The following is a 115,343-nucleotide window of genomic DNA, read 5'->3' on the forward strand; positions in this document are numbered from 1 at the left end:
TCCCCCGTCCCGTCCCCGGCCCGTACGGCGGCCCCGAGTCCGGTGCCGGCCACTGCGAAGCCCGTACCGTCGTCGCCCCGGCATGCCGCCCCGAGCCCGGTGCCGTCCGTACCGTCCGCCGCCCCGGCCCCCGCCGGAGTGCCGGCCCACCCGGGCCACGTACCGCACCACTCCCACGCCGGCCCGGCGCCGGTTGCGCAGCATCACTGAGGCAGGCAGCACCACCTAGGCGGGCCGGTGCGGGAAAGGCGTCGCGCGGCGCCCTCCCCGCACCGGCCCCGGGAGACCCATGACGACAGCCACACCGCCGACGGCGGCCCTGCCCCGGTACCGGGCCCGCAGCCGGACGCGCCCCGCGTTCTGGCGGAGACTCGCCCGCACAGTGCGTGCACGTGTACTCGCTCGCGTCCGCACGGGGACGAGCACCGGACGGGCCGCGCCCACCGGCGCCCCGACGTCCGCGCGTCCCCTCACCGAGAGCGAACAGCCGCTCGGCATCGAGGAGTTGTATCATCACCGTCGGCTGTCCCTGGTGCGCCTCGCGGTGCTGCTGGTGGACGATCTGCCCACCGCCGAGGACGTCGTGCAGGACGCCTTCACCGCGCTGTTCCGCCGGCACGGGCACCGGCTCGGCTCACTGGACGACCCGGAGGCGTACCTGAGGACCAGTGTCCTCAACGCGGCCCGCTCGGTGCTGCGCCGGCGCAGGACCGTACGGGCGCACATCCCCGAACCCGAGCAGCACGCGCCCGCCCCGGAGGAGGACGTGCTGCTGCACGAGGACCATCGTGAAGTGCTGGCGGCCCTGCGGACGCTGACGCCGCGTCAGCGGGAGGTGCTGGTGCTGCGGTACTGGTCGCATCTGAGCGAGGCCGAGATCGCGGCGACGCTCCGCCTGTCCCGGGGGGCCGTCAAGTCCACGGCCAGCCGGGCCCTGGACGCGCTCGGCCGACGTCTGGAGGCGCTGCGATGAACGAGTCCGGAAACGGGGCCGGTGCGGGGCTCGCGCCGGGGGCGGTCGAGGAGCGGCTGCGGGCCGCCCTGGCCGCGCGGGCGGACTCCGTCGGCCCGGCCGAGCTGCGGCCCCTGCGTCCGCCGGCCGGGGCGGTGCGGTCCCGGCGGGTGGCGCTGCGCCGGGTCGTGGTGGGCGTGTCGGCCCTGGCCGCCGTGGCGGCGCTGGTGTTCTTCGCGGTGCGCGGCGGTCCGGCCCACCCGGCCGAGCCGGCCCGCTCCCCCCGCCCGACGACCGGCACCCCGTCCCCGGTGCCGAGCGCGGTCACCCCCTCCTCGGCCGAACCGTCCCCGAGCGCGCTGCAGCCGTGAGGGCACGGCACCGGCCCGGTTCTCGCCCCCCGGTGAGTCGAACCTCGCCCGGTGGTGGGCGAGTTCGATGACGTGAGCCTCGACTCCGGCACCGGAGACGGTCACCCCGGCGGCCCGGGGCGGACAGCCGGTGGCGATGACCGTGTACGGGCCGCCGTCCACGTCGGTGAAGGCGTACGTGCCGTCGTCGTCGGGGGTGGCCGTGGCGACGACGCCGCCCGTGTGGTCCACCAGGGTCACCCGGGCGTCGCCGAGCGGTCCGACCGCGCCCCGCACCGTGCCGCGCACCCCGGGCGCCGGGACTCGGCTCGGCCTCGACGCGGGGTGACCTCGGTGCCGTCGATCTCCACGGGCAGCGCGAGCGGCCGGTACCGGGGCGCGCCCGCGGCGAGGGTGGCGGTGCCCGGCACGAGCCCGGTGAGGCGGAAGGCACCGAGTCCGTCGGTGCGTACCGTCGCCGGCACCTCCCCGCGCACACCGGTGACGATCACCACGGCTCCGGGGACCGGAGCCCCGCCGTCCGCGCTCCGCACCACGCCGGCCAGGCCGCTGGTGCCGCCGAGCAGCAGGTCGTCAGAGACCGGGTGCGGGCCGACGAGCACGGTGGCCGTCGGCGGGCGGTGGCCGTCGGCGGGCGACGAGGACGTACGTCCCCTCCCCCGGCACCCGGACGGCGTAGCAGGCCGTCCTCCCCCGCGACCGTCCGGCCCAGCCGCCGGCCCCCGAGCAAGATGCGGGTCACCACGGCCCGCCCGACACCGGTGCCGCCGGAACCGCGGACATGCCCGCCGACCCGGACTCCCCCGGCCGGGGCCGTGGCGGCCCCGACCACCACCGGGTCGTCTCCGCCTCCGGTATCGCCGCGCCGGCCGGGACCTTCGGCTGCGCGGCCGTCGCGGAGAATCCGGGTTCCCCCGCCCACCGATCCGGTGTGCGCACCGCTAGGTTGGGCGCATGAGCAACCTCGACCGGGCACCCGTGCCCAGTGTCTGCGGCGGCCGCGGCTTCGTCGTCGCCGAACCCGTCCGCGAACTGCTGAGCCCTCGTCAGGTGCGATTGGGCGAGTCCACGCAGGTGCGCCGGCTGCTGCCGAACCTCGGCCGCCGCATGATCGGCGCCTGGGCCTTCGTGGACCACTACGGCCCGGACGACATCGCCGACGAGCCCGGCATGCAGGTCCCGCCGCACCCGCACATCGGTCTGCAGACGGTCAGCTGGCTGCACGAGGGCGAGGTGCTGCACCGCGACTCGACGGGCAGCCTGCAGACGATCCGGCCGCGGCAGCTGGGCCTGATGACCTCGGGCCGGGCGATCAGCCACTCCGAGGAGAGCCCGAGGCCGCACGCCCGCTTCCTGCACGGCGCCCAGCTCTGGGTCGCCCTGCCCGACGAACACCGCCACACCGACCCGCGGTTCGAGTACCACCCGGAGCTGCCCACGGTCAGCGCGCCCGGCCTGACCGCCACGGTGATCCTCGGTGACCTCGACGGCTCCGCCTCCCCCGGCACGACGTACACCCCGATCGTCGGCGCGGACCTCGCCCTCACCCGGGGCGCCGACGTCCGTCTGCCCCTGGAACCCGACTTCGAGTACGGCGTGCTGGCGATGTCCGGCGAGGTGCACGTGGACGGCGTACCCGTGCTGCCCGGCTCGATGCTCTACCTCGGCTGCGGCCGCACCGAACTCCCGCTGCGCGCCGAGTCGGACGCCGGGATCATGCTGCTGGGCGGCGAGCCGTTCGCGGAAGAGCTCATCATGTGGTGGAACTTCGTCGCCCGCTCCCAGGAGGAGATCGTACAGGCTCGCGAGGACTGGATGAAGGGTGCCCGATTCGGCGAGGTGAAGGGGTACGACGGAGCTCCGCTGCCAGCACCCGAACTGCCGCCGGTGCCGCTGAAACCACGCGGAAGGGCGCGCTGAACTGGGAAAACTCGGATTGCGGTCCAGGGCATTCGAGACGTCTCCTCGCCCATCCTCCCACGACGATCGCTGGTGGCGCGGGCCCTTGAATGCTGACGGCGCCGAGCTGTTCCGCTCCGGTTGGTTCGTGGAGTCCCTCGCCACGCAGGCGCTGGTCGTCTTCGCCATCCGCACGCGCCGGGTGCCGTTCTACCGCAGCCGGCCCAGCCGCCCCCTGCTGGTCAGCGCCCTAGGTGTCGTCACCGTCGGTGTCGCACTGCCGATGTCCCCGCTCGCGGGACCACTCGGTTTCCAATCCCTGCCGCTCGGACTCGTCCTCGCCCTGGCTCTGATGGTCGTGCTCTACCTGGTACTGATCGAGGGCGCCAAACACGTCTTCTACGCCCGAGCCGACGCACGGGCCGCACTTCCACCGGTACGCCACCGCACCCTCCGGCACCGCATCCAACGGCGTGCCGGCCGCTTCAGCCACCCCGGACCGCTGCGACCCCGGTGACACGCTGTCACCGGGGCCGGCAGCGGCTCCGCCCCGCACCGAGACGATCACGTGACCCCGGGCGGCCGGGAACGGTCAACCGCTCAGGGATTCCTCGGCGTCCCGGCGCGTCGGCCAGTTGTCCCGCCGTTCCCGGGCCACCTCCGCACGGCTGCCGGCCCGCTCCCCGGGCAGGGAGACCGACGGTGTGAGGGCCGGTGCGGGGGTGGCGGGCTCGGGGATCACGGCGCTGGTGGACAGCGCGGGGCGCCTGGCGGTCCGGTGCACGAGCCGTCCGGCGGACTCGCCGTCGGTTTCCTTGCTCTGGTGGTCGAAGAAGCGGAGCATCTCCACGGGGAACGGCATCACGAGGGTGCTGTTCTTCTCGGCGGAGACGTCCACCACGGTCTGCAGCAGCCGCAGTTGGAGTGCTCCGGGGGTGTCGGCCATGGTCGCGGCGGCGTCGGTCAGCCGCTGGGACGCCTGGAACTCTCCGTCGGCGGCGATGACCCGCGCGCGGCGTTCCCGCTCGGCCTCGGCCTGCTTCGACATCGAGCGCATCATCGACTCCGGAAGGGCTATGTCCTTGATCTCGACGCGTTCGATGCGCAGCCCCCAGGGCTCCTCGGTAGGGGCGTCCATCACCTTCTTGAGTTCCGCGTTGATGTGGTCGCGGTCGGAGAGCAGTGTGTCCAGGTCGGCCCTGCCGATGACCGAGCGGAGCGATGTCTGGGCGATCTGGGAGACGGCGGCAGGATAGTTGCGCACGTTCACCAGGGCCTTGACAGGGTCGATGACCTTGAAGTAGACGACCGCGTCGACGGTGAGCGTCACGTTGTCGGCGGTGATGGACCCCTGTGGCGGGATGCCGAGGACCTCGGTCTGGACGGACACCTTCCGCATCCGGTCCCCGATCGGCCGGATGACACGCAGGCCCGGCCCGCGGATGTCCGGCAGCAGCCGCCCGAAACGGAACACCACGCCCTTCTCGTACTGCTGGACGTTGCGCACGCTCAGGGCGAGGAGGACCAGCCCGGCCACGGCGCACACCGCCAGCACGGTGATCAGAACACCCATGGTTCTCACTTTCCTTACGTCGGTGACGGTCCCGGACCCGAGCGGTCCGGGGAGCACACACGGCGCGGGAGGACCCCGGCCTGTCGTCTGCGGTGCGGCCGGGGTCTCGGGCTGCTTTTGAGGCTCTTGTGTCGGCCCGGCTCAACCGGGAGAACTCTGCGGTACACCGGTCCGGGCTCCGCCGACTGTGGCCCCGGTGGCCGCTGGAGTGCGCACGGCCCTCACCTCGCCGTCGGCGGAACGTAAACGGCCGGGATCTGCGGGCGTGCAGCCGGATCGCGGACTTCGTGGTCTTCCTCGGAGTCCCAGGCCGCCTGAACGGCCGAGTCGGTCTCCGACACCGTGCGCAGGCGCGCCGCGTCCACCATCAGCCGGTGCACGTGCGAGGTACGCAGGCAGTCTCGGCCGGCAGCCATCAGCCAGAGGGCCGAGACGGGCGTCGGCTGCACCTGCCCGCCGAAGGGCCCCGCACCCGGCGCGGCCGGCCGGTTCGCGCGGTTCGTCAGGCCCCCGGTGATCAGCCCTGACAGCGGATCGATCACGGCCGTCGGCGAGGAACCGGGAGGAGCGCAAGAGATCCGGAATGACGTGGAGCAGGGAGTACTTCCGGGGATCGGCGTGGGGGAAACGGTCGCAGTCATGACGCGAACCCTGCTCCGGGCCGACCGGAACCGGCCCGGCGTGATCAAATCGCCGAAAGTGACAACGACGTGGAAGCCGGTGCACGAAATACCCTCGGTAACACCAGCGTACTCCGTCGACGGTCCGAGCGGGCTCCCCGTCGGGTAGCGCGGCCGGTCCGGGACCGGGCAAGTGGAGCCTCCCAGCCGGGTCCGGTGACAACATCCCCGGGCCCGCACCCGGAGTGCCGGCACGGGGCGGTCCGACGGGCACCGTCAACGGACTGCGGCTCCCAAGCCCACGCTGTCCTTCACAACGGTGGCCATACTCTCCATGAGCCGCCCGGCCTCCGCGTCCGTGGCGGCGGGCGGCACCACCAGCAGGTCCCACCGGCCGCGGCCGGGCGCCAGCAGGCACACGGTGGACGGGGAGCGCTCGGTGGTCGTCCGGCACAGGCGTACGACCTGGTTGGCGACGAGCAGCCGGCCCGGGAACGGGGACCATACGGCGTCATCCACGAGGACGCTGGTGACCTGTCCCCAGGCGTGCGGCAGGCCGCCCAGCAGCCTGGGCAGTTCGGACGCCAGATCGGGCGAGTGGGGCCACCATGCGCCGTCGATGCGCCGGGCCATGTGGCCCTGTGCCGGCTGGGACACCAGGCGCAGGCGAACGGCGGACGTCGAGGAGATCGGGGGCGGTGGGGCGCCTTCCGGCGGGACGGCGGACGGGGAGCGGAGGATATGGAGAGACATGCGCGGTCCTTGACCTCGGTGACGACGGTGCGGCCGGGGTCTTGGGCTGCGCCTCTTCGACGTGGGTGCGCAACGGCATCGCTGAGAGCGGATGCGAGTCGCACGGACGGTGGATACGGGAGCTATAAGGCTTGGGCTGGTGAGGACGTGGCGAGTGGGCGGCGGGGCCGTCAGGCGGTCTCGCCCTGGTGGGTCCGATCGGCGGGCGGTCTGCTGGAGTCGAGCCAGGAGCCGAGCGGACCGGCGGCACGCCAGGCGTCCAGTGTGAGGTGCAGCCGCGTCCCGGTTCCCGAGGGGCCGGGATAGCTGCGCTGTTCATCGCCGGCGAACAGCAGCCGAAGCGCGTCCGCGACGCGTCGGGCTGCTTCGGGGTCCGCGGAGACCAGGCGGACCTCCACCCAGCCCTGCCCGCTCGGCGCGTGCTCGGCCTCGGGACGGGATGAGCGGTGCGGGGCTTCGGATGTCATAGGGCGGAACCTGGCCCGGACCTGAGCGGCCCACATCTCTCTTGCGACGAGGACGAGACCGGTCCGAACACCGGCGTACGACGTGCCCTCGACGTTTTCAGCCTACTCCTGCTCGGGACAGCCGCTCCGGCACATCCGGAGTGGTGCGGTGACCGCCGAAGCCCCCGGCCGGCGCCCGATGACGGGATGACGGGTCGGCATGAACTGCTCCCAGAACGACGACCGGGACTCCGACGCCAGCCACACCGTTGGCCGTCTGTCGTGTGGCAGCCCGGGGAGTCCCGCTGACAGACCGGCTGCGACGACAGAGACGGCAGAGGTGGACGGCGGAGTCGTCAGGCCGCCCTGGGTGGGTGCGATCGGCGGGCGCCCCCTGGCGCGCTCGGCCGGTGCAGCGAGACCGGTCTGATCACCTGCGACGGCCCCTGGTTCTGTCGGCCCACTCCTGCCGGTACGACGGCCACCGCAGCCGAGTGCCGGAAGGAGTAGGGTGGAGGCACCGAGGGCATTTCGCACACCGGCTTCCACGCCGGGTCGTTCTCGGCGAGAGATGAAACCCGGGCCGTAACCCCAGGGGCGGCCCGGAGACGGGTCCGCATCATGACCGCGACCTTCGAAGCAACCCTGCCGCGGCCCGCACCCGTCGCAGCCCCTCCCGCCCGCCTCGTACTGAAGACGGACGGCCCTTCCCATGGACTCCTGGACGGCGCCTGGTGGCCGCGCTCGCGTGACCTGCTGCGCGAACTACCTGCACTGACCGACGTGCTGGACCCCGTGTGGGGCCGCATCACCCGTATCGCCGTCAACCCCGAGCACTGGCCGGTCATCCCGCGCAAGGTGCCCGTCAACGGCCATGTCGTGAAGGTCGGCTGGTTCACGCCGGAGATCGACCCGCACAAGCTGCTGCTGCTCTCCTACGGCATCGGACGCTGGGATCTGCTCGTCATCCCACCCGAGACCGGGGCGCAGTCGGCGGCCCGCCTGATGGCGGCCGCATCCGACTACGACGGCCCGCCGCTGACCGCGAGCGCGCTCATCGCCGCGGACCGAGCCGGGCACGCAGTCTCCACGGCCGACCGGCCACTCGATCCGGGCGAGACTTGGGAGTACGAGGGCGGTACCTGCGTGACGTCCGCAGCGGTACCGGCAAAGGCCGGTGACGTCAGCCGCCTGATCATCGGCATGTGAAACAGCCTCATGAACGCCTTTCTTCCCGACCGCGGGCCGCTGCGCGTGAACGCCGTGGAAGAGCCACGGGGGCGGTAGGCGCTACCCGCTGGGCAGCAGCTGACGGAGTTCGTGCGCGGTGAAATGCGCCTGTCGCGGGTGGAGGTGGAGGCCCTGGTGCGTCAGCGTGATCATCGCGGGCGTGTTGCCTGGTCGGGCCGAAGTCGATGTCATCCGCGGCCGCCGTCGCGGTGGGGCGCGCCGGAACGCTCGCGTCCACCGCCGGCCGACGGCGCCTCCGGGGCCGACGCCCGATCCCCGGCAGAACATCGCTGTAGTGGAAGGCAGCGATCCGTTCGTCGTGCTGACCATTGAGCCGGTGGACCAGAACGACTCCGACGGCCACCAGAAGGAGCAGTACGGCCACGGCGATGACGAGCATGGGATCTCACCCCCGCCGCCAGCGGGCGAAGGCCCTGTCGCGCCGATGGGCCGGGGCAGCCCTGCTCCGCCGTCGGTCTCCCACGCTTCTTCCCTGCTTCGGGCAGCGATCCCTGCTGCTGCTTCCTCCCACGCCGGGACATCGATGCCGTCGCCGGCCATCAGCTGCGCGGCGGCATCCGCACCCGTTTCCGGCGGAATCACCAGCACGTCCCGGCGGCCATCAGCGGAGAAGAGAGTGAGTCTGTGCCGATCCTGCTCCTCGGTGGACCAGTCCACTTGTACGGTGCGCCCGGCGACGGACACCCAGTGCGGGATGACGGGCCAGTGGGCCGGGTGCACGGTGACACCCGTTATACGGCTTATACGGCCCCACAGATCGCCCAATGCGGCCGTCAGGGTTGGCAGCTCACGGGTGAGGGCACGGGAGTGGGGCCACGCTCACCGGCCCGAAAAGCCGGGGATGACCAGGTAGTTTCCCGCCTTCGGAACCTGGTCGCCGGTGCCCGGTGCCGGTCAGAGCCAGTCCTTGCGCTTGAACGTCAGGTACAGCAGTGCGGACAGGAGCATGATGACGGCGGCGGAGGTGATGAATCCCGACTCGCGCCCGAAACCGGGATAGGGGAGGTTCTGGCCGTAGTACCCGGTGATCGCGGTGGGGACGGCGATGATCGCGGCCCAGCTCGTCACCTTCTTCATGATCAGGTTCATTCTGTTGGCCTGGACCGAGAGGTTCGTCTCCATGACCGAGGCCACCAGGTCCCGCAGTGATTCCGTCCATTCGGTGGCGCGCAGCACGTGGTCGTAGACGTCCTGGTAATAGGGAACGAGAGGGTCAGTGATCACATGCAGGCCGGGGCGCATGAGGGTGTTGACCACCTCACGCATCGGGAGCACGACACGGCGCAGCTGGACGAGCGACTTACGCACTGCGAAGACCCGGCGCTGCACGGCTTCGATCTCACGGCGCCCGGCCGCGAAGAGCAGACCCTCCAGCTCCTCGATGCTGTCGTCCAGTTGCTGGACCGCGGCGAAGTGTCCGTCCACGAGATGGTCGAGCAGGCCGTGCAGCAGGAATCCGACGCCGTGGCCGGCCAGGTCCGGGCTCTCGTCCCAGCGGGCGACGACGTCCTCGATGTCGAGACCGTCGTCCTTGCGGACGGTGATCATGGCCTGGCTGGTGAGGAATACGGCGATCTCGCTGTACGACAGTTCCGCACCGTCCGGGCTGACGGTCACGGCGTAGGCGCTGAGGAACTCGTGGGTGCGGTAGCGGTCGAGTTTCGGCCGCTGTCCACGCTGAGCGGCATCCTCCAGAGCAAGTTCGTGGATGTCGAACTCCTGACCGAGCATGGTGAACTCGGCGGCTCCGGGCCGGTACAGGTCAAGCCACAGGACCGACGCCGGATCGGCGAGATGCGCGGGGACGTCACTGGCGGGAAAGTCCTCCAGGAGGAGAGTGCCGTCGTGATACAGCCGGGTACGCGTCACCATGACCCGAGGCTAGTGTCTTACACCCGAATCATGCCGCTTCGCCTCGATTGTCAGCGCGGCAGGTTCATCGACAGCGGCCACCCCCGGGGGAAGGGCCTTACGTCAAGCCCCGCGACATCCGCAGACTCTGACCGACGAGCACCCGGGTGCCGGTCCGAATACTGGGTACCCGGCTGCCGCCTCGCATCCGGCGTACACCGCCCGACCGGAGGCGGCCCGTCAGCCTCGCCGGCCCTGGGGCGCCGACGGCTGGCACTGCCATCCCGCCTTGCCCCCCATCCCTCCTCGAGCCGTTGACCACGCAAGGTGGAGCGCCCGCACTCTTCGAGGAATGCCGCATCGTCCGTGCACACGGCGAACTGGACAGGCAGACCGTGACGCCCCTGGCCCGCGCGACTTCACATCACCGGGAGACCAGGAACGCAGCCGGTCTCACGGTGACCGCACCGCAGTTCCTCAGGGGCGGCAGGACGGCCGGACGCTGAGCAGCTCGGTCCGCAGGACGGGCGTGCCGTCGACGGGCGCCGGGTCCTGCGCAGTTGGCTCGATTCCACCGGCAGCGATCTTGTCGAGCGTCTTCAGGCCCGCGGCACCGACCGTGCCGAACACCGTGTAGTTCGGTCGCAGCGCGGAGTCGCCGTAGACGACGAAGAACTGCGAACCGTTCGTGTTCGGCCCGGCGTTGGCCATCGCCAGCAAACCGCGCCCGTAGAGGCGACGGACACCGGTCGGATCGCTCGGTGCCGGCGGCAGGTCCACCGGCAGCTCGTCCTTGTACGCGTACCCCGGCCCACCCTCGCCGGTGCCGGTCGGGTCGCCGCACTGCAGGACCTTCAGCGTCGGGTACGCCGTCAGCCGATGGCACACCGTACGGTCGTAGAACCGGTGCAGCGCCAGGTGCGCGAAGCTCTGGACCGTGCACGGCGCCTTCGCCCGGTCCAGACGCAGCGGGAGCGGGCCCTGGCTGGTCGGGACAGCCATACCGACCGTGCCGTGGCTGGGGGTGCGTCGCGGGTCGGGCGGCAGGGGAACCGGCCGCGCCGCCGGCGCGCGGAAGACGCGATCGCGCAGCGCGGCTTGGTTCCGGGTGGCTCGGTTCAGCAGGATGCCGATGCTTTCGAGCGGGGAGGGGTTCGCCGACGAGGTCCTGCCGGGGGAACCGGTGCCGGGTCTCTTCCAGGAAGCCGAGCGCTGCGGTCAGGTGCCGTAGTTCGTAGGTGTGCTCCTCGGAGCGGAGTCCTACCCGACCTCGGTACGCAGCACCTTCCACGGCCTTTCCGCCGGGATCGCGAAGGTCGGCGCCTTCGCCGGAGCGCTCGTCGTGCCGCTCGTGCCGGCCGGCGGGGGCCGGGTGTGACCTGGGCCGGGACCGCCGCCGGACGCGCTCGCCGGAGGGCACGGCGGTCCCCCTGACGTTCGATCCCGGTCGGCCTCTCGCTCGGCCACGTGCCGCGTCACCGCTCGTGCCCGTGACGCCGGACGCATCGGGACAATACAATTCAGGTAGCTATGTCCGCTCTTGCGGATAAATGAGAGGTTGCCTCATGGATGGTATCGCCGACATGGGAGGCACCCCGGGCTGGGGCCCCGTGCACCCACCGCAACGCGACGAGCCGGTCTTCGCGGAGGACTGGCAGGGCAAGGCGTTCGCGCTGGCCATTCTCTCCAGCCGCATTGCCTGCGGCGGCATCAACACGGACGCCTTCCGGCATGCGCTGGAGCGCCTGGACCGGGCCGCCTACCTGGATGACGGCTATTTCGGGCGCTGGCTCAACGCCGGTGAGCTGATGCTCACGGAACGTTCCGTGCTGGCGCCCGGCGCGATCGAGGCCCGCGCCCGCAACCTGCGCGGGGAACGCGTGGCGGAACCGCCGGTCACCGAGCCCGCCAGACCCGACTACGCACCCACCGCCGAGGGGTCGCTGCGCTCCGTGAACGCCGCCCCGGCCTTCGACGTGGGCGAGCGTGTACGCGCCAAGAGCACGTCGACGCCCGGACACACCCGGCTGCCGCGCTACGTCCGGGGACACACCGGGGTCGTCGACATCGTCCAGCCCGCCCATGTGCTGCCGGACACCAACGCGCACTTCCTGGGCGAGAACCCGCAGCACGTCTACACGGTGCGGTTCGACTCACGCGAACTGTGGGGCTCCGACGCCGAGCCCTTCGCCCTCACCGTGGAGATGTACGAGAGCTACCTGGAGACCACGGCATGACCACCACCGGCGGCCCGGGTGACACCCCTTCCGTGGCGCTGCGCACCGAGGCGCTCGAGCAGCTGCTCACCGAGCGGGGCCTGATCGACCCGAAGGTGATGAACGGGATCATCACCCGGTACGAGACCAACGTGGGCCCTCTCAACGGGGCCAAGGTCGTCGCCAAGGCGTGGAGCGATCCGGGCTACCGGCGTCGCCTGCTCCAGGACGGCACCGCCGCCGTCAAGGAGCTCGGCTTCTCGGGGCAGCAGGGCGAGCACATCGTCGTCGTGGAGAACACCCCGACCACCCACAACGTGGTGGTGTGCACGCTGTGCTCGTGCTACCCCTGGCCGGTGCTCGGTCTGCCGCCGAGCTGGTACAAGGACCCCGCCTACCGTGCACGTGTGGTGAGGGAACCGCGCACGGTGCTGTCCGAGATGGGGCTCGAACTCGACGACGACGTACGCATCATCGTCCGCGACTCCACCAGCGAGGTGCGCTGGCTGGTCCTGCCCGAGCGTCCGGCCGGCACCGAGCACCTGTCCGAGGAGGAACTCGTCTCCCTGGTGACGAGGGACGCGATGGTCGGGGTGGCCAAGGTGACGGCACCGTGAGCGCGCCGCTCGGCGTCGAGGGCCCGGCCGCGCCGCCTCGCTCCAACGGCGAGCTGGTGTTCGCCGAGCCGTGGGAGAGCCGTGCCTTCGGCATGGCCGTCACCCTGTACGAGACCGGCGTGTTCACCTGGCCGGAATTCCAGTCGGCGCTGGTCTCCCGGATCGCCGCCTGGGAAGCCTCGGCCGTGCCGGCGGAGCCGTACCCGTACTACCGGCTCTGGCTGGCCGCCCTGGAGGACGTGCTCGGCGGCCTGTGCGCCGTGTCCACGGACGAGGTCACCGCACGGGCCCACGCCCTGGCGCAACGCCCCGAAGGTCACGACCATCGCGACCAGGACGACCACCTCCACCACCGGTACTGACACGGCGGCGCCGGGGCCGGATCGCACGGGGACCGGATCAGGTTGCGGGGGCCTGCGGTGGCCGTCAGCGGCGAGGTGGACCTGCACACCGGCCTCGTCGGCCTCGGCGGAGGACCACCCGCGGCCACGGCACCCTCCGCCGGCGGCAGGGTGCGCCGACGAGCCCCGCGTGGGGAGGGAGCACCTGCACGGCGTCGGCAGCCGAAGACCTCAGGGGCCGCTCCTACTGCTGCTGACCGCCCTGCCGAGCCGTCCCCGGCTGCCCCGCGGATGTACGGACCGCGGGGCAGCCAGGCGCACGGCCGCTGGATCCGCCTCGGGCGACGAACGTCTTGGCCTCACCGGAGCGGCTGGAGCAGGACCGCTTCTCCTCGGCGGTCATCTTCCTGGACTTGACGACCACCGCGTTGCTCCGGCCGTCCGTCCCGTTCGGCGCGGGCCCGGTGACGACGTCGGGCACGAACCAGAAGTAGTGACCCCACTTCCGGTCCTCGTAATGGGTCTGCCATGTACCGGTGACGGTCTGCATCACCTGCGCACGGGAGATCCAGCCGACTTCACCGGGTTTCACCGTCATGTTGACGGAGCTGCTCTCCGAGTGCGTGCTCGACCAGGTGTGGCTGTAGGTCGCCGTCACGCTGAGGTCGATGATTCCCGCTATCTTGCCGCCTGCGGTCACGGACACGCCCGCCGAGTCCGTGGAACCGACCGTGTCGGACCAGGTCATCGACTGGGTGGCAGGCGAGGTGCTGCAGTTGTACAGGGAGTCGGAGACCCGGTGGAAGCCTCCGAGATACGCCTGGCCCAACTGCGGTGCGTCGAACGTGCACTTCCCTTCACCCGAGTCGCAGTCGGCCATGAGCTGCGCCCGGGTGGGCCGGTCGTCGGCCGAGGCCGGAACGGCTGTCGCCGCGGCCATGCCGAGGGCAGCCGCCGAGAGCACCAGCATCCGTCCGCCGTAGCGCATCCTGCGGTTGTTCGCCATACATGTGCCTTTCGCTGTGCATGAGGGGGGTCGGCGATCGCGGGAACGGCGACCGAAGTCACCGCGATCACCGCCGGTCGCGATCGAAGAGACGCAACAACTGACCTATCTACACCACCAGTTGGCGAAATCCCAGCCGGGGCCCCTCTCCCCTGGGGCGGACGAGGAGAGTCCCGGCCTCGCGCCTCGGCGTTCCGGTCAGGCCGGGCTGAGCGGATGTGCTGCCGTGGTGGAGCGGGGCGGCCAGCAGTGCGGGGAGAGGATGCCGAGCACGTACGCACGGGCGACCAGCGCCGGGCGGGTCGCGACTCCGAGGAGGCACCGCAGTCGGCTCAGGTGGTAGTCGAGGGTCTGCCGCGAGAGGTGCAGCGTCCCGGCGATGTCCGCATTGCTGTGCCCGGCGGCCAGCAGGGCGAGTATCCGCACCTGGGCGGCCGTCAGCGGTGGGTGCGCCTCATGGCTCAGGCCGAGCCGCGTGATGATGACCCAGACACCGGGCAGGCGTTCCTCGGTGTGGTGCACGGCGCTCAAATGGATCCAGGCTCGGCGTCGGCGGTCGCCGTCGACGAGCACGGCACTGGTGTGCGCGGTTCTGCGCCGGCCGGCGATGAGGTCGTCCCAGATGCGGTGCAGCGCCGTCCGTTCGGGTGTCCGGGCCAGCAAGGTGTCGGCAGGCGATCCGACCAGGTCGCCCAGGCGGACGTGCAGCAGCTCGGCAGCGGCGGTGCCCGCGTCCCTGACCACTCCGTCCGCGGACAGGCGCAGGCAGGCCAGGCCGCTGTGGTCCCGCAGCGCGCGCAGGTCCGCCTCGGCGCGACGCCGCTGGTCCAGCGCACGCGTGTGGTCGGTGACGTCGACGTAGATGCCCGCCACGCAGCGCAGGGTGCCCCAGCGGACGGGGAAGCGGTAACCGGCCGCGTGCCCGCGAGAACCGTCCGACCGCCGGTAGCTGAGCGTGTGGCGCACGGAGTGCCCGCGGGTGAGGACCTCCTCGTCGAGGGCGAGGAACCGCGCCGCGTCCTCGGGCCCGTCGACCTCGGCGAGGTGCCGGCCGATCAAGGTGTCGCGCGTGGTGCCGTACAGATGCGCGTAGGCGTGGTTCGCCCAGACATAGCGGCCGTCGGCGTCGCGGACGAACACCGCGGCCGGACTCAGGTCGGCGAAGGAGGCGTACGGCCCCGCCCCGGCCACCGGGCCGCCCACCTCGACCGCGACCCCTCCGCTGCGGCCGCAGGGCGCGCCGTCGCCACGGGCCGGCCAGTTGACGCAGAACGTGCGGCCCTCGAAGCGCGCCTGGTAGGGGCCGTCGCCGGGTAATTGCGCCGGACCGCGGCGATCGGCGCCCAGGGCCTGCAGGAAGCGACGCGCGGTGCGCTCGTCGGCGAAGGCGCCGCCTCCGCTGTCGACCAGTTGTGAGCCGCCGTCGACTTCCCACCACGACACCGGGAGGGGCGCGAGCAGCCTCTTGAGATCGGCCTCGTCCACGACTCGACTCCTTCGACTTTCCACGGAATTACCTTGAGTAACACTTCATGCGTGTCCCGTGGGCGCGTGCGGCATGCCGGACGGTCCGGAAGCCGCCCGGGTGCCGTGCAGGCGTGCCCGGACCGGGCACCAACGCATCACCGGACCTTCACATGACGCCAACCTCCGGCGGCAGTCAGGCATTTGCCTGAGAGGTGGACGCTTCGCACTCCCGGAATCGGGCAACCGGGCTGCTTCGCTTGAAGCGGGACCACGTAGCGGCGGACGACTGGCCGGTGCTCCCCCACGCCACCGCTCCGCGCGCCGTGCGAGCCACCGCGCCAGGAAGCAGTCGAAGGACGAAGGAGATGGGATTTCGTGACGAAGGTGCTGTACGTGCATGCCAAGGGCGGTCCCCCGGTGGGGTACGCGCTGCCTCGGGTGGCCGCGAGGTCAGCTGTGCACCTGCTGGCACTCAGCGACCTGCCCGTCGACATGGCGGCGGACGCGGCGGGGCTGTGCGCCTCGGTCGTCGCACAGGGGGACACGGAGGGACACGACCTGGTCGAACTCATCGCGTCGCGTGCCCGCGAGGTCGGCGCGGACGCCGTCATCACCTTCTCGGAGTACGCGGTGGTCGCGGTCGCCGAGGCCTCCCGGCTGCTCGGACTGCGGGGCGCGGGGCCGGCCGCGGCCCTCGCCCGCGACAAGCGACTGATGCGTGCGGCGTGGGAACGCCAGGGCATACCCCAGCCTCGCTTCCGTGCCGTCGCGACGGCACCGCAACTGCGGTCGGCAGCAGCGGAGTTGTCCGGTCCGCTGCTGCTGAAGGCCGCCTGGAGCGCCGGCTCGACCGCTCACCAGATCATCGAGGGACCCGCGGACGTGCCTGACGCCTGGGAACGGTCGCACGCGGTGATGACCGAGTCGGCGCGGCTCGGCTACGCGGAGCTCCATGTCGGCGGCGCCGGTGAGGACTTCATCGTCGAGGAGATCGTCACCGGCTGTGCCGAGGAGTGGTTCGACGGAGCCGGCTGGGGTGACTACGTCAGCGTCGAGGGCGTGGTCGCGGACGGTGTCTTCCGGCCGGTCTGTCTCAGTGGCCGCATGCCGACGGTGGCGCCGTTCACCGAACGAGCCGGCATCACCCCGGCCGCGGTCGGTACGGGGGCCCAGACCCGGATCGTGGAGCTGGCCCGGCGGGCCGTGGAGGCGCTCGGACTGGAGAACTGCGGCACTCACACGGAGATCAAGCTCGGAGCGCACGGCCGCATGTGGGTGATCGAGACTGCGGCGCGGTTCGGCGGGGCGATGACGGTGCCCCAGATCGAGCAGGTCTTCGGGCTCGACCTGGTCGCGATGTTCACCGACCAGCTACTGGGCCGACCGGTCTCCTGGCCGTCACGGGCGCTCACGCCCGCGGACGCCGACGGCGCGGCCGGTTCCCTCGTCGTCCTCGCCGTGGACGGCGCGGGCGCCCCGTGGCCGCGCCGGCACCTGTGGGACTCCACGTCGGTGATCCGCTCCGCTCCGGTCGCCGCGGGCAGCACGCTGTCCGTCGTCCGCGAGAGCTCACTGCCGGACGGCACACCCGTGCCGGTCTACGATCCGGCCGCGGGCGCCAACACCATGGCCGGGCTGTGCCTGCTGTCCGCCGACCGGCCGCAGACCGTCATCCGCGACTTCACCGCGCTGGTGGACGCCCTGCCGCACATCCTGCCCACGAACGTCACCGAGGGGGTGCAGGCATGACCCTCGCCCTGGACGAGGCCGGCGTGCCCGGGGCCGCCGACGACCGCACCGTCGTCGGCGCCAACCTGTCGCTGCCCCTGTTCCTGACGCTGTCCGGAGTGCTTGCCGGACACCCGTACCTGAAGATCGTGGTGGACCGCGCGAACAGCACCTGGCACCTGCTCGACACGCGGGTGCACCCCTTCCACGTCGACTACATCGCCACCCGCGTCCTCGGCATGACCCTCGAGGAACTCGACGCGGACCTGGACGCGTTCAACGCGTCCGTGTACATGGACCCCGAACGCCGCTTCCTCCTCGGGGTGCTGTCCCTCCACACCGAAGAGGACCAGGACGGCACCGAGCGTCCCTTCCTGGTGCTGGAGACCACCGAGGCGGACACCATGCAGGGCTCCCTGCTGCAGGAGTTCTACCTCTATGTGCGCGGGCGCGTGGACGGACGTCTGCCACTGCTGCTCAAGCCCGCCAACCACGGCCAGGAGCACGAACTGGCCTCGGTCGGCGAGGCTGACGTACCGCGCATCCTGAGCCACGAGCTGTTCGGCGACCGGACCCGCACCTGCCTCAACCCCGGAGAGGCCGAGGGCCGGCTGCGCCACTTCCGCACCATGACGGAGTACGAGGCGGCCGCCGCGGATCTGGGCTGGTCGGACATCGTCGCGATGCCGCGCCTGCCCGACGACGTCCCCAGGGTCGCCGGCTTCGTCAACACCGCCCCCACCACTCCGCTTTCGCACACCAACGTGCTGGCCTCGGGGTGGGGCATCCCGAACGCGATCGTCCGCGACCTCGACGCCCTCGTACGGCGCGACGGCCTGGACGGAGCCTGGGTGCGCTACCGGGTCCGCGAGGACTCCGTCACGCTGGAGCCGCTGCCGGGCCCACCGGCCCTGAAGAGGCCCGCCTGGCACCAGCAGCGCATCCGCATCAGGACACCGCTGCTGCAGCAGGCCCCGGTCCTGCCCCTCGACCGGCTGCGGCGCACCGACAGCGACAACTACGGCACCAAGGCGGCCAACCTCGGGGAACTGCACCACGTCCTGGACAGCCGCACCGCCGACCTGACGGTGTTCTACGCGCGCCCGCGCCCGCCGCGCCCCCATCTCCTCGGCCACCTCGGCGCCCGCCTCGGAGAGGAGGGAGCCGCGCCGGAGCGACTGCGCGCCGCCGCGGCCGAGTACGTGGCCGAGACCGTCCGCGCTCCCGAGGGCGTGGCGCTGCCGTTCCATCTCCACCACCTGTTCCTGATCTCCTCCCCCGCGCTCCAACAGGGCATCGGCAAGCTGAAGATGGCCCTGGAGCTCGAGGCGTTCGACGTCGTGGACCCGCTGTGCCTGACCCTCCAGCACCTCGTGCGCGGCACGACGATGCCGAACGAGGTGACCCGGGCGATCACGAGCGCGGTGCCGGAGCTGCTGGCCGACGGCCGCCGCATGGTGGTGCGCTCCTCCTCCAACGCCGAGGACCTGCCCGGCTTCTCCGCGGCGGGGATCTACGACTCGGTGACCACCGTGCGAGGCACCGAACAGCTCATGGACGCCGTGCGGCAGGTGTGGGCGTCACTGCTGTCGCCGCGCAGCGTGCGTCTGCGGCACCAGGCCGGCATCTGCCTGGACGACACCTACATGGGGGTGATCGTCCAGGAGTACGCGCCCGCTCACCTCGGCGGTGTGCTCGTGACGTGCAACCCGACCCGCCGGTCGGACTTCCGCAACGTGTACCTCAATTGCACGCCCGGTTCGCCGGAGCGGGTGGTGGACGGCACCGTCCTGCCGCAGCAGTACCTGTACAACACCGTCGAGGGCGGCGGACGTACGGTGGACATCGGCTCCGCGGGCCAGGACCTCCCGGCGAAGACGCGCTCGGCCCTCGCCCGGCTCGCCTTCACCGGACGCCTGTTGCAGTCCCACTTCAGCGAGGACGACGCCGACGACGCGCTGGACATCGAGTGGCTGATGACGGACCAAGGGGCGTTCCGCCTGGTCCAGATCCGCCCCTACGCCCGGTGAGCCGCCGTATGCCCGCCCTGTGGCACCGTCGTGCGCAGCCGGTCTCCTCCCCGGTCGCCCGGCGCATCATCCGTCTCAACAACGGGTTCCAGCTGCTGTTCAACCTGCTGTGGTGGATGCCGGTCTTCTACGCCTACCAGCGCGACGCCGGTCTGTCCGACAGCCAGATCTTCGGCATCCAGAGCATCTACTACACCGCGTTCTGTCTGTTCGAGATACCGACGGGTGTCGTCGCCGACCGCATCGGCGCCCTCAACTGCCTGCGCGCGGGCGCGGTCGTCATGACAGCGGCGAACATGACGCCGGTGCTGGCCCCGTCGTACACCGGCTTCCTCGTGCACTTCCTCGCCATCGCGGCCGGACGCTCACTCACGTCGGGCGCGGCGAGCGCCTACCTCTACGACGGTCTGCGCGCCGAGGGGGCCGATGCCCACTACCTGAGGGCCGAGGGCACCGCTCGGTCCCTCGGCCTGGCCGCCAAGGTCGTCTGCTGGCCGCTCGTCGGCCCGCTGATGGGGCTGGCTGCGCAAACGCCGTACGTGCTCAGTGCGGCAAGCGCGGCCGGGTCCCTGGGCTGTGCGTTCGCGCTGCCGCACCTCGCGCCGCGCGGCAGGGGCACCCGGCCGGGCGCCTCCGGGCGGCGCGGCGGAACCCTCCTGCGGGACACCGGTGCGGCGCTGCGTGCCCTGCGCGCGTCCCCGTGGCTGCCGCTGCTCATGCTGCAGGGCGTGGCGGTGTTCACGCTGTCGCGCATCTGTCAGGTCAACCTCTTCCAGCCGGTCCTCCTGGAACACGGCATCGGGGAGAGCACGCATGGCAGTGTGCTCGCGGCCATGACAGTGGCCGAAGCGGTGGCGTCGGCCCGTCCCCAATGGCTGAGCCGCCGGATGTCGCCGACCCTGTGGGTGTCCCTGCTGAGCGTGGCGCTCGCCACGGCACTCGCGGGCACCGTCCTGGGCGGCCCCTGGCTCGTGGTGGCGCTGCTGTGCGCGTTCGCCGCGATCACCGGGTTCGTCTATCCCCTGCAGCGCAAGCTCGTCAACGACGCCGTCCCGGCGGACGCGCCGCGGGCCACGCTGCTGTCGGTGGAGAGCATCGTCGACCGCGGCGTGTGCGCGCTGGCCGCGGTCGCCGCCGGAGCGTACCTGGCGGCCGGCCGCCTCGACGCGCTGCTGTGGCAGAGCGCCGCGGTCACCTGCGTGCTGATACCGGTCCTGCACCTCGCGCTGCACCGGCTGGACCCGGCGGGCCGCCGCGGACGGCGCGAGGCGCGCATGCGCGCTCACGAGGGGGGCTTCGGTCCCGTCCCCGGCGCTCCCGTCCCCGGCTCCGGTCGGGATGCCCCGGGCGCTGTCGAGGAAGAACCCAGGAGACCGGACGAGGCGCGGCCGGCGCCGGCAGAGCAACCCCTGCCCCTGCCGGTCGACGAGGGCGTCGCGCCACACCCGTGAACGGTGGGTGATCCACCGTCACCTCGAGGGTCACGCGAACCCCGACCGGGGGCCGAACCGCGTGCGGCTCGGCCCCCGGCGATGCGTGGGCGCGCCTACGGAGCCATCTCGTACGCTCCGGACAACGCCTCGACCCGCTGCCAGACCCGCTGCGTACGTGCCTCGTCGACGACCGGCCGCCGGACCGCGCCCAGGGCCCAGTCCTGCTGTTCCTCGGTCGCCGAGTCCTTGCCGTGCAGTTCGACGGCGTGTGCGGAGAAGTCCCGCACCAGGACGGCGAAGAGTTCGTCGAGCACGTCCTCGTCGAGTCCGGACAGGGCGGCCTGCTCCAGGACGAGCTGTCCGTGCACGACGAGGGCGAAGAGCTGGCCGACCGCGAGGACGAGGTCGAGGTCGCGGCTCTGCTCCGCGTCGGGGGCGGCCGTGGCGACGAACTCGCACAGCGCGTCGGCCTGTTCGCGCAAGCGGGTCACGTTGGGCAGGTGCGCGTACGCGTCGAAGGCGGGCCGCCAGTCGTGGAAGCGCACCGATCCCAGACCGCGGGCCGGCCCCTGCCGGAACAGGAAGTCGTCGTCGGCCGCGTCGAGGCGGGTCGGTACGCCGGGGTACTCGACCGGGTCGAGGAGGTGGCTGCGCATGAACTTCAGGATCAGCGCCAGGTTGACGTGGACCGTGCCCTCGAGCTTCGGCAGACCGCGGATCTCCACGGCCGCCTGGCCGAAGTAGTTGTCCTTCTCGAAGCCCTTGGCCGCGATGACGTCCCACATCAGGTCGATGACCTTCTCGCCCTCCGTGGTCACCTTCATCTTCGTCATCGGGTTGAAGAGCAGGTAGCGGCGGTCGTCCGGGCCGGCGGAGCGGAAGTAGTCGACGGCGCGGTCGCTGAAGTGCTTCATGCCGACGAGCCTGACGTACGCGTCGGTCAGCTCACGCCGCACGTGCGGGAAGCCGGTGACGGGGCGGCCGTAGAGGATGCGGTTGTGGGCGTGGGTGACGGCCTCGTACATCGCGTGCTCGCAGATGCCGATCGAGGCGGTGCACAGGTTGAACTTGCCGACGTTGACGGTGTTGAGGGCGGCGTCGAAGGCGGCGCGGCCGGTGTGCAGGACGTCCTCGGCCGCTACGGGATAGTCCTCCAGGCGGAACTCGCTGACGAACTTCGAGGAGTCCACGACGTTCTTGACCAGGTGATAGGCCGGGTGACGGCTGTCGGCGGCGAAGAACACGTAGCCGTCGGGCCCTTCGACGTCGCTGCGGCGGCCGAAGACGGAGACGAGCCCGGCGGCGTTGCCGTTGCCGATGTAGTACTTGGAGCCGGTGGCCCGGAAGCCGCCGTCGCCGTCGGGCTCGAGCAGCATGTCGGTGGAGTAGATGTCGGCGCCGTGGGCCTTCTCGGACAGGCCGAAGGCGAACACCTCTCCCTGGGCGAGGAGTTCCGCGGCGCGGGTACGAGCCGCGGCGTTGTCGCTCTGCCAGACCGGACCGAGGCCGAGGATCGTGACCTGCCAGGCGTACCAGTAGTCGAGGCCGTAGAAGCCCAGGATCTCGTTGAGCGCGGCTATCCGGGCGGTGTCCCACCGCTTGTCGGCTTCCGCCTCCCCCGCGGCGGACGACGGTGTCAGGAAGGTGGCGAAGAGGTTCTCCTTCGCCGCGAAGGCGAGGAAGTCGCCGAGCCACGCGCGGGTCCGGTAGTCCTCGATCAGCCGCCGCTTCCCGCGCTCCTCGAACCAGTCGACGGTGGCGCGCAGCAGACGGCGCGTCTCGGGGTCGAAGTGCGCGGGGTCGTACGTGCGCGGGTTGAAGAGCAGCTGGTCAGTCATGGGGATGACGCCTTTCGGCTGGTGGACGGGGAAATCGGCACTGTGGCGGCCGGGCCGGCGGGACCGGGAGGACCTGCGGAGGGTGCGGCGGTGAGTGCGGCGGAGTTCAGCTGCCCGTGCGGAACCGGGCCAGTGTGGCGAGCACGTCGTCCAGCCAGTCGATCATCATGCGCTCGTACGCGATGCCGCCGCGCAGGACGACGTGCTGGAGCTCCCGCTCCGCGTCGAGCGGTGCCCGCGGGTCGGGTGCGTCCGCCGCGGGCACCGTGAAGTCCCGTGCCTCTCCCGCGCGATAGTGCGCCAGCCGGTCCCGGTGCGCCTGCCGGTGCCGCTCGACCTCGCGGATCAGGGCGGTCGGGTCGTCGAAGGCGGCGCCCCGGATCTTGACGGCCAGGTCGTGGCGGACGCTCTCCGGCTCGATCGGATCGTGCAGCCAGGAGGACAGCGCGGCCCGGCCGAGGTCGGCGACGCTGTACTCCTTCTTGTCCGGCCGGCCCTGCTGCGGGACGTCCCGGACGTCGACCCAACCGTCGTTCTCCATGCGCTTGAGCACGCGGTAGATCTGTTGGTGGGTCGCGGTCCAGAAGTAGCCGATGGACCGCTCGAACCGCCGGGCCAGCTCATAGCCGGATCCCGGCTGCTCCAGAAGCGACACGAGGATCGCGTGTTCGAGCGCCATGACGCCGATCCTGCTATGCAACTCGTTGCATATCAAGCCTGGCTCGCTGCGATGCGACGTGGCTCACTCTCCGGACGGCCCCCGCCCCGGCGCCATCGGTGCGCAGGCCGGTCCTAGGGCCGGTCGGGCGCCTCCAGCCGGGAGGCCATGAGGCGGACGATCTCCGTCTGGTGCCGGGCCAGGAAGAAGTGGCCGCCGGGGAAGACCTTCAGCTCGAAGGGGCCGGCGGTGTGCCCGGACCAGGCGGCGGCCTCCTCCACGGTGACCTTCGGGTCGTCGTCGCCGACGAGGCAGGTCACGGGGCAGCGCAGGGGCGGCCCGGGTTCCCAGGTGTAGGTCTCGGCCGCACGGTAGTCCGCCCGGACGGCGGGGAGGATCACGCGCAGCATCTCCTCGTCGCCCAGCAGCTGGGGGTCGGTGCCGCTGAGACCGCGCATCTCGGCGACGAGGCCCTCGTCGTCGCGCAGATGCACGGTCTCCTCGCGGTGGGTGGACGGGGCGCGGCGGCCCGAGGCGAAGAGGGCGGCGGGCACGATGCCCCGCTCCTGCTCCAGCCGCCGGGCGATCTCGTAGGCGAGGGAGGCACCCATGCTGTGGCCGAACAGGGCCATGGGCCGGTCGGTCCAGGGCCGGAGGGCCTCGTGGATCCGGTCGGCGAGCGCCGGTACGGAGTCCAGCAGCGGTTCGCTGCGGCGGTCCTGGCGGCCGGGGTACTGCACGCACAGCACGTCGACGCTGTCGGGCATGGACCGGGACAAGGGGAAGTAGAAGCTGGCGGAACCGCCCGCATGGGGCAGGCAGACCAGCCGGACGCGACTGTCGGGGCGCGGGTGGAACCTGCGGATCCACGCGGAGTCGGCCTCGGTGAGCGGGGAGTTCACGGAGTCGTTCCTTTTCGGTTCGGGTTCGGCCCGCCCACCGGGGCGGGGTGGTCACCAGGAGGAGAAGGGGCGGGGCGCGGGCCGGCCCCGCCCACCACTCGTCAGGAAGCCCTGACGTCCTCCTTGATGATGCGCTCGACGTTCCGCTCCGCCAGCGCCGTGATGGTCACGAACGGGTTGACGCCGATACTGCCGGGGATGAGCGAGCCGTCGGTCACGTACAGGTTCTTGTATCCGGCGACGCGCCCGTAGTCGTCGGTGGCCTTGCCGAGAACGCAGCCGCCGAGCGGGTGGTAGCAGAAGTCGTCGGCGAAGGCCTTGATCTGCTTGCCGAAGAGGTCGTACCGGTAGATGGTGCCGTTGGCCTTGTTGATGCGGTCGAACAGCGACTTCGCGGCCGCGACCGCGGGCGCGTTCTGGTCCCGGGTCCAGCGCAGGTCCGCCCGGTCCTTGGCGGCGTCGTAGACGAAGGTGCCGCGCTCCGGGTTCTTGGTGATGGCCAGGTAGAGGCTGACCCAGGTCTCGATCCCGGACGGCAGGGGGGCGATCTCGGCGAAGACGGGGGTGTCCGGGTTGTCCCAGTCGTCGATGCCGAGGGCGGGGATCGACGACTGCTTGCTGCCCGTGGGGTTCCACACGTGGTTGGCCCGGGCGGTCATGATGTTGCCGTTGGGGCCCCAGCCTGCGCCGATCTCGGAGCCGAGGTTCGGGAGAGTGCCGGTCTCCCGGGCCCGCAGCAGCAGTTCGGTCGAGCCCAGGCTGCCGGCGCCGAGGAAGAGGTGGCGGCAGGAGACCTCCTTGGTCGCGAGCAGCTGGCCGCCGGTGTCCCGCTGCTCGACGGTCAGCAGGTAGGTGCCGTCGTTCTGCTGACGGATCGTCCTGACCTGGTGCAGGGTCTCGATGGTGACCTTGCCGGTGCCCAGGGCGGCCGCCAGGTAGCTCTTGTCGAGTGAGACCTTGCCGTGGTTGTTGCCGTAGATGACCTCGGTGGCCAGCGCGGACCTGGGCACCGCGCCGTCCGCCTCACGGCGCATGTAGTCCCAGTCGTAGACGTTGGGCACGAAGGTGGTGCCCAGGCCCGCGTTCGCGGCCTGCCGGCGCGAGACACGCGCGAACGAGTACCACTCGGTCTGCTCGAACCAGCTCTTGTCGACGGTGTTGACCCGGAGGGTGGAGTTCGCGCGCGGGAAGTACGTGGTGTACATCTCGTCGGCGTCGACCCGGGGCAGCACCTCCTCGAAGTACGAGCGCCGGGGCGTGACCGCCATGCCGCCGTTGACGAGCGAACCGCCGCCGACACCGCGTCCCACGTACACGGACATCTGATCGAAGTCGACCCGGTCCAGTACACCGGCGTAGGGCTCGATGTCCCGGTTGGCGAGGTCGAGCCACAGGAAGGAGCCGAGCGGCGCCTCGGTGCGGTTCTTGAACCAGCTGGAGCGCTTGTCGGGCTTGAGCATCCCGCAGAACACGTTGCCGTCCGGACCGGGCTGGTTCCACAGCTGGCCCATCTCCAGCATGAGCGTGGTGACACCTGCCTCGCCCAGGCGCAGGGCGGAGACGGCCGCGCCATAACCGGTGCCGACCACGACGGCGGGGACGAACGTCGCGCCGGAACCGCTGGACGCGGTGGCGGCGGCCGCCCGGGGGGCGGCGGTGATCGTGGTCTGCCCCGCGAGTGCGGCGGCGCCCAGGGCCGCCAGGCCGAGCATACGGCGGCGCGACAGGGGCTGGTGTGCAATCACGCTGTGTCTCCTGAACTTCGGGGAGGGGACGGACGGATGGGGAAGGCCGGCCGGAGCGGTGCGGCCCGGGGGAACGAACCGGGTGGAGACCGCTGGGAGGCCGTCGCCGGGATCCGGATCGGGTGGGCTGCCCCTGTGCGGGGCGGGCCCGGAAGTCTGGTCACCTGGGGGGAAAGAGGGCGGTGCGGTGCGGTGCGGCCGGCTCCCGGGCGCGGGCGGCCCTCAGGCGTGCCTCCAGGGGTCCGCCGGCCGGGCGGCGAGGGGGCAGGACACGGCCGGTTCGTGCCGTCCGGCGGCCCGGAGCCTGCGGCAGGCGCTGGGGAGGTGCTGTGCCGCGGCGCGCCGACTCACTCGAGCCGTTCCGTCATGTGCTTGCCGGGCGCAGGGTGAACGGCGGGTCAGTCGGGGCGAAGGCCGCCACAGTCGTCGGTTCGAGCGGGTGCCGGGCGCGGGCCCCGCGCCCGCTCATTTCACGAAGTCGTCCACGACCTCGGGCGGCCAGGTGCCGACCTTGAGCACGCCCATGGAGTAGGCGCGGGAGACCAGCGCGGCACGGTTGGGCACCTTCAGCTTCCGCAGCAGACAGGTCACGTGGTACTCGACGCCCTGCCGGCTGAGGTACAGGCTCCCCGCCAACGGGACGGTGGAGACGCCGGCGGCGATGCCCTCGAGGATGCGCGCGTCCATCGCGGAGAGGATCTTCTTGCGGTTGGTCACCACACGTGTCCCCTCGGCGTCCCCGGCCGTGGGCATCATGACCAGGATCGCGGTCGTGTCGGGCAGGCCGCCTCGCACCGCGACCGCGGTGAGGGGGACGGTGAAGGCGGACTCCTCGCCCGGCCCCACGGCTATGACGGGCGTGACGAATCGCTGGTGCTTCCCTTCCAGCAAATTGAAGAATTGGCGCACCAGCGGCTGCTGCACGCTCGGGTGCACCACGTCGCGGAAATTGCGGCCGCACAGGTCCTCGGACGAGCCGTTGAACTGACGGAAGAACTCCTGGTTCGCCTGCTGGATGGTCAGAGTTTTATCGAGGCTTGCCATGCACAGGCCCGGAGCTGCAGGTGCTGGACTCAGCAAGAGAGTGCTCCCTGTCACAGTACTTCATGAGGGCGAAATCAAAAGGAAACCGGCGAGCGGCCGCGAAGGCCGTCGCAGGGGCGTCATCGGCCCTGCTACCAGCGGTATCCACAGATGCTGAACATCCTGAAGCACGCCCCTTGCGGGGTGCTGGGCGAGCCGCTGGCGACTCCTTGCCGTCGCCCGCCATCGTTTTCCGGACCCCCTGTCGAAATCCTTGCCGAACACCTGCCGCTTTCTTGCCAATCGATGGCCCTCCAGCCTGGAAGGCGCTTTCTCCATGTCAAGATCCGTGGGAGACAGCGTGAGACCGAGTCAGCGCGAAACCGTCCGCCAGTCAGCCGTATCCACCACAAGGATGGGGACCGTGATGCCCGTACCTCCGACCGTGAACGCGTTACCCGAGGAAGCCGGCCGGACTGATTTCTTATTAAACGTTCTGGGGCCCATGTCGGCGCGACTCGACGGGCATGACGTGCCGCTCGGGCCGCCACGCCGGCGCACCCTGCTCGCCCTGCTGCTCGTCCGCCTCGGCCGCGTGGTGCCCACCGAACTGCTCGTCGAGGAGCTGTGGGGTGACGGAGCGCCCCGTCACGCCGTCGCCACGCTCCAGAGCCATGTCTCCCATCTGCGCAGGGCCCTGCACACAGGGACGGGAACGGGCCGACTCTCGGTGCTGCGTCATCGGACGCCCGGCTACGTCCTCGATCTCGATCCCGAACACGTCGACGCCTACCGCTTCGAACGCCTGGTCACCGACGGCCGGCGGCTGCTGGAGCAGCGCGATCCGCGCACCGCGCATGCCCGGCTCACCGAGGCCCTGGGGCTGTGGCGCGGCTCGCCGTACACGGAGTTCGACAGCCATCCGCCGCTCAGCGACGAGTGCAGCCGGCTCGAACAGATCCGGCTCACCGCCGTGGAGTCCTGCGCGGAGGCTCGGCTGGCCCTCGGCGCGGCCGAAGAGGTCGCCGCCGATCTGGACGGGGAGGCGCGCCGTCATCCCGCACGGGAGCGGCTGGTCGGCCACCTCATGACGGCGCTGTCCCGGCTCGGGCGGCAGGCCGAGGCGCTCGAGGTGTACGAGCGGACGCGTAGCCATCTGATCGAGGAGTTCGGTGTGGACACCGCAGCCGAACTGCGCCGGGTCAGAAACGCGATCCTGCGCCAGGAGCCGGGGGCGAGCGCTCCCTCGAAAAGGCTGATTCCCTCACCACTTGCACCACTTGATCCCACCGGGGCGTCACCCGTCCCGCTCGTGACGAACGAGACCGGTGGCGCGAGTGTGCGGGGCCATGCGGGCTCCGGGGACGGCGGGACGGCGGTCACGCCCCGGGGAAGCGGACGGACGGTGGCGGCCGACGACGCCGGCGCGGCGGCTGTCTCCGGCGCGGCCGTCGAAGGCGAGGGGATCCCGGGGACCGGCGCGCGCCCGGAGGCGCGAACCGATGTGCCGCCGGGCGCGCCGGCGGACGCCGCCGAAGCGCGAGCCGGGACGGGCGGGCGGCGGCCCGCGCCCCGGCCGGAACACGAGCCGGCAGCCGCCCAGGGGGCCGGCGGATCCCCGGAGTCCGAGTCGGGGTGGACGGCTGCCCCTTCCCCGTTCACCGGCCGTAGCCAGGAGCTCGACCGCCTGACGACCGCCGCCGCGAGCGCGGCCGTGGGCCACGGCCATGTGGCCGGCGTCCTCGGCCCCCCGGGGGTCGGAAAGACCCGCCTGCTGCTGGAACTCGCGGCGCGCCTGGAGGGGTTGGACGCGCAGGAGAAGGGATCCGGTCCGGAGGTGGTGTGGAGCCACTGCTTCCCCGGCGAAGGCGTCCCCGCCTACTGGCTGTGGACCCAGATCCTGCGGCGGCTGTCCGCGACCCGGCCCGATGCCTTTCGCGAGGCGACGGAGGCGTACGGCGCCCTGCTCGCCCCTCTGATGCCCGAGCGGTCGGCGGCCCGGGCCGGAGGTCCGAAATGGGCCTCCGACTGGTGCCAGGCCCGCTTCCTCGCGCACGACGCGGTCTGCGAGGTGCTGCTCGCCCTCGCCGGGCAGCATCCGCTCGTGCTGCTCCTCGAGGATCTGCAATGGGCGGACCCCGCCTCCCTCGACCTGCTCCGGTTGCTGAGCACCCGCTGCCAGGGCCATCCGCTCGGCATCGTCCTCACGGCCCGGGCGTTCGAGGCCGAGTCGGACGCGGCGCTGCGCCGGATGGTCTCCGACGTGCTGCGTGGCCCCAGGACCGAGACGCTGCGGCTCGGCGGGCTCTCCCGACAGGCCGTCGGCGCCCTCGTGGAGGCGCATGCGGGGTCCGGTGTGGACCCGAAGGTCGTCGAGGTGCTGCACCGGCGCAGCGAGGGCAACCCGTACTTCGTGATGCAGCTTCTCTCCCTCGTGGGCGATGCGCGCAGACTCCGGCGCCCGGATGCGGTCGACGCGCTCCTCGCTCACATTCCCACCGGCGTGCGCGAGGCGCTGCACCAGCGGTTCATCGCGCTGCCCGAGCCGATCCTGCGGGTGCTTCGACTCTGCGCCGTCATCGGCGCCGAGGTCGACAGCGATCTGCTGCACCGGACCGCCACGCCCGACGAACCGGTCGTCGCGGGTCTTGAGTCGGCCATCCGTGCCGGCCTGCTCGAGGAGGACCCGCACCATCCGGGGCGGCTGCACTTCGCTCACGCCCTGGTGCAGGAGACGCTCGTCGACGAGCTCCCCCGTGAGGACCGTCACCGCCTGCACGCCCGGGTCGCCGACGCGCTGCGCGCGCGCAGGCGCGGGCAGGTGGGTGACGAGGAGATCGAGCGGGTGGCACATCACAGTTGGCACGCCAAGAGTGCGCTGGCCGCCGCCGACGTGCTGCCCCGGCTGCTGCTCGCCGCGGAACACGCCGAGCAGTCCATGGCGTACGAGCAGGTGGAGATCTGGCTGCGACGCGCGGTGCACCTGGTCGGGTTCCTGCCGCCGGACGATTCCGCCACGGTGCGGTTGGAGCAGAAGCTGCACATCCAACTCGGCCAGGTGCTCGCCACCACGCGCGGCTACGGCCACCCCGAGGCCGAGACGGCACTGACGCGCGGTCGCGCTCTCAGCGCGGCCGCTCATGCCCCCGAGGACCCGTCGGTGCTCTGGGCGCTGTGCGCGGCAAGCCTGGTCAGTGGCCGCTACGACGCCTCGCGGCAGTTCTCCGGCCTGCTGCGGGACCTCTCGCGGGAGACCCGGGAGCCCGTGGCGGCGCTCGGTGCGGCGTACGGCGAAGGCATCGTGCTGCACGTGCGCGGAATGCTGCCGCAGGCACTGGCCGAGCTGGAGCGCGGTGTCGGCATGGCGGATCGTTTCGCCAACGAGGGTCACGAGCTGGCTCGTACCTTCCAGCACGACCCACGCGTCTCCTGCCGTTCCTACGACACCTTCACCCACTGGCTCCTCGGACACCGGCAGGCCGCCACCGCGCGCAGACACGAGCTGTTACGCCTCACCGAATACGAGAGCCGGCCGTCCGACCGCTCCTTCGCGCTGTACGTGGACGGGGTCGTGGCGGCCTGGGAGGGTGACACCGGCACCGCACTCGCCTCGAGCGACGAGGGCGTCCGCGTCGCGGGCGAACACGGACTCCTCTACTGGAAGGCGATGCTCGGCGTCGTCAGAGGGTGGGGTCTGGCGCACGCGGGAGATCAGGACGAAGGCCTCGCCCTCATGCACACCTCGCTGGCCGACTTGGGCAAGTCCAGGACGTACCTGCGTCACCCGCTCCACCTGGGCCTGTTGGGCCAGGCGCAACATCACGGCGGGCGGACCGTGGAGGCGAGGTCCACCTTCCGGACGCTGCTGGCCGCTGTCGAACAACGCCGCGAGCGCGTGTACCTCCACCCGGCACTGCCCGCGACCCCGCTGCTCCACGAACTGCTGGACCACGGTGCCGACGAGGCGTTCACGGGCCCGGACCGGGCCGGGCCCGGCTCCGGCCGATGAGCGTGGTGGACCACCCTCCGCCTCGTCGGACGCCCTGCCTCACGGCCGGTGCCGCTCAGTCCTCGCGGATCGCGACCGCCTGTACCGGACACGCCTCGGGGACGTCGTGCACGCGCGGGTCGCCCGCCCCGTCCTCATGTCCCGGAACCAGGGCGACCAGCGCGTCGTCGTCCTGCGTGAAGACGCCGGGCGCGGTCATGACGCACTGGCCGGAGCCGATGCACCGGTCGCGGTCGATGGTGATGCGCATGGTGTGGCCCGCCTCGCTTCCTTCCGTGACTGCCGCCGGAACGCTCACCAGGTGACGGGGAGCTCGATCGGGCCCTGGGCGTCGTGGCCGGCCTTGATGGGCACCTCGTTCAGGGGTACGGCCGGCCGCAGGCCCGGGATGCGCGCGAAGAGCGTGCCCAGGGCGATCTCCAGTTCGGCGCGGGCGAGGTTCTGCCCCAGGCACTGGTGGATGCCGTGCCCGAAGCCGACGTGGTGACGCGCGTTGCGCCGGGCGTCGAAGACGTCGGGGTCCGCGTACGCCCTGGCGTCGCGGTTCATCAGCGTGATGGAGACCAGCACGGCGTCCCCGGCCTCGACGGTCGTGCCGCTGACATCGATGTCCTCCTTGGCCATCCGGACCATGTAGTCGGAGACGGAGGTGAACCGCAGCAGTTCCTCGACCACTCCCGGCACCGCGGCGGGGTCGTTGCGCAGCACCTCGATCTGCTCGGGGTGCTGCATGAGGGTGAGGGCACCGAGGGCGATCGCGTTGACGGTGGTCTCGTGGCCGGCCACCAGCAGCACCAGCGCGATCATGACGACCTCGTCGTGGTCCAGCTCGCCCTCCTCCAACTGGCGTGCGATCAGCTCGTCCAGCAGACCGTCCCCCGGCTCGGACAGCTTCTTCCGGACCAGGCCGTGCAGATACGTGCACAGCTCGGCGAAGGCCGCGTCGGCCTGTGCCGACGTCGCGGCGCCCACGAAATTGCGGGAGCACTCCTCGAAGAAGTCGTGGTCGCCGTACGGGACGCCGAGGAGTTCGCAGATCGCCATGGAGGGGACGGGCAGGGCGAAGGCCGACACCAGGTCCGCCACCGGCCCCTTGGCCAGCATGTCGTCCAGGAGCCGGTCGACCAGGCTCTGCAGCCTGGGGCGGATGGCGTTCATGCGCTTGACGCCGAAGCTGGGGATCAGCATGCGCCGTTGCCGGGCGTGCAGGGGGTCGTCGACGCCGATCAGCGGGAACGCGAGCCCGCCGCGGCCCTCGGTGCGCTGGACGACGACGGGGAAGCCCGGGTGACCCCAGTCGGAGGACAGCCGGGGATCGGCGAGCAGCGCCCGGCCCTCGGCGTGCCCGGTGATCAGCCAGGCCGGTCGGCCGTCGAACAGCGTGACCTGCGTCAGCGGGCTCTCGCCCCGCCACTGGGCGTAGGCCTTCGGCGGCTGGTACGGGCAGGTCCTGTCCTGGGGGAAGGACGGGGCCTGCGTTCCGGTCGGGCGGATGTCGGTGTCGGTCATGTGGTGCCTTTCGAACAAGGGGCGGTGCGGGCGTGCGTCGATGCGTGAACGGCTGGGGAAGGGGTCTCGGTGCGTGTCGACGGGGCGCCCGCGGCGAGCGCCGGCCATCCGGTCGGCGCGAGGGCCGCGGCGGCGGGAGAGTCGCGGCGGTGCGAGCACCGGCACACGGCGTCTCGCTGCCTGGCAGCCGTGCGCCCGGGGCAGCGCAACTCCTCGCGTGTGCGGCGGTGTCGGCCGCCCCGGGCGCCGGTCTCCCGAGGAAGTGGGCCGTGGTGCGGAGGTCACCAGGTGACGGGCAGCTCGTGCACGCCGTAGAAGACCATGTCGGTACGGAAGCGCAGCTCCTCGACGGGCTTGGCCAGGCGCAGGGTCGGGAAGCGGCGGAACAGGGTCTCGAAGACGATCTGCAGTTCGATCCGGGCGAGCTGCTGGCCTATGCACTGGTGCGCGCCGAAGCCGAAGGCCAGATGCGGGGCGGGGCGGCGGGTGATGTCGAAGCGCTCCGGCTCCGCCACGAAGGCGGGGTCGAAGTCGGCGGCGAGGACGTGCGCGACGACCTGCTCGCCCGCGGCGATGCGCTCGCCGCCGAGCTCGACGTCCCGGGTGGCGACGCGCTCGCCGCCGAACTGGCCGATGGTGAGGTAGCGCAGCAGTTCCTCGACCGCGTTGCCGACCAGCGACGGGTCCTCGCGCAGCAGGGCCAGCTGGTCGGGGCGGTCGAGGAGCAGCGCCGCACCGAGGCCGATCATGCAGGCGGTGGTGTCGTGGGCCGCGATCAGCAGAGTGCCGGCCGCGTTCATGAGGAACATGTCGTCGACGACGCCGTCGGGGTCCTCGGTGGTGATCAGCGCCGAGATCAGGTCGTCACCAGGAGCGGCCCGGCGCTCCTGGACGAGCTGGTAGAGCAGCCCGCCCAGGCGCATGCCGGCGGCCTCGGTGGCGGCGGCGTCCTGGTCGACCCGCATCATCGCCTCGGCGATCTCCTGGAACTCCGCCCGGCGCTCGACGGGGACGCCGAACAGGTCGGAGATCACCATGGAGGGCACCGGGTTGGCGAAGGTCTTCACCAGGTCGACCGGGCCTCCCTGTGCCTCGATGGCATCGAGGTGTTCGTCGACGATGCGCTGGATGTTCGGCCGGAGCGCCTGCATGCGCCGGACGGTGAACTCCTTGGCGAGCAGCTTGCGGTCCGCGGTGTGCTCCGGCTCGTCCTGCCACAGCAGGCTGCCGCGGCCCGGCTTCTGGGTGACGACACCGTCCTGGGTGTGCAGCGCGTGGGGCACCTGGACGCTGAACGAGGGGTCGCGCAGCAGGGCGCGCACCTCCTCGTAGCCGGTCACCAGCCACGCCTCGTGGCCGCTGGTGAAGGTGGCCCGGGTCACCGGGGCGGCCTCCCGGATGCCGGCGATGCCGTCCGGCGGCAGGAACGGGCAGCTGCGGGCCTTGGGGACGGCGGGCGCTGCGGCGGTGGGCTCGGGCATGACTCTCCTAGAGCTTGTGGAAGGGGGGCGGTACGGCGGGAAGGTCAGGCGGCGGCGAGTTCGAGCGTCGACTCGCCGCGCCGGGGCGCGTTCACGAGGACGGCCATGTTCCCGGAGGGGTGCACGTTGTCGTGCATCATCTGGTGCATGCGCCCGATGTCCTGGAAGCCGTCGCAGACGGACAGGCAGGGGTCGAGCATGCCGGCGCCGACGAGGTCGATGACCTCGCGGCACTGGCGGGTGTCGGCGTAGTGCGAACCCTGAAGGCGCTTGGAGCGCATCCACAGGTGGCGCAGGTCGAGGTCTCCGTTGTAGCCGGAGGTGCCGCCGCAGATCACCACCATGCCGGCGTTGTCGCACAGGTACATCGAAGTCGGCAGGGTGTCCTGGCCGCTGTGCTCCAGCACGATCCGCGGGGACTTGCGCTCACCGAGGATCTCCCAGATCTTCTTGCCGACCCCGCGTGCGCCGCGCAGGAACCGCACCGACGCCTCGGCGTCCCCGACATCGGGCAGCCGGCCCCAGTGGTCGAAGTCGCGGCGGTTGACGGTGCCCGCCGCCCCGAGGCGGCGGCAGTACTCCGAGCGGTCCTCGCTGGAGACCACGGCGATCGGGATGCCGCCGGCCAGCCTGACGAGCTGGATCGCCATCGAGCCGAGGCCGCCCGCACCGCCCCAGATCAGCACGGGGTCGCCGGGGCGGACCGTGTTGCCCTGCCAGCCGAACAGCTGGCGGTAGGCGGTGGGTCCGGTGAGCAGGAAGGCCGCCGACTCCTCCCACGACAGATGGGCGGGCTTGGGGTGGCACTGGTACTCGTCGACGCGGCAGAACTGTGCGAAGGAACCGTAGTTGGTCTCGTACCCCCAGGCCTTGATGCTCTCCGACACCAGGGGGTCCGTGCCCATCCGGATGTCCTCGGCGGTCTCGTCCCACTGGCCGCTGGTGAGCAGCACGTGGTCACCCACCTTGACGCTGCGGACCCCTTCGCCGACGGCCCACACCACGCCGGAGGCCTCCGAGCCGCCGATGTGGAAGTCCTCGGGCTGGCCCTGGCGCTGCCGCATCCCGATGACGTCGACCGGCTTGCCCAGCGAGGACCACACGTTGTTGTAGTTGATGCCGGCGGCCATCACGTAGACCAGCACCTGGCCCCGGCCCACCGAGGGGGTGTCGACGACCTCGGTGCGGAACGCCTGCTTCGGCTCACCGAAGCGGTCCTGGCGGATCACCGAGGCGTACATCTGCCGCGGAACCTCGCCGAGCGGCGGGGTCTCGCCTACCTCGTAGAGAGCCTTCGTCATGATCTGTCTCCCACATCTGCTCTGTCCCGGGTCCGGGGTGCTCGCGGTGGTCGCGAGCCGGTCATGCGGTCGTTGCGTCCTCAAGGTGCGGCGGGGCCGGAGGAGCCCGTGACGACGTCCGCCAGCCAGGAATCCACCGCCGCCGCGGTGGTGGCGGCGTGGTCCTCCACCATCGAGTAGTGGTTTCCGGGCACTTCGACGACCGTGTCCATGTGCTCGGGCGGGGCCGCGCGCCCGTCGCCGTCCGCGGCACCGGGCAGCATGGGCTCGCTCGCCCGTACGAGCAGGGTCGGCGCGGTGATCTCCGGTGCGGCCCAGTCGTCGAACAGGCGCATGTAGCGGCCCATCGCGGTGAGTTGTTCACCGCCGGACCTCATGAAGTCCAGGCGCTGCGCCTGCGCCTGCGCCATCGCGTTGAGCACCTGGTGGTCGAAGGGGATCTCTCGGCTGAAGCTGTCGACCATCACCACGGCCGCCGGCTGCTCGCCCATGGCCTCCAGGTGTGCCGCGACGCCGTGGGCGATCCAGCCGCCCGAGGAGTAACCGAGCAGGACGACCGGCTTTCCGCCGGCGCACTCCCGTACGGTCCGCGCGTGCAGCCGGAGCACGGCGTCCGGATCGGACGGGACCGGCTCGCCCTTCTCGTAACCGGGGTTGACCAGCGCCCACAGGTCCAGCCGGTCACGGAACGACGCGGCGAACCGCGCGTACTGGTGCGCCCCGGCCGGTACGACGTACGGCGAGAAGCACATCAGCGCGCAGGGACGGTCGCCCTGCGCCAGCCGTACCGGGGCGGGCCACTGGGCCAGTTCCTCGGGCCTGTCGAACGAGGGCCGGAAGCGGGCCGCCTCCATCAGCATCCCCATGGCCTCGGCGGCGGTCCCGTTCTCGCTCGCGTGCCGGTAGAGCTGCACCAGCATGTCGGCGGGCCGCTCCTGCGCCGCGCCGAGGTCGGCGCCCTGCAGCCGCGTCAGCAGGTGCTTGGCGAGTCCGGCGGGCGTGGGATGGTCGAAGGCCAGCCCGGCGGGCAGGCGCAGACCGGTCGCCGCCGCCAGGCGCCGGCGCAGGTCGATCGCGGTGAGCGAGTCGAAGCCGAGTTCCAGGAAGTGCGCGGTGGGCAGCACGTCCTCGGCGGACGCGTGCCCGAGGACCACGGCGCTCTGCGAGCGGATGTGTGCCAGCAGCCGCTCCTCCCGCTCGGCCGGGGCGAGTCGGGCGATCTCGGTGGCCAGTGCCGCGCCGGCACCGGTCTCCCCGTCGCCGGGCTGCTCGGCCTGCTCGGCCTCCAGGAGGCGCTGTACGTCGGGCAGGTCGGCGAGCAGCGGGCTGGGGCGTCCCACGGTGAAGGCGGGCAGGAACCTCTCCCAGTCGATCGGGGCGACGGTGAGGGCCGCCTCGTCGTGGTCGACGGCCTGGCGCAGCGCGGAGATCGCGAGCTCGGGGGCCATGACGCCCAGGCCCCGCTTCTCGCCGCGTTCCTGGACCGCGTCGTCGACCATGCCGCCGCCCGCCCAACCGCCCCAGGCGACCGAGGTCGCGGTCAGGCCGCGGGCCCGGCGCCGCAGCGCCAGGGCGTCGAGGAAGGCGTTGGCACAGGCGTAGGAGGCCTGCCCGCCGCTGCCCCAGACGCCGGCGCCGGAGGCGAAGAGGACGAACGCGTCCAGTTCACGGCCGGCGAGCAGCTCGTCGAGGTGGACGGCGCCGGTGACCTTGGCGGCGGCGGCTTCGGCGAACTCCTCGAGCCCGGCGTCGGCCAGCATGGACGACCGTGCCGTGCCGGCGGCGTGCAGGACCGCGGTGAGCGGGTGCCGGGATTCGATGCCGGCGAGCAGTCGGGCGACCGCATCGCGGTCGGCGATGTCGCAGGCGGCGATGGTCACTTCGGCGCCCAGGGCGGTCAACTCCGCGTGGAATTCCCGCGCGCCGGGGGCGTCGGGTCCGCTCCTGCTGGTGAGCACCAGGTGCCGCGCGCCCGCGCCGGCCAGCCAACGGGCGAGATGCCGGCCCACTCCGCCGGTTCCGCCGGTGACCAGGACGGTGCCGCGAGGCCGCCACGGTGTCGCGGGCTTACCGTCGGCGGGCCGGGCCCGGACCATGCGCCGGCCGTACACGCCGTCGGCACGTACGGCGAGTTGGTCCTCGTCGCTCTGGGCCAGCACTCCGGCCAGGCGGCGCAGCGCGTGCTCGTCCAGCTTCTCGGGCAGGTCGACCAGACCGCCCCAGCGCCGGGGCAGTTCCAGTGCGGCGACGATGCCCAGGCCCCACAGCTGTGCCTGACCGGCGTCGCGCAGCGGGTCGCCGGCTCCGGTGGACACGGCTCCGCGGGTCGCACACCACAGTGGTGCCCGGACGTCCACGTCGCCCAGCGCCTGCACCAGGGTGACGGTCGTGGCGAGGCTCGCGGACAACGTCGGGTGGGCGGGGTGGCAGCCCGGGGCGAGACCGAGCATCGACAGGACACCGGCGGGCTGTTCGCCGTCGAGTTCCTCGGCGAGCAGGCGCGCGGCCTGTGCCCGGTCGCAGTCGACCGGGAGTTCCACGACGCGCACCTTGGCGCCGTGGGCGCCGAGCACGCCGACGACGCAGGGCGGCCACTGTCCGTCCGCCAGCCCGGCGGGGAGGACGGCGAGCCACAGGCCGTCCAGGCCGGGGGCCGGGTCGTCGGTCAGCCGCCGGAAGGAGACGCGGTAGCGCCAGCCGTCCACCGTGGACTTCTCGCGGCCGCGCCGGCGCCACGCGGACAGCACCGGCAGCGCCGGGCCGACGAGGGCGGCGTCGTCCTCCCCGAGTTCATCGGCGAGCCCGGACAGGTCCGAGTTCTCCACCAGCTCCCAGAACCCGGCCTCGACCGGATCGGCGGCCGCGGGCACCGGGTCGGCGCTCTCCAGCCAGTACCGCTGCCGCTGGAACGCATACGTCGGCAGGTCCACGCGCCGTTCCGGACGCCCGGTGAAGGGGACCGTCAAGTCCACGTGTACGCCGCTCACGTGCAGTTCGGACACGGAGCGCAGGAAGCGGTCCATGCCGCCCTGGCCCCTGCGCAGCGAGGCGCCGGTCACGGCGTCGGCACCGGCCTCCTCCGCGATCTCCTGCACCGCGTCGGCCAGCAGCGGGTGCGGGCTGCACTCGACGAACACCCCGTGCCCGTCGGCCAGCAGCGTCCGTACGGTCGCCTCGAACTCCACCGTGTGCCGTGCGTTGCGGTACCAGTACCCGGCGTCCAGGGCGGTGGTGTCCAGCACCGTGCCGGTCACCGTGGAGTAGAAGGGGACGTCCGCCGTGGTCGGCGCGACCGGGGCCAGCAGCTCCAGCAGTTCGGGGCGCAGGCTCTCGACCTGGGCGGAGTGCCCGGCGCCGGTGGCACCGCGGACCTTGCGCACGCGCACGCCCTCGGCTTCGAGTTCGGCCAGGAGTGCGTCGACCGCGTCGGGCTCTCCGGAGACGGTCAGGGCGGCGGGCCCGTTCACGGCGGCGACCGACAGCCGGTCCCCGTACTTCTCCAGTCTCGCGCGGGCCCGGTCGGCGGGCATGGCGACCGCGAGCATCGCGCCCTTGCCGATGAGTTCGGTCAGCGAGCGGCTGCGCAGGGCCACGATCCGGGCCGCGTCGTCCAGCGTCAGCGCGCCCGCGACGTACGCGGCGGCGACCTCGCCCTGCGAGTGGCCGACGACGGCGGCGGGTGTCACACCGTAGGACCGCCACAGGGCGGCCAGGGACACCATCACCGTGAACAGGGCGGGTTGGGCGACCTCCACCTCGGTCACACTCGGCGCGTCCGGCTCGGCGCGCAGGACGTCGAGCAGCGGCCAGTCGAGGTAGGGGGCGAACGCCTCGGCGCAGGCGGTCGCCTGCGCGGCGAAGACCGGTGCGCCGTCCAGCAGTTCACGGGCCATCTCCGTCCACTGCGAGCCGTGGCCGGGGAAGACGAAGGCGACCTTGCCGGAGGCGGCGGCGGTGCCCTGGACCACGGATTCGGCGGGTTCGCCGGTGGCGAGCGCCGCGAGGCCTGCCCGCAGCTCGGGCCGGTCGCGGCCGACGACCACGGCCCGGTGTTCCAGTTGCGTGCGCGTGGTGACGAGGGCGCGGCCGACGTCGGGCAGGGAGAGTCGTTCGGTGCGGTCGAGGTGGTTCAGCAGGCGGCCGGCCTGTTCGCGCAGGGACCGGGCGGTCTTCGCGGACAGCGCCCACGGGAAAACGTCCGGGGGCGGGGCGGAGGTCGCGTCCGGTGACGTGGGGTTCTGCTGGTTCTCGGCGGCGGTCGCGTCCCGCACCGCGGAGGGCTGCTCGTGCTCCGCGGTCTGCGGGGCCTGCTCGATGATGGTGTGCACGTTGGTGCCGCTCAGCCCGAAGGAGGAGACGGCCGCACGCCGTGGCCCGTCCCGGTCGGGCCAGGCGGTCTGCTCGGTGAGCAGGCGCACGTTCCCGTCGGCCCAGTCCACGTCCGGGGCCGGCTCGTCGACGTGCAGCGTCTGCGGCAGGATGCCGTTGCGGATGGCCATCACCATCTTGATGACGCCGCCGACGCCCGCGGCCGCCTGCGCGTGGCCGATGTTGGACTTCAGCGAGCCCAGCCACAGCGGCCGGTCCGCGGAACGCTCCTTGCCGTACGTGGCGATCAGCGCCTGCGCCTCGATCGGGTCGCCGAGCCGGGTACCGGTGCCGTGCGCCTCCACGGCGTCCACCTCGTCCGGGGTGAGCCGGGCGTTGGCCAGCGCCTGCCGGATGACCTGCTGCTGGGCCCTGCCGCTGGGGGCGGTCAGGCCGTTGGAGGCGCCGTCCTGGTTGACCGCGCTGCCCCGTACGACGGCCAGGACCTCGTGACCGTTGCGGCGGGCGTCGGACAGCCGCTCCACCAGGACCAGGCCCACGCCCTCGGCGAAGCCGGTGCCGTCGGCGGAGGAGGAGAACGCCTTGCAGCGGCCGTCGGCGGACAGCGCGCGCTGCCGGCTCGACATCGTGAACGCGGACGGCCCGGCCATCACCATCACGCCGCCGGCCAGTGCCATCGAGCACTCGCCGCCCCGCAGCGCCTGTACGGCGAGGTGGAGGGCGGTGAGCGAGGACGAGCACGCGGTGTCGACGGTGACCGAGGGCCCCTGCAGGCCGAAGGTGTAGGAGAGACGGCCGGAGAGGACGCTGGCCGCGGTGCCGCTGGGGAGGTAACCCTCGACGCCGTCGGGCACCTTGAGCGGGCGGCCGGTGTAGTCCTGGTAGCCGGAGCCGACGAAGACGCCCGTGGCGGTGGAGCGCATCGTGTGGGGGGCGATCCCGGCGCGCTCGAAGGTCTCCCAGGCGGTCTCCAGCAGCAGGCGCTGCTGCGGGTCCATGGCGACGGCCTCGCGGGGGCTGATGCCGAAGACCGCGGGGTCGAACTCGTCCGCGTCGTGCAGGAACCCGCCCTGGGTGGTGTACGTGGTGCCGGGGTGGTCGGGGTCGGGGTGGTACAGCGCCTCGACGTCCCAGCCGCGGTTGCCGGGGAAGCGGGAGATCGCGTCGCGGCCGGAGGCGACCAGCTCCCACAGGTCCTCGGGCGAGCGCACGCCGCCGGGGTAGCGGCAGGCCATCGCGATGACGGCGATCGGCTCCTCCAGCACCGCGGCGGCCGCCGCGGGAGTGGCCGGTGCGGGCGTGGCGGCCGGGTCCTGGCCGCCGGTGAGTTCGGCGCGCAGGTGGGCGGCGAGGTCCGCGGCCGTGGGGTGGTCGAAGACCAGCGTCGCGGGCAGGGCGAGGCCGGTGGCCTCGTTGATCCGGTTGCGCAGTTCCACCGCCGTCAGGGAGTCGAAGCCGAGGTCCCGGAAGGGCCGGTCGGGGTCGACGGCGCCCGCCCCGCGGTGGCCGAGGACGGCGGCGGCGTGCGTCCGCACGAGGTCCACGAGGGTGCGTGCGCGGTCCTCCTGCGACAGCCCGGCCAGACTCTCGGCGAACACCCCTGATCCGGGGCCCGAGTCGGAGGTGTCCTCCGCGAGCGTCGCGCGCACCTCGGGGAGGTCGCCGAGCAGTGGGCTGGGCCGGCCGACGGTGAACGGCACGATGAAGCGCGCCCAGTCCACGTCGGCCACGGTCAGCAGGGTCTCGTCGCGGTCGAGCGCGCGCTGCAGGCAGCTGATCGCCGATGCGGGGGTCATCGCGCGCAGGCCACGGCGGCGCAGCCGCTCCTCGTCGTCACCGTCCTCGACCATGCCGCCGTCGGCCCAGGGACCCCAGGAGACGGCGGTCGCGGTGAGGCCGCGGTCGCGGCGCTGCCGGGCGAGACCGTCGAGGAAGGCGTTCCCGGCGGCGTAGGCGGCCTGGCCGCCGCTGCCCCAGACGCCGGAGACGGACGAGAAGAGGACGAACGCGTCGAGCTCCTGATCGCCCAGCAGTTCGTCCAGGTGCGCCGCGCCGCCGGCCTTGGCGGCGAGCGCGGCGGCGAAGGCGGCCGGGGTGACGGCGTCCACCGTGCCGGCGTCGGCGACCCCGGCGGCGTGCACGACGGCGGTGAAGGTGTGCTCGGCGAGCAGGGCCGCCACGGCGTCGCGGTCGGCCACGTCGCAGGCGGCGAGCGTGACGCGGGCGCCGAGCTCCTCGAGTTCGTTCCGCAGGGCAGCGGCGCCCGGGGCGTCGGCGCCGCGGCGGCTGGTGAGGACGAGGTGTTCGGCGCCGCCGCGTGCCAGCCAGCGGGCGACGTGGCCGCCCAGCGCGCCCGTACCGCCGGTGATGAGGACGGTGCCGCGCGGCTGCCAGCGGCGGGTGGCCGGCCGTGCCGGTGCGTGGGCGAGCCGCCGGGCGAAGACGCCTGAGGGGCGGACGGCGAGCTGGTCCTCCTCCCACCGGCCCGACAGCGCCTGTGCCAGCACGTCGGCCAGGCGTGCGGCGACCTGGTCGTCGAGGGACTCCGGCAGGTCGATCAGGCCGCCCCAGCGCCGGGGCAGCTCCAGGGCGACGGTGCGGCCCAGGCCCCAGACCTGGGCGTGCCGGGCGTCGCGTACGGCGTCGGAGCCGCTCACGGCCACCGCGCCCGAGGTGAGGCACCACAGCGGGGCGTCGACGCCCGCGTCGCCCAGGGCCTGGACGAGCAGGAGGGTGGGCAGCACCGGGTCGCCGGTGACGAGGAGGGACAGCACACCGTCGACCGGCCCGATCCCGGCCAGCTCCCCGGCCAGTGCGGCACGGTCGCGCGCCGCGCCGACGACCAGCGTCTTCAGCGTGGCGCCGCGCGTGGTGAGCACGGCGCGGACCGCGGCGGTCCGCTCGTTCTCCTCCTCGGGCACGGCCAGCAGCCAGGTGCCGCCGATGCCGGCCGGAGCGAGACCGCCCAGGCGCTGCCACGACTCGCGGTAGCGCCGGTCGTCGACGGCGGACTGCTCCTTGCGCTGCCGCCGCCACGACGACAGCCTCGGCAGCACGTCCCTGAACGCGTCCCCTGCCCCGATGTCCAGGGTCCCGACGAGGGCTTGCAGGTCCTCGCGCTCCACGGTCTCCCAGAACTCCGCGTCCACCGGGTCCACCGGCGTGGCGGCAGCGGCGGGCTCCGGGGCGTCGACCCAGTACCGCTCGTGCTGGAAGGCGTACGTCGGCAGGTCGATCGTCCGCGCACCGGCGAAGAAGACGCTCCAGTCCACCGCCACGCCGTGGGTGTGCAGGTGCGCGAGAGCCGTGACGAACGCCTGCCGCTCGGCGCGGTCGGCGCTCAGCACCGGCACCGTGACGGCGTCGTCCAGGCAGCCCTGCGCCATGCCGCTGAGGACGCCGCCCGGGCCGATCTCGACGAAGGTCCGCACGCCCAGGTCGTGCAGGGTCCGGACGCCGTCGGCGAAACGGACGGCCTCGCGGACGTGCCGGACCCAGTATGCGGGGGTGTAGGTCTCGACGAGCCGGCCCGTGAGGTTGGAGACGACGGGTAACTGCGGCTTCTCGAAGGCGAGGCCACGGACGACCTCGGTGAACTGCTCCAGCATCGGCTCCATCAGGGGCGAGTGGAACGCGTGGCTGACCTTCAGCCGGGACGTCCTGCGGCCCTTCTCGGCGAAGGCAGCGGCGATCGCCAGGGCCTGCGTCTCGTCGCCGGAGACCACCACCGACGAGGGGCCGTTGACCGCGGCGACACTCACCCCGTCGGTGAGGAGGGGCAGGACTTCCTCCTCACCGGCCTGCACGGCGACCATCGCGCCGGCCGCCGGCAGCGCCTGCATCAGCGCGGCCCGGGCGGACACCAGCTTCGCCGCGTCGGGGAGGGACAGCGCGCCGGCCACGTGCGCGGCGGCGATCTCCCCCACGGAGTGACCCATGACGAACTCGGGCCGCACACCGAAGGATTCGAGGAGCCGGAACAGGGCCACCTCGACCGCGAAGAGCGCGGGCTGGGTGCACCCGGTCCGGTGCAGCGTTTCGGCATCGACGTCGACAGGGGCTCCGAGGTGCGCGCACACCTCGTCGTAGGCCGCTGCGAAGACGGGGAACGCCGCGTACAGCTCGCGTCCCATGCCGATGCGCTGCGAGCCCTGCCCGGAGAAGAGGAAGCCGGTCCTGCCGCCTGCCGGCCGCCCCAGGAGCACCCGGGGCGAGGGGGTTGCGGCGGCCACGTCCTCCAGCCCCAGGAGCAGTTCCTCGCGGCTGTCCCCCACGACCGCGGCCCGGTGCCGCATGGCCGCGCGGGTCGTGGCCAGCGACAGCCCGACGTCCTGCGGCCGGGCCTCGCCCCGGGCGAGGGGCAGCAGCCGGGCCGCCTGGGCCCGCAGCGCCGCGTCGCTCCTGGCGGAGAGCACCCACGCCAGCGGGCCTTCGGCGGGTGCCCCTGCGGGCTCGTCGTCCGGGGCCGGTGCCTGTTCGACGATGGTGTGGGCGTTGGTGCCGCTGACGCCGAAGGACGACACCGCGGCACGGCGCGGCTGATCGGTCTCCGGCCACTCCACGGCCTCGGTCAGCAGCCGCACCGCGCCCGCCGACCAGTCCACGTGCGGCGTCGGCTCATCGGCGTGCAGCGTCTTCGGGAGGACGCCGTGGCGCATGGCCATGACCATCTTGATGATCCCGCCGACACCCGCGGCAGCCTGCGCATGGCCGATGTTGGACTTCAGCGACCCCAGCCACAGCGGCCGGTCCTCCGGCCGCTCCCGGCCGTACGTGGCGATCAGCGCCTGCGCCTCGATCGGATCACCCAGCGTGGTGCCCGTACCGTGCGCCTCCACGACGTCGATCTGGGCGGGAGACAGGCCGGCCGAGGCCAGCGCCTGCCGGATCACCCGCTGCTGCGCGGGTCCGTTGGGCGCGGTCAGACCGTTGGACGCACCGTCCTGGTTCACCGCGCTCCCCCGCACCACGGCCAGCACCCGGTGTCCGTTGCGCACGGCGTCGGACAGCCGCTCCACCAGGAGCATGCCGACGCCCTCGCCCCAGCCGGTGCCGTCCGCGCCGGAGCCGAACGCCTTGCACCGTCCGTCCGGGGCCAGCCCACGCTGCCGGCTGAACTCCACGAACGCGGTGGGCGTGGTCATCACCTGCACGCCGCCGGCCAGCGCCATCGAGCACTCGCCGCCGCGCAGCGCCTGGATCGCCCAGTGCAGCGCCACCAGCGACGAGGAGCACGCCGTGTCGACGGTGACGGCCGGTCCTTCCAGGCCGAGGGTGTAGGCGATGCGGCCGGACATCACGCTGGCGGAGTTGCCGGTCCCGAGATGACCGTCGGACTCGCCGCCCACCCCGACCAGGAGGTTGACGTAGTCCTGGTAGCCGGAGCCCACGAAGACCCCGGTACGGCTGCCACGCACCGACTCCGCGTCGATACCGGCCCGCTCGAACGTCTCCCACGAGGTCTCCAGCAGCAGACGCTGCTGCGGATCCATCGCCACGGCCTCACGCGGACTGATCCCGAAGAACCCCGGGTCGAACTCCGCCGCCTCGTACAGGAATCCGCCCCGGCGCGTGTACGTCTTCCCCGTCGCCTCCGGGTCCGGGTCGTAGATGCCCTCCACGTCCCAGCCCCGGTCCGCCGGGAAGTCACCGACCGCGTCACCGCCGGAGGCCACCAGCTGCCACAGGTCCTCGGGCGAGCGCACCCCGCCCGGGTACCGGCACGCCATGCCGACGATCGCGATGGGTTCCTGGTCCTTCTCCTCGACCTCGCGAAGGCGCTCCCGGACCTGACGAAGGTCTCCGGTGACACGCTTGAGATACTCGAGAAGCCTGTCTTCGTTGCTGCTCATCCGCCTCATCCGTCCTCGGCTGTCGTCAAAGGTAGGGCGCCAAGAACTAGGAATTTTCTAGATCTTGATCGATCAGATCGAAGATGTCGTCGACCGTCGCGTCCTGGAGCTGCCGCCGCGCATCGGCGGATTCCGCGCCCCGCTCCCCTGCGGAATTCACCAGGGACAGCAGTCCCTGCAGCCGCCTCCGCACCCCTGCCCGGACCGTCTCCTCGGCGGAGGCGGCCGTCGAGATCACCGACTCCAGACGGTCCAGCTCGCCGAAGACAGACACCTCGTCCGGGGCCGTCCCACCGGCGAGTTCGCCGCGCAGGTAGCGGGCGATCGCCTCGGGCGTCGGGTGGTCGAAGACCAGCGTCGCGGGCAGGGACAGGCCGGTGTCGGCGGTGAGCAGGTTGCGCAGCTCCACCGCGGTCAGGGAGTCGAAGCCGAGGTCTCGGAACGCCAGGTCCGGTTCCACGGGTGCGGAGCCGTTGTGTCCGAGTACGGCCGCCGCGTGCGCGCACACCGTGTCCACGAGCAGGCGTTGCTGTTCGCCGTCGGACAGCGTGGACAGTTTCTCCGTCAGCGCGGACGGCTCCGCGGTCTTCCCGGCGGGCTCCGCTGCGAGGGCGTCCCTGACCTCGGGCAGATCGCTCAGCAGCGCGCTCGGCCTGCTGACGGTGAACGGGACGACGAACCGCTCCCAGTCCACGTCGGCGACGGTGACCGTGGCGTCCCCGCCGCTCAGCGCACCGTGCAGCGCGCAGATCGCCCGGTCCGGCCGCAGCACGGTCAGGCCGCGCTGCCGCAGCCGCTCCTCGTCCCCGGCGTCGGCGACCATGCCGCCCTCGCCCCACGGGCCCCAGGCGATCGCGGTCGCGGCGAGGCCCCGGGCCCGCCGGTGCTGCGCCAGGCCGTCGAGGAAGGCGTTCGCGGCCGAGTACGCGGCCTGCCCGCCGCCGCCCCACACGCCGGCGATCGAGGAGAAGAGGACGAAGGCGTCCAACTCCCGCTCCCGGAGCAGTTCGTGGAGGTGCGCGGCCCCGAGCGCCTTCGCGGCGACCGTCGCCGCGAAGTCACTGAGGCTCGTCCGGGCGAGCATACCGGCCTCTGCGGTGCCGGCCGTGTGGACGACGGCGTCGACGGGGTGTTCGGCGAGGAGGGCGGCCAGCGCCTCCCGGTCGGCCACGTCACAGGCGGCGACGGTCACGCGCACGCCCGCCTCCTCCAGTTCGGCCCTGAGGCCGTCGGCGCCGGGGGCGTCGGGACCACGGCGGCTGGTGAGCACCAGGTGCTCGGCGCCGGCACCGGCGAGCCAGCGGGCCACGTGCCCGCCCAGCGCACCCGTACCACCGGTGACCAGCACCGTGCCGCGCGGCGACCACGCACCGTCGCCCCGCGCCGCGGGCAGACGCGACAGACGCCGTACGAACGCCCCGCGGTCGCGGATCGCGACCTGGTCCTCGGCCGCCTGGCCGAGCACCGCGGCGAGGCGGCCGGCCACCCGGTCGTCGACCGTGTCCGGGAGGTCGATCAGCCCGCCCCAGCGCGGCGCGTGCTCCAGCGCCGCCACCCGGCCCAGTCCCCAGACCTGGGACTGGTACGGGTCGGCCACCTCGTCGGCGGGGCTCACGCCCACCGCGTTCCGGGTCGCACACCACAACGGGGCGGCGATGCCCGCGTCGCCCAGGGCCTGCACGAGGAGGACGGACAGTGCGACGCCGGCGGTCAGCGCGGCGGCCGCCGGGGCGGCCCCGCCGTCGACGGCGAGCAGTGACAGGACGCCCGCCACGGTCTCGTCACCGGCCGCTCGGGCGAGCTGCGCGGCCAGGTCCGCACGGCCGGTGGCCGGCTCGACCGGTACCGGCAGCGGGGCCAGGCCCCGCCCGGTCAGCCCGCGGAGGCAAGCGGTGACCCAGTCGTCGTCCAGCTGCGCGGCGCTGACCGGAACCAGCCATACGCCGTTCCGGGCCGGGCCCTCCGGGGCGGGGTCGGGTATCGCCTTCCAGGTGACGCCGTAGCGCCAGCCGTCCACGGTGGACTGCTCCTTGCGCTGCCGCCGCCATGAGGACAGCCTCGGCAGCACGTCGCTGAACGCGTCCCCTGCCCCGATGTCCAGGGTCCCGACGAGGGCTTGCAGGTCCTCGCGCTCCACGGTCTCCCAGAATTCCGCGTCCACCGGGTCCGCCACCGCGGCGGCGGGCTCCGGGGCGTCGAGCCAGTAGCGCTCGTGCTGGAAGGCGTAGGTCGGCAGGTCGACGCGCCGGGCGCCCGGGAAGAAGGCGTGCCAGTCCACTTCGGCGCCGCTGACGTGCAGTTGGGCCAACGCGGTGGTGAGCGCCTGGGGTTCGGGGCGGTCGGCTCGGAGTACGGGGATGGTGACGATGTCGTCCGCGCAGGCCTGAGCCAGGGCGCTGAGGACGCCACCGGGGCCGATCTCCACGAACGTGCTCACACCAAGCTCGTGCAGACTCCGCACGCCGTCGGCGAAGCGGACCGCCTCACGGACGTGCCGGACCCAGTACTCCGGCGTGTACGACTCGGCCGGCCGACCGGTGAGATTCGAAACCACCGGAATCCGCGGCTCGTTGAAGACCAGCCCGCCGACGACCTCCGCGAACTCCTCCAGCATCGGATCCATCAACGGCGAGTGGAACGCGTGGCTGACCTTCAACCGGCTCACTTTGCGGCCCTGCTGAGTGAAGACCTCGGCGATTCCCAGCACCGCGTCCTCGGCTCCGGAGACCACCACCGACCGGGGACCGTTGACCGCCGCGATACCGACGCCGTCGGTCAGGTGCGGCAGCACCTCTTCCTCGGCCGCCTGCACCGCGACCATCGCCCCACCCGCAGGCAACGCCTGCATCAACGCAGCCCGCGCCGACACCAGCCGCGCCGCATCCTCCAGCGACAACACACCCGCCACATGAGCAGCCGCGATCTCACCGACCGAGTGACCGGCCACGTAATCCGGCCGGACCCCCCACGACTCCAGAAGCCGGAACAGCGCCACCTCGACCGCGAACAACGCGGGCTGGGCACACCCGGTCCGGTTCAGCTCCTCCGAGTCCACATCGACCGGCACATCCAGACGCGCACACACCTCGTCGTACGCATCGGCGAAGACGGGGAACGCCTCGTACAACTCACGCCCCATACCCATCCGCTGCGAACCCTGACCCGAGAACAAGAACCCGACCTTGCCGCCCGGCCGGCCCTGGACGACTCCGGGTGACGGCGTTCCGGCGGCCAGGCAGCCCAGTTCGTGGCGGAAGTCGTCACAGTTCGCGCCGATGACGACCGCCCTGTGACGCATCGCGCTCCGGGTGGTGGCCAGCGAGAAGCCGACATCGGCCGGTGACGTGCCGTCCTGCACGAAGGCCAGCAGCCGTCGTGCCTGTTCGCGCAGCGCAGCGCTGGTCTTCGCGGAGAGCACCCACGGCAGGAGGGCCGGGGCCGAGGCTGTGGTGGCCCCATCGGCCGGGACCGGCGGTGCCTGTTCGATGATGGTGTGGGCGTTGGTGCCGCTGACGCCGAAGGACGACACCGCGGCACGGCGCGGGCGGTCCGGCGCCGGCCAGTCGACGGCCTCGGTCAGCAGCCGGACGTCACCCGCCGACCAGTCCACGTGCGGCGTCGGGTCGTCCACGTGCAGGGTCTTCGGGAGGACGCCGTGGCGCATCGCCATGACCATCTTGATGATCCCGCCGACACCCGCGGCGGCCTGCGCATGGCCGATGTTGGACTTCAGCGACCCCAGCCACAGCGGCCGGTCCTCCGGCCGCTCCCGGCCGTACGTGGCGATCAGCGCCTGCGCCTCGATCGGGTCGCCGAGCCTGGTGCCCGTACCGTGCGCCTCCACCGCGTCGACATCGGCCTCGGTGAGCCCGGCGGAGGCCAGGGCCTGCCCGATCACCCGCTGCTGCGCGGGTCCGTTGGGCGCGGTCAGACCGTTGGACGCACCGTCCTGGTTCACCGCGCTCCCCCGCACGACGGCCAGGACCTCGTGGCCGTTGCGGCGGGCGTCGGACAGCCGCTCCACCAGGAGCATGCCGACGCCCTCGGCCCAGCCGGTGCCGTCCGCGCCGGAGCCGAACGCCTTGCACCGTCCGTCCGGGGCCAGCCCACGCTGCCGGCTGAACTCCACGAAAGCCCGCGGGGTGGACATGACCATCACACCGCCGGCCAGCGCCATGGAGCACTCCCCGTTGCGGAGGGCCTGGGCCGCCCAGTGCAGGGCCACGAGCGACGAGGAGCACGCCGTGTCGACGGTGACGGCCGGTCCTTCCAGGCCGAGGGTGTAGGCGATGCGGCCGGACATGATGCTCGCGGAGTTGCCCGTGCCGAAGAAGCCCTCGGAGTCGTCGATCGCGTGGAAGGCCTGGGCGGCGTAGTCCTGGTAGCCGGAGCCCACGAAGACCCCGGTACGGCTGCCACGCACCGACTCCGCGTCGATACCGGCCCGCTCGAACGTCTCCCACGAGGTCTCCAGCAGCAGACGCTGCTGCGGATCCATCGCCACGGCCTCACGCGGACTGATCCCGAAGAACCCCGGGTCGAACTCCCCCGCCTCGTACAGGAATCCGCCCCGGCGCGTGTACGTCTTCCCCGTCGCCTCCGGGTCCGGGTCGTAGATGCCCTCCACGTCCCAGCCCCGGTCCGCCGGGAAGTCACCGACCGCGTCACCGCCGGAGGCCACCAGCTGCCACAGGTCCTCGGGCGAGCGCACCCCGCCCGGGTACCGGCACGCCATGCCGACGATCACGATGGGGTCGTCGTCCTCGGCGGGCGCGGCGACCGCTTCCGGTGCTGCCGTCGTGGTGGGGCCGGTGAGTTCGGTGCGCAGCTGCCGGGCGAGCGCCTGGGCGTTGGGGTGGTCGAAGACCAGTGTGGGCGGCAGGGCGAGGCCGGTCTCGGCGTTGAGCTTGTTGCGCAGTTCGACGGCGGTCAGGGAGTCGAGGCCGAGGTCCTTGAAGGCCCGTTCGGCCTCGATCTCGTCGGCGCCGCCGTGGCCGAGGACGGCGGCCGCGTGCCTGCGTACGAGGTCGGTCAGCAGCGCGTGCTGCTCGGTCTCGGGCAGCTGGACGAGACGGTCGGCCAGGAGCGAGGCGGGGGCCGGGCCGGGCTCGCCGGCGGTGCCGCCCGCGGTGAGGATCCGTTCGGCCTCCGGGAGGTCGCCGAGCAGGGCGCTCGGGCGGACCACGGTGAACGGGGGCAGGAACCGTTCCCATTCGACGTCGGCCACCGTGGTGGTCGGCTCGCCGGAGTCCAGCGCCTGCCGGAGGCCGGCCACGGCGAGCGCGGCGGGCATCGGGATCAGGCCGCGGCGGCGCAGTCGTGCGTCCGTGCCGTCGCTCTCCGCCATGCCGCCGCCCGCCCACGGGCCCCAGGCGACGGCGGTCGCCGGCAGGCCTTGGGCCCGGCGGCGTTCGGCGAGCCCGTCGAGCAGGGCGTTGGCCGCGGCGTAGGCGGCCTGGTGGCCGCTGCCCCACACGCCGGCGATGGACGAGAAGAGGACGAAGGCGTCGAGTTCCCGGTCGGCGAGGAGCGCGTCGAGGTGCAGGGCGCCGGCTGCCTTGGCGGACAGTACGTCGGCGAAGGCTCCCGGCGTCATGGTCTCCAGCGGCTCCAGGTGGTCCACGCCCGCCGTGTGGACGACGGCGTTCACCGGGTGCTCGGCGAGCAGCGCGGCGAGCGCCGCACGGTCGGCGACGTCGCACGCGGCGACGGTGACACGGACACCCGTCGCCCCCAGTTCTGTGACGAGATCCGCCGCGCCCGGCGCGTCGAGGCCACGGCGACTGGTCAGCACCAGGTGTTCGGCACCGGCACCGGCGAGCCAGCGGGCCACGTGCCCGCCCAGCGCACCCGTACCACCGGTGACCAGCACCGTGCCGCGCGGCGACCACGGCCGGCCGGCCCGCCTGTTGCGGCGGACTGCCGTGGGGGTGAGCCTGCGGCCGAACACGCCGCGGGCGCGGATCGCGACCTGGTCCTCGGCCGCCTGGCCGAGCACCGCGGCGAGGCGGCCGGCCACCCGGTCGTCGACCGTGTCCGGGAGGTCGATCAGCCCGCCCCAGCGCGGCGCGTGCTCCAGCGCGGCGACCCGGCCGAGACCCCAGACGGCGTTCTGGGCGGCGCTCGGCACCGCGTCGGCACGGCCGGTGGACACGGCGGACCTGGTCAGCGCCCACAGCGGGGCGTCGATGCCCGCGTCGCCCAGGGCCTGGAGAAGCGCGAGGGTGAGCGCGGTGCCGACGGAGAGGGCCGGGTGTACGGGGTGGGGTCGCTCGTCGGTGCCGAGCAGGGAGATCACACCGTCGACCGGGGTCTTACGGACGGCGTCCGCGAGCTGCCGCAGCAGAGCGGCGCGGTCGGCGGCCGGGTCGACCGCCACCCGGACCAGCCGGGCCCCACGGGCGGCGAGCCCGTCGGCGACGGCGGCGGTCCACTCGACGGCCTCGGTGGTTTCGGTGTTCTCGGTGACCAGGAACAGCCAGTCGCCGGGCAGTTCGTGCGCCCGGAGGCCGCTGAGCGGCTTCCAGTCCGTGCGGTAGGACCAGCCTTCCGCGGCGGCCTCCCGGCGCTGTTGCCGGCGCCACGCGGACAGCCGGGGCAGTACCGCGTCCAGCTGCTCGGTGGGCAGGTCGAGGGTGGCGGCGAGGGACTGGGCGTCCTCGCGCTCCACCGTCTCCCAGAAGCCGGCCTCGGCGGCGTCGGTCTCCGGGACGGCGGCGGCCGTGGGCGTGGTGGTCTCCAGCCAGTACCGCTGGTGCTGGAAGGCGTAGGTCGGCAGGTCGGTGCGCCGGGCGCCACGGCCGGCGTAGAACGCCTGCCAGTCAACGGGGACGCCGTGCACGTGGAGCTGTGCGACGGCGCGGGTGATCGCCTCGGGCTCGGGGCTGCCGGACCGTGCGGAGGCAACGGTGAGCGCGCCGTCCAGGCAGCCCTGTGCCATGGCGCTCAGCACAGCGCCGGGGCCGGTCTCCACGAACGTGGTCACGCCCAGCTCGCCCAGGGTCCGGATGCCGTCGGCGAAACGCACGGCCTCGCGGACGTGCCGGACCCAGTAGTCCGGCGTGTAGGCGTCGATGAGTTCGCCGGTGAGGTTCGAGACGACCGGGATCCGGGGCGTCTCGAAGCGCAGACCGCCGACGACGCGGGCGAAGTCCTCCAGCACGGGGTCCATCAGCGGCGAATGGAAGGCGTGGCTCACGGTGAGCCGCGAGGTCTTGCGGCCGTCCCGGGCGAAGACGTCCGCGACGGCCGTCACGGCGTCCTCGGCTCCGGAGACCACGACGGACTGCGGACCGTTGATCGCCGCGATGGCGACGCCGTCGGTGAGGTGCGGCAGCACCTCTTCCTCGCTGGCCTGGACGGCGATCATCGCCCCGCCGGCGGGCAGGGCCTGCATCAGCGCGGCACGCGCCGTCACCAGTACGGCCGCGTCCTCCAGCGACAACACACCCGCCACATGAGCAGCCGCGATCTCGCCCACGGAGTGACCGGCCAGGTAGTGCGGCCGCACGCCCCACGACTCCAGCAGCCGGTGGACGGCTACCTCGTGCGCGAACAGCGCGGGCTGGGTGAAGGCGGTGCGGTTCAGCTCCGCGCCGTCCTCATGACCGTTCGTGCCGAACGCCACGTCCCGCAGCGGCCGTTCGAGGTGCCGGTCGAGGTGGGCGCAGACCTCGTCGTACGCCTCCGCGAAGACCGGGAACGCCTCGTACAGTTCCCGCCCCATGCCGGTGCACTGCGAGCCCTGCCCGGAGAACAGGAACCCGATCTGGCCGGTGCCGGCGCGGCCGAGGACGGCACCGGGAGCGGGCGCTCCTGCGGCCAGGGCCCGCAGGCCCTCGGCGATCCGGCCGCGGTCGGCACCGACCACGGCGGCGCGGTGCCCCAGGGCGGCCCGGGTGGTGGCCAGCGAGAGGCCGATGTCGACGAGGGAGGGTCCGGCGCCGTCGGCGGTGAGGGGCAGCAGACGTTCCGCCTGGGCGCGCAGCGCGGCCTCGGAGTTGCCGGACAGCACCCACGGCACGGTCGCCGAGGCGACCTCGACCGGTGCGACGGCGGCCGGTCCGGCCACCGGGGCCTGCTCGATGACGGTGTGCGCGTTGGTGCCGCTGACACCGAAGGACGACACGGCGGCCCGGCGCGGGCGGCCGGTCTCCGGCCAGTCGACGGCCTCGGTCAGCAGCCGCACCGCGCCCGCCGACCAGTCCACGTGCGGCGTCGGCTCATCGGCGTGCAGCGTCCGTGGAAGGACGCCGTGGCGCATCGCCATCACCATCTTGATCACTCCGGCCACGCCGGACGCCGCCTGGGCGTGACCGATGTTGGACTTCAGCGAGCCCAGCCACAGCGGCCGGTCCTCCGGCCGCTCCTGGCCGTAGGTGGCGAGGAGCGCCTGCGCCTCGATCGGGTCGCCCAGAGCGGTGCCCGTGCCGTGCGCCTCCACCGCGTCGACCTCGGCCTCGGTGAGCCCGGCGGAGGCCAGGGCCTGCCGGATGACCCGCTGCTGTGCCGGGCCGTTGGGCGCGGTCAGACCGTTGGACGCGCCGTCCTGGTTGACCGCGCTGCCCCGCACGACCGCGAGGACCTCGTGGCCGTTGCGCACGGCGTCGGACAGGCGCTCCACGAGCAGCACGCCCACGCCCTCCGCCCAGCCGGTGCCGTCCGCGCCGGCGCCGAACGCCTTGCAGCGGCCGTCGGCTGACAGCCCGCGCTGCCGGCTGAACTCCACGAACGCGGCCGGTACGGCCATGACGTTCACACCGCCCGCGACGGCCATCGTGCTCTCGCCGCCCCGCAGCGACTGGATGGCCAGGTGCAGGGCGACCAGCGACGACGAGCACGCCGTGTCGACGGTGACGGCGGGGCCCTCCAGGCCGAACGAGTAGGCCACGCGCCCGGAGACGACGCTCGCGGCGCTGCCGGTGAGCAGGTGGCCCTCGACGCCCTCGGGGACCTGCGGGAGACCCGCGCCGTAACCCTGATAGGACATACCGACGAACACGCCCGTGCGGCTGCCCTTCAGGGAGGCCGGGTCGATGCCGGCCCGCTCGAAAGCCTCCCACGAGGCCTCCAGCAGCAGGCGCTGCTGGGGGTCCATCGCGAGCGCCTCGCGCGGCGAGATGCCGAACAGCGCGGCGTCGAAGTTCCCCGCGTCGTGGAGGAATCCGCCGTCGCGCGCGTAGGTCTTGCCAGGGGTGCCCGGGTCGGGGTCGTAGAGGTCCTCGACGTCCCAGCCGCGGTCCTCGGGGAAGCCGGAGATCGCGTCGCCGCCGGACGTCACGAGCTGCCACAGGTCCTCGGGCGAGCCGACGCCGCCGGGGAGGCGGCAGCTCATGGCCACGATCGCGATGGGCTCGTCGTCGGCGGCGGCCGTGTGCTGCTCCTGCTGTGCGGCGGTCTGCGCGCCGAGCAGTTCGATGCGCAGGAACCGGGCCAGGGCGGTGGTGTTCGGGTGGTCGAACACCAGCGTGGTGGGCAGCCTCAGACCGGTGTCGGCCGTGAGCCTGTTGCGCAGTTCGACGGCGGTGAGCGAGTCGAAGCCGAGGTCGTTGAAGGCCCGGCCGGGCTCCACCGCCGCTGCGCCGTCGTGGCCGAGCACGGCGGCCGCGTGCCCGCGGACGAGGTCCGTCAGCGTGCGATCCTGTTCACCCGCCGGCAGCCCGGCCAGCTGTGCGGCGAGCGCGTTGCCGGCTTCGCCTCCGCCGGAGGCCGGGCTCTCCAGGGCGCGGCGCGCCTCGGGCACGTCCAGGAGCAGGGCGCTGGGGCGGGTGACGGTGAACGGGCCTATGAAGCGCTCCCAGTCGAAGTCCGCGACGGTCAAGGTGGTCTCGCCGTCGGTCAGCGCCTGCCGGAGTGCGGAGATCGCGAGGTCGGGCCGCATGGGCGGCAGGCCGCGGCGGCGCAGCATCTCCTCTCCGTCGCCCACACCGGCCATGCCGCCCTCGGCCCAGCCGCCCCAGGCGACGGCGAGCGCGGTGCGCCCGCGTGCCCGCCGGTACTCGGCGAGGGCGTCCAGGTAGGCGTTGGCCGCCGCGTAGGCGCCCTGTCCGGCGCCGCCCCAGATACCGGCGCCCGAGGAGAACATGACGAACGCGTCGAGTTCCTGACCGGCCAGCAGGTCGTCCAGGTGCGTGGCCCCTGCGGCCTTGGCCGCCACCGTGTCGGCGAATCCGGCCGGGTCGGAGTCCTCGATCATGACGTGGTCGCCGACGCCCGCCGCGTGGACGACGGCGTCGACGGGGTGTTCGGCCAGGAGCGCGGCCAGCGCCTCCCGGTCGGCCACGTCACAGGCGGCGACGGTCACACGCACGCCCGCCTCCTCCAGTTCGGCCCTGAGGCCGTCGGCGCCGGGGGCGTCGGGACCACGGCGGCTGGTGAGCACCAGGTGCTCCGCGCCGGCACCGGCGAGCCAGCGGGCCACGTGCCCGCCCAGCGCACCCGTACCACCGGTGACCAGCACCGTGCCGCGCGGCGACCACCCCTGGGCGGGGCCGGTGGCGCGGGCGGCACGGACGAGCCGCCGCCCGAAGACGCCCGAGGCGCGGACCGCCACCTGGTCCTCGGCGGCCTGCCCGAGGACGGCGGCCACGCGGGCCGTGGTCCGTGCGTCCAGTACCTCGGGAAGGTCGAGCAGTCCGCCCCAGCGGTGCGGGTGTTCCAGCGCCGCCGCCCGGCCGAAGCCCCATACCTGCGACTGCACCGGGCGGTCCACGCTCTCGGAGCGGCCGGTGGCCACCGCGCCGCGCGTGGCGCACCACAGCGGCGCGTCGACGCCCGCGTCGCCGAGTGCCTGCACCAGGCAGAGGGTGGCGGCGAGGCCGTGCGACAGGCCGGGGTGACCGGCCGAGGTGCTCTCGTCCTCGGCGAGCAGGGACAGTACGCCGTCCACCGGGCCGGCGCCGGCCAGCTCGCGGGCCAGCGTCCCGCGGTCGGTGCCGGGCCCCGCGACGAGTGTCACCAGTTCCAGGCCGCGCTCGCCGAGCGCGGTGCGGACCGAGGCGGTCCACTCGCTCTCCGCGGCCACGACGAGCAGCCAGGTCCCGGACGCGCCGGGCTGCGGAAGCGCACCCAGCGGCTTCCATGTGACGCGGTAGCGCCACCCGTCGACCACGGACTGCTCGCGGCGCTGACGGCGCCACGCGGACAGCCGGGGCAGGATCGCGCTCAGCGAGGCGTCCGCGCCGACGCCCAGGGTCGCGGCGAGGGACTCCGCGTCCTCGCGCTCCACGCTGTCCCAGAAGCCGGAGTCCGCCGCGTCGGCCGGGGTGCCGGCGGCGGCCGGGTCCTCGTCCCCCTCCAGCCAGAAGCGCTCGCGCTGGAAGGCGTAGGTCGGCAGGTCGACACGGCTTGCGCCCGGAAGGAGTGCCTGCCAGTCCGGGGAGACGCCGTGCACGTGCAGTTCGGCGAGCGCGGTGACGAGTGCCTGCTGCTCGGGGCGGTCACCGCGCAGGACGGGCACGGCGATCGCATCGTCCGCGCAGGCCTGCGCCAGGGCGCTGAGGACGCCACCGGGGCCGATCTCCACGAACGTGCTCACACCCAGCTCGTGCAGGGTCGCGACGCCGTCGGCGAAGCGGACCGCCTCACGGACGTGCCGGACCCAGTACTCCGGCGTGTACGACTCGGCCAGTCGGCCGGTGAGAGTCGAAACGACCGGAATCCGCGGCTCGTTGAAGACCAGCCCGCCGACGACCTCCGCGAACTCCTCCAGCATCGGATCCATCAACGGCGAGTGGAACGCGTGGCTGACCTTCAACCGGCTCACTTTGCGGCCCTGTTGAGTGAAGACCTCGACGATTCCCAGCACCGCGTCCTCGGCTCCGGAGACCACCACCGACCGGGGACCGTTGACCGCCGCGATATCGACGCCGTCGGTCAGGTGCGGCAGCACCTCTTCCTCGGTCGCCTGCACCGCGACCATCGCCCCACCCGCGGGCAACGCCTGCATGAGACGGGCACGGGCGGACACCAGCCGCGCCGCATCCTCCAGCGACAACACACCCGCCACATGAGCAGCCGCGACCTCGCCGACCGAGTGACCGGCCACGTAATCCGGCCGGATGCCCCACGATTCGAGAAGCCGGAACAGGGCGACCTCGACCGCGAACAACGCGGGCTGGGCACACCCGGTCCGGTGCACCTCCTCCGAATCGACATCGACCGGCACATCCAGACGCGCACACACCTCGTCGTACGCATCGGCGAAGACGGGGAACGCCTCGTACAACTCACGCCCCATACCCGTCCGCTGCGAACCCTGACCCGAGAACAGGAAACCGACCTTGCCCTCGGGGCGGGCGCGTCCCAGCGTCACGTTCGCCGCCGGTTCGCCCGCGGCGAGGGCGTCGAGGGCTTGCCGGAGTTCGTCCGGGCCCTGTGCCAGGAGCACCGCGCGGTCCTCGAACGTCTCGCGCGAGGCGAGGGAGAGACCGATGTCGGAAGCCGTCCAGCCGTTCTGCGCGTCGAGGTGGCCGGCCAGCCGGGCGGCCTGGGCGCGCAGCGCCGGCTCGCCCTTGCCCGACAGCACCCACGGCACGAGCGCGCCGGAGTCGGGCGTGGGGGGCAGCTGCGCCGTGGCGGGGGCCTGTTCGATGATGGTGTGGGCGTTGGTGCCGCTGACGCCGAAGGACGACACGGCGGCACGGCGCGGGCGGTCCGGCGCCGGCCAGTCGACGGCCTCGGTCAGCAGCCGGACATCGCCCGCCGACCAGTCCACGTGCGGCGTCGGCTCGTCCACGTGCAGCGTCTTCGGGAGGACGCCGTGGCGCATGGCCATCACCATCTTGATCACACCGGCCACGCCCGCCGCGGCCTGCGTGTGACCGATGTTGGACTTCAGCGAACCCAGCCACAGGGGCTGTCCCTCGGGCCGCCCCTGCCCGTACGTGGCGATCAGCGCCTGCGCCTCGATCGGGTCGCCGAGCCTGGTGCCCGTACCGTGCGCCTCCACCACGTCCACATCGGCCGGAGCGAGCCCGGCCGAGGCCAGCGCCTGCCCGATCACCCGCTGCTGCGCGGGGCCGTTGGGCGCGGTCAGACCGTTGGACGCACCGTCCTGGTTCACCGCGCTCCCCCGCACCACGGCCAGCACGCGGTGACCGTTGCGCACGGCGTCGGAGAGGCGCTCCACGAGCACCACTCCCACGCCCTCGCCCCAGCCGGTGCCGTCGGCGTCCGCGCCGAACGCCCTGCAGCGGCCGTCGGGCGACAGCCCGCGCTGGCGGCTGAACTCCACGAAGACGTTCGGGCTCGCCATGACGGTGACGCCGCCGGCCAGCGCCATCGTGCACTCGCCGTTGCGCAGCGACTGCACGGCCAGGTGCAGGGCGACCAGGGACGAGGAGCAGGCCGTGTCGATCGTGACGGCGGGGCCCTCCAGGCCGAACGTGTAGGCCACCCGGCCGGAGACGACGCTGGACGCGCCGCCGACGAGCCGGTGTCCTTCGACGCCTTCCGGGGTCCGGCGCACCTCGGCTCCGTAGCCCTGGTAGGCCATGCCGACGAAGACGCCGGTCCGGCTGCCGCGCAGCTGCGCGGGGGTGATCCCGGCCCGCTCGAAGGCCTCCCACGAGGTCTCCAGGAACAGGCGCTGCTGCGGGTCCATCGCCAGGGCCTCGCGCGGGGAGATCCCGAAGAACCCGGCGTCGAAGTCGGTGGCGCCGTACAGGAATCCGCCGTCGCGCGCATAGGTCGTGCCGGGGCGCTCGGGGTCGGGGTCGTAGAGGGCCTCGACGTCCCAGCCGCGGTTCGAGGGGAACTCGGAGATGGCGTCGCCGCCGGACGTCACCAGGTCCCACAGGGCCTCGGGCGAGTCGACGCCGCCGGGCAGGTGACAGCTCATCGCCACGATCGCGATGGGCTCGTCGTCGGCGGCCGCGTGCTGCTCCGGCTCCACGGCGGCCTGCGTTCCGAGCAGCTCGCCGTGCAGGAAGCGGGCGAGCGCCGTGGCGTTGGGGTGGTCGAAGACCAGCGTGGGCGGCAGCGCGAGACCGGTCGCCGCGTTGACCTTGTTGCGGAGTTCGACGGCGGTCAGGGAGTCGAAGCCGAGGTCCTTGAAGGCCCGTTCGGCCTCGACCTCCGCCGCCGAGGAGTGGCCCAGGACCGCCGCGACGTGTGCGCGGACCAGGTCGATCAAGGTCTGCGTGCGTTCGGCCTCCGGTAGTCCGGCGAGCCGGGCCGTCAGGGGCGTGGCGCCGGTGGCGGCGTCGGCCGGTGCTGCGGCGCGGGCGCCCAGCACCTCGGGCAGTTCGGACAGCAGGGCGCTCGGGCGGCCGAGGGTGAACGGTCCGATGAACCGCTCCCAGTCGATGTCGGCCACGACGACCGCGGTGTCGTCGCAGTCCAGGGCGCGCTGGACGGCGGTCACGGCGAGGGCGGCGGGCAGGGTGCTGACGCCGCGGCGGCGCAGCTGCTCCTCGTCGGCGTCGGTGACCATGCCGCCGTCGGCCCAGGGGCCCCAGGCGATCGCGGTGGCGGTCAGCCCCCGGGCCCTGCGCCGGGCGGCGAGCCCGTCGAGGAAGGCGTTGCCGGCCGCGTAGGCGGTCTGCAGTCCGCTGCCCCACACCCCGGCGATCGAGGAGAAGAGGACGAAGGCGTCCAGCTCGCGGTCGCCGAGCAGTTCGTCCAGGTGCGCGGCGCCACGGGCCTTCGCCGCCATCGTGCGGGCGAAGTCGGCCGGCGTCAGCTCGTCGAAGGGGGCGAACTGTGCCACTCCCGCCGTGTGGAAGACGGAGGTGAAGGTGTGCTCGGCGAGCAGCGCCGCCACCGCGTCGCGATCGGTGACGTCACAGGCGGCGAGGGTGACGCGCGCTCCCAGCTCCTGAAGTTCGGCCTTGAGCGCGGTCGCGCCGGGGGCGTCGGCGCCGCGGCGGCTGGTGAGCACCAAGTGCTCCGCGCCGGCACCGGCGAGCCAGCGGGCCACGTGCCCGCCCAGCGCACCCGTACCACCGGTGACCAGGACCGTGCCGCGCGGCGACCACGGCCGGCCGGCGCCGCTTCGGGCGTGGGCGAGCCGGACGGTGAACACGCCGGAGGCGCGGACGGCGACCTGGTCCTCCGCCCTGTCGGAGCTCTGGCGCAGGACGGCGGCGACACGGCCGGCCGCGCGCTCGTCGACGGCCGTGGGCAGGTCGATCAGACCGCCCCAGCGCCCGGGGTGCTCCAGGGCCAGGGCGCGGCCGAGGCCCCACACCTGGTTCTGCACCGCGCTGAGCGGTGCGTCGTCGGAGCGGCCGGTGGCGGCCGCGCCGCGGGTGACGCACCACAGCGGCGCGTCGACGCCCGCCTCGCCCAGCGCCTGGGCCAGGGCCACGGTGTGCGTCAGGCCCTGGGAGAGCGCGGGGTGTTCGGGCGAGGCGGTCTCGTCGGTCGCGAGCAGCGACAAGACGCCGTCGAGCGATCCGGCTTCGGCTGCGGCCCGGGTCAAGTCGTCGGCCAGGCAGGCGCGGTCGGCTTCGGCACCGACCGTCAGCGGGATCAGGTGCGCGCCACGTCCGGCGAGGGCCGCGCGGACCGTCCCGGCCCACTCGTCTCCCTCGCGGGCGGCGAACAGCCATGTGCCGCCGGAGAGATCGCCACCGGACAGGCCGTTCAGCGGTTGCCAGGACAGCTGGTAGCGCCAGCCGTCCAGGACGGACTGCTCGCGCCGCCGGCGCCGCCAGGCGGACAGCTTCGGAACCACGGCGTCCAGTTCCTCGGCGCTCAGTTCCAGCGTGGCGGCGAGGGACTGGGCGTCCTCGCGCTCGACGCTCGCCCAGAACTCGGCGTCGGCCGCGTCCACGGCGGCCGTCTCGGCCTCGGGGGCCTCCAGCCAGTAGCGCTGCTGCTGGAAGGCGTACGTGGGCAGGTCGACGCGCCGGGCGCCCGGGAGGAGGGCCTGCCAGTCCGGGGAGACGCCGTGCACGTGGAGTTCGGCGAGCGCGGTGACTACGGCCTGCTGCTCGGAGCGGTCGGCTCGGAGTACGGGGATGGTGACGATGTCGTCCGCGCAGGCCTGCGCCATGCCGCTGAGGACGCCACCGGGGCCGATCTCCACGAACGTGCTCACACCCAGCTCGTGCAGAGTCCTGACGCCGTCGGCGAAGCGGACCGCCTCACGGACGTGCCGGACCCAGTACTCCGGCGTGTACGACTCGACCGGCCGACCGGTGAGATTCGAAACCACCGGAATCCGCGGCTCGTTGAAGACCAGCCCGCCGACGACCTCTGCGAACTCCTCCAGCATCGGATCCATCAGGGGCGAGTGGAACGCGTGGCTGACCTTCAGGCGGGAGGTTTTGCGGCCCTGCTCCCGGAAACTCTCGGCGATCGCGGTGACCGCTTCCTCGGCTCCGGAGACCACGACGGAACGAGGACCGTTGACCGCCGCGATGCCCACCTCGTCGGTCAGGTGCGGCAGCACCTCGTCCTCGGTCGCCTGCACCGCGACCATCGCCCCACCCGCGGGCAACGCCTGCATCAACGCAGCCCGCGCCGACACCAGCCGCGCCGCATCCTCCAGCGACAACACACCCGCCACATGAGCAGCCGCGATCTCACCGACCGAATGACCGGCCACATAATCCGGCCGGACCCCCCACGACTCCAGCAGCCGGAACAGCGCCACCTCGACCGCGAACAAAGCCGGTTGGGTGCAACCCGTCCGGTCGAGCTGCTCCGCATCGGCGTCGAGCGTGACGTCCAGGTGGGCGCGGATCTCGTCGTAGGCCGCGGCGAACGCCGGGAAGGCGTCGTAGAGTTCGCGCCCCATTCCGGCCCGCTGCGAGCCCTGGCCGGAGAAGAGAAACCCCGTCTTGTCGCCGAGGCGGGCCGCGTTCTGGACGACGGCCGCGGACGGGGTGCCGGACGCCAGGGCCCGTACGCCTTCGGTGAGTTCCTCCAGGCTCTCGCCGACGACGGCCGCCCGGCGGTCCCATGCGGTGCGCGCCGTGGCGAGGGAGAAGCCGATGTCGGCCGGTGCGCTGCCGGGGCCGCTCCCATCGCTCCGGCCGTCCTCCAGGAAGGAGAGCAGGCGCTCCGCCTGGGCGCGCAGCGCCGCGTCGCTCTTCGCCGACAGCACCCACGGGACCGGTCCCTGGGCGGCCGTCCCGCGGGCGGGCTCCTCGTCGAGGGCCGGGGCCTGCTCGATGATCGTGTGCGCGTTGGTGCCGCTGACGCCGAAGGACGACACGGCGGCGCGGCGGGGGTGGTCCGACTCGGGCCACCGGACGGTCTCGGTCAGCAGCCTGACGCCGCCCGCCGACCAGTCGACCTGGGCGGTCGGCTCGTCCACGTGCAGCGTCTGCGGCAGGACGCCGTTGCGGATGGCCATCACCATCTTGATCACACCGGCGACGCCGGAAGCCGCTTGTGTGTGACCGATGTTGGACTTGACGGAGCCCAGCCACAGCGGCCGGTCCCCCGAGTGCTCCTGGCCGTACGTGGCGAGCAGCGCCTCCGCCTCGATCGGGTCGCCGAGGGTGGTGGCCGTGCCGTGCGCCTCGACGGCGTCGATCTGGGAGGCGGTCAGGCGCGCGTTCTCCAGCGCCTGCCGGATCACGCGCTCCTGCGACGGGCCGTTCGGGGCGGTGAGGCCGTTGGAGGCGCCGTCCTGGTTGACGGCGCTGCCGCGGATGACGGCGAGCACGTCGTGGCCGAGCCGGCGGGCGTCGGACAGCCGCTCCAGCAGGAGCACGCCGACGCCTTCGGACATGCCCGTGCCGTCGGCGGTCGAGGAGAACGCGCGGCAGCGGCCGTCGGGCGACAGGCCGCGTTGCGCACTGAACGCGATGAAGGTGTTCGGTGTGGCCATCACGGTGACGCCGCCGGCCAGGGCGATCGAGCACTCGCCGCGGCGCAGCGCCTGGGCGGCGAGGTGGAGGGCCACCAGCGAGGACGAGCAGGCGGTGTCGACGGTGACCGCCGGGCCTTCCAGGCCGAGGGCGTAGGAGATGCGGCCGGAGACGACGGCGGCGGTGTTCGCGGTGACGAGGTGGGCCTCGATGTCGCTGTCGCCCCGCCGTTGGAGGTAGGCGTGGTCCTGGCCGTTGGTGCCGACGAACACGCCGGCCCGGGTGCCGCGGGCGGTGGCTGGGTCGATGCCCGCGCGTTCGAAGGCCTCCCAGGAGGTCTGCAGCAGCAGCCGCTGCTGCGGATCCATGACCAGGGCCTCGCGGGGGGAGATCCCGAAGAACGCGGGGTCGAACTCGCCTGCGTCGTGGAGGAAGCCGCCCTCGCGCACGTACGTGCGGCCCGTCCGCCCGGGCTCGGGGTCGTAGAGCGTGTCCAGGTCCCAGCCGCGGTCGGTGGGGAACCCGGACACGCCGTCACCGCCGGAGGCGACCAGGCGCCACAGGTCCTCGGGCGAGCCGACCCCGCCCGGGTAGCGGCAGGCCATCCCGACGATGGCGACGGGCTCGGTGTCCTTCGCCTCCAGCTCACCCAGCTGCCTGCGGGTCTGGCGCAGGTCCACCAGCACGCGCTTGAGGTAGTCCCTGAGCTTGTCGTCGTTCGACATGTTTTACGTCCTCGGTAGCAGTGCGTGACCAGAGTCAGAGAGAGCCGAGCTCTTGGTCGATCAGGTCGAACATCTCGTCGTCGGTGGCGGCGTCGATCCGGTCGAGATCGAGTTCGGCGCCGCGGTCTGTGCCGGGGCCCGCGTCGGCGGCGTTCGCCGTGGCGCTGCGGTGGGTGTCGGTCCACTTCCAGAGCAGCGCCTTGAGCCGGGCCGTGACCTTGTCCCGCACCGCGTCCTGCGGGGCGAGCGCGGCGAGCTGTGCCTCCAGCCGGTCCAGTTCGCCGAGCACGGACGGAGCCGCGGCGGCGAGGTCGAGCACCAGGTCCTTGTGCAGGAGCCGGGCGATCGCAAGGGGGTTGGGGTGGTCGAAGACCAGGGTGGGCTTGAGCCGGAGCCCGGTCGCGGCCTTGAGCCGGTTGCGGAGCTCCACGGCGGTCAGGGAGTCGAAGCCGATGTCCCGGAAGGCCGTGGTGGCCTCGATGCGGGCGGCGGTGGCGTGGCCGAGGGCGGCCGCCGCCTGGTTGCGCACCAGGTCCAGCAGGGCTTTCTCCTGGTCGGCCGCCGGCATCCCGGCGAGGCGGCGGGCCAGGGCGGGGGTCCCTGCGGCCGCGGCGTCGCCGGACACGGCGCCGGTGTCGCCGACCAGGCCGCGGAGGACGGCGGGCAGCAGGCCGGCGCGGGCCGTGCCGCGCAGTCCCGGTACGTCCATCCGGACCGGCACGGTCACCGGCCGGTCCACGGTGAGGGCGGCGTCGAACAGGGCCAGCCCCTCCGCCGGGGTGAACGGCACGACTCCGGCCCGCCCCATCCGGTTGCGGTCGGCGTCGGTGATCCGGTCGCCCATGCCACCGTTGTCCGTCCACAAGCCCCACGGCAGCGAGGTGCCGGGCAGACCCGCGGCCCGGCGTTGCCGCGCCAGGCCGTCCAGGAAGGCGTTCGCGGCGGCGTAGCCGGCCGCACCGGCGCTGCCCAGCACTCCGGCCAGGGAGGAGAAGAGCACGAACGCGGAGAGGTCCAGGTCCCGGGTCAGCTCGTGCAGGTGCAGCGCCCCGTCGGCCTTCGGCCGCAGCACGGTGTCCAGGCGTTCCGGGGTCAGGGCGGTGACCACGCCGTCGTCCAGGGCCGCCGCCGCGTGCACCACGGCCACGAGCGGGTGCTCGGCCGGGACCGACGCCAGCAGTTCCGCGAGGGCGTCCCGGTCCGCGATGTCACAGGCGGCCACGTCGACGTGGGCGCCCAGCTCGGCGAGGGCGGCGACGAGTTCGCCGACGCCTTCGGCCGTGGGGCCGCGGCGACTGGCCAGCAGCAGTCTGCGTGCGCCGCGTTCGGCGACGAGGTGCCGGGCGAGCGACCGTCCGAGGCCACCGGTCGCCCCGGTGAGCAGCACGGTCCCCTCGGGGTCCCACGCGTGACCGGTGGGCTCCTCGGGCGGGGTGGTGATCCGGGCGAGGCGCGGCACGTACAGCTTTCCGTCGCGCACCGCGGCCTGCGGCTCGTCCAGAGCGGCGAGCGCCGCGGCCAGCGCCGGGTCGATGCCGCCGTTCGTGACCGAGTCGTCCGCGTCGACGAGGAGGAACCGGTCCGGATGCTCGGTCTGGGCCGACTTCACCAGACCGGAGACCGCTGTGTGCGCGAGGTCCACGGCCGGACCGTCCAGTTCGACGGCTCCGCGTGTCAGCACCACGAGCCGCGCGTCGGAGAACCGCTCGTCGCCGACCCACTCCTGGATCACCGACAGCACAGCGGCCAGCAGCCCGCGCGTCGCCGCGGCGGCGTCGCCCTCGCCCGGGGCGCAGGGCAGGAGGACGTGGGCGGGCGTGGCCGCACCGCCGTCGACCGCATGGCGGAGCGCGTCGAGGTCGGGGTGGGAGCCCTCCTTGCCGAGGACCGCCCACTCCGCTCCGGGAGCGGGGGCGGGAACGGAAGTCGCGGTGTGCTCGACCCAGTCGACCTCGAACAGCCAGTCCTGGTGTGCCACGCGCGAGGCCAGCACCTGCTGCGGGGACATCGTCCGCGTCCGGACGCACGCGACCGAGGCGACGGGAGAGCCGTCGGCGTCGGACAGTTCGATCGCCGCCGCGTCGTCTCCGACGGGCCGGACGCGTATGCGTACGGCCCCCGGACCCGGAGTGTGCACGGACATGCCGCTCCAGGCGTACGGCATCAGCACCTCGCCGGGGTCCTCCGCACGGTCCGACGCCGGCACGCCGAGGGCGGCTTCCAGCAGCACGGGGTGCAGGCCGTAGCGGTCCGCCCGGTCCCGCTCCGTGACGGGCAGGACGGCCTCGGCGTACAACTCGTCCCCGGCGCGCCAGGCGGCGCGCAGGCCCGGACGGTCCTCGACGTCCATGGGTTCAGCGCCCGTCGGCGGCCAGAGAACCATGTCGAACTCCGGTGCCGGAGCGTTCCGGGTGAGCTCTCCGGTGGCGTGACGGACCCACGGCTCGCCGGCGCCGCCGGCAGCGGGCCGGCAAAAGACGCGCACCGAGCGCCGGTCCGGGTCGTCGCCCGCGCCGACCTGCACCTGGATGCGGACGGCGCCCTGTTCGGCCAGAACCAGGGGGGCGTCCACGTCCAGCTGTTCCAGGTGCGGGAACCCGGCCTGCCGTCCCGCGGACAGGGCGAGCTCGACGAACGCGGCGACCGGCAGCACCGGCACGCCACCGACCATGCGGTCCGCGATCCAGGGCTGGTCGGCCGGCGACAGCCGGCCGGTGAACAGCAGGTCCTGCGCCCCGGCGGTCTCCACCACCGCACCGAGCAGGGCGTGGCCGGGAGAGTCCAGGCCCGCCGAGGAGACGTCGGGCGCCGCCGTGCCTTCGAGCCAGTAGCGCTCGCGCTGGAAGGCGTACGTGGGCAGGTCGACACGCCGGGCGCCGAGGAACAGCGCCCGCCAGTCCGGGGAGACGCCGTGGGTGTGCAACTGCCCGACGGCATGGGTGAGCGCCTGGGGTTCGGGGCGGTCGGTGCGCAGGACGGGAACGGTGACGAGGTCCGCGTCGTCGTCGAGGCAGCCCTGGGCGAGGGCGCTCAGCACACCGCCGGGGCCCACCTCCACGAACGTGGTCACACCCAGCTCGTGCAGGGTCTCGACACCGTCGGCGAAACGCACAGCCTCCCGGACGTGCCGCACCCAGTACTCGGGGGTGTACGACTCGGCCAGGCGGCCGGTGAGGTTCGATACCACCGGGATCCGCGGCTCGCTGGAGGCCAGCCCGCCGACGACCTTCGCGAACTCCTCCAGCATCGGCTCCATCAGCGGCGAGTGGAACGCGTGACTGACTTTCAGGCGGGACGTCCTGCTGCCCTGTCGGGCGAAGATCTCGGCGACCTCCAGCACGGCATCCTCGGCTCCGGAGACCACGACGGACCGAGGGCCGTTGACCGCCGCGATGCCCACCTCGTCGGTCAGGTGCGGCAGCACCTCTTCCTCGGCCGCCTGCACCGCGACCATCGCCCCGCCCGCAGGCAACGCCTGCATCAGCGCGGCCCGCGCCGACACCAGCCGCGCCGCGTCCTCCAGCGACAACACACCCGCCACGTGCGCGGCCGCGACCTCGCCCACCGAGTGACCGGCCACGTAATCCGGCCGGATGCCCCACGACTCCAGCAGCCGGAACAGCGCCACCTCGACCGCGAACAACGCCGGTTGGGTGCAACCCGTCCGGTTCAGCTCCTCCGAGTCCACATCGACCGGCGCGTCCAGCAGCGCACACACCTCGTCGTACGCCGCCGCGAACACCGGGTAGGACGCGTACAGTTCGCGTCCCATACCGATCCGCTGCGAACCCTGACCCGAGAACAGGAACCCGACCTTGCCCCGGCCGGCCCCTGCCCGCCCCGTCACCACCTGTGCCGCGGGCTCGCCCGCCGCGAGGGCGGCCAGCCCCGCGCGCAGCTCCTCCCCGTCGGCGCCGACGACCGCCGCCCGGTGCTCCAGCGCCGAGCGGCCGGCCGCCAGCGAGAACGCCACGTCGGCAGGTGACACGGCCGCGAGGTCCGGGGACGACAGCAGTCGTCGTGCCTGCTCCCGCAGCGCCTGCCCGGTCTTCGCGGAGAGTACCCAGGGCACGACCGTGGTCCGGGCCCGCGTCAACTCCTCGGTCCCGCCCCCGCTCTCGGTCGTCCCCGCGGCCGGGCCCTCCGCCTCCGGTTCGGGCGCCTGCTCGAGGATGATGTGCGCGTTGGTGCCGCTGATCCCGAACGACGAGATCCCGGCCCGGCGAGGGCGGTCCGTCTCCGGCCACGCGATCGCCTCGGTCAGCAGCTCGACCGAGCCGGCCGACCAGTCGACCCGCGGGGTCGGCCGGTCCACGTGCAGCGTCTTCGGCAGCATGCCGTGCCGCATCGCCAGCACCATCTTCATCACACCGGCGACACCCGCCGCGGCCTGCGTGTGGCCGATGTTGGACTTCAGCGAGCCGAGCAGGAGCGGCCGTTCGCGGTCCTGTCCATAGGTCGCCAGCAGCGCCTGCGCCTCGATCGGGTCGCCGAGGTTCGTGCCCGTGCCGTGTGCCTCGACGGCGTCGACCTCCTCGGCGGACAGCCGGGCGGCGGCCAGCGCTTCGAGGATCACACGCTGCTGCGAGGGACCGTTGGGCGCGGTCAGGCCGTTGGACGCGCCGTCCTGGTTGACGGCGCTGCCCCGGACGACCGCGAGCACCGTGTGGCCGAGCCGGCGGGCGTCCCGCAGCCGCTCCACGAGCAGCAGACCGGCGCCCTCGGACCAGGACGCGCCGTCCGCCGCCGCCGCGAAGGACTTGCAGCGGCCGTCGGGGGCGAGCCCGCGCTGCCGGCTGAACTCGACGAAGGCGCTCGGGCCCGCCATGACCGTCACGCCGCCGGCCAGCGCCAGGGAGCACTCGCCGCCCCGCAGCGCCTGCACGGCCAGGTGCAGGGCGACGAGCGAGGACGAGCAGGCGGTGTCGACGGTGACCGCGGGGCCCTCGAAGCCGAAGGTGTAGGCGATGCGCCCGGAGGCGACACTGCCGGAGTTGCCGGTGCTCATCAGCCCCTCCACCCCTTCGGGGAGGGCGCCGGGCGTGAAGCCGTAGTCGTGGTACATCAGGCCGGCGAAGACGCCGGTGCGGCTGCCCTTGAGGCCGGCGGGGTCGATGCCGGCGTGCTCGAAGGCCTCCCAGGCGGTCTCCAGCAGCAGCCGCTGCTGCGGGTCCATGGCCAGCGCCTCGCGCGGCGAGATCCCGAAGAAGTCCGCGTCGAAGTACGCCGCGTCGCGCAGGAACCCGCCCTGCCGGGTGTAGACCTTGCCGGGCCGTTCGGGGTCGGGGTCGTAGAGCGCGTCGACGTCCCAGCCGCGGTCCTCGGGGAACTGGGAGACGGCGTCCGTGCCCTCGGCCAGCAGCCGCCACAGCTCCTCGGGGGAGCCGACGCCTCCGGGGAACCGGCAGCCCATGCCCACAATGGCGATGGGCTCCTGGTCACGGGCCTCCAGCTCGCGCACCCGCCGCCGGGCCTGGCGCAGGTCGGTGGTGGCCCGCTTGAGGTACTCGCGGAGCTTGTCTTCGTTCATCATCGGTGTTGCCCGCCCCTTTTGGCCTGCGCGGTTCAGGAGATGCCGAGTTCGTCGTCGAGGAGTTCGTACAGTTCCTCGTCGCTCGCCGAGCTGAGGTCGTCTTCGTGCTCGTCCGCGCCGGTGCCTGGCGGACCGGCCGGATCGTTCCCGTTCCAGCGGGCGAGCAGCGCCTGGAGGCGCACGGTGATCCGGGTGCGGGTGGCATGGTCGACGCCGTCCGCGCCGGCGCCGTCGAGGGCGGCGGCGAGCCGGTCGAGCTCGTCGAAGGCCGCCGCCGTCCCGGCCGTGCCGCCGGGGAGGTCCTTCAGCACCCGCTGCGCGAGCAGCGCGGGCGTCGGGTGGTCGAAGACGAGCGTCGCGGGCAGCCGCAGGCCGGTGGCGTGGTTCATCCGGTTGCGGAGCTCCACCGCGGTCAGCGAGTCGAAGCCCAGGTCGCCGAAGGCCTGGTCGGGCTGGACGGCCCTGGCCGAGCCGTGTCCGAGGACGGCGGCGACCTCGGCGCGGACGACGTCCAGCACGGCCTCTTCGCGCTCGCCCTCGGGCAGGCCCGCGATCCGCTGCGCGAGCGGTACGGAAGCCGCCCGGTCCGTACGCCGCGCCCGGCCGCCGACGAGTGCCCTCAGCAGCGGCGGCACCGGGGCGGTCGCGTTCCGCAGGGCGGCGAGGTCCAGTCGTGCCGCCACCACCAGGGGTTCCTGCAGCGCGAGCGCGGCGTCGAGGAGTTCCAGGCCGTCCTCGTCGGACAGCGGCAGCACGCCGCCGCGGGCGAGCCGGGTCCGGTCGGCGCCGCCGAGGTCCTCGGTCATGGTGCCGGTGCGCTGCCACAGACCCCACGGCAGCGACACCGCCGGAAGTCCCTGGGCCCGGCGGCGGCCGGCGAAGGCGTCCAGGAAGGCGTTGGCCGCCGCGTAGTTGGCCTGGCCGGGGGTGCCGAGCGTGCCCGCGAGCGAGGAGAAGACCACGAACGCCGACACGTCGCCCGCCAGTTCGTGCAGGTTCAGCACCGCGTCCGCCTTGGGGCGCAGCACCGTCTCGAGGCGTTCGGGTGTGAGCGAGCCGATCACACCGTCGTCGAGGACGCCGGCCGTGTGCACCACGGCCGTCACCGCAGTGCCGGACAGCGCCTCGGCGAGGGCGTCCCGGTCGGCCACGTCGCAGGCGGCCCAGAGCACCTCGGCACCCGCGGCGGTCAGTTCCGCCGCCAGCTCCGCCGCCCCCTCGGCGTCCGCGCCGCGCCGGCTCACCAACAGCAGGCTGCGCACGCCGTGCGCGGCGACCAGGTGCCGGGCGACGAGCCCGCCCAGCGCACCGGACGCGCCGGTCAGGAGCACCGTGCCGGTCCCGAAGTCCGGGGTGGCCCGCGGGGCGTCGGCGGCGGCCCTGGCGAGCCGGGGCAGCAGGAGTGTGTCGCCGCGCAGCGCCGCCTGCGGCTCCCCGGAGGCGACGAGCCGGGGTACGGCCGTCGCCGCGACGCGCTCCGCGTCCGTGTTCACCTCGGCGTTCACCTCGGCGTTCGCGTCGGTGTCGAGGAGGACGATGCGGTCCGGGTTCTCCGACTGCGCCGACCGGACCAGCCCCCACACGGCCGCCTGCACCGGGTCGCCCGCTGCCGCGTCGTCCCCGGCGGCGACCGCGCCGCGGGTCACCAGCACCAGGCGGGCGGCCCGGTCCTCGGCCAGCCACCACTGGATTAGCCGGAGCACCTCGGCGAGGACGACCCGGACCCGTTCGGGGTCGGTGCCCGACCCGGCCGGGCAGGGGACGACGACGGCGTCCGCGTCCGCCTGCGCCCCGGTCTCGGCCGCGGGGGCGGCGACGAGGTGGGCGAAGTCGTCGTAGGCCCGTACGGTCGGGGCGCCGGCCGGGGCGGCGAGCGGTGCCCACTCCACGGTGAACAGGGAGTCCCGGGAGCTCGTGCGCAGCTGCTCGGCCGAGACCGGGCGCAGCGTCAGCGACTCCACCGACATGACTGGACGGCCCGTGCCATCGGCGGCCTCCAGCCGTACCGTGTCCCCGCCGGCCTGGGAGAGCCGTACCCGCAGGACGGCCGCTCCGGTTCCGTGCAGCGTGACGCGGGACCACGCGAAGGGCAGCAGGGGCCTGTCGGCGGCCGGTACGAGGCCGCCCGCGCCCAGCGCGTGCAGCGCGGAGTCGAGCAGGGCCGGGTGTACGCCGAACACGTCCGCGTCCGCCTGCGCCCCGTCGGGCAGGGCGAGTTCGGCGTAGACAGCGTCGTGGCCGCGCCAGGCGGCACGCAGCCCCTGGAAGAGCGGACCGTAGCTCAGGCCGAGGCCCGCGAGACGGTCGTAGAGGCCTTCCAGGTCCACCGGCCGGGCGTCGGCCGGGGGCCAGCTGCCCAGGTCGGTGCCCGCGGGGGTGGTGCCGGTGGCGAGGACTCCGGTGGCGTTGCGGATCCAGGGGCCGTCCCCGGCTCGCGAGTGCACGCTCAGGGGGCGGCGCCCGGAGTCGTCCTGGGCGCCGACGAGGACCTGGAGCGCGACACCGCCGTGCTCGGGCAGCACGAGCGGTGCGTGCAGGGTGAGTTCCTCGGCCAGGTCGCAGCCGGTCTCGGCCGCGGCGTGGGCGGCCAGTTCCACGAAGGCCGTGCCCGGCAGCAGCACCGTGCCCAGCACCGCGTGGTCGGCCAGCCAGGGCTGGGCCTGCAGGGACAACAGCCCGGTCAGCAGGTGACCGCCCGCGTCCGGCAGTTCCACCGCCGCACCCAGGAACGGGTGGTCGGCGGTGTCCAGCCCGGCCGCTCGTACGTCACCGGCCTGAGCGTGCGCCTGCAGCCAGTACCGCTCGTGCTGGAACGCGTAGGTCGGGAGGTCGACGCGGCGTGCCCCCGGCAGGACGGCGTCCCAGTCGACGGCGACGCCGTGCACGTGGGCCTGGGCCAGGGACTGCAGCAGCCGGTGCCGTCCTCCGTCGCGGCGGCGCAGCGTCGGTACGACCGCGGCCTGAGCCCCGGCGGCCTCGATGGCGTCCTCGATGCCCGGCAACTGGACGGGGTGCGGGCTGACTTCGACGAAGACGTCGTGCCCGTCGGCCAGAGCGGCCCGGATCGCGTCGTGGAACCGCACCGTCTGCCGCATGTTGCGGTACCAGTAGCCGGAGTCGAGCTCGTCCGCGTCCAGCTTCCCGCCCGTCACCGTGGAGTAGAAGGCCACGGACCCGGGGAGCGGGCTGATGCCGGCGAACCCCTCACTCGCCTGTGCTTCGACGCGTTCGATCTGCGGCGAGTGCGCGGCGTAGTCGACGGCGACCCGGCGGGCCTGGACGCCTTCCCGTTTGCAGTGCGCGAGGAGTTCCTCCAGGGCGTCGGTGTCCCCGGAGACCACGACGGTCCCGGGCCCGTTCACGGCGCCGACGCCGAGGCGGCCGGGCCAGCGGCCGATCAGTTCCCGCACCTCCTCGTCCGGGAGCGTCACCGAGGCCATGCCGCCACGGCCCTGGAGTTCGCGCACCGCGAGGCTGCGCCGCGCCACGATGCGCGCCCCGTCCTCCAGACGGACCGCTCCGGCGATCACCGCGGCGGAGACTTCGCCCTGGGAGTGTCCGACGACGGCGTCGGGGGTCACTCCGAAGGAGCGCCACACCTCGGCGAGGGCGACCGTCATCGCCCACAGCACGGGCTGCAGCACGTCGACCCGGTCCTGCTCGACATCGGTCGTGCCGCGCAGCACCGCGGTCAGCGACCAGTCCACGTGCGGCGCGAGGGCGCGCTCGCACGCGGCGATCCGGTCGCGGAAGGCCGGGGAGGTGTCCAGCAGTTCGGCGGCCATGCCCACCCACTGCGACCCCTGCCCGGGGAAGACGAAGACGGTCTTGCCGCCGGTGCGTGCGGTGCCGGTCACCACGCCGGGCGGTGTGGCGCCGCCGGCGACACCGGCCAGTCCCCGCCGGAGCTCCTCGGGGGTCTGCGCGACGACCACGGCCCGGTGTTCGAAGGCGGCCCTGGTCGTGGCCAGCGAGTACGCCACGTCGGCCGCCGCTGCCGCCTCACCGTCGTCGCTGAGATCGCCGTCGTTGTCGCTGCCGTTGTGGTCCAGGAAGGACGCGAGGCGGGCGGCCTGCGCCCGCAGCGCCGCTTCGGTCCTGCCGGAGAGCACCCACGGCACGGCCGCTGCGGAATCGGACGCCGACGGGGGTTCCTCGGTCGCGGGGGCCTGTTCGATGATGGTGTGGGCGTTGGTGCCGCTGACGCCGAAGGACGACACCGCGGCACGGCGCGGGCGGTCCGGCGCCGGCCAGTCGACGGCCTCGGTCAGCAGCCGGACATCGCCCGCCGACCAGTCCACGTGCGGCGTCGGCTCGTCCACGTGCAGGGTCTTCGGGAGGACGCCGTGGCGCATGGCCATCACCATCTTGATCACACCGGCCACGCCCGCCGCGGCCTGCGTGTGACCGATGTTGGACTTCAGCGAACCCAGCCACAGGGGCTGTCCCTCGGGCCGCCCCTGCCCGTACGTGGCGATCAGCGCCTGCGCCTCGATCGGGTCGCCGAGCCGGGTGCCCGTACCGTGCGCCTCCACGGCGTCCACATCGGCCGGAGCGAGCCCGGCCGAGGCCAGCGCCTGCCGGATCACCCGCTGCTGCGCGGGTCCGTTGGGCGCGGTCAGACCGTTGGACGCGCCGTCCTGGTTCACCGCGCTCCCCCGCACGACGGCCAGGACCTCGTGGCCGTTGCGCACGGCGTCGGACAGCCGCTCCACCAGCAGCAGGCCCACGCCCTCGCCCCAGCCGGTACCGTCGGCACCGGCCGCGAACGCCTTGCACCGGCCGTCGGGCGACAGCCCGCGCTGGCGACTGAACTCCACGAAGACCGTCGGGCTCGCCATGACGGTGACGCCGCCGGCCAGCGCCATCGTGCACTCGCCGTTGCGCAGGGCCTGGACGGCCAAGTGCAGGGCGACGAGCGACGAGGAGCAGGCCGTGTCGATCGTGACGGCGGGGCCCTCCAGGCCGAAGGTGTAGGACACCCGCCCGGAGGCGACGCTGCCGGATCCTCCGGTGGTGAGCAGGCCCTCGACACCCTCGGGCAGTTCGCGCGGGCCCTGGCCGTAGTCGTGGTACATCAGGCCGGTGAAGACGCCGGTACGGCTGCCCCTGAGCGTCGCCGGGTCGATCCCGGCGCGTTCGAACGCCTCCCAGGACGCCTCCAGCAGCAGCCGCTGCTGCGGGTCCATCGCCAGGGCCTCGCGGGGGCTGATGCCGAAGAAGCCGGCGTCGAACTCGGCCGCCTCGTGCAGGAAGCCGCCGTCGCGCGCATAGGTCGTGCCGAGGCGCTCGGGGTCGGGGTCGTAGAGACCGTCGACGTCCCAGCCGCGGTCGTCGGGGAACCGGGAGATGCCGTCCCGGCCGGAGGCCACGAGCCGCCACAGGTCCTCCGGCGAGCGCACTCCGCCCGGGAGGCGGCAGCTCATGCCGACGATGGCGATCGGCTCGTCGGCGGCGGCCGCGGTCTGCCGCGCCGAGGCCCCGGCCGGGGCGGTCGGGGCCTCGCCGAGGAGTTCGGTGCCGATGTGCCGGGCGAGGGCGGCGGGGGTGGGACGGTCGAAGACGAGGGTGGCGGGCAGGCGCAGGCCGGTGACGGTGGACAGCCGGTTGCGCAGCTCCACGGCCGTGAGCGAGTCGAAGCCCAGGTCCTGGAAGGCGTGCGCGGGCTGGACGGCCCGGGGTGTGGAGTGCCCGAGCACGGCGGCGACCTCGCCCCGGACCAGGTCGAGGAGGGCCGCGTCGCGCTCGTCGGCGGCCAGCCCGGCGAGGCGCTCGGCCAGGGATCCGGTGGCGGCGCGCCGGGCGGTGCCGCGCAGTGAGCCGCGGACGAGTCCGCGCAGCAGGGCCGGTACGGTTCCCGCTGCCCGGCTCCGCAGGGCGGTGGTGTCGAGGCGGACCGGTACGAGCACGGGTTCGTCCGAGGCGAGCGCCGCGTCGAACAGCCGCAGGCCGTCCTCGGTGGACAGCGGCAGGACACCGGAGCGTGCCATCCGCGACCTGCCCGCCTCGTCGAGGGCGTCGGCCATCGCGCCCTCCTGCTCCCACAGGCCCCACGCCAGCGAGACCGTGGGCCGCCCCTGGGCGCGGCGGTAGCGGGCGAAGGCGTCGAGGAAGGCGTTGGCCGCGGCGTAGTTGCCCTGGCCGGGGGTGCCGAAGACGCCCGCGGCGGAGGAGAACAGCACGAACGTCGTGCCCTCGCCGGTGAGTTCGTGCAGGTTGAGCACGGCGTCGGCCTTCGGCGCGAGGACGGCGCCGACGCGGTCCGGGGTCAGCGCGGCGATCACGCCGTCGTCGAGCACGCCTGCGGTGTGCACGACGGAGTCGACCGGGGTGGCCCTCAGCAACCGGGCGACGGCGTCACGGTCGGCGAGGTCGCAGGCCGCCCACGTCGCTTCGGCGCCGAGCGCGGCGAGTTCGGCCTCCAGGTCCGCGGCGCCCGGGGCGTGGGCGCCACGGCGGCTGACGAGCAGCAGCCGGCGCACGCCGTGCCCGGTCACCAGGTGACGGGCGAGGGCTCCGCCCAGCGCGCCGGAGGCGCCGGTGAGCAGCACCGTGCCGAGGCCGCGGGCAGCGCCCTCGGCGAGGGCGGACGCGATGCCCCCGGCGGGGGCGGCGGCCGCTTCGTCCGCGGGGCCGGTTGCCGCGTCCCGCGGTGCCGGGGAGGCGGCGCGGGCCAGGCGCGGTGCGCCGGCCTGTCCGTCGCGGACGACGACGTGGGGCTCGCCGGACAGCACGGCGCCGGGTACGAGCGCGGCCGCCTCGTCCGGGTGGTCGGTCTCCAGCAGCACGATCCGGCCGGGATTCTCCGCCTGGGCCGAGCGCACCAGTCCGCCCGCCGCGGCGTGGGCGAGGTCGTCACAGCGCGCCACCAGCACGAGGCGCGACGTCCGGTCCTCGGCGAGCCAGCGTTGCACCAGCCGCAGCACCTCGGTGGTGACCGCACGGACCCGCTCGGCCTCGGTGGCCCCTTCCGGGCCGTCGGGGCAGGGGACCACGACCGCGTCCGGCTGCGACGGCCCGTCGGCCCCGCCCAGTGCGGCGATGTCCGGGACGTACGCGATCGCCGTCCCCTCCGCGTCGCCGGAGGGCAGGGTCAGCGGCACCGGCTCGACGGTGAACAGCGGGTCACCGGAGCGCGTGCGCAGCCGCTCGGCCGACACCGGGCGCAGTGTCAGGGATTCGACGGACGCCACCGGCTCGCCGGTGCCGTCGGCCACCAGCAGGGACACCGTGTCCGTACCGGCCGGCGCCAGCCTGACCCGGACGGCGGACGCGCCCGTGGCGCGCACGGACACCCCGGACCAGGCGAACGGCAGGAGCGGCCCGTCCACCCCGGCCACGAGGGGCCCGTCCACACCGCCCGCGCCGATCGCGTGCAGCGCCGCGTCCAGCAGCGCCGGGTGCAGGAGGAAGGACCCGGTGTCCGTGCCGTCGGGGAGGGCGACCTCCGCGAAGACTTCCTCGCCCGCCTGCCAGGCGCTGCGCAGTCCGCGGAACGCCGGTCCGTAGGTCAGGCCGAGGGCGGCGAGCCGGTCGTAGAAGCCGTCGAGGTCGACCGGCTCGGAGCCCGTCGGCGGCCACGCCGTGAGCGTCCCGCCTGCGGCCGCGGCGCCCGCCTCCTCGGTCCCTTCGCTCCCTTCGCCGACGAAGCCCGTCGCGTGGCGCACCCACGGCAGGTCGGCGTCGTCCTCGGGGCGCGAGTGCACGGTCAGCGGCCTGCGGCCGGTGCCGTCGGCCGCGCCGACCCACACCTGAACCGCGACGCCGCCCTGCTCGGGCACCACCAGGGGTGCTTCGAGGGTGAGGTCCTCCAGCAGCGCGCAGCCGGCCTCGTCGGCGGCACGCACGGCCAGTTCGACGAACGCCGTGCCGGGCAGCAGGACGGTTCCGAGTACGGCGTGGTCGCTCAGCCACGGGTGGGTGCGCAGGGACAGCCGTCCGGTCAGCAGCCGCTCGTCGCCGCCGGCCAGGGAGACGGCGGCGCCGAGCAGCGGGTGTCCGGCCGAGCCCAGGCCGGCGGCGCGGACGTCACCGGGAGCGGCCGGTGAGGTGTCGAGCCAGTAGCGCTGGTACTGGAAGGCGTAGGTGGGCAGGCCGACGCGGCGGGCGCCCGGGAAGAAGGCGTGCCAGTCCGGGGAGACACCGTGTGCGTGCAGTTCGGAGACGGCGGCGACGAGTGCGGCCCGCTCGGGGCGGTCGGCGCGCAGGGCGGGCACGGTGACCACGTCGCCGTCCAGGCAGCCCTGGGCGAGGGCGCTCAGCACACCGCCCGGTCCGATCTCGACGAACGTGGTCACACCCAGCTCGTGGAGCGTGCGGACGCCGTCGGCGAAACGGACCGCCTCGCGGACGTGCCGGACCCAGTACTCGGGCGTGTAGGGCTCGGCCGGGCGACCTGTGAGATTGGAGACGACGGGGAGCTGCGGCTTCTCGAAGGTCAGGCCGTGGACGACCTGCGCGAACTCCTCCAGCATGGGGTCCATCAGCGGCGAGTGGAACGCGTGGCTGACCTTCAGGCGGGAGGTTCTGCGGCCCTGCCCCTGGAAGATCTCGGCGATCGCGGTGACCGCTTCCTCGGCTCCGGAGACCACGACGGACCGCGGGCCGTTGACCGCCGCGACACCGACGCCGTCGGTCAGGTGCGCCAGCACTTCCTCCTCGGTCGCCTCGACGGCGACCATCGCCCCGCCGGCGGGCAGCGCCTGCATGAGGCGGGCACGGGCGGACACCAGCGCCGCCGCGTCCTCGAGGGACAGCGCCCCGGCCACGTGCGCGGCCGCGATCTCGCCGACCGAGTGACCGGCCACGTAGTCCGGCCGGATGCCCCACGATGCGAGAAGCCGGAACAGGGCGACCTCGACCGCGAAGAGCGCGGGCTGGGCGGCGCCCGTGCGGTGCAGTTCCTCCGAGTCGACGTCGACCGTGGCGTCCAGGTGCGCACAGACCTCGTCGTACGCGGCGGCGAACGCCGGGTACGACGCGTACAGTTCGCGGCCCATCCCCAGGCGCTGCGAACCCTGGCCGGAGAAGAGGAACCCGACGCGCCCCCCGGTGCCGGAGAGGCCGCGCGCGACGCCCGGGGCCGGGGAGCCGGAGGCGACGGCCCGCAGCCCCGCGGCGAGTTCCGCCGGCGTCCCGCCCTGGACCACCGCGCGGTGCTCCAGCGCCGTGCGCGTCGTGGCGAGCGAGAACGCCACGTCGAGCGGGGGGACTTCGGCGTCCATGCGGGACAGCAGGCGTGTGGCCTGTGCGCGCAGGGCCTCCTCGGTCCTGCCGGAGATCACCCACGGCACCGGTCCGCCCTCGGCCGGGCGCGCGGCCTCGGGTACGACGGCCGCAGGGGCGACGGCCTCCGCGCTCTGCGCGCCTTCCTCCGGAGCTCCAGCGGCCTCGGCGTCCGGTGCGAACGCCTCGGCCGACGGGGCCTCCTCGATGATCGTGTGCGCGTTGGTGCCGCTGATCCCGAAGGAGGAGATGCCGGCCCGGCGCGGCCGGTGCGACGCCGGCCACGGCGTGCGCTCGGTGAGCAGCCGTACGGCGCCCGCCGACCAGTCGACGTGCGGGGACGGCGCGTCGACGTGCAGCGTGCGCGGCAGTTCGCCGTGGCGCATGGCCATGACCATCTTGATGACGCCCGCCACACCGGCCGCGGCCTGGGTGTGGCCGATGTTGGACTTGATCGAGCCCAGCCACAGCGGCTCGTCGTCGGGACGTCCCTGCCCGTACGTCGCCAGCAGCGCCTGCGCCTCGATCGGGTCGCCGAGTCGGGTGCCCGTGCCGTGCGCCTCCACCACGTCGACCTGGGCGGTGGTCAGCCGGGCAGCGGCCAGGGCCTGGCGGATCACCCGTTGCTGGGAGGGGCCGTTGGGCGCGGTCAGGCCGTTCGACGCGCCGTCCTGGTTGACGGCGGAGCCCCGGACGACCGCGAGCACCTCGTGCCCGTTGCGGCGGGCGTCCGAGAGCCGCTCCACGAGCAGCAGGCCGACGCCCTCGCCCCAGCCGGTGCCGTCGGCACCGGCCGCGAAGGCCTTGCAGCGGCCGTCGGGCGCCAGTCCGCGCTGACGGCTGAAGCCGACGAAGGTGGCGGGGCCGACCATCGCGGTGACCCCGCCCGCCACGGCCAGCGAGCACTCGCCGTTGCGCAGTGACTGGACGGCCAGGTGCAGGGCCACCAGGGACGACGAGCAGGCCGTGTCGACCGTGACGGCCGGGCCTTCCAGGCCGAAGGTGTAGGCCACCCGGCCGGAGGCGACACTGCCCGAGGTGCCCGTCCCCAGATAGCCCTCCAGGTCCTCCGGGGAGTTCTGGAGGGCGGCGAGGAACTCGTGGTTCATGACGCCGGCGAACACGCCGGTCCTGCTGCCCGCCAGCGAGGCGGCGTCGATGCCGGCCCGCTCGAACAGCTCCCACGACGTCTCCAGGAGCAGCCGCTGCTGGGGGTCCATGGCGAGCGCCTCGCGGGGCGAGATCCCGAAGAGGCCGGCGTCGAACCGTGCCAGGTCGCTCAGGAACGCGCCCTCGCGGGCGTAGCTGGTCCCGCGGGACTCCGGGTCCGGGTCGTAGAGCGCGTCCAGGTCCCAGCCGCGGTCGGCGGGGAACTCCGCGACCGCGTCGCGGCCGTCGGCCACCAACTCCCAGAGGTCCTCGGGCGAGTCGACCCCGCCGGGGTACCGGCAGCTCATCCCGATGATGGCCACCGGTTCGCCGGCGGCGTCCTCGTGGTCACGAAGGCGCCGCCGGGTCTCCTGGAGATCTGCGGTGACTCGCTTAAGGAAATACCGGAGCTTGTCCTCGTTCGCCACCGAAATCGTCCCTCACCCCTGCGAAGAATTGACGGAATTGGGCAAGGGGTCACCGGGACGCGCCGGAGCGGTCAGGAAATCCCGAATTCCTTGCCGAGCAGATCGAATACTTCGTCGTCCGTGGCCGATTCCAGATCGCTGTCGCCCATTGCGCGGTGTTCCGGTGCGGGGGCGTCGCCGGATTCACCGGCAATCGCCATGAGGGCCTGGAGCTTTGACAGGATCTGGTCGCGAGCTTCACTCTCCGACAACTTCGTGACCAATTCTTGTTCCACCCTGTCCAGGTCGGCAAGTAGGGAATCCACTAGGGCCGGTTCAGCCGCTCCCGCCGTTTCCGTCAGCACGTGACGGGCCAGGAGGGCGGGTGTCGGGTGGTCGAAGACCAGCGTCGCGGGGAGCCTCAGCCCGGTGGTCCTGTTCAGCCGGTTGCGCAGTTCGACGGCGGTGAGGGAGTCGAACCCCAGGTCCTGGAAGGCGTGTTCCGGCCGTACCGTCCGGTCCGACGCGTGCCCCAGGATCGTGGCCACCTCGGCCCGGACCAGGTCCAGCACGGTCTTCTCCCGCTCGGCCTCCGACAACCCCTCCAGACGCTCGGCCAGCGAGGACGCGGAGGGAGCGGCGGCCTGCGCGGTCCTGCGGGCGGCCGCGGCCGGCACGAGGGCCCGCAGCAACGGCGGTGCCTCACCGGCGCGCAGCGCGCCGGTGTCGATGCGGACCGGGGCGAGTACCGCCGCGTCCGAGGCCAGTGCCGCGTCGAACAGCCGCAGCCCCTCCTCCGGCGGCAGCGGCAGCACGCCGCTGCGCGCCATCCGCGCCCGGTCGGCCTCGGCGAGACCGTCCGTCATCGCACCGGACTGCTCCCACACACCCCAGGCCAGCGAGGTGGCGGGCAGCCCCGCGCGGCGCCGGTACGCCGAGAAGGCGTCGAGGAAGGAATTCGCCGCGGCGTAACTCGCCTGACCGGCGCTGCCGACCATGCCGGCGACGGACGAGAACACCACGAAGGCGGCCAGGCCCATGTCCCGGGTGCACTCGTGCAGGTTCAGCACGGCGTCCACCTTGGGACGGAACACCTCCCTCATCCTGTCCGGTGTGACCGAGGCGACGACCCCGTCGTCGAGCACACCCGCCGTGTGCACGACGGCCGACAGCGCATGCTCGCCGAGCCCCTCCAGCATTCCGCGGACAGCCTCCCCGTCCGCGACGTCGCAGGCCGCCCAGGCGACCTCGGCACCCCATGCGGCCAGTTCGGCCTCCAGCTCGGCCGCACCCGGTGCGTCCGCGCCCCGGCGGCTCGCCAGCAAAAGCCGGCGCACCTTGTGCTCGGACACCAGGTGCCGGGCGACGAGTCCGCCCAGCGCACCGGACGCACCGGTCACGAGAACGGTGCCGGCCCCGAAGTCCGGTGTGCCGGTGGCGGTCCCGGTGGCCTTCACCAGGCGCGGTACGAGCACCTCCCCGTCGCGGACCGCGAGCTGCGGCTCACCGGAGGCGAGCGCAGCGGGCAGCACACGGGCCGTCTCGTCGATGTCCTCGGCCTCCACCAGCACGATCCGGTCCGGGTTCTCCGACTGTGCGGACCGCACCAGCCCCCACACGGCGGCATGAGCCAGATCGCCCGGACGCGTCACCAACACCAGGCGCCCCGCACGCTCCTGTCCCGACCACCACTGCAGCAACGCCAGAACCTCACTCGTGATGCCGTGCACACGCTCGGCGGTCTCCGTACCGGACCCCGCCGGGCACGGAGCGACGGTGACCACCGCGACGTCGGGGAGGGCCGGCTCGGCGGTCAGCGCGGTCAGGTCCGGGTAGCTGCGTACGTCGAGCCCCGCGTCGGCCTCCGTGCGGGCCGCGGGCTGCCAGGCGAGGCCGAACAGCGAGTCGTCGGCTCGCCTGCCGGAGCCACGCGCCGCGAGCAGCTGCTCACGCGACACCGGCCGCAGCGACAGCGAGCCGGCCGTGGCCACCAGACCGCCCGAGGCGTCGGCCACGGTCAGCGACACCGCGTCCGAACCGGTGCGGGAGATCTTGACCCGCAGCGCCGTCGCGCCGGTGGCCCGCACTCCCACTGCGGACCAGGCGAAGGGCAGCAGCGGCCCGTCGGCGACGGGGACGAGGCCGCCCGCGCCGATCGCGTGGAGCGCCGCGTCCAGCAGCGCCGGATGAACGGCGAACGCGCCCGCTTCCGTGCCGTCGGGGAGGCTGACCTCGGCGAGGACGTCGTCCCCGCTGCGCCACACCGACCGCAGGCCGCGGAAGACCGGGCCGTAGCCCAGGCCGAGTCCGTCCATGCCCTCGTAGAACCCGGTCAGGTCGACGACCTCCGCACCCACCGGCGGCCACGCCCCGAGGTCCGCGCCGTGCGGCGGCTCGGGCAGCGCGTCCGCCAGGAAGCCGACCGCGTGCCGCACCCACGGCGCGTCGTCCGGGGCGTCCTCCCGCCGCGAGTGCACGCTCAGCGCGCGCCTGCCCGGCTCTTCCTCGGCCCCGACCCACACCTGCACGGCCACACCGCCACGGTCCGGGACGACCAGCGGTGCCTCCAGCGTCAGGTCCTCGACCTGTGCGCAACCGGCCTCGTCCCCCGCACGCACCGCCAGCTCCACGAGCGCGGTACCCGGCAGCAGCACGCTGTCCATGACCGTGTGGTCGGCGAGCCAGGGGTGCGTCCTGAGCGAGAGCCGCCCGGTGACCAGGAAGCCGCCGGCGCCGGGCAGCGCGACCGTCGCACCGGCCAGCGGGTGCTCCGCCGCGCCCAGTCCGAGTCCGGTGGCAGCGGCTGAGCCGGTGAACTCCGCGGGCGCTTCCAGCCAGTAGCGCTCGTACTGGAAGGCGTAGGTCGGCAGGTCGACGCGTCGAGCACCCGGGAAGAGCACCTGCCAGTCCGGGGAGACGCCATGGGCGTACAGCTCGGCGAGCGCGGTGACGACGGCGTGCTGCTCGGGGCGGTCGGTCCGTACGACGGGGACGGTGACGATGTCGGTATCGGTGCCGGTGCCGGTGCCGGTGCCGGTGCCGGTGGCGGTGCCGGTGGCGGTGCCGGTGCCGGTGCCGGTGGCGGTGCCGGTGGCGGTGCCGGTGCCGGTGCCGGTGTCGAGGCAGTCCTGGGCGAGGGCACTGAGGACGCTACCGGGGCCGACCTCGACGAAGGTCGTCACACCCAGCTCGTGCAGACTCCGCACGCCGTCGGCGAAGCGGACCGCCTCACGGACGTGCCGGACCCAGTACTCCGGCGTGTACGACTCGACCAGTCGGCCGGTGAGGGTCGAAACGACCGGGATGTGCGGCTCGTTGAAGACCAGCCCGCCGACGACCTCCGCGAACTCCTCCAGCATCGGATCCATCAGCGGCGAGTGGAACGCGTGACTGACCTTCAGGCGGGAGGTTCTGCGGCCCCGCCCCTGGAAGATCTCGGCGATCGCGGTGACCGCTTCCTCGACTCCGGAGACCACCACCGACCGAGGGCCGTTGACCGCCGCGATACCCACCTCGTCGGTCAGGTGCGGCAGCACCTCGTCCTCGGCCGCCTGCACAGCGACCATCGCCCCGCCCGCAGGCAACGCCTGCATGAGGCGGGCACGGGCGGACACCAGCCGCGCCGCATCCTCCAGCGACAACACACCCGCCACATGAGCAGCCGCGATCTCACCGACCGAATGACCGGCCACATAATCCGGCCGGACCCCCCACGACTCCAGAAGCCGGAACAGCGCCACCTCGACCGCGAACAACGCCGGTTGGGTGCAACCCGTCTGGTTCAGCTCCTCCGAGTCCACATCGACCGGCACATCCAGACGCGCACACACCTCGTCGTACGCCGCCGCGAACACCGGGTAGGACGCGTACAGTTCGCGTCCCATACCGATCCGCTGCGAACCCTGCCCCGAGAACAAGAACCCGACCTTCCCGACCGTGCCCGGTTCACCCCGGACGACCCGGGTGGACGGGGATCCTGTGGCCAACGCACGCAAACCTTCGAGGAGTTCGTTCCGGTCCTCCCCCACCACGGCGGCCCGGTGCTCCATGGCCGAGCGTGTGGTGGCGAGCGAGAAGCCGATGTCGGCCGGCTGCCCATCCATCTCCGGGGCCAGGGACAACAGGCGCTCCGCCTGTGCCCGCAGCGCCGCCTCCGTCCTGCCCGAGAGCACCCAGGGCACGACCGCACCGGAGTCGGGCACGGGCGGCAACTCCTCCGAAGCGGGAGCCTGCTCGACGATCACGTGCGCGTTGGTGCCGCTGATGCCGAAGGACGACACCGCGGCACGACGCGGGCGGTCCGACTCGGGCCACTCCACGGCCTCGGTCAGCAGCCGGACGTCACCCGCCGACCAGTCCACGTGCGGGGTCGGCTCGTCCACGTGCAGGGTCCGCGGCAGCACACCGTGCCGCAATGCCATCACCATCTTGATCACACCACCGACACCCGCAGCCGCCTGCGCATGGCCGATGTTGGACTTCAACGACCCCAGCCACAGGGGCTGCCCTTCGGGCCGCTCCTGCCCGTACGTCGCGATCAGCGCCTGCGCCTCGATCGGATCACCCAGCGTCGTGCCCGTACCGTGCGCCTCCACCACATCGACCTGAGCCGAAGACACACCGGCGTTGGCAAGCGCCTGCCGGATCACCCGCTGCTGCGCCGGCCCGTTCGGGGCCGTCAGACCGTTCGACGCACCGTCCTGGTTCACCGCCGTACCTCGCACCACCGCCAGCACCCGGTGCCCGTTGCGGCGGGCATCGGACAACCGCTCCACCAGCAGCATGCCCGCACCCTCGGCCCAGCCGGTGCCGTCCGCCCCGGCGGCGAACGCCTTGCACCGGCCGTCCACCGACAGGCCCCGCTGGCGGCTGAACTCCACGAACGTCGAGGGAGTCGCCATGACGGTGACCCCGCCGACGAGAGCCATGGAGCACTCGCCGCTGCGCAGCGCCTGGGTCGCCAGGTGCAGCGCCACCAGCGAGGACGAGCACGCCGTGTCCACCGTGACCGCCGGACCCTCGAGACCGAACGTGTACGAGACCCGGCCGGACGCGACGCTGCCCGCGCTGCCGCTGCCCAGGTAGGCGTCCATGCCCTCCGGAGCCGCTTTCACACGCCCGCCGTAGTCGTGGTACATCACGCCGGCGAAGACGCCCGTCCTGCTGCCCCGCACCGTCGCCGGGTCGATCCCGGCCCGCTCGAACGCCTCCCACGACGTCTCCAGCAGCAACCGCTGTTGCGGGTCCATCGCCAGCGCCTCACGCGGCGAGATCCCGAAGAAGGCCGGGTCGAACTCGGCAGCCTCGTGGAGGAAGCCGCCGTGGCGCGCGTAGGACTTGCCGGAGCGGTCGGGATCCGGGTCGTAGAGATCTTCGACGTCCCAGCCGCGATCGTCGGGGAACGTCGAGATCGCGTCGCTGCCGGAGGCGACGAGGCGCCACAGATCCTCGGGCGACCGCACGTCACCGGGGTAGCGGCAGGCCATGCCCACGATCGCGATCGGCTCGTCCGTCCCCGACACCGCGGTGACCGCGGCCTCGGACCGCTCCTGGACGCCGAGCGTCTCGGCCAGCAGGAAGCGGGAGAGCGCGGCGGGCGTGGGGTGGTCGAAGACCATGGTCGCGGGGAGCCGCAGCCCGGTCGCCGCGTTCAGCCGGTTGCGGAGTTCCACGGAGGTGAGCGAGTCGAAACCGGCTTCCTGGAAGGCGTGTTCCGGCTGGACGGCCTGGGCCGAGGCGTGGCCGAGCACGGCGGCGACCTCGGTGCGCACCAGGTCCAGCACCAGCTGTTCGTGGTCGGCCTCCGGCAGTCCGGCCAGTCGCCGACCCAGCGATCCCTTCGGCGCGGACTGCGCCGTGCGCCGCGTGGTGCCCCGTACGGGGCCGCGCAGCCCTCGCAGGACGGGCGGCACCGTGCCCCGCAGTCCGTCCAGGTCCAGCCGCAGCGGGGCGACGGCGGCCCGGTCCAGGGCCAGCGCCGCATCGAACAGCCGCAGTCCCTCGTCGACGGCCATCGGGGCCAGGCCCACCCGCTTGAGCCGGGTGAGGTCCGCCTGGTCGAGCCGGTCGGCCATGCCACCGCCCTGCTCCCACAGGCCCCACGCCAGCGACGTGGTGGTGAGCCCGCGGGCGCGGCGCGCTTCGGCGAAGGCGTCCAGGAAGGTGTTCGCCGCCGCGTAATTGCCTTGTCCCGCGCTGCCCAGGATTCCGGACACCGAGGAGAAGACGACGAACGCCGACAGGTCGCTCGTCAGCTCATGGAGGTTGAGCACGGCGTCGACCTTCGGACGCAGCACCTTCTCCATTCGCTCGGGGGTGAGCGAAGCGATCACGCCGTCGTCGAGGACACCGGCCGTGTGCACCACGGCCGTCACCTCAGTGCCGGCCAGCACCTCGGCGAGGGCCTCCCGGTCGGCCACGTCGCAAGCGGCCCAGGTGACCTCGGCGCCCCATGCGGCCAGTTCGGCCTCCAGCTCGACCGCGCCGGGGGCCTCCGCACCACGCCGGCTGAGCAGGAGCAGACCGCGCACGCCGTGCTCGGCGACCAGGTGCCGGGCGACGAGTCCGCCCAGCGCACCGGACGCACCGGTCAGCAGGACGGTGCCGGCCCCGAAGTCCGGTGTGCCGGTGGCGGTCCCGGTGGCCTTCACCAGGCGCGGTACGAGCACCTGCCCGTCGCGGACCGCGAGCTGCGGCTCACCGGAGGCAAGCACGGCGGGCAGCACACGGGCCGTCTCGTCGATGTCCTCGGCCTCCACCAGCACGATCCGGTCCGGGTTCTCCGACTGTGCGGACCGCACCAGCCCCCACACGGCGGCATGAGCCAGATCGCCCGGACGCGTCACCAACACCAGGCGCCCCGCACGCTCCTGTCCCGACCACCACTGCACCAACGCCAGAACCTCACTCGTGATGCTGTGCACACGCTCGGCGGTCTCCGTACCGGACCCCGCCGGGCACGGAACGACGACGACGTCCGGTGTCTCTTCCCACTCCCGAAGGGCGTCGACGTCCGCGACGGTCTCGATCATCAGCGCGTCGGTGGCGGGGGGAAGTGTGACCGGCGTCCACTCCAGCCCGAACAGCTGATCGCCGCCACCGGCACCGGGCGACTCGTCCGCCGTGACGGGCCGCAACGACAGCGACTCGACCGAGGCCACCGGGTCACCGGCGCCATCGGCCACAGTCAGTGTCACCGAACCGGTGGTCGTCCGCGACGACTTCACCCGTAGCATCGCCGCGCCGGCCGCCTGCACGACGACACCGGACCACGCGAACGGCAGGGCCGGGCCGTCGTCCAGCGCCACCAGCCCACCTGCGGCCAGCGCGTGCAGGGCGGCGTCCAACAGCGCCGGGTGCAGCGCGAACGCCGCCGCCTCGGCAGCCGGCTCCTCCGGCAGCTCGACCTCCGCGAAGACGTCGTCACCGTCGCGCCACGCCGAGCGCAGGCCCTGGAAGACCGGACCGTAGTCCAGACCCGCAGCAGCCAGGTCGTCGTAGAACGCCGTCAGGTCGACGGCCTCCGCACCGGCCGGTGGCCACGCGCCGAGGGCCGCGACGGACGGTGCCTCTGCCGAGGACAGCACACCCGTCGCGTGCCGCAACCACGCACGGTCGCCGATGCGCGAGTGCACGCTCAACTGCCGTCGGCCCGACTCGTCCTCGGGGCCGACAGCCACCTGAAGGGTGACGCCACCACGCTCGGGCACGACCAGGGGAAGCTCCAGGGTGAGCTCTTCGATCCGTCCGCACCCCGTCTCGTCGCCCGCCCGGATCGCCAACTCGACGAATGCGGTGCCGGGCAGGAGAACGGTCCCGTGCACGGCGTGGTCGGCGAGCCACGGGTGGGTTTCGAGGGAGAGGAGCCCGGTGAGCAGGACCCCGTCGCTGTCGGCCGTCGCAATCGCGGCACCGAGCAGCGGGTGGTCCGCCGCCCCCACGCCTGCGGCCCGGACGTCACCGGACGCCTGGGGAACGTCGAGCCAGTAGCGCTCGCGCTGGAAGGCGTAGGTCGGCAGGTCGACACGGCGGGCGCCGGGGAAGAGCGCCTGCCAGTCCGGGGAGACGCCGTGGGTGTGCAACTGCCCGACGGCGGAGACGAGCGCGTGCGGCTCGGGGCGGCCGGCCCGCAGGACGGGAACGGTGACGAGGTCCGTGCCATCGTCGAAGCAGCCCTGGGCAAGGGCACTGAGGACACCACCCGGGCCGATCTCCACGAACGCGCGCACGCCCAGCTCGTGCAGGGTCGCGACGCCGTCGGCGAAGCGGACCGCCTCACGGACGTGCCGGACCCAGTACTCCGGCGTGTACGACTCGACCAGCCGGCCGGTGAGATTCGAAACCACCGGAATCCGCGCCTCGTTGAAGACCAGCCCGCCGACGACCTCCGCGAACTCCTCCAGCATCGGATCCATCAGCGGCGAGTGGAAAGCGTGGCTGACCTTCAGACGGGACGTCTTACGACCCTGCTCCCGGAAGACTTCGGCGATCGCGGTGACCGCGTCCTCGGCTCCGGAGACCACCACCGACCGAGGACCGTTGACCGCCGCGATACCCACCTCGTCGGTCAGGTGCGGCAGCACCTCGTCCTCGGCCGCCTGCACAGCGACCATCGCCCCGCCCGCAGGCAACGCCTGCATCAACGCAGCCCGCGCCGACACCAGCCGCGCCGCATCCTCCAGCGACAACACACCCGCCACATGAGCAGCCGCGACCTCACCGACCGAATGACCGGCCACATAATCCGGCCGGATGCCCCACGACTCCAGAAGCCGGAACAACGCCACCTCGACCGCGAACAACGCCGGTTGGGTGCAACCCGTCTGGTTCAGCTCCTCCGAGTCCACATCGACCGGCGCGTCCAGAAGACCGCACACCTCGTCGTACGCCGCCGCGAACACCGGGTAGGACGCGTACAGTTCGCGTCCCATACCCATCCGCTGCGAACCCTGCCCCGAGAACAAGAACCCGACCTTGCCCCCGACCACACCACCCACCGGGACAGCCCCGGAAACAAGCGCCTCCAGCCCCTGCCGGAACTCCCCGAGCTCCTCCCCCACGACCGCCGCACGGCGCTCCAGCACCGCACGCGACGTCGCCAGCGAGAACCCCACATCCACCGGCCGCACACCAGCGCCCTCATCCGCCAGGAAGGACAACAGCCGACCCGCCTGATCCCGCAACGCCGCATCACTCTTCGCCGACAACACCCACGGCACGACCACACCGGAGCCGGACACGGGCGGCAACTCCTCCGAAGCAGGAGCCTGCTCGACGATCACGTGCGCGTTGGTGCCGCTCACGCCGAAGGACGACACCGCGGCACGACGCGGGCGGTCCGACTCGGGCCACTCCACGGCCTCGGTCAGCAGCCGGACGTCACCCGCCGACCAGTCCACGTGCGGCGTCGGCTCGTCCACGTGCAGGGTCCGCGGCAGCACACCGTGCCGCAATGCCATCACCATCTTGATCACACCACCGACACCCGCAGCCGCCTGCGCATGGCCGATGTTGGACTTCAACGACCCCAGCCACAGCGGCCGGTCCTCCGGCCGCTCCCGGCCGTACGTGGCGATCAGCGCCTGCGCCTCGATCGGATCACCCAGCGTCGTGCCCGTACCGTGCGCCTCCACCACATCGACCTGAGCCGAAGACACACCGGCGTTGGCAAGCGCCTGCCGGATCACCCGCTGCTGCGCCGGCCCGTTCGGAGCCGTCAGACCGTTCGACGCACCGTCCTGGTTCACCGCCGTACCTCGCACCACCGCCAGCACCCGGTGCCCGTTGCGGCGGGCATCGGACAACCGCTCCACCAGCAGCATGCCCGCACCCTCGGCCCAGCCGGTGCCGTCCGCCCCGGCGGCGAACGCCTTGCACCGGCCGTCCACCGACAGGCCCCGCTGACGGCTGAACTCCACGAACACGGACGGGCTTGCCATCACCGTGACCCCGCCGACGAGAGCCATGGAGCACTCGCCGCTGCGCAGCGCCTGGGTCGCCAGGTGCAGCGCCACCAGCGAGGACGAGCACGCCGTGTCCACCGTGACCGCCGGACCCTCGAGACCGAACGTGTACGAGACCCGGCCGGACGCGACGCTGCCCGCGCTGCCGTTGACGAGGTAGCCCTCCAGCCCTGGCGGCGAGGTGTGCACGCGTCCGCCGTAGTCGTGGTACATCACGCCGGCGAACACACCGGTCCTGCTGCCCCGCACCGCCGCCGGGTCGATCCCGGCCCGCTCGAACGCCTCCCACGACGTCTCCAGCAGCAACCGCTGCTGCGGGTCCATCGCCAGCGCCTCACGCGGCGAGATCCCGAAGAACTCGGCGTCGAAGTCCGTCGCGGCGTGGAGGAAGCCGCCCTCTCGGGTGTAGCTGGTGCCCCACCGGTCGGGGTCCGGGTCGTAGAGCTTCTCCACGTCCCAGCCACGGTCCTCGGGGAAGCCCGACACGGCGTCGCGGCCGGAGAACACCAGCTGCCACAGGTCTTCGGGCGACTCCACGCCGCCGGGGTAGCGGCAGGCCATGCCCACGATCGCGATCGGCTCGTCCGCCGTACCCGTCGAATTTGCCGTGGTCGTGGCCGTGGCGACGGTCCCCGGAACGGCTGCCGCTTCCTCGCCGGGGCCTGCGGCCTCGGCGGCGAGGAAGCGGGCGAGGGTGAGCGGGTTCGGGTAGTCGAAGACCAGGGTGGCGGGCAGGCGCATACCGACGGCCGTGTTGAGCCGGTTGCGCAGTTCGACGGCGGTCAGCGAGTCGAACCCGATGTCCTTGAAGGAGTCGTCCATGCTCACGGACTGTGCGCCGGTGTGCCCGAGCACGGCGGCGACCTCGGTGCGCACCAGGTCCAGCACCGTCTGCTCGCGGTCGGCCTCCGGCAACCCGGCCAGCCGCTGCCCCAGCGATCCCTTCGGCGCGGACTGCGCCGTGCGCCGCACCGGTGCCACCCGCACCAGTTCGCGCAGGACCGCAGGCACGGGCTGCCCCTGTCCGTCGCGGAATGCGGCCGTGTCGAGCCGGATCGGGGCGACTGCCGCCCGATGAGTGGTCAGCGCCGCGTCGAACATCCGCAGGCCGTACGCCGAGGGGATCGCGGCGAGGCCCATGCGCTTGATCCGGGTGAGATCGGTGTGGCCGAGGCTGCCGGTCATGGTGCTCTCGCTCTCCTGTGCCCACAGGCCCCAGGCCAGTGACGTGGCCGGCAGGCCTGCGGCACGGCGGTGCTCGGCGAGGGCGTCGAGGAAGGTGTTGGCAGCGGCGTAGTTCCCCTGGCCCGGCGTGCCGAGCGTGCCCGCCACCGAGGAGAAGAGCACGAACGCTGACAGGTCGCCGCACAGCTCACCGGCCAGGTCGTGCAGGTTCAGCGCCGCGTCCACCTTCGGGCGGAACACGGCGTCCAGCCGCTCGGGGGTCAGCGATCCGATGATCCCGTCGTCCAGGACGCCGGCGGTGTGGACGATCGCGGACACGTTCCGCCCGGACCCGGTCAGGAGGGCGCGGACGGCGTCGGGGTCGGCCACATCGCACGCGGCCCAGGTGACGTCTGCCCCCTGCGCGGTCAGCTCGGTGGCGAGCTCGGCCGCGCCGGGTGCGTTGCCGCCGCGGCGGCTGACGAGCAGCAGACTGCGGACACCGTGCTCGGCGACCAGGTGCCGGGCGAAGAGCCTGCCCAGCCCGCCCGACGCGCCGGTCAGCAGGACGGTGCCGGTGCCGAGGACGGGAAGCTCCGGCACCGTGTCCGGGGCGGCGAGGCGGACCAGTCTCGGCACCCGGACCTCGTCGTGCGCGTGCACCACGGCCTGCGGCTCACCCGACGCGATCAGACCGGGCAGCACCCGGGCAAGACCGGCGTCGGCATCCTGATCCCCTGAGGTCTCGATCAGCACGACGCGGTCGGGGTTCTCGCTCTGTGCCGAGCGCACCAGTCCGCGGACCGCCGACTGGGCGAGATCTCCCGTGCGCATCACCAGCACCAGGCGCGGCGGGCGTTCCTCGGCCAGCCACCACTGCACCAGCTCCAGCACGGCCTGGGTGACCTCGCGGACCCGGGTGGCCAAGTCCCCCTCGGCTCCGGTCGGGCAGGGCACGACCACGGCATCGGCGACGGCTCCGGCACCTTCGAGGTGCGTCGGCGAGCCGGCGGCCCGAAGAGCGGCGAGATCCTCGTACGTCGCGATCCTCATGCCGGCCGGCGCGGACGGCAGGCTGACCGGCGTCCACTCCAGGCCGAACACCGCGTCGTCGCTGCCGTGACCGGCGCGCAACTGGTCGGCGGGCACCGGGCGCAGCGACAGCGAGTCGACCTGCGCGACCGGCTCACCGGTGCCGTCGGCCAGCACCAGCGACACAGTGGAGGTGCCGGCGCGCGAGACCTTCACCCGCAGGTCACAGGCTCCGGCAGCCGCCAGGCGCACGCCGCTCCACGCGAACGGCAGCAGCCCGTTCCCCGTCCCGGACTCGGGCTCGACCGCGCCCAGCCAGACGGTGTGCAGAGCGGCGTCGAACAGCGCGGGGTGCAGGCCGTAGGCGCCGGCGTCCGTCCGCTCCGCGCCGGGCAACTCCACCTCGGCGAAGAAGTCGTCCCCGCTCCGCCATGCGGCGCGCAGTCCCTGGAAGACAGGGCCGTAGTCGAGCGCCATGCCGGCGAGGCGGTCGTAGAACCCGTCGACGTCGACCGGCTCCGCACCCACGGGCGGCCACGCGGCGAGCGAGCCGCCCACGGGCCCACTCACGGCGACGGCCAGCGAGCCGGAGGCGTGCCGGGCCCAGGGCCGCCCGGAGCCGTCCTCGTGGGTGTACGTGTCCCCGTCGTCGATCCGCGAGTGCACGGTCAGCGGCCTGCGGCCCGAGCCGTCGTCGGCGCCGACGCGTACCTGTACGGCGACGCCGCCGCGCTCGGGCACGAGGAGCGGTGTCTCCAGTGTCAGTTCTTCCAGCAGGTCGCAGCCCACGGCGTCGGCAGCGGTGATCGCCAGCTCGACGAACGCGGTTCCCGGCAGGAGCGCGACGCCGCTGACGACGTGGTCCACGAGCCACGGGTGCGTGTGCGTCGAGAGCCGCCCGGTGAGCAGGTGACCGTCGCCGTCGGCCAGCGGCACGGCGGCGCCGAGGAGCGGATGACCGACGTCGCCCTGCCCCACCGCGCGCATGTCACCGGTGGAGGCGGGGGCGTCGAGCCAGTAGCGCTCGTGCTGGAAGGCGTAGGTCGGCAGGTCGACGCGCCGGGCGCCCGGGAAGAAGGCGTGCCAGTCCAGTTCGGCGCCGCTGACGTGCAGTTGGGCCAACGCGGTGGTGAGCGCCTGGGGTTCGGGGCGGTCGGCTCGGAGTACGGGGATGGTGACGATGTCGTCCGCGCAGGCCTGAGCCAGGGCGCTGAGGACGCCACCGGGGCCGATCTCCACGAACGTGCTCACACCAAGCTCGTGCAGACTCCGCACGCCGTCGGCGAAGCGGACCGCCTCACGGACGTGCCGGACCCAGTACTCCGGCGTGTACGACTCGGCCAGTCGGCCGGTGAGAGTCGAAACGACCGGAATCCGCGGCTCGTTGAAGACCAGCCCGCCGACGACCTCCGCGAACTCCTCCAGCATGGGGTCCATCAGCGGCGAGTGGAACGCGTGGCTGACCTTCAGGCGGGAGGTTCTGCGGCCCCGCCCCTGGAAGATCTCGGCGATCGCGGTGACCGCTTCCTCGACTCCGGAGACCACCACCGACCGAGGGCCGTTGACCGCCGCGATACCGACGCCGTCGGTGAGATGCGCGAGGACTTCGTCCTCGGTCGCCTGCACCGCGACCATCGCCCCACCCGCAGGCAACGCCTGCATGAGGCGGGCACGGGCGGACACCAGCCGCGCCGCATCCTCCAGCGACAACACACCCGCCACATGAGCAGCCGCGACCTCGCCCACCGAGTGACCGGCCACGTAATCCGGCCGGACCCCCCACGACTCCAGAAGCCGGAACAGCGCCACCTCGACCGCGAACAAAGCCGGTTGGGTGCAACCCGTCCGGTTCAGCTCCTCCGAGTCCACATCGACCGGCACATCCAGACGCGCACACACCTCGTCGTACGCCGCCGCGAACACCGGGTAGGACGCGTACAGTTCTCGTCCCATACCGATCCGCTGCGAACCCTGCCCCGAGAACAAGAACCCGAACTTACCCGTCGGCTGGGCCCGTCCGGCGACGACGTTCGCGGCCGGTTCGCCTGCTGCGATGGCCTCCAACCCCGCCCGCAACTCGTCCGGCGCGGTGCCGATCACCGCGGCCCGGTACTCCAGCGCCGACCGCGTCGTGGCCGACGAGAATCCGGCGTCGACGGGCGACACGTCGTCGGTCGCGAAGGCCAGCAGACGCTCCGCCTGCGCCCGCAGTGCCCCTTCACTCTTCGCCGACAGCACCCACGGCACGGGCACCGGACGGTGTTGCCGGGCCGGCTCGGCCACGGCCGCGGCGGGTGCCTCCTCGATGATCGTGTGTGCGTTGGTGCCGCCGATACCGAAGGACGACACCGCGGCGCGGCGGGGCCCGGCGATCCCGGGCCAGGGCACCGGCTCGGTCAGCAGCCGCACGGCGCCCGCCGACCAGTCGACGTGCGGGGACGGCTCGTCGACATGGAGCGTCTGAGGCAGCACGCCGTGCCGCATCGCCAGCACCATCTTGATCACACCGGCCACGCCCGCCGCGGCCTGCGTGTGACCGATGTTGGACTTGACCGAGCCCAGCCGCACCGGCCGGTCGTCGGAGTGTTCCTGGCCGTACGTGGCGATCAGCGCCTGCGCCTCGATCGGGTCGCCGAGCCGGGTGCCCGTACCGTGCGCCTCCACGGCGTCCACATCGGCCGGAGCGAGCCCGGCCGAGGCCAGCGCCTGCCGGATCACCCGCTGCTGCGCGGGACCGTTGGGCGCGGTCAGACCGTTGGACGCGCCGTCCTGGTTCACCGCGCTCCCCCGCACGACGGCCAGGACCTCGTGGCCGTTGCGCACGGCGTCGGACAGCCGCTCCACCAGCAGCAGGCCCACGCCCTCGCCCCAGCCGGTGCCGTCGGCACCGGCCGCGAACGCCTTGCACCGGCCGTCGGGGGCCAGCCCGCGCTGCCGGCTGAACTCCACGAACAGGTCCGGTGTGGTCATGACGGTGACGCCCCCGACCAGGGCCATCGAGCACTCGCCGCTCCGCAGTGCCTGCGCGGCGAGGTGGAGCGCCACGAGCGAGGACGAGCACGCCGTGTCGACCGTGACCGCCGGGCCCTCGAGGCCGAACGTGTAGGAGATGCGTCCCGACACGACCGAGGCCGCCTTGCCGGTGAGCGCGTAAGCCTCGATCCCGTCGGGCGCGTTGCGCAGCCCGTTGGCGTAGTCCTGGCCGTTGGTGCCGATGAAGACACCGGTGCGGCTGGCGCGGGCGGACGCGGGGGCGATGCCGGCGCGCTCGAAGGCCTCCCACGCGGTCTCCAGCAACAGCCGCTGCTGCGGGTCCATCGCCAGCGCCTCACGCGGCGAGATCCCGAAGAGAGCGGCGTCGAAGCGGTCGGCGCCCTGGATGAAGCCGCCCTCGCGGGAGTACGTCCTGCCGGGCCGGTCGGGGTCGGGGTCGTAGAGCGCGTCGATGTCCCAGCCACGGTCGGTGGGGAAGCCGGACATCGCGTCCCGGCCGGAGCTCAGCAGCTCCCACAGGTCCTCGGGCGACTGGACGCCGCCGGGGAAGCGGCAGCTCATGCTGACGATCGCCAGGGGCTCGTCGGCCGCGACGGCGGCCGTCGTCTGCGCTGCGTCCGCCGCCGACCCGTGCCGGCCGAGGAGTTCCTCGCCCAGGTGACGGGCGAGGGCGGTGGGGGTCGGGTGGTCGAAGACCAGGGTGGTGGGCAGCTTGAGGCCGGTGGCCGTGGTGAGCCGGTGGCGCAGTTCGACGGCGGTGAGCGAGTCGAAGCCGGTCTCGCGGAACGTCCGGTCGGCTTCGAAGGCACCCTTGCCCGTGTGGCCGAGCACCGTGGCGGCCTGCTCACGCACCAGGTCCAGCAGGATACGGCTCTGCTCCCCCGGCGTAGCGCCGAGGAGGCGCTGGACCAGCGCGGACGCGGGCACTTCGGCGCTCCGCGCGGTCCGGGCGCGTGCTTCGAGGGCCTTGCGGGCCTCGGGCACCCCGTGCAGCAGCGGGCAGGAGCGCGTGCCGGCGAAGGCCGGGACGAAGCGCTCCCAGTCCACGTCCGCCACGGTCACGGCGGTCTCGCCGTGGGTCAGCGCACCGTGCAGCACGGAGATCGCGGAAGGGGGCGCGATCTCCCGTACGCCGCGCCGCCGGAGGTGGTCACCGGCGGCGCCGTCGGCCATGCCTCCGTCCGCCCAGGATCCCCACGCGACGGCCAGCGCGGGCAGGCCCTGTGCCCGGCGCTGCTCTGCCAGGGCGTCGAGGAAGGCGTTCGCGGCACCATAGGCGCCCTGGCCGCCGTTGCCCCAGACGCCGGTCATCGAGGAGAAGAGCACGAAGGCGTCGAGGTCTTGGCGGTCCCGGGTGAGTTCGTGCAGGTGGAGCGCTGCGTCCACCTTGGGGCGCAGTACGCGCTCGAGGCGCTCGGGCGTGAGCGATTCGACCAGGCCGTCGTCGAGTACGCCTGCGGTGTGCACCACGGCGTTCACGGTGTGCCGGCCGAACAACTCGGCGAGCGCGTCGCGGTCGGCCGCATCGCACGCGGCGACGGTGACCCGAGCACCCAGCTCCTCCAACTCCGCCTTGAGTTCGACGGCACCCAGGGCGTCGGGTCCCCGGCGGCTGGTGAGCACCAAGTGCTCGGCCCCGGCACCGGCGAGCCAGCGGGCCACGTGCCCGCCCAGCGCACCCGTACCACCGGTCACCAGCACGGTGCCGCGCGGCGACCATGGTGCGTCCGCCGGTGCCGCGCTCTGCGGCGCGCGCACGAGACGGCGGCCGGACACGCCGGAGGCCCGCACGGCGAGCTGGTCCTCGTCGGCCTGGGCCAGCAGGCCGGCCAGTCGCCCCAGCGCGCGCGAGTCGGGCTCGGCGGGCAGGTCGACGAGCCCGCCCCAGCGCTGCGGCTGTTCCAGAGCCACGATCCTGCCCAGGCCCCAGAGTCGGGCGGAGACGGGGTCGGTCAGCGGATCCGCCGTGCCGGTCGACACCGCGCCGCTGGTCAGGCACCACAGCGGCGCCTCGATCCCGGCGTCGCCGAGGGCCTGGACCAGCAGGAGGAGCCGCTGGAGGGCGTCCGTCCCCGCTTCTCCCCGTGCCGCGGCGAACAGGAGACCGTCGACCTGCTCGTGACCGGCGTCGGCGAAGGCCCGCGCGAGCGTCTCGCGGTCGGTGTCCTCAGCCACGGTGAACGGTACGAGCACGATGCCGAGTTCCGTGAGGCCCGAGCGGATCGTCTCGGTCCACGTGGTCTCCTCGGAGACCACGTAGAGCCAGGTGCCCGACGGAGCGGTCCCTGTCGTGTCACCGAGCGGCTGCCAGGTGATCCGGTAGCGCCAGCCATCGGCGGCGGACTGCTCGCGTCGCTGCCTGCGCCATGCGGACAGCTTGGGTGCGACCACGTCCAGTTCGGCGGGCTCCACTCCCAGGAGGGCACCGAGAGATGCCCGGTCCTCGCTCTCGACGGAGTCCCAGAACTCGGCGTCCATCGCCTCCGGGGCGCCGGCGGTCGCCGCCCGAGGCGCATCGAGCCAGTAGCGCTCGCGCTGGAAGGCATAGGTCGGCAGGTCGACACGGCGGGCGCCGGGGAAGAGTGCCTGCCAGTCCGGGGAGACGCCGTGGGTGTGCAACTGCCCGACGGCGGTGACGAGCGCGTGCGGCTCGGGGCGGCCGGCCCGCAGGACGGGAACGGTGACGAGGTCCGTGCCATCGTCGAAGCAGCCCTGGGCAAGGGCGCTGAGGACGCCACCGGGGCCGATCTCCACGAACGCGCGCACACCCAGCTCGTGCAGACTCCGCACGCCGTCGGCGAAGCGGACCGCCTCACGGACGTGCCGGACCCAGTACTCCGGCGTGTACGACTCGGCCAGCCGGCCGGTGAGATTCGAAACCACCGGAATCCGCGCCTCGTTGAAGACCAGCCCGCCGACGACCTCCGCGAACTCCTCCAGCATCGGATCCATCAGCGGCGAGTGGAACGCGTGACTGACCCTCAACCGGCTCGCCTTGCGGCCCTGCTGAGTGAAGACCTCGGCGATTCCCAGCACCGCGTCCTCGGCTCCGGAGACCACCACCGACCGAGGACCGTTGACCGCCGCGATACCGACGCCGTCGGTCAGGTGCGGCAGCACCTCGCTCTCGGCCGCCTGCACCGCGACCATCGCCCCACCCGCAGGCAACGCCTGCATGAGACGGGCACGGGCCGACACCAGCCGCGCCGCATCCTCCAGCGACAACACACCCGCCACATGAGCAGCCACGATCTCACCGACCGAATGACCGGCCACATAATCCGGCCGGATGCCCCACGACTCCAGAAGCCGGAACAACGCCACCTCGACCGCGAACAACGCCGGTTGGGTGCAACCCGTCCGGTTCAGCTCCTCCGAGTCCACATCGACCGGCGCGTCCAGACGCGCACACACCTCGTCGTACGCCGCCGCGAACACCGGGTAGGACGCGTACAGTTCGCGTCCCATACCGATCCGCTGCGAACCCTGACCCGAGAACAGGAACCCGACCTTGCCCCCGACCACACCACCCACCGGGGCAGCCCCGGAAACAAGCGCCTCCAGCCCCTGCCGGAACTCCCCGAGCTCCTCCCCCACGACCGCCGCACGGCGCTCCAGCACCGCACGCGACGTCGCCAGCGAGAACCCCACATCCACCGGCCGCACACCAGCGCCCTCATCCGCCAGGAAGGACAACAGCCGACCCGCCTGATCCCGCAACGCCGCATCACTCTTCGCCGACAACACCCACGGCACGACCACACCGGAGCCGGACACGGGCGGCAACTCCTCCGAAGCAGGAGCCTGCTCGACGATCACGTGCGCGTTGGTGCCGCTGATGCCGAAGGACGACACCGCTGCCCGGCGCGGTGGGACGCCCGCGGGCCACTCCACCGCCTCGGTCAGCAGTCGTACGCCGCTGGCCGACCACTCCACGTGCGGGGTCGGCTCGTCGACGTGCAGGGTCTTCGGGAGAACGCCGTGCCGCATCGCCAGCACCATCTTGATCACACCGGCCACGCCCGCCGCGGCCTGCGTGTGACCGATGTTCGACTTCAGCGAGCCCAGCCACAGTGGCCGGTCTCCGTCCCGTCCCTGGCCGTAGGCGGCGATGAGGGCTTCGGCCTCGATGGGGTCGCCGAGCCGCGTGCCCGTACCGTGGGCCTCCACGGCGTCGACGTCCGCGGGGGCGAGCTGGGCGGCCGCCAGCGCCTGGCGGATGACACGCTGCTGGGAGGGGCCGTTGGGCGCCGTGAGTCCGTTCGACGCGCCGTCCTGGTTGACCGCGCTGCCCCGCACGACGGCCAGCACCTGGTGGCCGTTGCGCCGGGCGTCGGACAGCCGCTCCACCAGGAGCATGCCGACGCCTTCGGCCCAGCCCGTACCGTCCGCAGTGGCCGCGAACGCCTTGCACCGGCCGTCCGCCGACAGACCGCGCTGACGGCTGAACTCCACGAACATGCCGGGCGTGGACATCACGGTGACACCGCCGGCCAGGGCCATCGTGCACTCGCCGCTCCGCAGCGACTGCACGGCCAGGTGCAGGGCCACCAGGGACGAGGAGCACGCCGTGTCCACCGTGACCGCCGGACCCTCGAGGCCGAACGAGTAGGCCACGCGGCCCGAGGCGACGCTGGTCGTCGTGCCGGTCAGCAGGTAGCCCTCGATGCCGTCGACCGGCTCGTGCAGCCGGGGGCCGTAGTCCTGTGCCGTCGCGCCGATGAACACACCCGCCCGGCTCCCGCGCAGCGTGACCGGGTCGATGCCGGCCCGTTCGAAGGCCTCCCACGCGGTCTCCAGGACCAGCCGCTGCTGAGGGTCGATCGCGGCGGCCTCGCGGGGGCTGATCCCGAAGAAGCCGGCGTCGAACTCGGCCGCCCCGTGCAGGAAGCCGCCGTGGCGCGTCGAGGACTTGCCGGGCGTGCCGGGCTCCGGGTCGTGGAGCGCTTCGACGTCCCAGCCGCGGTCCGTGGGGAATCCGGAGATGGCGTCGCCACCGGAGGCGAGCAGCCGCCACAGGTCCTCGGGGGAGCTCACGCCACCGGGCAGGCGGCAGCTCATGGCCACGATGGCGATCGGCTCGTCGGGGTCGGCCGCCGTCGCGGACGCGGAGGCGGCGGCGTCCTCGCCGCCCAGGGACCGGGCGGCGAGGTGGCGGGCGAGCGCGGCAGGGGTCGGGTGGTCGTACAGCAGCCCGCTGGGCAGGCGCAGGCCGGTGGCCTCGCCGAGCTGGTTGCGCAGTTCCACCGAGCTGAGCGAGTCGAATCCGAGGTCCTTGAACGTACGCTCGGTCTCGACCTGGTGGGCTTCGGCGTGGCCCAGGACGGCTGCGATGTGTGCGCGGACCAGGTCGAGCACGGTCTCGTCGCGTTCGGACCGGGACAGTCCGGCCGGCCGCAGGCCCAGGGCTCCGACCGGCACGCTGCCGGTCTCGGCGATGGTGTGCGGCTGCCGAGCCGCAGGAGCCCGGCCGGTGGGGGCGACGGGTGAGGTGGTGTCGCCGTCCAGCCAGTGCCACTGCCGTTCGAACGCGTAGGTGGGGAGCGCGACCTTGCGGCGTGCGCCGCGCCCGCCGTCGAACAGGGCGTCCCAGTCCGGCTCCACGCCGTGGACGTGCAGCGAGGCGACCGCCGTCAGCAGGGCCTGTGCCTCGGGGCGACGGGCACGCAGGGAGGGGACGAACAGGGACTCGCTGTCGGCGCGGGCGCGGGCCAGGGAGGTGAGCACGCCGCCGGGGCCGATCTCCAGGTACGTGCGGACGCCCCGCTCGTCGAGGCGGGCGACGCCGTCGGTGAAGCGGACCGCCTCGCGCGCGTGGCGGACCCAGTACGCGGCCGTGCACCCTTCGTACTCCGAGGGCTCCTCGGACAGTCGGCCCGTCACGTCGGAGACGATCGGGATGCGCGGGGCGTGGAAGGTCAGGCCCTCGGCCACGGCGCGGAACTCCGCCAGCATGGGCTCCATGTGGGGGGAGTGGAAGGCGTGGCTGACCCGCAGCCGGCTGGTCCTGCGGCCCAGGGCGGCGAAGGAGTCGGCGATCTCGACGGTGAGGTCCTCGTCGCCGGAGACGACGACGGAGTCCGGGCCGTTCAGCGCGGCGACGCTCACGCGGTCCGTGCGGTCGCCGATGCGGGCGCGGACCTCGTCCTCCGTGGCCTGGACGGCGATCATGGCGCCGCCCGCGGGCAGCGCCTGCATCAGACGGCCGCGCGCGGCCACGAGGGTGCACGCGTCGGTGAGCGAGAGGACGCCGGCCACGTGCGCGGCGGCGAGTTCGCCGATGGAGTGGCCCATGAGCACGTCGGGGGTGATGCCCCAGCTCTCCAGGAGCCGGAACAGGGCGACCTCGACGGCGAACAGCGAAGTCTGTGTGTAGAGGGTCCGGTCGAGTTCGGCCGCTTCCCGGGTGCCTTCGGGGGCGAACATGACCTCGCGCAGCGGTCGCGGCAGCAACGGGTCGAGGTGTGCGCACACCTCGTTCAGCGCGGTGGCGAACGTCGGGAAGGAGGCGGCCAGTTCACGGCCCGTTCCGGCCCGCTGGCTGCCCTGGCCCGAGAAGAGGAAGGCGAGTTCGCCGCGTGGACCCGTGCGGCCCGTGGTCAGTGCGGCGTCGACGCCGCCCGTGGACAGCTGGTGCAAGGCACGCAGCAGGTCTTCGCGGTCCTCGCCCACGGCGACGGCCCGGTGTTCGAAGGCGGTGCGGCCGGTGGCCAGCGACCAACCGACGTCGGGCAGGGCGAGACCGGGGTGGGCCCCGGCGTGTGCGAGCAGGGCAGCGGCCTGGGCGCGCAGCCCGGACGCGGTCCTGGCGGACAGCGGCCACACGGTCGGAGCGGCGCCCGTGTCCGCTTCCGCAGCCGCGCCCGCCGCCGTCGCCGCCGTCCGGTGTTCCGCCAGTACGACGTGGCAGTTGGTGCCGCCCATGCCGAACGAGCTGACGCCGGCGAGCAGCGGGCGGCCGTCCTCGGCGGCCCATGCGCTGTGCTCGGTCTGCACCCGCAGGTTCAGCCGGTCCAGCGGGATCGCCGGGTTCGGCGTCTCGAAATGGAGACTGGCGGGCAGTTCGCGGTGGCTGAGCGACAGGACCGCCTTCAGCAGGCCGGTGATCCCGGCGGCACCCTCCAGGTGGCCGACGTTGGTCTTGGCCGAGCCGACGCGCAGAGGGCGGCCGGGCTCCCGTCCCGCACCGAGCACTGCGCCGAGCGCGGCTGCCTCGACGGGGTCCCCGAGCTTGGTCCCGGTGCCGTGCAACTCCACGTAGCCGACGTGGGCGGGGTCGACGGCGGCGTGTTCGTAGGCGAGCCGGAGCACCTGTTCCTGCCCCGCTTGCAGGGGTACGGTCAGCCCGTCGCCGCCACCGTCGTTGTTGACCGCGCTGCCGCGGATCACGCAGTAGACGGGGTCGCCGTCCGCGACGGCCCGGGCCAGCGGTTTGAGGACGACGATGCCGCCGCCCTCGCCGCGGACGTACCCGTTCGCGCGGGCGTCGAAGGTGAAGCAGCGGCCGTCGGGGGACAGACCGCCGAACTTGGCGGCGCCGAGGGTGCTCTCGGGGACGATGTTGAGGTTCACGCCGCCCGCGAGTGCGATCGTCGATTCTCCCTTGCGCAGGCTCTCGCAGGCCAGGTGGACCGAGACCAGGGAGGAGGACTGGCCGGAGTCCACGGTCAGGCTGGGGCCGTTCAGGCCGAGGAAGTACGAGACCCGGTTGGCGATGATGCTGCGGTGCAGGCCGGTGACGGTGTGGGGGGAGATGGCCGTGAGTCCGGAGCGGTGGTGCAGGGTCGCGTAGTCGTCCCAGATGGCGCCGACGAACACTCCGGTGCGGGTGGAGCGCAGCGTCTCGGCGCGCAGGTGCGCGTCCTCCAGCGCTTCCCAGGCCAGCTCCAGCACGAGCCGCTGCTGCGGGTCCATGGCGGCGGCCTCTTTGGGGGAGAGCCCGAAGAACCCGGCGTCGAAGTGGCCGATGCCGTCGAGGAATCCGCCCCGGCGGACGTCGGTCCTGCCGGGTGCGGAAGGGTCGGCGTCAGCGACGGCGGCGCCGTCCCACCGGTCCGGGGGGACGTCGGTGATCGCGTCCGTGCCTTCGCTGAGCAGCCGCCAGAAGGCGGACGGATCGGCGGCTCCCGGCAGTCGGCACGCCAGGCCGATGACGGCGATGCCCTCGGCCGAATCCGCCGAAGCCGAACCGGACCGATTTCCCATTCCGTTGAGCTCGGACTCGACCATGTTGCACTCCACCCACCCACACAGAGAATGAAAAGGCACGGCACCGTGGCGGCCACGGCGCAGGCGATTCGGCGCGACCGGGCGTCCAACAAGTTGCGGTGTGAGCTCAGTTTCGGTCCCGCAGCCGCGCTCCGCCGCCGCAGCGGATCAGATCTAGGGGAATCCCCAAGGGGCGACGCGCACGAGTATCGGCAGGCGGGACATCTCTAAGGGGAACCCTAGGGACAGGTGTGGGAGAAATGCAGCTCGTACAGCTCCCCATCCCCATCCGATGACGAGGTCCCAGGTCTTTCATGGTGCATGTGCAAGCAGCCGAGAATCACTCGGCGCGGCCCTTTCCCACTGCGCGCCCCACGGGTTGCCCTTTCGACCCGCCGGCCCCTTTCACGCAAGCGCGTGAGGAATGCCCGATGACTGCGCTGCGGTACCCCGATGGACACGTGGGCCACCTGGTCACCGGCCTGCAGACCGCACGGTCCGTGCTGGCCGACCCCAGGTTCAGCTCCTTGCCCGCCGGAAAGCGTTCTCCGGTGAAGGTGCCCGGTTCCGAGCTGAGCACCGACGCACTGCCCGCGGGCATGTTCGTCAACATGGACCCGCCCGAACACACCCGCTACCGCCGTCTGCTGAGCAAGCACTTCACCATCCGTCGCGTCCGCGAACTACGCCCGCGCATCCAGGAGTTGACGGACCGTCTGCTGGACGAGATGGCGAACGGGGACGGTGGCCCCGTCGACCTGGTGCGGGCCTTCGCCAAGCCCCTGCCCACGCTGGTCACCTCGGAGCTGCTCGGGCTGCCGGAGACGGACCGTGCGGAGTTCGGGCGGCACGTCGACGTTCTCTTCAGCCTCTCCAGCAGCGGAGAGGAGATGCAGCAGTCGATGACGACCCTCGGCGGCATGCTCCACGCCCTGATCGCAGCCGCACGCAAGGACCCGGGCCCGGACATTCTGGGCAGACTGACCGTCGAGACCGACCTGAACGACGAAGAGCTGCTCGGGATCACGATCGTTCTCCTCATCGCCGGCCTGGAGACCACCACCAACATGCTGGCGCTGGGCACCTATGCCCTGCTTCGCCACCCCGAACAGCTGGCCGCTCTGCGCGCCGACTGGTCACTGATGGACGACGCCGTCGAAGAGCTGCTGCGCTACCTCAGCGTGGTGCAGATCGGGCCGATCCGCGTTGCCGCCGAGGACTTCCTGTTCGAAGGGCAGTCCATCCGCAGGGGCCAGGTCGTCACGGTGTCGCTGCCCGCGGCCAACCGTGACCCGCTGGGCTTCGACGACCCCGACACCTTCGACATCCGTCGCGGCACGACCCGGCACGTGGCCTTCGGCAGCGGGCCCCACCAGTGCATGGGTCACCACTTGGCACGCCTCGAACTCGCCATCGGCTACGAGTCGTTGCTGCGCCGCTTTCCCCGGCTGGAGCTCGCCGTTCCCGCCCAGGAGGTCGGCACCAGGGAGATGATGGTGACGTACGGCGTCCTGAAGCTGCCGGTGCGCTGGTGAGAGGAGGCCGGTGATGAGGATCGAGATCGACAAGGACCTCTGCTGCGGCGCGGGCACCTGTGTGCTCGCCGCCCCGGCTGTCTTCGACCAGAACGACGACGACGGCACAGTGGTCCTGCTCGACGCCGCCCCCGGCGCCGGGCAGCGCGCGGCGGTGGAAGAGGCCGCCGCGCGGTGCCCGACAGCGGCCATCAGGGTCGTCTGACCACGGCCCACGCAGCATCTCGTCGACATCGCCGGGGCAGCCGGGGACGACGCCGATGGGAAGCCCCGAAGTTCAGGGGGTCCATGCGTACCCGCTCGCTACCGGGCCGTGCCCAGCACCGTTCGGAGCCGGGACGCGTAGGCGCGTGGATGGCTGGTGTTTCCGTTGTGGCCGCCGGGGAACTCCCGCAGCTCTTCCCCGAGCAGCTCGGCGAGGGCCGTCGCGCACTGGCGGTCGAAGACCGCTCGTGGGGTCGTGGAGCCGGCCGCGGGGACGATGCGCGTGCCGGTGTTGTTCAGCGCGTTCACGTCGAGGGTGTCGCGGATGACCGCGGTGAAGTCGTGCCGGATGAAGTGGTCGAAGTTGGCGGCGCGCAGGGCGTTGATCGGCTGGGGCGTCAGGCCGGGTTCGGCGTCCTTGTGGGTGGGGTCGATGCCCAGGGTACGGGCGATCTCCGGCAGGGCGGCCGCCAGACCCTCTCGGTGGTAGAGGTCCTGCAGGTGGGCCAGTTCCTGCTCGTGGCGGGTCCGCTCGTGGTCGGGCAGCAGCCGTGGAGCGACGGGCTCGTGGGCGATGAGGGTTGCGATCAGGCCGGGGTGCCGCACAGCGGCGTGCAGCCCTATCACGGCGCCCAGGCTGCAGCCGAGCATGAGGGCGGGGACGTCGGTGAGAGTGGCCAGCAAATGGTGGACGTCATCGGCGTGTTCGGTCAGCGTGGCGCCCCGGTCCGGGACGTCGAGGCGGCTCCGGGACAGCCCGCGACGGTCGTACGTCAGCACCGTGTAGGAGTCGACGAGGCGGGTGACGAGGTCGGTGCTGCGGTCGGCGTCACCCTCTCCGCTCTCGGAGATCAGGAGCAGCGGGCCGGTGCCGCGCACCCGGTAGTGCAGGACGGCACCGGGAACGTCGAGAGTGCGGGTGAAATCGAGCACGGCGTGATCCCCCTTCGAAAGCCGCGGGCCTGTGGCCTCGGCACGCAGTGAGCCTACTCCATCTAATTCGATGCATCTATCTGGATGTATCTTGGTGTGTGTGAACGGAGTCGACCTCTTCCTGCTGGGGCGCGCCTTGATGAAGATCGGCGAGGAGTCCCTTCCCGAGCCGCCCGGGGGCTCCGCGCGCTACGCCGGCCGCACGCGGACCGTGTTGATCGTGGCCAGCGACGTGGCGGCCCACCCGGGCGGCACGGTCGGCGAGATCGCCGCGCGGACCGGCCTGCCGCAGAGCCAGGTCTCCGCCTCCGTGGCCCGGTTGAAGGAAGCGGGTTCGGTGCGGACCGCCCCGGATCCCGCCGACCGGCGCCGGGTGCGCGTCAGTCCGGCCACGGAGGTGTCCGAACGCGTGGCGCACGTCCGCGCCACAGGCATCGACGATGCCCTCGCGGCGGCGCTCGGGACCGGGGACCCGCAACAGCTGAGGGAGGTCAAGCAGGCGCTGGACGTGCTGGCCGGCCACCTGCTGCCGACGACGACCGCCCGGCCCTGATCCAGGGGTAAGGGACCCTGCCGCGGGTGGATGATCTTCCCCGGCCGCCGTGGCTCGCGTTCGTCGACGTCTTCCGGCGCCTCGGAGCGGATGCGCAGACCGGCGACACCGCTGGAGCCACGGGGAAGGTTCGCCCCGGTTCTCACGGCGTGCAGATGCGCCCGATCCTCCGGGTCGGGACAGCAGACGGTCACCGCGCGGACCTCGTCGCCGAGGGAGGCGGCCGCGGTCAGCGCCTCCGAGGTCAGCCGGGACAGCGAGGACACCGGCACGACCACCAGCGAACGGTCGCGGCGGGGCGCCTTTGGGATCCGGCCGAGCCCGAGCCGCTCGCCGATCCGGCCGTAGGCGCGGTGCACGGTCTCGAAGGCGGCCACCAGCAGCGGCAGCGCGACGACGATCAGCCACGCCCCCTCTTCCCTGCCAAGGAATCCGCTTCGCGGTGCGCGCGGTGCGGGCGTTGGCGGTTCCTTGGCGTCGGCCACGAGGACCTTGACACTGTATTGACGTGACCTGGCCCGATAGGGTGAGGACAGGTGTGCCGGGAAGTCTGGTCGGCCGGGAGCCGGAGCGGCTTCCGTCATCCCTTCTGTATTTCCGGGGGACGGCATGCGCGGCGTCGGTACGGTTCTCGCCCTCGTGGTCCTGGCCACGGTGGTCGCCACCTTCGCACGCCGGTGGCGCATTCCCGCCCCCTCGCTGCTCGTGGTCGCCGGACTCACGGTGGCCCTGCTGCCCGGCACCCCGCAGATCCAGATCAGCCCCGAGATCATCGGCCTGGTCGTGCTGCCGCCCCTGCTGTACGCGAGCGCCGAGGACATGCCCTGGCGGGAGCTGCGGGCGGTGTGGAGACCGGTCGGGGTCCTCGCCATAGGGCTGGTGCTGGCCTCCGCCGCCGCGGTGGCCGCGGTGGCCGCCTGGCTCACCCCGCTTTCCTGGCAGATGGCGTTCGTGCTGGGGGCGGTGCTGGCCAGCACCGACCCGGTGGCGGTGACCGCGCTGGGCCGCCGGCTCGCCCTGCCGCCGAGAGTGCAGGTCCTGGTGCAGGCGGAGAGCCTGTTCAACGACGCGACCTCCCTGGTGCTGGTCCGGGTGGCGGCGGGCATCGCCATCACCTCGGCCGCCGCCGACTGGGGTGCGGCCGGCGGACAGTTCCTGCTGCTCGCGGGCGGCGGCACGGTGATCGGGGCCGCGGTGGCGGGGATCGTCACGCTGATCCGTCGCCGTACCGAGGACCCGGTCCTGGAGACGGTGATCGCCCTGGTCACCCCGTACGCCGCCTACCTCCTCGCGGAGGCCGCGCACACCTCCGGAGTGACCTCCTGTGTGGTGGCGGGGGTCGTCCTGGGCGGCCGGGGCGACCGGCTCACCAACGCCCGCATCCGGCTCCAGCTGCACGCCGTCTACGGCACGGTCGTCTTCCTCCTGGAGAGCGTCGTCTTCAGTCTCATAGGGCTGGCTCTTCCCGCCGAGGTGCGGGCCCTGGCCGACGGCGACCACGCCTGGCCCCTGTACGCCCTCGCCGTCGCCGCCACGCTCGTCGCCGTACGCATGCTGTGGCTGGCGCCGCTGTCGGCGGTGGTGCAGCGCAAGGGCGGGATCGGCCGGCCGAACTGGCGGATACCGGTGGTGCTGACCTGGGCGGGCACGCGCGGGGTGATGCCGCTGGCCGCAGCGCTGTCCATCCCGGAGGTCGCGACGAACGGCACGCCGCTCACCGACCGCCCGCTGGTGCTGGTCCTGACCACCTCGGTCGTGGTGGTCACCCTCGTCGTGCAGGGCTTCACCCTCGCGCCGGTCGTCCGCGCCTCCGGCATCGCCCTGGAGCCCGCGCACACCGCGCGCGAGGAGGCCGAGGCCCGCTCCCGCCTCGCCCACGCCGGCCTCGCCCGTCTCGAGGAGCTGGCGGAGCTGGAGGTCGTCCCGGAGGTCGTCCTGGACCGGCTCCGCCGCGGCCTGAACGCCCGCCTGGAGGACGCCCACGACCGGCTCTCCGCGACCGACGGCTCCGCCGCGGCCACCGAGTCCGCCGACCGGGTCTACCGTCAACTGCGCCGTGACCTGATAGCGGTGGAGACGGCCGAGCTGCAGCGCCTGTACGACACCCACCGCATCAGCGACACCAGCCGCCGCAGGCTGCAGCGCGCGCTGGACCTCGAGGAAGCCCGGCTGGCGGACGCCTGACGAACTCGGCCGGCCCGGTCCGGCCCGAGCGAGGACAACAGTGCGCCCACCTCCGGCGCCCCTCTCGCCCTCGTGTCAGAAGCCTTCGGGTTCCGGTTCTTCAAGGGTGATCGCCCCGGAGGGGCAGACGCGGGCGGCCATCTGTGCGGCCGCGCGACGGGCCGGGAGCGGCTCGGCGTGCAGCAGGAGCACGCGGCCGTCGTCGACGTCCTGGTCGAAGACCTCGGGGGCGGTCAGGGCGCACATGCCGGCGCCGATGCAGCGCTCACGGTCGACGTGCAGGCGTGTCGTCGTCATGACTCCTCCTTGTCCCAGGTGACCGGGAGGCTCTTCACTCCGTAGATGTCCGCGGTCTCCGGGCGCAGGACGACTTCTTCGGCCGGTACGGCCAGGCGCAGCGTCGGGAACCGGTCGATCAGCGCGCGGAACGCCACCCGCATCTCGACGCGGGCCAGCTGCTGCCCCAGGCACTGGTGGATGCCGTGGCTGAAGGCCAGGTGCCCGCCCGCGTCCTGCCTGTGCAGGTCGAGCACGTGGGGGTCGGCGAAACGCTCGGGGTCGCGGTTGGCGGTGTTGTACGACAGGACGACCGTCGTGCCGGCCTCGATCGTCCGGCCGCCCAGCTCGACGTCCTCGAGGGCCGTCCTCATGAACGTCTTGGCGACGCTCAGATACCGCAGCAGCTCCTCCACGGCTGCGTCGGTGAGCGCGGGATCGGCGCGCAGCGCGGCCAGCTGCGCCGGATTCTGCAGCAGCGCGTAGGTGCCGAGGGACAGCATGTTCGCCGTGGTGTCGAATCCGGCGGCCAGCAGGATCAGGCTGATCCCCTTCAGCTCCTCGTCGGTCAGATCGCTGTCGGTGAGTTCGCTGAGCACGTCGTCGGTGGGGTTCGCGCGCTTGGCCGCCACCAGCTCCGCGAGGTACTCCTGGGTGGCGGTGTAGGCCGCCATCAGCTCCTCGTCGCTTGTCGCCCCTCCCATGAACGTGTCGATCTGTTCCTGGAAGGAACCCCGGTCCTGGTACGGCACGCCCAGCAGCTCGCAGATGACGATGGTGGGGATGGGCTTGGCGAAGGTGGTCACCAGGTCCGCCCGCGGCCAGGCCTCGTCCATGGCGTCCAGGCAGTCCGCGGTGATCTGCTCGATCCGCTCGGTGAGAAGCCGCATCCGACGGACCGTGAACCTGCCGACCAGCGGCTTGCGGTAGCGCCCGTGCAGGGGTTCGTCCGTGAGAAGGAATTCGCCGGGCGGCGCCGGAGGAAGCTCGAAGTCGCCCACGTTCATGAGCTCCCTCCGCGAGCTGAACCGCGGGTCGGCCAGGACCGAGCGGACCAGGTCGTACCCGGTGATCAGCCAGCCGGGTTTTCCGCCCGGATGGGTGTAGCCGCTGATGGGTCCGTGCCGACGGGCGTCGAGCAGTTCGGCCGGCGGGTCGAAGGGGCAGCCGGACTGGCGCACCGTCGGCAGCGCCGTCAGGGCGTGGAGGGACTCGCTCATGACCGTTTCCCCATCTCGCGATATGACGTGTTTGATGCGAGTGGAAAGCTACGTTGCATTCAGAATTGCGTCAATGCATTGACTGCCATATCCGCAGATGAATAACGGTAAATCGATGCAATGACACTGCCGTCGAATGCAACGGTGCGTTGCAATGGGTGCGGACGAAGGCAACACCGACCGCGCGACGGGAGGACGGGTGGCCCGGCAGGATCACGCGTGGCCTTCACCACAAGTTGCCCATTTATCGACAGATGCGGGCCTATAACTGGTTAGAAGCGAAAAGACAGCGGTATGGGAGAAACGGTTGATAACGGTACGTAAGCGACGCACCGGGCTGGTGGCGACAGCCGGCGTACTCGGCGGCGTACTCGCGGTCACGGCGCTCGGCGGTACCAGCAACGCTGCCACCGGCAGCGACGGCACCGGGACTCAGCCGACGTCGCAGGCTCCGGGCGATCCGGCGTCGCAGCCTTCGGGCGATCCGGCGTCGCAGCCTTCGGGCGATCCGACCTCACAGCCTTCAGGCGATCCGACCGCGCAGGCGCGGGGGGATCAGGCGGGTGCCCAGGACGCTTCCGACGCGCGCATAAGGATCACTCCCGGGCCAGGGGCCTACAACATCGGGACCCACGCCCCCGTCAAGGTCACCGTCAGGGACGGCAAGCTCACCAAGGTGACCATGACCGCCGTCGCGACCGGTACCGAGATCCCGGGCACCCTGTCCGCGGACGGCACCTCCTGGAAGCAGAACGGGCAGCTGCAGAGGGCCACCAGGTACCAGGTCACCGCGGAGGCCGAGGACGCCCGGGGCCGCTCCGTCACCGGGAACGCCACGATCACCACGGTCTCCCCGGCCAACGACCTCATCGGGCACCTCTCCCCCGAGGCCGGCTCGACCGTCGGCGTGGGCATGCCGGTGACGTTCACCTTCGGCAAGGCGGTCGGCGACAAGGCCGCCGTGCAGTCGCGGATCCAGGTCAGCTCCAGCAGCGGCCAGCAGGTCGTCGGTCACTGGTTCAACGACCACCGTCTGGACTTCCGCCCCGAGAACTACTGGAAGCCCGGCTCCACCGTCACCGTCACGCTCAACGCCCACGGCGTCCGGAAGACGGTCACGTTCAAGATCGGCCGGAGCCAGATCAGCACCGTCGACGCCAGGACGAAGCAGATGACCGTCGTACGGGACGGCAAGACGATCAAGACCATCCCGATCTCGTCCGGCAGCCCCGAGCACCCGACGTACAACGGTCGGATGGTCATCTCCGAGAAGTTCAAGCAGGTCCACATGAACGCTGCGACCGTCAACCTCACGGAGAAGGACGGCAAGCCCTCGTACGACATCGCGGCCGTGCCGCACGCCATGCGCCTGACCGACTCGGGCACGTTCATCCACGGCAACTACTGGGGTGCCGACTCGGTCTTCGGCAAGGTCAACACCAGCCACGGCTGCGTGGGCCTGAAGGACGTCAGGGGCGGCGGCGACGGCAAGCAGCCCGCCGCGTGGTTCTTCGACAACTCGATGATCGGCGACGTCGTGATCGTCAAGAACTCCGACGACAAGACCCAGCTGGCCCCGGGCAACGGCCTCAGCGACTGGAACATGCCGTGGAGCCAGTGGGTCGCGGGGAGCGCGACCCCCTGACACCGGTACGGCCGCCCCGCAGTGCGTCGGCGGCGGTGTCGGGCTCGGCGCCGGTCGCCTGCACGACGATGCGGGCGACGGCGTCGAGCAGGCCGATGCGACCGCTGGTGCCGGCGTCGATGCAGATCAGCCGCCCGCCCCGCCGCAGCGACTGAGTGATCGCCTCGACGGCGGCCCCGATCTCCGGGCGGGCGTCGCGCACCGCGAGGACGGCGGTCCGGTCCTCGTCGTTCGTGACCGACAGCAGCTCGGTGACCGGCATGCGGTCCAGATCGGCGGTCCGCTCGTGGCTCGTCTCGGTGCCGAGTGCGCCGAGGTCCACGGCGCGGCCGTCCTCTCGGTGGTGCCGGCGACACAGAGCAGGAGCGGCTGTCAGTCGTCGGCCGGTGCGCGGCGCTGCGACGGCTGGCGCCTGCGGCGCTGGACCGCGCTGTACGTCTTCTCCAGCGCCGCGGTCGTGGCCTCGTAGGACCGCTGGGCCACGCCCACGAACAGGCAGTCGACGAGCGCGAGTTGGGCGATGCGGCTGACCGTCGCGCCGGAGCGGAAGGGCGTCTCCCGGGCGCAGGTCGTCAGCACGAGGTCCGCGCTGTCCGCGAGGGCGGAGCGCGGGACGTTGGTGAGGGCGATCGTGGTGGCGCCGCGTTCGGCGGCCGCCTGCAGGGGCTCGACGGTGTCCTCGGTCTCTCCGGAGTGGGAGATGGCGAGGGCGACGTCGCCGGGGCCGAGGAGGGCGGCGGCGGTGAGCGCGGCGTGCCGGTCGGTCCAGATGAACGCCATACGGCCGATGCGGTGCAGCTTCTGGTGCAGGTCCTGGCCGACGAACGCGCTGGCGCCGACGCCGAAGATGTCGACCCTGCACGCTCCCGCCACGGCCTCCACGGCCCGGCCCAGCACCTCGACGTCCACGCCCGCCCCGGTGTCCTCCAGGGCCCGCACCTCGTTGTAGATGATCTTGCCGACGATCTCGCCCAGGGTGTCGGTGGCGCTGATGTCGGTGCCCGGTGCCGGGCGGTCACCGCTGAGGGCGTGCTCGCGGGCGGCCGCCGCGGCCAGCGCCAGGCGCAGTTGCGGGTAGTTGGTGATCTCTATCGCCCGGCAGAAGCGCATCACCGTCGCCACCGAGGTCTCGGCCCGCTTGGCGAGGGCGCCGATGGACAGCCCCGCCGCCTGCGCCGGATCGGCCAGGACGGCCTCGGCCACCCGCCGCTCCGAGGGCGCCAGGGACGGCAGGGCCGTCCGGATGCGCGCCAGGGTCCCGGCGGCGGAGGTGTCCTCCACGGGGCGGGCCGGTATGCGAGGTGCGTCCGTACGGGCCATGGGCCGTTCCTCCTGGGTGGGTGGCGCCACCGTAACCACGCGCTCGACCAGGGGTCAAAAAGTTACGGACCGAATCGCGCGACGTCACTTGTTGACATGTGGAGTCCGTCGTTCTGATACTCGCTGCACCGTGCTCCGCGCCGGTCACCGGTCTTCGAGCGGTCCCCGTGGCCGGCCCGCGCGACACGGCCCCGATGACACGAAGGCGTGCCGTATGACAGCAGTAGTCGCGGTGGACCTGGGCAAGACCGGCTGCCGTGCCGCGTTGTGCAACGGCAGCGACGGTCCTCCCCGGCAGCTCCACGAGGTGCCCGGGGCTCCCGGGCTCGCCGCCGACGGCGGCGTGGCGGCGGCCCGTGCCGCCGTGCTCCCCCTCCTCGAACGGGAACGTCCGGCGCGGCCGGCGGCGGTCTGTGCGGGCGCGGCGGGGGCGGCCGCCGCGCCGCGGGCGGCCAGCGCCCTGGCCTGCCTGCTCCTCGAGGAACTGCCCACGGACGAGGTGGCCGTCACCGGCGACGCCGTCACCGCCCACGCGGGCGCCCTCGGTGGCCGCACCGGCGTGGAGCGCGCGATCGGCGCCGGCTCCGTCGCGGTCGGCATCGGGGACGACGGCTCGTACGCGCGCGTCGACGGGTGGGGTCCCTGGTTCGGCGACGAGGGCGGCGGCGCCCGGATCGGAGCCGCCGGGCTGCGGGCCCCCGACGGACGCGACCCGGACACACGGCTCCTGGCCGCCGCCGTCGAACGCTTCGGCGCCCAGGACCGGCTGCCTGTGGCCATCGGCCGCGACGGCACCTCCGCCCGCACCGCCCCCTCCTTCGCGCCCGACGTCGCGCGCCTGGCCGCAGCGGGCGACACCGCCGCGTCGGCGATCATCCGGGACGCTGCCACCGCACTCGCCGAGGCCGTGCTCGCCGCCGCCCGCCGGAGCGGCGGCGAAGCCCTGTCCTTCGCCGTCACGGGCGGGCTCACGAGCCTGGGCGAACCGCTCCTCGGGCCGCTGCGCTCGGCGCCGGCCGGCTTCCCGCGCCCGCTCCGCCCGCGGTCCCCGCTCGGGCGACCGCTGGACGGTGCGCGCCTGCTCGCGCTGGACGCCCGCGCGCCGCACGAGCCGCACGTCGTCCGCGTACGGCGGGCGGCGCCCTCCGCCACCGTCCCCACCTCGCCGGTACCCCCGCCGGCCGTCGCTTAGGAGTGAGCGTGCGTCAACTCGACCTCGTGGTGATCGTCGTCTATCTGGTGGCGATCGCCGTGATCGGACTGCGCCTGGCCGGCCGGCAGAGCACCGCGAAGGACTACTTCGTCGGCGAGGGCAGCATGCCGTGGTGGACGGTCTCGTTCTCCGTGGTGGCCACCGAGACCAGCGTGCTCACCGTCATCAGCGTGCCCGGCGGCGCGTACAGCGGGCAGGGCTTCGGGAACGTCGAGCTGGCCCTCGGCTACGTCATCGGCCGCGTCGTGGTGGCCACCGTGCTGATCCCCCTGTACAAGCGCGGCGGCTTCGTCAGCGCCTACCAGTACCTGGGCAGCAGATTCGGGCTGAAGCTGCAGGGGCTCGCCTCGGTGACGTTCGTCTTCACCCGGCTCCTCGCGGAGGAGGTCCGGCTGTTCGCCTCCGCCATCCCGATCAAGCTGCTGCTCGACGAGTTCGGTGTGCACGCGAGCTACCGGCTGATCATCATCGTGCTCACGGTGATCACCGTCGTCTACACCTACCTCGGCGGGATCAAGGCCGTCATCTGGACCGACGCCATCCAGATGGGGCTGTACCTGGGCGGCGCGCTCCTCGCCATCGCCGTGCTGTCCGGCCACGTCGGCGGCTCCGGCTTCGCGCAGGCGCTGCACAGCGGCCACTTCAAGCTGTTCGACACCGACTTCGCCCCGGCGCACATCCTGACCAGCCCGTTCGCCCTGCCCACCGCGATCGTCGGCGGCGCCATCTTCGCGATGGCCAGCCACGGCTCCGACCAGCTGATCGTCCAGCGGGTCCTGGCCACCCGCTCGCTGCGCGACGGTCAGAAGGCCATCATCGCCTCCGGTGTCTTCGTCACCCTCCAGTTCGCCGCCTTCTCCCTCGTCGGCGCCCTGCTGTGGTCGTACAACCA

The 115,343-nt window shown here is 72.9% G+C and carries 48 protein-coding genes and 3 pseudogenes (1 of these 51 running past the window's edge); 20 read left to right on the forward strand and 31 right to left on the reverse strand.

Annotated features, from left to right (window positions below; translation table 11 throughout):
* The first annotated feature begins 289 nt into the window (after positions 1-289).
* Complete coding sequence (locus tag ACIHEJ_RS00860) at positions 290-973, forward strand: RNA polymerase sigma factor (RefSeq protein ID WP_400131068.1); 684 nt, start codon at positions 290-292, stop codon at positions 971-973.
* Positions 970-1,323: a hypothetical protein gene (locus ACIHEJ_RS00865; RefSeq protein WP_400131070.1), complete on the forward strand. Its 354-nt coding sequence runs from the start codon at positions 970-972 to the stop codon at positions 1,321-1,323. The genes ACIHEJ_RS00860 and ACIHEJ_RS00865 overlap by 4 nt, the downstream gene beginning before the upstream one ends.
* 138 nt (positions 1,324-1,461) lie before the next feature.
* Here the strand turns inward: ACIHEJ_RS00865 and ACIHEJ_RS00870 are convergent.
* Together ACIHEJ_RS00870 and ACIHEJ_RS00875 are read right to left on the reverse strand one after the other, a co-directional pair.
* Positions 1,462-1,611 (reverse strand): annotated as a pseudogene (locus ACIHEJ_RS00870) (carboxypeptidase-like regulatory domain-containing protein); the annotation flags it as partial.
* Entirely contained in the window at positions 1,560-1,925 is a 366-nt protein-coding gene (locus ACIHEJ_RS00875; protein WP_400131072.1) for a carboxypeptidase-like regulatory domain-containing protein, read from the reverse strand. The pseudogene ACIHEJ_RS00870 and the gene ACIHEJ_RS00875, both read right to left, overlap by 52 nt.
* A gap of 352 nt (positions 1,926-2,277) precedes the next feature.
* Here ACIHEJ_RS00875 and ACIHEJ_RS00880 point away from each other — a divergent pair, with 352 nt between their 5' ends.
* Positions 2,278-3,243, forward strand: coding sequence for a pirin family protein (locus tag ACIHEJ_RS00880; protein ID WP_400131074.1), 966 nt, complete (start codon positions 2,278-2,280; stop codon positions 3,241-3,243).
* Between the two features lie 85 nt (positions 3,244-3,328).
* Positions 3,329-3,739 (forward strand): cation transporting ATPase C-terminal domain-containing protein, encoded by a 411-nt coding sequence (locus ACIHEJ_RS00885; protein WP_400131076.1) that lies wholly within the window; start codon positions 3,329-3,331, stop codon positions 3,737-3,739.
* 75 nt (positions 3,740-3,814) lie between these two features.
* On the opposite strand, the gene ACIHEJ_RS00890 is transcribed toward ACIHEJ_RS00885, so the two are convergent.
* The 4 genes from ACIHEJ_RS00890 to ACIHEJ_RS00905 all read right to left on the reverse strand — a co-directional run bounded on the left by ACIHEJ_RS00890 (position 3,815) and on the right by ACIHEJ_RS00905 (position 6,635).
* The gene (locus tag ACIHEJ_RS00890; protein WP_400131078.1) at positions 3,815-4,795 is read right to left on the reverse strand and encodes a slipin family protein; all 981 of its coding nucleotides are present in this window, start codon (positions 4,793-4,795) and stop codon (positions 3,815-3,817) included.
* A 221-nt stretch (positions 4,796-5,016) separates the two neighbouring features.
* A complete protein-coding gene (locus tag ACIHEJ_RS00895; protein ID WP_400131080.1) occupies positions 5,017-5,337 on the reverse strand; it encodes a hypothetical protein in 321 nt (106 codons plus the stop codon).
* Between the two features lie 354 nt (positions 5,338-5,691).
* Positions 5,692-6,168 (reverse strand): DUF5994 family protein, encoded by a 477-nt coding sequence (locus tag ACIHEJ_RS00900; RefSeq protein ID WP_400131081.1) that lies wholly within the window; start codon positions 6,166-6,168, stop codon positions 5,692-5,694.
* Positions 6,169-6,338: 170 nt separating this feature from the next.
* Positions 6,339-6,635: a hypothetical protein gene (locus ACIHEJ_RS00905; RefSeq protein ID WP_400131082.1), complete on the reverse strand. Its 297-nt coding sequence runs from the start codon at positions 6,633-6,635 to the stop codon at positions 6,339-6,341.
* Positions 6,636-7,235: 600 nt separating this feature from the next.
* Between ACIHEJ_RS00905 and ACIHEJ_RS00910 the strand changes: the two genes are divergently transcribed.
* On the forward strand, positions 7,236-7,823 hold the full coding sequence (locus ACIHEJ_RS00910) for a DUF5994 family protein (RefSeq protein ID WP_400131084.1): 588 nt from the start codon (positions 7,236-7,238) through the stop codon (positions 7,821-7,823).
* An 81-nt stretch (positions 7,824-7,904) separates the two neighbouring features.
* On the opposite strand, the pseudogene ACIHEJ_RS00915 reads toward ACIHEJ_RS00910, so the two are convergent.
* The 3 genes and pseudogenes from ACIHEJ_RS00915 to ACIHEJ_RS00925 all read right to left on the reverse strand — a co-directional run.
* Positions 7,905-8,669, reverse strand: a pseudogene (locus ACIHEJ_RS00915) (DUF5994 family protein); the annotation flags it as partial.
* A gap of 90 nt (positions 8,670-8,759) precedes the next feature.
* A complete protein-coding gene (locus ACIHEJ_RS00920; protein ID WP_400131086.1) occupies positions 8,760-9,737 on the reverse strand; it encodes a magnesium transporter CorA family protein in 978 nt (325 codons plus the stop codon).
* Positions 9,738-10,193: 456 nt separating this feature from the next.
* Positions 10,194-10,718 (reverse strand): peptidylprolyl isomerase, encoded by a 525-nt coding sequence (locus ACIHEJ_RS00925; RefSeq protein WP_400131088.1) that lies wholly within the window; start codon positions 10,716-10,718, stop codon positions 10,194-10,196.
* Between the two features lie 238 nt (positions 10,719-10,956).
* Here ACIHEJ_RS00925 and ACIHEJ_RS00930 point away from each other — a divergent pair, with 238 nt between their 5' ends.
* The 4 genes from ACIHEJ_RS00930 to ACIHEJ_RS00945 all read left to right on the forward strand — a co-directional run bounded on the left by ACIHEJ_RS00930 (position 10,957) and on the right by ACIHEJ_RS00945 (position 12,911).
* On the forward strand, positions 10,957-11,094 hold the full coding sequence (locus ACIHEJ_RS00930; RefSeq protein ID WP_400131090.1) for a hypothetical protein: 138 nt from the start codon (positions 10,957-10,959) through the stop codon (positions 11,092-11,094).
* A 187-nt stretch (positions 11,095-11,281) separates the two neighbouring features.
* Positions 11,282-11,953 (forward strand): nitrile hydratase subunit beta, encoded by a 672-nt coding sequence (gene nthB / locus ACIHEJ_RS00935; RefSeq protein WP_400131092.1) that lies wholly within the window; start codon positions 11,282-11,284, stop codon positions 11,951-11,953.
* On the forward strand, positions 11,950-12,549 hold the full coding sequence (nthA, locus tag ACIHEJ_RS00940; RefSeq protein ID WP_400131094.1) for a nitrile hydratase subunit alpha: 600 nt from the start codon (positions 11,950-11,952) through the stop codon (positions 12,547-12,549). Before nthB ends, nthA begins: the two co-directional genes overlap by 4 nt.
* Positions 12,546-12,911 carry a nitrile hydratase accessory protein gene (locus tag ACIHEJ_RS00945; RefSeq protein WP_400131096.1) on the forward strand — a complete coding sequence of 122 codons (366 nt, stop codon included), beginning with the start codon at positions 12,546-12,548 and terminating at the stop codon, positions 12,909-12,911. Before nthA ends, ACIHEJ_RS00945 begins: the two co-directional genes overlap by 4 nt.
* Positions 12,912-13,134: 223 nt before the next feature.
* Here ACIHEJ_RS00945 and ACIHEJ_RS00950 read toward each other — a convergent pair whose 3' ends face one another.
* On the reverse strand, positions 13,135-13,896 hold the full coding sequence (locus ACIHEJ_RS00950; RefSeq protein ID WP_400131098.1) for a hypothetical protein: 762 nt from the start codon (positions 13,894-13,896) through the stop codon (positions 13,135-13,137).
* A 198-nt stretch (positions 13,897-14,094) separates the two neighbouring features.
* Entirely contained in the window at positions 14,095-15,381 is a 1,287-nt protein-coding gene (locus ACIHEJ_RS00955; protein ID WP_400131100.1) for a PAS domain-containing protein, read from the reverse strand.
* A 357-nt stretch (positions 15,382-15,738) separates the two neighbouring features.
* Between ACIHEJ_RS00955 and ACIHEJ_RS00960 the strand changes: the two genes are divergently transcribed.
* The 3 genes from ACIHEJ_RS00960 to ACIHEJ_RS00970 are packed head-to-tail and all read left to right on the forward strand — an operon-like array spanning position 15,739 to position 20,572.
* The gene (locus ACIHEJ_RS00960) at positions 15,739-17,112 is read left to right on the forward strand and encodes an acetyl-CoA carboxylase biotin carboxylase subunit family protein (RefSeq protein ID WP_400131101.1); all 1,374 of its coding nucleotides are present in this window, start codon (positions 15,739-15,741) and stop codon (positions 17,110-17,112) included.
* Positions 17,109-19,121 carry a PEP/pyruvate-binding domain-containing protein gene (locus ACIHEJ_RS00965; RefSeq protein WP_400131102.1) on the forward strand — a complete coding sequence of 671 codons (2,013 nt, stop codon included), beginning with the start codon at positions 17,109-17,111 and terminating at the stop codon, positions 19,119-19,121. Before ACIHEJ_RS00960 ends, ACIHEJ_RS00965 begins: the two co-directional genes overlap by 4 nt.
* 8 nt (positions 19,122-19,129) lie before the next feature.
* Positions 19,130-20,572, forward strand: coding sequence for an MFS transporter (locus ACIHEJ_RS00970; RefSeq protein ID WP_400131103.1), 1,443 nt, complete (start codon positions 19,130-19,132; stop codon positions 20,570-20,572).
* 95 nt (positions 20,573-20,667) lie between these two features.
* Here the strand turns inward: ACIHEJ_RS00970 and ACIHEJ_RS00975 are convergent, their stop codons facing one another.
* The 5 genes from ACIHEJ_RS00975 to ACIHEJ_RS00995 all read right to left on the reverse strand — a co-directional run bounded on the left by ACIHEJ_RS00975 (position 20,668) and on the right by ACIHEJ_RS00995 (position 26,741).
* A complete protein-coding gene (locus tag ACIHEJ_RS00975; RefSeq protein WP_400131105.1) occupies positions 20,668-22,392 on the reverse strand; it encodes an acyl-CoA dehydrogenase family protein in 1,725 nt (574 codons plus the stop codon).
* Between the two features lie 106 nt (positions 22,393-22,498).
* On the reverse strand, positions 22,499-23,071 hold the full coding sequence (locus ACIHEJ_RS00980) for a PadR family transcriptional regulator (RefSeq protein WP_400131107.1): 573 nt from the start codon (positions 23,069-23,071) through the stop codon (positions 22,499-22,501).
* 113 nt (positions 23,072-23,184) lie between these two features.
* A complete protein-coding gene (locus ACIHEJ_RS00985; RefSeq protein WP_400131109.1) occupies positions 23,185-23,952 on the reverse strand; it encodes a thioesterase II family protein in 768 nt (255 codons plus the stop codon).
* Between the two features lie 101 nt (positions 23,953-24,053).
* Entirely contained in the window at positions 24,054-25,664 is a 1,611-nt protein-coding gene (locus ACIHEJ_RS00990; RefSeq protein WP_400131766.1) for a GMC oxidoreductase, read from the reverse strand.
* A 498-nt stretch (positions 25,665-26,162) separates the two neighbouring features.
* A complete protein-coding gene (locus ACIHEJ_RS00995; protein ID WP_400131111.1) occupies positions 26,163-26,741 on the reverse strand; it encodes a LuxR C-terminal-related transcriptional regulator in 579 nt (192 codons plus the stop codon).
* A gap of 484 nt (positions 26,742-27,225) precedes the next feature.
* Here ACIHEJ_RS00995 and ACIHEJ_RS01000 point away from each other — a divergent pair, with 484 nt between their 5' ends.
* Positions 27,226-30,729, forward strand: a complete 3,504-nt coding sequence (locus ACIHEJ_RS01000; RefSeq protein WP_400131113.1) for a BTAD domain-containing putative transcriptional regulator — start codon at positions 27,226-27,228, stop codon at positions 30,727-30,729.
* A gap of 55 nt (positions 30,730-30,784) precedes the next feature.
* On the opposite strand, the gene ACIHEJ_RS01005 is transcribed toward ACIHEJ_RS01000, so the two are convergent.
* The 9 genes from ACIHEJ_RS01005 to ACIHEJ_RS01045 all read right to left on the reverse strand — a co-directional run bounded on the left by ACIHEJ_RS01005 (position 30,785) and on the right by ACIHEJ_RS01045 (position 103,389).
* The gene (locus ACIHEJ_RS01005) at positions 30,785-30,979 is read right to left on the reverse strand and encodes a ferredoxin (RefSeq protein ID WP_400131115.1); all 195 of its coding nucleotides are present in this window, start codon (positions 30,977-30,979) and stop codon (positions 30,785-30,787) included.
* Between the two features lie 44 nt (positions 30,980-31,023).
* Complete coding sequence (locus tag ACIHEJ_RS01010) at positions 31,024-32,238, reverse strand: cytochrome P450 (protein ID WP_400131117.1); 1,215 nt, start codon at positions 32,236-32,238, stop codon at positions 31,024-31,026.
* Between the two features lie 281 nt (positions 32,239-32,519).
* A complete protein-coding gene (locus tag ACIHEJ_RS01015; RefSeq protein WP_400131119.1) occupies positions 32,520-33,719 on the reverse strand; it encodes a cytochrome P450 in 1,200 nt (399 codons plus the stop codon).
* A 44-nt stretch (positions 33,720-33,763) separates the two neighbouring features.
* Entirely contained in the window at positions 33,764-35,020 is a 1,257-nt protein-coding gene (gene ccrA / locus ACIHEJ_RS01020) for a crotonyl-CoA carboxylase/reductase (RefSeq protein ID WP_400131121.1), read from the reverse strand.
* A gap of 80 nt (positions 35,021-35,100) precedes the next feature.
* Positions 35,101-45,210, reverse strand: coding sequence for a type I polyketide synthase (locus ACIHEJ_RS01025; RefSeq protein WP_400131122.1), 10,110 nt, complete (start codon positions 45,208-45,210; stop codon positions 35,101-35,103).
* Between the two features lie 37 nt (positions 45,211-45,247).
* On the reverse strand, positions 45,248-63,694 hold the full coding sequence (locus ACIHEJ_RS01030; protein WP_400131124.1) for a type I polyketide synthase: 18,447 nt from the start codon (positions 63,692-63,694) through the stop codon (positions 45,248-45,250).
* A 34-nt stretch (positions 63,695-63,728) separates the two neighbouring features.
* Positions 63,729-69,263, reverse strand: coding sequence for an SDR family NAD(P)-dependent oxidoreductase (locus ACIHEJ_RS01035; RefSeq protein ID WP_400131768.1), 5,535 nt, complete (start codon positions 69,261-69,263; stop codon positions 63,729-63,731).
* Positions 69,260-80,029, reverse strand: a complete 10,770-nt coding sequence (locus ACIHEJ_RS01040) for an SDR family NAD(P)-dependent oxidoreductase (RefSeq protein ID WP_400131126.1) — start codon at positions 80,027-80,029, stop codon at positions 69,260-69,262. The genes ACIHEJ_RS01035 and ACIHEJ_RS01040 overlap by 4 nt, the downstream gene beginning before the upstream one ends.
* Positions 80,030-80,100: 71 nt before the next feature.
* Entirely contained in the window at positions 80,101-103,389 is a 23,289-nt protein-coding gene (locus ACIHEJ_RS01045) for a type I polyketide synthase (RefSeq protein WP_400131128.1), read from the reverse strand.
* A 410-nt stretch (positions 103,390-103,799) separates the two neighbouring features.
* On the opposite strand from ACIHEJ_RS01045, the gene ACIHEJ_RS01050 reads away from it, so the two are divergent.
* Both ACIHEJ_RS01050 and ACIHEJ_RS01055 read left to right on the forward strand, forming a co-directional pair.
* Positions 103,800-104,903, forward strand: a complete 1,104-nt coding sequence (locus tag ACIHEJ_RS01050) for a cytochrome P450 (protein WP_400131130.1) — start codon at positions 103,800-103,802, stop codon at positions 104,901-104,903.
* A gap of 13 nt (positions 104,904-104,916) precedes the next feature.
* Positions 104,917-105,108, forward strand: a complete 192-nt coding sequence (locus ACIHEJ_RS01055) for a ferredoxin (RefSeq protein ID WP_400131132.1) — start codon at positions 104,917-104,919, stop codon at positions 105,106-105,108.
* A gap of 98 nt (positions 105,109-105,206) precedes the next feature.
* Here ACIHEJ_RS01055 and ACIHEJ_RS01060 read toward each other — a convergent pair whose 3' ends face one another.
* Positions 105,207-106,040 (reverse strand): alpha/beta fold hydrolase, encoded by an 834-nt coding sequence (locus tag ACIHEJ_RS01060; protein ID WP_400131133.1) that lies wholly within the window; start codon positions 106,038-106,040, stop codon positions 105,207-105,209.
* A 100-nt stretch (positions 106,041-106,140) separates the two neighbouring features.
* Here ACIHEJ_RS01060 and ACIHEJ_RS01065 point away from each other — a divergent pair, with 100 nt between their 5' ends.
* The gene (locus ACIHEJ_RS01065) at positions 106,141-106,593 is read left to right on the forward strand and encodes a MarR family winged helix-turn-helix transcriptional regulator (protein WP_400131134.1); all 453 of its coding nucleotides are present in this window, start codon (positions 106,141-106,143) and stop codon (positions 106,591-106,593) included.
* 143 nt (positions 106,594-106,736) lie between these two features.
* Here ACIHEJ_RS01065 and ACIHEJ_RS01070 read toward each other — a convergent pair.
* A pseudogene (locus ACIHEJ_RS01070) lies at positions 106,737-107,009 on the reverse strand (amino acid permease); the annotation flags it as partial.
* A 193-nt stretch (positions 107,010-107,202) separates the two neighbouring features.
* Between ACIHEJ_RS01070 and ACIHEJ_RS01075 the strand changes: the two are divergent.
* Positions 107,203-108,777 carry a Na+/H+ antiporter gene (locus tag ACIHEJ_RS01075; RefSeq protein WP_400131136.1) on the forward strand — a complete coding sequence of 525 codons (1,575 nt, stop codon included), beginning with the start codon at positions 107,203-107,205 and terminating at the stop codon, positions 108,775-108,777.
* Positions 108,778-108,852: 75 nt separating this feature from the next.
* Here ACIHEJ_RS01075 and ACIHEJ_RS01080 read toward each other — a convergent pair whose 3' ends face one another.
* A complete protein-coding gene (locus tag ACIHEJ_RS01080; protein ID WP_400131138.1) occupies positions 108,853-109,074 on the reverse strand; it encodes a ferredoxin in 222 nt (73 codons plus the stop codon).
* Complete coding sequence (locus ACIHEJ_RS01085; protein ID WP_400131140.1) at positions 109,071-110,273, reverse strand: cytochrome P450; 1,203 nt, start codon at positions 110,271-110,273, stop codon at positions 109,071-109,073. The genes ACIHEJ_RS01080 and ACIHEJ_RS01085 overlap by 4 nt, the downstream gene beginning before the upstream one ends.
* A 307-nt stretch (positions 110,274-110,580) precedes the next feature.
* Here ACIHEJ_RS01085 and ACIHEJ_RS01090 point away from each other — a divergent pair, with 307 nt between their 5' ends.
* On the forward strand, positions 110,581-111,918 hold the full coding sequence (locus ACIHEJ_RS01090; protein ID WP_400131142.1) for an Ig-like domain-containing protein: 1,338 nt from the start codon (positions 110,581-110,583) through the stop codon (positions 111,916-111,918).
* Here the strand turns inward: ACIHEJ_RS01090 and ACIHEJ_RS01095 are convergent.
* Together ACIHEJ_RS01095 and ACIHEJ_RS01100 are read right to left on the reverse strand one after the other, a co-directional pair.
* A complete protein-coding gene (locus ACIHEJ_RS01095; RefSeq protein ID WP_400131144.1) occupies positions 111,863-112,240 on the reverse strand; it encodes a hypothetical protein in 378 nt (125 codons plus the stop codon). The genes ACIHEJ_RS01090 and ACIHEJ_RS01095 overlap by 56 nt on opposite strands.
* Before the next feature lie 50 nt (positions 112,241-112,290).
* A complete protein-coding gene (locus ACIHEJ_RS01100) occupies positions 112,291-113,238 on the reverse strand; it encodes a MurR/RpiR family transcriptional regulator (protein ID WP_400131145.1) in 948 nt (315 codons plus the stop codon).
* 214 nt (positions 113,239-113,452) lie between these two features.
* On the opposite strand from ACIHEJ_RS01100, the gene ACIHEJ_RS01105 reads away from it, so the two are divergent.
* Both ACIHEJ_RS01105 and ACIHEJ_RS01110 read left to right on the forward strand, forming a co-directional pair.
* Complete coding sequence (locus ACIHEJ_RS01105; RefSeq protein ID WP_400131146.1) at positions 113,453-114,430, forward strand: BadF/BadG/BcrA/BcrD ATPase family protein; 978 nt, start codon at positions 113,453-113,455, stop codon at positions 114,428-114,430.
* An 8-nt stretch (positions 114,431-114,438) separates the two neighbouring features.
* On the forward strand, positions 114,439-115,343 hold the 5' portion of the coding sequence (locus ACIHEJ_RS01110) for a sodium:solute symporter (RefSeq protein WP_400131147.1). Its footprint extends 661 nt past the window's final position; 905 of the gene's 1,566 nt are visible here — the first part of the coding sequence; it begins with the start codon at positions 114,439-114,441; its stop codon lies off the right edge, out of view.

This window comes from Streptomyces sp. NPDC052301 (genome assembly GCF_044593395.1).
Classification (GTDB): Bacteria; Actinomycetota; Actinomycetes; order Streptomycetales; family Streptomycetaceae; genus Streptomyces.

Excerpts from the sequence above, each read along its gene's own strand:
- ACIHEJ_RS00860 (WP_400131068.1), top strand. The coding sequence starts at position 290 with ATGACGACAGCCACACCGCCGACGGCGGCCCTGCCCCGGTACCGGGCC.
- ACIHEJ_RS00865 (WP_400131070.1), top strand. The coding sequence starts at position 970 with ATGAACGAGTCCGGAAACGGGGCCGGTGCGGGGCTCGCGCCGGGGGCG.
- ACIHEJ_RS00880 (WP_400131074.1), top strand. The coding sequence starts at position 2,278 with ATGAGCAACCTCGACCGGGCACCCGTGCCCAGTGTCTGCGGCGGCCGC.
- ACIHEJ_RS00890 (WP_400131078.1), bottom strand. The coding sequence starts at position 4,795 with ATGGGTGTTCTGATCACCGTGCTGGCGGTGTGCGCCGTGGCCGGGCTG.
- ACIHEJ_RS00900 (WP_400131081.1), bottom strand. The coding sequence starts at position 6,168 with ATGTCTCTCCATATCCTCCGCTCCCCGTCCGCCGTCCCGCCGGAAGGC.
- ACIHEJ_RS00905 (WP_400131082.1), bottom strand. The coding sequence starts at position 6,635 with ATGACATCCGAAGCCCCGCACCGCTCATCCCGTCCCGAGGCCGAGCAC.
- ACIHEJ_RS00910 (WP_400131084.1), top strand. The coding sequence starts at position 7,236 with ATGACCGCGACCTTCGAAGCAACCCTGCCGCGGCCCGCACCCGTCGCA.
- ACIHEJ_RS00920 (WP_400131086.1), bottom strand. The coding sequence starts at position 9,737 with ATGGTGACGCGTACCCGGCTGTATCACGACGGCACTCTCCTCCTGGAG.
- ACIHEJ_RS00925 (WP_400131088.1), bottom strand. The coding sequence starts at position 10,718 with ATGGCTGTCCCGACCAGCCAGGGCCCGCTCCCGCTGCGTCTGGACCGG.
- nthB (WP_400131092.1), top strand. The coding sequence starts at position 11,282 with ATGGATGGTATCGCCGACATGGGAGGCACCCCGGGCTGGGGCCCCGTG.
- nthA (WP_400131094.1), top strand. The coding sequence starts at position 11,950 with ATGACCACCACCGGCGGCCCGGGTGACACCCCTTCCGTGGCGCTGCGC.
- ACIHEJ_RS00950 (WP_400131098.1), bottom strand. The coding sequence starts at position 13,896 with ATGGCGAACAACCGCAGGATGCGCTACGGCGGACGGATGCTGGTGCTC.
- ACIHEJ_RS00965 (WP_400131102.1), top strand. The coding sequence starts at position 17,109 with ATGACCCTCGCCCTGGACGAGGCCGGCGTGCCCGGGGCCGCCGACGAC.
- ACIHEJ_RS00970 (WP_400131103.1), top strand. The coding sequence starts at position 19,130 with ATGCCCGCCCTGTGGCACCGTCGTGCGCAGCCGGTCTCCTCCCCGGTC.
- ACIHEJ_RS00975 (WP_400131105.1), bottom strand. The coding sequence starts at position 22,392 with ATGACTGACCAGCTGCTCTTCAACCCGCGCACGTACGACCCCGCGCAC.
- ACIHEJ_RS00980 (WP_400131107.1), bottom strand. The coding sequence starts at position 23,071 with ATGGCGCTCGAACACGCGATCCTCGTGTCGCTTCTGGAGCAGCCGGGA.
- ACIHEJ_RS00990 (WP_400131766.1), bottom strand. The coding sequence starts at position 25,664 with ATGCTCGGCCTGGCGGCCCTGGGCGCCGCCGCACTCGCGGGGCAGACC.
- ACIHEJ_RS00995 (WP_400131111.1), bottom strand. The coding sequence starts at position 26,741 with ATGGCAAGCCTCGATAAAACTCTGACCATCCAGCAGGCGAACCAGGAG.
- ACIHEJ_RS01000 (WP_400131113.1), top strand. The coding sequence starts at position 27,226 with ATGTCGGCGCGACTCGACGGGCATGACGTGCCGCTCGGGCCGCCACGC.
- ACIHEJ_RS01005 (WP_400131115.1), bottom strand. The coding sequence starts at position 30,979 with ATGCGCATCACCATCGACCGCGACCGGTGCATCGGCTCCGGCCAGTGC.
- ACIHEJ_RS01010 (WP_400131117.1), bottom strand. The coding sequence starts at position 32,238 with ATGACCGACACCGACATCCGCCCGACCGGAACGCAGGCCCCGTCCTTC.
- ACIHEJ_RS01015 (WP_400131119.1), bottom strand. The coding sequence starts at position 33,719 with ATGCCCGAGCCCACCGCCGCAGCGCCCGCCGTCCCCAAGGCCCGCAGC.
- ccrA (WP_400131121.1), bottom strand. The coding sequence starts at position 35,020 with ATGACGAAGGCTCTCTACGAGGTAGGCGAGACCCCGCCGCTCGGCGAG.
- ACIHEJ_RS01025 (WP_400131122.1), bottom strand. The coding sequence starts at position 45,210 with ATGAGGCGGATGAGCAGCAACGAAGACAGGCTTCTCGAGTATCTCAAG.
- ACIHEJ_RS01030 (WP_400131124.1), bottom strand. The coding sequence starts at position 63,694 with ATGTCGAACGACGACAAGCTCAGGGACTACCTCAAGCGCGTGCTGGTG.
- ACIHEJ_RS01045 (WP_400131128.1), bottom strand. The coding sequence starts at position 103,389 with ATGGTCGAGTCCGAGCTCAACGGAATGGGAAATCGGTCCGGTTCGGCT.
- ACIHEJ_RS01050 (WP_400131130.1), top strand. The coding sequence starts at position 103,800 with ATGACTGCGCTGCGGTACCCCGATGGACACGTGGGCCACCTGGTCACC.
- ACIHEJ_RS01055 (WP_400131132.1), top strand. The coding sequence starts at position 104,917 with ATGAGGATCGAGATCGACAAGGACCTCTGCTGCGGCGCGGGCACCTGT.
- ACIHEJ_RS01075 (WP_400131136.1), top strand. The coding sequence starts at position 107,203 with ATGCGCGGCGTCGGTACGGTTCTCGCCCTCGTGGTCCTGGCCACGGTG.
- ACIHEJ_RS01080 (WP_400131138.1), bottom strand. The coding sequence starts at position 109,074 with ATGACGACGACACGCCTGCACGTCGACCGTGAGCGCTGCATCGGCGCC.
- ACIHEJ_RS01085 (WP_400131140.1), bottom strand. The coding sequence starts at position 110,273 with ATGAGCGAGTCCCTCCACGCCCTGACGGCGCTGCCGACGGTGCGCCAG.
- ACIHEJ_RS01100 (WP_400131145.1), bottom strand. The coding sequence starts at position 113,238 with ATGGCCCGTACGGACGCACCTCGCATACCGGCCCGCCCCGTGGAGGAC.
- ACIHEJ_RS01105 (WP_400131146.1), top strand. The coding sequence starts at position 113,453 with ATGACAGCAGTAGTCGCGGTGGACCTGGGCAAGACCGGCTGCCGTGCC.